Source organism: Streptomyces sp. NPDC045026, assembly GCF_056432625.1.
In genome coordinates this window covers 589792-692942 of the sequence record NZ_JBWKIS010000003.1, presented here as the reverse complement: position 1 = coordinate 692942, position 103151 = coordinate 589792, and the positions used below count along the sequence as shown (strand labels likewise).

The window sequence follows — 103151 nt, the reverse complement described above, 5'->3', positions numbered from 1 at the left end:
TCGCAACCCTCACCCGCGCACGACGACTACCACCAGAAGACACCGAACCAAGAGTCAAACTGCTCGTCGACCGACTCCCCGCCCTCTGACAGCCCCCGCCGCCGCCTGCCTACCTGCGGCAACGCCGCCGCGCGGGCGCGGGTGACCGATCACGACCCGATACGCGCCCTGGGCCCTAGGGGCCATCCCCGACAACTCCCTCTGCTCCGGAGCCCGTTGACCCTGGTCCGACCCCAGGGAAGGCACCCTCCTCGCCGACGATCCGGACCTCTCCGGGCCCCCGCAGGATGGTCGTGTCCCCAGGACCGCCTCACCTGACCCGGAGCGCCGCATGCCTTCACGCACCCGCCGTACCGTCCTCGCCTCCGCCCTCGTCCTCGGCCTCGCCGCGGGCCCGCTCGCCGGACCGGCCCTGGCGAACGCGCCCGCCCGGACATCGGCCACGGCGGACCGCCCGGACGGGCCGGCGCTGCGCGAGGCGATCTCCGGCCTGCCGAACGCGGACGCGACGGCCGCGCTCGTGCGCGTCGGCGGCACGGACGGCACGTGGCGCGGCAGTTCCGGCGTGCGCGATCTGGCCTCGGGCCGTGCCGCGCTCGACGGCGGCCGGTTCCGCGCGGGCTCGACGACGAAGGTCGTCACGGCGGCGGTCGTGCTCCAGCTCGCCGCCGAGCGCAGGGTGGACCTGGACGCGCCGGTGCAGCGCTACCTGCCGGAACTGTTCAGGGGGAAGGGCTTCCGGCCCATATCCGTACGCCAGTTGCTGAACCACACCAGCGGCATCCCGGCCGGCGACGGCTTCGGTGACGGTTTCGAGGACGCGTACGCGCACCGCTTCGACACCCTCACCCCGCAGGCCGTCGTGGCCTCGGCGCTCGCGAAGGGACCGTCGTTCGACCCGGGCGAGCGGCAGCAGTACCTCAACATCAACTACACGATTCTCGGCATGCTGATCGAGAAGGTCACGCACCACACGTACGCGGACGAGGCCACCCGGCGCGTCCTGCGTCCCGCCGGGATGCGCAGCACGTCGTTCCCCGGCGCCGACCCCGTGATCCACGGCCCGCACAACCGCGGCTACCAACTGGACGGCGGCCGGTTCGTCGACGTGACCGAGTGGAACCAGTCCGACCGGTGGGCGGCCGGCGACATGATCTCCACGACGGCGGACCTGGAGCGGCTGCTGCGGGCGCTTTTCGGCGGCCGCCTCGTACCCGCGCCCCAGCTGAAGGAGATGTTCACGGTTCCGTCGGACGTGCCGGGCGCGACCATGAGCGCGGGCCTGCAGCGCCTCGAGGCCGGCGGAGCGGTGTACTGGGGGAAGTCCGGATCCCGGTACGGATACACGACCGGGATCGCCGCGACCCGCGACCTGTCACGGACCGTGGTCTACTCCGTCGGCGCGACGGACGCCAAGGGCGACTCGATGAACCCCGTCGCCGAGCGCGTCATCCTGGCGGCGATCAAGAGCCGACCAGCCCGTACGGGCGGTGTTAGCCCGTTCGAGTGGCGCATCTCACTGAGCGGCTTTAGCGTCGGTACGAGCACCACGGGGCCCTGAGCCCCCCGATCGGCCGGGAGCATACTTTGCGGAGTAACACACTGAGGACGGCGCTCACACTCTGTGCCGCCGCGTCCCTTGCAGCAGCCATGGCACCGGCCTCCGCCTCCACCGCGGCGTCGCCGCAGCGGACCGATGCCCCCGTGATCGTCGACTGCACCTGGCAGGCACAGGTGCGCCCCAGCGACTTCCTGCTCGCGTGCGGGGACGGCAACAGCCGCCTCACCTCACTCAAGTGGTCGCAGTGGGGCCCGAAGACGGCGGTGGCCACGGGCACGAGCTGGGTGAACGACTGCAAGCCGTACTGCGCCGCGGGCAAGTTCCGCTCGTACCGGGTCACGGTCCGCCTCGACCAGCCGCAGTCCTGGACCAAGCACCAGGACCGCCAGCACTACAGCCGCATCACGCTCACCTACCCGGACAGCCACCCGGCTGCGTTCCGGCCGGTGATGACCACGCCGCTGTGGAACTGACCGGGACAGAACCGACGGGGACGCAACCGACCGGGACAGAGGTGCCCGAGGGGCACGTCACAGCGCCTCTCACAGTCCCGCGATCGCGTTCCACCGCTTGGCGAATTCCGGGCGCTCCTTCGACGTGATGTCGCGGGCGATCGCGAGCCTGCCGCGCATCGTGTCGTCGGGGAAGATCAGCGGGTCCTCGGCGAGGGCCGCGGTGTCCTTGTCCTTGGAGTCGGCGAGGATCTCGCGGGCGGCCGGCACGGGGCACACGTAGTTGACCCACGCGGCCAGTTCGGCGGCGACCGCCGGCTCGTAGTAGTAGTCGATGAGTTTCTCGGCGTTGCGCTTGTGGTCGGCGAGGTTGGGGATCATCAGCGACTCGGCCCACAGCTCGCCGCCCTCCTCGGGCACGACGAACTCGATGTCGGGGTCGTCTGCCTGGAGCTGGATGACGTCACCGCTGTAGGCCTGGCAGGCGATGACGTCGCCGCTGGAGAGGTCCTTGATGTAGTCGTTGCCGGTGAAGCGGCGGATGTGATGGCTCTTGACGAGCTTCTCGACCTGGTCGCACACGCGGTGGAAGTCGTCGGCGGTCCACTTGGTGATGTCGACGCCGTTGCCCTGCATGAGCAGCGCGAACGACTCGTCGAGTCCGGACAGCAGGGTCACCCGGCCCTTGAGGTCGTCGGCCCACAGATCGGACACGTGCTTGATCTCCCGCCCGGCCCTGCGCTTGTTGTACGCGATGCCGGTGATGCCCGACTGCCAGGGCACGGTGTACTTGCGCCCGGGGTCGAAGTGCGGTGAACGCAGCAGCGGGTCGAGGTACTTGGTGACGTGCGGCTGCTGTGCGCGGTCCATCTCCTGGACCCAGCCGAGCTTCACGAAGCGGGCGCACATCCAGTCGCTGATGACGATCAGGTCGCGGCCCGTCGACTGGTGGTTCATCAGGGACGGGCTGATCTTGCCGAAGAACTCGTCGTTGTCGTTGATCTCTTCGGTGTACTTGATGCCGATCCCGGTCCGCTTCGAGAACCCGTCGAGGGTGGGCCGCTTCGACGGATCGTCGTCGTCGACATCCACGTAGAGCGGCCAGTTGGCGAAGACGAGCCGCTTGTCGCTGCCGGACCGGTCGGTCGCGGCCCGCTCCCCCGGCGCGACGTAGGCGGCGGGCACCCCGCACCCGGAGGCGAGCGCGCCGACCGCCGCGGCCGTGGCACCTCCGCCCAGGGCGCGTATCAGGGAACGGCGGGACAGGGACGGCTTGGGGTTCCTCGGGGTCGCTCGCACCCGTGCAGGATGCACGTGCCCAGCCGGGCCGGACAATGGACGCTGCGTCAAGCCGACGGGGTGAGAGCCGACACACTGTCGATCACCTGGCGCCGGCCGCGCGGAACCCGCCCCGGACACGCGCCCGCCCCCGCGCGGCCGGAGCCACGCGGGGGCGGGTGGAGCGGATCGGTGCCGGTGCTCAGCCCTCGATCGACGTCATGACGTGCTTGATGCGCGTGTAGTCGTCGAAGCCGTACGCCGACAGGTCCTTGCCGTAGCCGGACTTCTTGAAGCCGCCGTGGGGCATCTCGGCGACCAGCGGGATGTGGGTGTTGATCCACACACAGCCGAAGTCGAGGATCTTGGCCATGCGCATCGCGCGCGCGTGGTCCTTCGTCCAGACCGAGGAGGCGAGCGCGTACTCCACGCCGTTCGCCCACTCGACGGCCTGCGCCTCGTCCGCGAAGGACTGGACGGTGATGACCGGGCCGAAGACCTCGTTCTGGATGATCTCGTCGTCCTGCTTGAGGCCCGAGACGACGGTCGGGGCGTAGAAGTAGCCCTTGTCGCCGACGCGGTGGCCGCCGGCCTCGACCTTGGCGTGCGCCGGGAGGCGCTCGATGAAGCCGGTGACCTGGGCGAGCTGGTTCGGGTTGTTGAGGGGCCCGTAGAGCACGTCCTCGTCGTCCGGCTGGCCGGTCTTGGTGTCGGCCGCCGCCTTGGCGAGGGCCTGGACGAACTCGTCGTGGATGGACTCCTGGACGAGGACGCGGGTGGCGGCGGTGCAGTCCTGGCCCGCGTTGAAGAAGCCCGCCACCGAGATGTCCTCGACGGCCTTGGCGATGTCGGTGTCCTCGAAGACGACGACCGGGGCCTTGCCACCGAGCTCCAGGTGGACGCGCTTGACGTCCTTGGCGGCGGACTCGGCGACCGAGATGCCCGCGCGCACGGAGCCGGTGATGGAGGCCATCGCCGGGGTCTTGTGCTCGACCATCGCGCGGCCGGTCTCGCGGTCACCGCAGATGACGTTGAAGACGCCCTTGGGGACGATGGAGCCGATGATCTCGGCGATGAGAACCGTGGAGGCCGGGGTGGTGTCCGACGGCTTCAGGACGACGGTGTTGCCCGCGGCGAGCGCCGGGGCGAACTTCCACACGGCCATCATCATCGGGTAGTTCCACGGCGCGACCTGGGCGCAGACGCCGATGGGCTCGCGACGGATGATCGAGGTCAGGCCCTCCATGTACTCGCCGGCCGAGCGGCCCTCGAGCATGCGCGCCGCACCCGCGAAGAAGCGGATCTGGTCGACCATGGGCGGGACTTCCTCGGACCGGGTCAGGCCGGTCGGCTTGCCGGTGTTCTCGACCTCGGCGGCGATGAGCTCCTCGGCCCGCTCCTCGAACGCGTCCGCGATCTTGAGGAGAGCCTTCTGGCGCTCGCTGGGGGTGAGGTCGCGCCAGGCCGGGAACGCGGCCTCGGCGGCGGCCATGGCGGCGTCCACATCGGCGTCGCCGGACAGCGGGGCGGTCGCGTACACCTCGCCGTTGGCCGGGTTGACCACCTCGGTGGTCCGTCCGTCGGCGGCGTCCCGGAACTCACCGTCGATGTAATTGCGCAGACGACGCAGCTCGCTGGTCACTGAGGCGGCCCTCCTGGTCGGATGTCCATTGGATGAGATACCACCCTAATCCGTAGTCCCACGCTTTCACACCCCCCTGACCCGCCAGATCTGCGAAATCCGTGAAGTTCGAGCCCTCAAACAACGAATTTCATCGCTCGAGGCTTGCGAAACTGTCGACTCCTCGTGCATGGTGGGGGACGTGGCCAGTCGTAGCGCAGACCCAAAGGGATTGAGGAACGGCAGCGGCACCCCGCCGCTGGACGCCGTTTCCCTCGCCATCATCGAACAGCTCCAGGAAGACGGCCGTAGGCCGTACGCCGCCATCGGCAAGGCCGTCGGCCTCTCCGAAGCGGCCGTGCGACAGCGCGTCCAGAAGCTGCTCGACCAGGGCGTGATGCAGATCGTCGCCGTCACGGACCCGCTCACCGTGGGATTCCGCCGGCAGGCGATGGTCGGCATCAACGCGGAGGGTGACCTCGATCCCGTCGCCGAAGCGCTGACTGCCATGCCGGAAGTCGAGTACGTGGTCATGACCGCGGGCTCGTTCGACCTCCTCGCGGAGGTCGTGTGTGAGGACGACGACCAACTCCTGGACGTCATCAACAAACGCATCCGGGCCCTTCCCGGCGTGCGCTCCACCGAGAGCTTCGTCTACCTCAAGCTCAAGAAGCAGACCTATATGTGGGGAACCCGATAGCCGTGAGCAAGGACCTCAGCCGAACCGCGTACGACCACCTGTGGATGCACTTCACCCGCATGTCGTCGTACGAGAACGCGCCCGTTCCCACCATCGTGCGTGGCGAGGGCACCTACATCTACGACGACAAGGGCAAGAAGTACCTCGACGGGCTCTCGGGCCTGTTCGTCGTGCAGGCCGGCCACGGACGCAGGGAGCTCGCCGAGGTCGCCGCCAAGCAGGCGACCGAGCTGGCCTTCTTCCCCGTGTGGTCGTACGCCCACCCGAAGGCAGTGGAGCTGGCCGAGCGCCTCGCCCACTACGCCCCGGGTGACCTCAACAAGGTCTTCTTCTCCACCGGTGGTGGCGAAGCCGTCGAGACCGCCTGGAAGCTTGCGAAGCAGTACCACAAGCTGAACGGCAACCACACCAAGTACAAGGTGATCTCCCGCGCGGTGGCCTACCACGGCACCCCGCAGGGCGCGTTGTCCATCACCGGCCTGCCGGGCCTGAAGGCCCCGTTCGAGCCGCTGGTGCCGGGCGCGCACAAGGTCCCGAACACCAACATCTACCGCGCCCCGATCCACGGCGACGACCCCGAGGCCTTCGGCCGCTGGGCCGCCGACCAGATCGAGCAGGAGATCCTCTTCGAGGGTGCCGAGACCGTCGCCGCGGTCTTCCTCGAGCCCGTGCAGAACGCCGGTGGCTGCTTCCCGCCGCCGCCCGGCTACTTCCAGCGCGTGCGCGAGATCTGCGACAAGTACGACGTGCTGCTCGTCTCGGACGAGGTCATCTGCGCCTTCGGCCGCCTCGGCACGATGTTCGCGTGTGACAAGTTCGACTACATCCCGGACATCATCACCTGCGCCAAGGGCATGACCTCGGGCTACTCCCCGATCGGTGCGACCATCGTCTCCGACCGGATCGCCGCGCCGTTCTACAAGGGTGACAACACCTTCCTGCACGGCTACACCTTCGGTGGCCACCCGGTCTCCTCGGCTGTGGCGCTCGCCAACCTCGACCTGTTCGAGCGCGAGGGTCTCAACCAGCACGTGCTCGACAACGAGGCCAGCTTCCTCAAGACGCTGCAGAAGCTGCACGACCTGCCGATCGTCGGCGACGTCCGCGGCAACGGCTTCTTCTACGGCATCGAGCTCGTCAAGGACAAGGTCACCAAGGAGTCCTTCACGGACGAGGAGTCGGAGCGCGTGCTCTACGGCTTCGTGTCCAAGAAGCTCTACGAGTACGGCCTGTACTGCCGCGCCGACGACCGTGGTGACCCGGTCATCCAGCTGTCGCCGCCGCTGATCTCGGACCAGTCCACCTTCGACGAGATAGAGGGCATCATCCGCCAGGTCCTCACGGAGGCCTGGAGCAAGATCTGAGCCTGACGGCTCCCGCGGCCCGGCTGCGCCCATCCGAGTGAGATGGGGGCGGCCGGGCCGCGTCATTTCCCGACGCGCGTCGGCGAATACCTAGCGTGCCCAGTGACCGATCGGCCCTGCCTTCGTTCCCCCGTAAGGGGGACGGCTCGTCTTACGGCATTTCTGATCTGAAGTCTCTGAACGAGGTGTTCGCCATGGTGGCCCCGCCGGACAACGACGTGCTCTGGGCACGCGCCCTGCACTTCTCCCACAACGGCTCGCCCGCGCTCACCGGCGTCTCGCTCGGTGTCCGCGAGAGCGAGATCCTCGCCGTCACAGGACCGCGCGGCAGCGGCAAGACGACGCTCCTGCAGTGCCTCTCCGGCCAGCTCCTGCCCCAGCAGGGCGAGGTCTGGTTCAACAGCACCCCCGTGCACACCATGGGCCCGCTCGTCAGGGAACGGCTGCGCCGCGACCGCTTCGCCTGGATCGACCCCGAGCCGCACCTCGTGCCCGAGCTGAACGCCTGGGAGAACACGGCGCTCGCCCTGATGATGCGCGGCGGCAGCCGCCGCGCCGCCAAGGCCTCCGCCCTGGAGTGGCTGGAGCGCCTCGACATCGGCATGTGCGCGCGCAAGCGTCCGCACGCCCTAGTCCAGTCGGAGCGCCAGCGCGTCGCCATCGCCCGCGCCCTGGTCACCGCGCCGACGGTGCTCTTCGCCGACGAACCCACCGCGCCCCTGCACCGCGCGGACCGCGCCCACGTCCTGCGCACCCTGATGGCCGCGGCCCGCTCGCACGGCATCACCGTCGTCCTCGCCACGCACGACTCCGAGGTCGCCGCCCTGGCCGACCGCTCGATGTCGCTCCTCGACGGGCGCCGCGTGAACACGGTCCATCTGCCCGGGGTGCCCGGCGGCAGCGACACGGAAGGCCGGGCCGCGTGCTCGCTCTCCGTCTAGCCCGCGGCGGCCGACCCGTCGTCCAGCTCCGCAGACTCCTGGTCGCGACCGCCTCGGCGGGCACCGGATTCCTCCTGCTGTGCACGCTCGGCTACGCGCTGGGTCACCCCGACGCCTCCACCGGATCCGTACTGCGCCTCGTCTGGTGCGTGGTGCCGCTCGCCGCGACCGTCCACCTCGCCGTCGCCGTCGCCCGCACCGACCCGGGCACCCGGCCGCGTCCCGGCCTGTCCGCGGTCGGCCTCGGCCCCGCGCGCCTCACCCTCATCTCGGCGATCTCCACCGCCGTCGCCTGCACGCTCGGCTCGATGCTGGCCCTGCTGTTCTTCCTCGTCCTGCGCGGCGACCTCTCCGGGCTGCCCTTCGACGGCGCGGCGAGCAGCCTGCTCGCCGCCGACCGGCCCCTGCCCCTGGCCGCCACCCTGACCCTGCTCACCCTGGTCCCGCTCGCCGCGTCCGGCGCCTCCGCCATCGTGCTGCGCCCGCGCGCCGCCAAGGCCGGCGAGCCGCAGCCGGACCCGCGCGATCCCGCCGCGCCGGTCCCCGCGCCGACCGGCCTGCCCTGGGGCGTCGCGCTGCTGGCCGCGGGCCTCGCCGTGGAGACGTACGCGTCCCGCGCGCACGGCACCGCGGGGTTCCCCATGCCGGGCGGGCTCGGCGGCAGCCCGGCAGGCGTGCTGGCCGGCTGGACGCTGACGGCACTCGGCCTCGCGCTCGCGGGTCCCGGGCTCACGTACCAGTGCGGCCGGGCACTGCAGTCGGTGCGGCCCGGGGCGGCGCGGCTCCTGGCGGGCCGGGTGCTCCAGGAGGAGGCCCGCCGCATCGGCCGCCCCCTGGGCGTGGTCTGCGCCGTGGCCTCCGGCGCGTACGCGGGGCTCACCCTCTGGTCGGGGCGGCAACCCGACCTCGGCCCGCTGTCCACGCTCGGCGCCGTCCTCGTCATGGGCTGTGCGGTCGCCACACTCCTGGCCGCCGCGATCGAGGCCAAGCACGCCCGCTCCGACATGACGGCCGCCCTGCTCCGGCTGGGCGCACCCGCGGGGCTGCTGCGCGGCGCGGCCGGGCTGCGAGCGGCAGCACTACTCGCCGTGTTCGTGCCGCTGACGTGGGTCGTCGCGGAACTGGCGGCGCTCCCGCTCGCCGGCTGAGCGGGGCCCGCACGCCCGCTTCGCGAGCCCCGGAAAGAGTTCGCGAGCCCCGCAAAGAGATCGAAGGAAGTTCGCGATGGCCGATGAGTTACGGGCGGACCGCACGTCTAACTCTGCGTACGGCCCAGCGACGCCACACCGGCACCAGCGAGCGAAAGAGACGGACCCGCCATGTACCAGCAGATGATCTTCACGAACCTCGCCGTGAACGACCTCGACGCGTCGAAGAAGTTCTTCACCGAGCTCGGGTACTCGATCAACCCGCAGTTCTCCGACGAGACCGCCGCCTCCGTGGTGATCAGCGAGCACATCGTGGTCATGCTGCTCACCAAGGAGAAGTACGCCGCCTTCACGAAGAAGACGATCATCGACTCGACCAAGAGCACCGAGGTGCTGCTGTGTCTGAGCGCCGAGAGCCGCGAGAAGGTGGACGAGCTCGTCGACAGGGCGATCGCCGCGGGCGGCACGGAGACCGGCGAGAAGCAGGACCACGGTTTCATGTACGGCCGCGCCTTCGACGACCCGGACGGCCACACCTGGGAGATCGTGTGGATGGACCCGGCGGCCGTCCAGGGCTGATCTTCAGCGGCACAGGGACACGCCCTAGCATGGGCGGGTGCAGACCCCTGAACCCGCCCCGCGCAGGCCCGCGATCCCGCATACGGACTCCGGCCGTGAGATCGAGACGCTCGACGAGTTCGACGAGATCGTGGCCGCGCACGGCTCCCTCGCCGGGCGCCGCGTACAGGCCGTCGACCTGACGGAGCGTACGGACGAGCTGCTCACCCTGGACGCCGAGGGCGCCGTCTTCCTCGGCTGTCCGATGGGGCCCGACGCCGCGGCCCGGATCCGTGCCACCGGCGCCCTGGTCTTCCCGCCGGTCCCCGGCCTCCCCTTCGACCCGTACCGGGGCCATCTCTACACCCCCGCCGAGCTGTTCGCGGGTCTCGCTCAGGGCGGATACGAGTCGACACCCGACGCCCGCGCGTACGACTGGTTCCAGCGGACCAAGGCCGATCACGACATCTTCGCGTCGATGCTGCGGGCCGTGCACGACGACTCGATCTCCGACGCCCTGGACGAACTCCTCGCCGGCACACGGGTGGTGGGGGTCATGGGCGGTCACGCGATGGCCCGCGGCACGGAGGGGTACGCGGGCGCGGCGCGGCTCGGCCGGACGCTGGCGCGGTCCGGGGTCACGGTCGCCACGGGTGGCGGTCCCGGCGCGATGGAGGCGGCGAACCTGGGCGCGTACGCGGCACGGTTCGACGACGGCATGCTGACCGAGGCGCTCCAACTCCTCGCCGCCGCGCCCTCGTTCACCCCGTCTGTCACGGCGTGGGCGTCGGCCGCCTTCGAGGTGCGCTCGCGCTGGCCGGACGGCGGCGACTCTGTCGGCATCCCCACCTGGTTCTACGGCCATGAGCCGCCGAACGCCTTCGCCGGGCACATCGCGAAATACTTCGCGAACGCCACCCGCGAGGACGGCCTGCTGGCCCGCTCGAACGCCGGCGTGGTCTTCCTGCCGGGCGCGGCCGGCACCGTCCAGGAGATATTCGACAACGCGACGCCGAACTACTACGAGTCGCGCGGCGGGCCCACCCCCATGGTCCTCGTCGGCCGCGCCCACTGGACGGAGCGCCTGCCGGCCTGGCCCCTGCTCACGGCCCTTGCCCGCGAACGCTCGATGGACGCGCGGATCGCGCTGGTGGACACGGTGGAGGAAGCGGCGGACGCGCTCGCGAAGCTGAACTGAGGCGAGGCGAGCTGAACTGAGCCGAGCGGGGCCGGGACTGAGCCGGGTTCGGCTACCCGAACGTCGCGCGCTCCAGCCAGAAGTCGAGCAGCTCCCGCTCGCCCAGGACCTCCACACCCGCACTGTCGAGGGGCGCGCGCCGGTAGAAGGCGAGCAGCACCTCGGTCAGCGGCCCCCGCAGGGCCACGGTCGCCTTCTCGTGGCCGCGGCGCCATGTGAAGCCGTCCTCGCCCAGCTCGACGAGCCATTCGGCGTTCAGCTCGGGCCGCGCATCGGTGGCGTGGAGGTGCAGGCTGCGTCCGGCACCGCGCAGCTCGGCCGCGCTGTCGGACGGGTCGGACCGCTGGGCGTGGGCGACGATCTGCAGCCACTCGTCGATCGCGTCGGCTGCGAGCTCGGGCGCCACCTCGTACGCGCTCTTCGCCGTGAGCGCCGCGTCCGCCCGGTGGATCACCGTCTCGTGCGTCATGCGGCGCGCCCAGAAACCGGTGGTGTGCTGCCAGGACCAGGTCCATACGGGGGTGTCGGGGCCCGCGGCGCGCAGCGTCCGCGCGGTCAGCTCGGCGCCTTCCATGAGCCAGGCCACGAGCGCGTCCGGGTCATCGCTCTCCGGGCCGCCGGAGCCCGGCACCTTCCCTTCGCGGACCGGCTCCGTGGCGCCGGTCCGTACGATCGTCCCGGCCCAGCGATGCGCGCCGCCGAGGTGTACGACGAGGTCGCGCAGGGTCCAGTCGGGGCAGGTCGGCACGGTGGCCGTGAGGTCGGCCCCGGCGAGATGCCCGGCCAACAGGGCGCTCTGCGCCACGATTTCGTCGCAGTAGCGGTCATGGGTGAGCTGTCCGGATGCCGCGGTGTCCGTCGTCATACGGCGGACCCTATGCGGCGCACTGCCCGTCCAGCACCACGATTTCGCCCGCGTCGAAGGCCACCCCGACCTCGTCCCCCGGCTCCGGCGCGTCCCGCAGCGCGCAGGCCGCTTCGAGGCGGGGCGCCTGTGTGGCCTGGAGGTGTACGGCGACATGCGTGCCGCGGAAGGTGTGCGCGGTGACGGTGCACGTCAGCTGGGCCTGTGCGGCGGGTACGAGGCGTACGCCGGCGGGCCTGACCAGGATCCGGACCGGGCCCTGCGGGGAGCCCGCGGGGACGGGGACCTTGCCCCACGGCGTGTCCGCTGCCTCACCGGCGACCGTGGCCTCGACCACGTTGTCGAAGCCGAGGAAGCGCGCCACGAACTCGTCGGCCGGGTGCTGCCACACCTCAAGTGGCGTACCGGACTGGGCGATCCGCCCGTCGCGCATCACCACGACGCGGTCGGCGAGCGCGAAGGCCTCACCCTGGTCGTGCGTCACCGCGAGCACGGTCGTGCCCAACTCTCCGAAGAGTTGCCGGAGTTCGACGACCAGACGCTCCCGCAGCGAGCGGTCGAGCTGGCCGAGCGGCTCGTCGAGCATGAGCAGGCGGGGGCGCGGAGCGAGCGCCCTGGCGAGGGCGACACGCTGCTGCTCGCCGCCGGACAGTGAGGCGACGGCGCGCCGTTCGGCCCCGGGCAGCCCGACGAGCTCCAGCAACTCCCGTACGCGGAGCTGCTGTTCGGAGCGGTGGGCGCCGTGCATCCGCAGCCCGAAGGCGACGTTCGCGCCCACGTCGCGCTGCGGGAACAGCTGGTGGTCCTGGAACATGAGGCCGACGCCCCGCCGGTGCGCGGGCACACCCGCCTGGTCGCGGCCGTCGAGGAACACGCGACCCCCGTCGAGCCCCTGAAGTCCGGCCACGACCCGCAGCAGCGTCGACTTGCCGCTGCCGCTGGGGCCGAGCACGCACACGATCTCGTGCTCGGCGACCTCCAGGCCGACCCGGTCGAGCGCCGCATGCGCGGTCCTGGACGGGCCACCGAACCGCACGGTCGCATCGTCCAGAGTCAGCAGGGCCATCAGAACTCCCCCGTCGTACGGTCCGTGCGGATGCGTTCGAGCAGGAGCAGAGACACCGCGCACACCACCATGAGAATCGTCGAAAGGGCCATCGCCTGGCCGTAGTTGAGGTCACCGGCGCGGCCGAGGAGCCGCGCCACGGCGACCGGCAGAGTGGGGTGGTCCGGGCGGGCGATGAACACGGTCGCCCCGAACTCGCCGAGCGACACGGCGAACGCGAACCCGGCCGCGATCAGCAGCGCCCTGCGCACCATCGGCAGATCGACCTCGCGCCAGGCCCGCAGCGGCGAGGCGCCGAGGACGGCGGCGGCCTCGCGCAGCCGCCCGTCGACCGCGCGCAGGACCGGCAGCATGGTGCGGACGACGAAGGGCACCCCGACGAGGGCCTGGGCCAGCGGCACCAGGATCCAGGTGCCGCGCAGGTCGAGGGGCGGCTTGTCCAGGGTGATCAGGAATCCGAAGCCGACGGTGACGGCCGAGACGCCGAGCGGCAGCATGAGGAGCGCGTCGAATCCCCGTACGAGACGGCCCGCCTTCCTCGTCAGGGCGGCGGCGGCCAGTCCACCGATCACGACCGCGATGGCGGTCGCGGCGAGGGCGTACGTGAGGGAGTTCCCGATCGCCTCGATCGGGGGCACCAGGAACACGCCGCTGTCGGACGAGGTAAGTGCCTTGTAGTACGTGAGTCCGAAGCCGTCGGACCCGCCCGCGCCCTGGAAGGATCGCTGGATCAGCACGCCGAGCGGCAGCAGGATCAGCACCGCGACCGTGGCGACCACTCCGGCGAGCAGCGCCCATTGGCCCGCGCCGCGCGGGCGCCGGGCGGTGTGCGCCGCGTCGACGAGGCGCAGCGCGCTCTCCCGCCGGCGCACGCTCCAGGCGTGCACGGCGAGGATGACCCCGACGGCGGCGAACTGCACGATCGTGAGGACGGCCGCCGTGGAGAGGTCGAAGATCTGCGCGGTCTGCCGGTAGATCTCCACTTCAAGCGTGGAGAACGTCGGCCCGCCGAGGATCTGGACCACGCCGAACGAGGTGAACGTGAAGAGGAAGACCATCAGCGCGGCGGCCGCCACGGCGGGGCCGAGCGCGGGCAGCGTCACCTGCCGCCAGGCCGTCCAGCGTGAGGCGCCCAGCATCCGGGCGGCCTCCTCCTGCCGCGGGTCGAGCTGCGACCACAGTCCGCCGACGGTGCGGACGACGACGGCGTAGTTGAAGAAGACGTGGGCGAGCAGGATCGCCCACACCGTGGTGTCGAGGCGTACGCCCCACAGGCTGTCGAGCAGCCCGCCGCGGCCGACCAGCGCCAGGAACGCCGTGCCGACGACGACGGTCGGCAGCACGAACGGCACGGTGACGGCGGCCCTCAGGACCTGCTTGCCCCTGAACTCGAAGCGCGCGAAGACGTATGCGCCGGGGAGCGCGATCAGGAGCGTGAGCAGCGTCGACGCGAGCGCCTGCCAGGTCGTGAACCACAGGACGTGCCGGATGTCGGACTGCCCCAGCACGTCGGCGATCCGCCCGAACTGCCAGTGCCCGCCCGCCTTCAGGCCGCGGGAGACGATGGCCGCGACCGGATAGGCGAAGAAGATCGCGAAGAACGCGACGGGCACGGCCATCAGGCCGAGCCGCGCCGCGCTCCCGCTGCCCCGGGAGCCCCGGGAGGACCGCCTCCGAGGCTCTACTTCAGTACGAGTGAGGTCCACGACTTGACCCAGGCGTCACGGTTGTCGGCGATCTTCTTCGGGGCCATGGTCTTCGGGTTGTCGACCACGACGTCGTACTTCGCGTAGTCGGCGGGCAGGGCCGCGTCCTTCGTCACCGGGTCCACGAACATGTTCAGCGGCATGTCCTGCTGGAACTCCTTCGCGATCAGGAAGTCGAGCAGCGCCCTGCCGCCCTTCTCGTTCCTGGCGTGGCTCAGCAGGCCGGCGAACTCGGTCTGGCGGAAGCAGGTGCCGGTCGCGACCCCGGTCGGGGCCGTCTTCGGCTGCGGGTCCGAGTAGATCGCCTCGGCCGGCGGCGACGACGCGTACGACACGACGAGCGGCCGGTCACCGCCCGCCTTCTTGCCACCGGCGGAGCCCGAGAACTCCTCGTTGTAGGCCTGCTCCCAGCTGTCGACGACCTTCACGCCGTTGGCCTTGAGCTTCTTCCAGTAGCCCTGCCAGCCCCCGTCGCCGTACTGCGCGGCACTGCCGAGCAGGAAGCCGAGACCGGGCGACGACGTCGACACGTTCTCCGTGACCAGGAGGTTCTTGTATGCGGGCTTGGCGAGGTCGTCGAACGAGGCGGGCGGCGTCAGCTTGTGGTCGGCGAAGTAGTTCTTGTCGTAGTTGACGCAGATGTTGCCGGTGTCGATGGGGGTGACCCGGTGCTTGTCCTGGTCGAGTTGGTACTCGGGACGGACGCGGTCCAGGCCCTTGGCCTCGTACGGCTGGAAGAGACCGTTGTCGAGGGCGCGCGACAGGAGCGTGTTGTCGACGCCGAAGAGGACGTCGCCCTGCGGGTTGTCCTTGGACAGGATGGCCTTGTTGACGGCCTCGCCCGCGTCGCCGTCCTTCAGGACCGTGACCTTGTAGCCGGAGCGCTTCTCGAAGTCCTTGAGCACGCCCTTGGAGACGGCCCACGAGTCATGGCTGACGAGGGTGACCGTGTTGGAGTCCGCCGAGTCCTTGCCGGAGCCGGAATCCCCGCACGCGGAGAGCGTGACGAGTCCGAGACCGGCCGCCACGGCGACGGCCGTGGCCTTGATGATGCTCACTTAAGTTCCCTCCTGGGTGACCAGGAAGAGACGCGGCCCTGCCCGGGATCGCGGACGATTCCCGGGCAGGGCGCAACAGCTTGAGTGGCGACCGAACTTCCTACCCAGAATGACCTGGGCAAGGTTCAGAGGGTCTGCGGCCGATGCCGCACTCTCAGCGCTGTGGCGCTCCCCTGTCGGAATATGAAGATGTACGTACGCCAGTCAGGTTACCGCTCGGTGGCGGCGAGCTGACCGCACGCCCCGTCGATCTCCTGGCCACGGGTGTCGCGGACGGTGACCGGGACGCCGTGGGCCGCGATGGCCTCGACGAAGGCCTTCTCGTCCTCGGGGCGCGAGGCCGTCCACTTCGAGCCCGGCGTCGGGTTCAGCGGGATCAGGTTGACGTGGACGCGCTTGCCCTTGAGCAGGCGGCCGAGCCGGTCACCACGCCACGCCTGGTCGTTGATGTCCCGGATGAGCGCGTACTCGATGGAGATGCGGCGGCCCGACTTCTCGGAGTATTCCCAGGCCGCGTCGAGGACCTCACGCACCTTCCAGCGCGTGTTGACCGGGACGAGGGTGTCACGCAGCTCGTCGTCGGGGGCGTGCAGCGAGACGGCGAGGCGGCACTTGAGGCCCTCGTCGGCGAGCCGGTGCATGGCGGGGACCAGACCGACGGTCGAGACGGTGATCCCGCGCTGCGAGAGGCCGACGCCGTCCGGCTCGGGGTCGGTGAGCGCGCGGATGGCACTGACGACCCGCTTGTAGTTGGCCAGGGGCTCGCCCATGCCCATGAAGACGATGTTGCTCAGGCGGGCCGGGCCGCCCGGGATCTCGCCGTCGCGCAGGGCGCGCATGCCGTCGACGATCTGGTGCACGATCTCGCCCGTCGACAGGTTCCGGTCGAGGCCCGCCTGTCCTGTGGCGCAGAACGGGCAGTTCATTCCGCAGCCCGCCTGCGAGCTGATGCACATGGTGACCCGGTCCGGGTAGCGCATCAGGACGGACTCGACGAGCGTGCCGTCGAAGAGCCGCCACAGGGTCTTGCGGGTGGTGTCCTGGTCGGTCGACAGATGCCGGACGACCGACATCAGCTCCGGAAGCAGCGCTTCCTGCAGCTTGCCGCGCGAGCCGGCGGGGATGTCGGTCCACTCCGCGGGGTCGTGCGCGAACCGCGAGAAGTAGTGCTGCGACAGCTGCTTGGCGCGGAACGGCTTCTCACCGATCGCGGCGACGGCCTCCTTCCGCTCGGCGGGCGAGAGGTCGGCGAGGTGCCGCGGCGGCTTCTTGGCTCCGCGCGGGGCGACGAAAGTGAGTTCTCCGGGCTTAGGCATAACCCTTCCAGTGTCGCAGATCGAATCATGTGACCTGGGGCTCACGAGAGGGAGGGGGCGTCAATGGTCGTCCCTGGTGGTCGTGGGCGTGGTCGTGGGCCCTCCCCTGACGACCCGCAGACGGCCCGGCGCCTGTCCGCCTCGGGCAACATCTCTGCAGGTGGGCGCCCGACCGCCCCTCGCCCAGGGCATGCGGGCCATTGCCGCCTCAAGGCTGTCGCTCGCGTGACGGCGAACCTTGAGTGCCTGCCATCGAAGGTCGAGTGGTGCAGGAGAATGCTGGGTGATCAGGTCCGGGGCGTGGCGGTGCGCTCTATGGCGATCATGGCGGCGTCGTCGTTCAGGTGTCCGCCGACGTGGTGCAGCAGGTCGCGCCGGAAGCGGCCGAGGAAGGCGTCGGGGTCGTTCTCGGTCCATCCCGTGATGCGCTCGGCGAGCGGGTAGAAGGTGCCGGTGGAGTCGCGGGCCTCGGTGACGCCGTCGGTGTACAGCAGCAGGAGGTCTCCCGGCTCGAGCTGGAAGCTGTCGACGCGGTATTGCGGATACGTCAGTTCGCCCAGGCCCAGCGGAGGTGCGGGATAGAGGGCGTCCATCGTCGTCGGTCGGCCGTTGCGCAGGACGACCGGCGGCGGGTGCCCGCAGGCGATCATTTGGACCCGGCCGTCCCGATCGGGGATGTCCAGGATGTTGGCGGTGATGAACGTCTCCCCGTAGCAACCCGTCTCGCCCGGCTCCATCAGGTCCCAGCACACGCTTCGGTCGAGGTAGTTCACCAGCTCGCCCAGGCTCGCCTGGCGGTGGGCAGCGACACGGAAGGCTCCGAGCAGCAAGGCGGCGTCATTGACCGCGGTCATCCCCTTGCCCCGCACGTCACCGACGATCAGCCGGGTGCCGGAGGTGGTGCGCGCCGCCGCGTACAGATCCCCACCGATCTGGGCCTCGGCCTCTGCTGCAAGGTAGAGGGAGGCCACGCGCAGCGACCCGATCTCCTTGGGCAGCGGCGGCAGGACCACACGCTGGGCTGCCTCGGACACGTACCGCACTTGCGCCAGCACCTTTGCGCGACGCTCCCGGAAGACACAGAAGATCACCAGGCTCGTGCCGACCAGCACCAGGGCGACGATCTGTGCCTGGTGGTTGGACGAGAGCATCTCGTCGGGATCGCGCACCAGCCCGATGATCGTCTGCGCGATCACCGCCAGTGCAGAGACCAGGCCAACCGACCAGGGCCCCCCGAACAACGGCGTGATCGCCGGGGCCGCGACGAGCAGCGGACCCAGATGGATGTCGGGCGGAGCAAGAAGGTCGACCACGGACACCGCAACAATCCATGCGATCGGGATGGCGAGCAACGCCCGCCCCGCTCGCACCGGCCGTCGAAGTCCTTCGAGGCGCTGCGGCATGACTCCTGTCTACACCGCCCTTGCTGGGCTCGCACCGGCGGAGGCGGGCGGTGCGGTCGCCTGCCCCCGGCCCTGACGACCAGGAACTCTTGCCACTCGATTTCAATGGCGCGATTCCGGTGACCGTCAGCCTTCGGTGGCAAGGATCAACATTCGACGGCACAGGACGAGGACGCTTCAGACCCTCATGTGGGGTGTGTTTGGACGTGCACCGAAAATCGAACACATGCTCTACTGGAGGCATGCCGCACAACGAGCATTCCCGCGACATCGTGCAGGTCCAGCGCGACTGGATCCGCACCTACAACGCCCTCGCCGAGGCGCCGACCGGCAGTAATACACGCCTGCGGCGGCGTCTGATCGATCTGTCCCGCCGCCTCGTCCAGGACGTCCCTCGGGAGCAGCTCGCAGACCTGCGCCAGCAGGCTGAGGAGAATCCGTGACCCGCGCCCGACGGTCTTGGGACGTCACGGAGCGCCGGCTCGCGGGACCACCGGCTCAGCCGACGTCCGACGGCACTCACCCCATTTGACCCGTTCCCCTCCGCGGCGCGGGACCCGGCGTGCATCAAGCCCGGATCACGGATGACGCGCAGGTCAGAAGTCGCAGAACTGATGAGCGCCGCGTCGCCTTGCGAGACCTGGGCGCTGGGCTGAACCTGAAGATGAGGCGTGTTTTCCGACCATATGGACCGAGCGCAGACGGCTGCGGGGCTCGGCCACCGCGGCCCGTGCAGGGAGCAGCGGATTCCCATGAGGCTTGTCGTCGATCTCAACCGGTGCCAGGGGTACGCGCAGTGCGTTTTCCTCGCCCCGGACGTCTTCGCTCTGCACGGGGAAGAGGCGCTGCTGTTCTCCCCTCGCTTCGACGAAGAACAGCGTGACCGGGTGGAGAAGGCTGCTGCCGCCTGCCCGGTCCAGGCCATCCTCGTCGACTACTCCGATGAGCCGACAGAGCGGGTTGAGCCCGATGTCGGCTGACACGGACGTCGAGGTCCTGCGGCGCGAGGGCCGCATTGTCGTGGTCGGTGCCTCGCTGGCCGGACTGCGCGCGGCGGAGACCTTGCGCGAACAGGGCTTCACCGGATCGCTGACCATGATCGGCGACGAGCCGTACGAGCCCTACGACCGGCCGCCGCTGTCCAAGCAGGCGCTGCTCGGGCGGGCACGGCCCGAGGACACCGCGCTTCCGCGGCGGCGGGACATCGACGCCGAGTGGCGTCTGGGAGTCGCCGCCGAGGCCTTGGACCGGGACACCAAGCAGGTACGCCTGACCAACGGCGACACCGTCCCCTACGACCGCCTGCTGATCACCACCGGGACCAGAGCGCGGCCTTGGTTCCACCCGGAAGAGGCCGCCCTGGACGGGGTGTTCGTGCTGCGTACCCGCGATGACTCCGCCCGCCTGCTCCGGAAGCTGACCGGAGGTGCGTCCCGGGTGCTGGTGATCGGCGCCGGTTTCACGGGCTCCGAGGTCGCCTCCGCCTGCCGGGAACTCGGCCTCGAGGTCACGGTCGCCGAACGCGGCCCGGCGCCGCTGGTGGGCGCGCTCGGCGGAGTCGTCGGCGCGGTCGCGGATCGGCTGCAGCGCAAGCACGGAGTCGACCTGCGCTGTGGGGTCAGCGTCACCGCCCTCGAAGGCGACGATGTGGGACGGCTCAAGCGCGCCCATCTGTCGGACGGTGCGGTGATCGACGTGGAGGTGGCGGTCGTCTCGCTCGGGGCCATGCGGAACACGGAATGGCTCGCCGGCTCGGGAGTGGCCGCGGGTCCGAGGGGCATCGCGTGCGACGCCGGGTGCCGGGTGTTCGACGTCAACGGCATCGTCACCGACGACATCTACGCCGCCGGCGATGTCGCACGCAGCCCTCACCCGCTGTTCGACTACCAGTTCCTGGCGCTGGAGCATTGGGGCAACGCGGTCGAACAGGCCGAGATCGCCGCCCACAACATGATCTGTGCTGGTCCGGATCGCCGCCCGCACCTGTGGCTGCCGATGTTCTGGTCCACCCAGTTCGGTGTCAACATCAAGTCGGTGGGTGTGCCCACGCTGGGCGACCAGCTGGTCGTCGCCCAGGGGGCGCTCGCCGAGGAGCGGTTCGTCGCGGTGTACGGGTACCGCGGCCGCGTCATCGCCGCGGCCGCCTTCGACGGAGCCAAGTGGCTGGGGTTCTACGAGCAGCAGATCGCGTCCGGCGCCCCCTTCCCGCCGGAGTACCGCGCGGTCGACCGCCGGACCGAGACGCTGCATCCGATCGACCCGGCCTTCCCCGACCCCCATCTGCCCACCCATGGGGCCACGGTCACGCTGACGGGTCACTCGCCGAGCGAGCGGCGTGTCGCGTTCGTTCCGTCGCATGCCTGATCACCGGCCCTGTACCGACCGGAGCCCTCAGGAGTCACCATGACGTCCGGCAGCATCGTCGCTCAGATCACCGACTACGCCAATCGGGCCGATCCGTACCCGCTCTACGCGGAGCTGCGCAAGACTCCGGTCAGACGGGAGGACGACGGCACCTACGTGGTCAGCACCTACTACGAGGTGCGGAGCCTGGCCAACGACCCGCGGCTGAGCAACGACACGAGCAACCGCCCAGCCGGCCATGACCGCCCCGGGCAACCGGCGGCGGAGAGTGGCCTGCCGCCCAGCTTCATCTTCACCGACCCGCCCGTGCACGACCGGCTGCGCGACACGATCAACCGGCCGTTCGGTCCCCCGCACAGCCCCAGATTCCTCGACGGCCTGCGCGGAGAGCTGGCCAACGTCGTCACCGAGCTGCTCGACGCCTTCGAGGACAAGGACCAGGTCGACATCGTCGAGGACTTTGCCTACCCCCTTCCCGTCACCGCCATCTGCAAGGTCCTGGGCGTGCCGCGCGAGGACGAACCGCTCTTCCACGCCTGGGCCGATGCCCTGGCGTCGTCAGTCGATCCCCAGTCCGGCGACGACGGCGGCCCGGAAAAGGCACAGCGGGCACGCCAGGAGCTGGGCGCCTACCTGAGCGATCTGATCGAGACCAAACGCCGCCACCCCGGCCCCGGGATCCTCAGCGCGCTCGCCCCCGACATGACACCGGCAGACCTGGAGGCCACCGCGGTGCTGCTCCTGGTCGCCGGCCACGAGACCACCGTCAACGCGATCACCAATACGACCCTCACCCTGCTGCGCCACCCCGACATCCTCGAGCGGTTCCAGAAGGACCCGGAACTGGCAGTCCCCATCGTCGAGGAAGTGCTGCGGTACGAGCCCCCGGTCCAGTTCGTCCCGTGGACCACCGCCCTGGCCGACATCGACATCGCCGGCACCACGATCCCTAAGGGCTCGCCGGTCTGGCTCATGGTGGCCGCGGCCAACCGTGATCCCCGGCGCTTCGAGGACCCCGACCGGTTCGATCCCGACCGCAAGGACAACGAGCACCTGGGCTTCTACACCGGCATCCACTACTGCTTCGGCGCCCCTCTCGCCCGCATGGAACTCCATTTGGCTGTGCCCGAACTCTTCCGCCGGGTCAAGTTCTCCCGGCTGCTGGAGGACCCGCCGCCGTACCGTGCCAACGCCGTACTGCGCGGCCCGCGCCATCTTCCCGTGGCCATCGAGGGCCTGACGGACTGAACACCACTGAAGCGGGGCCGGCCGGGGAGGATGCCAGTGGCTCGGATCGACATGGGTCGATCCGCATCAGTTCTCCGGGCTCAGGCATGACCCTTCCGGTATCGCAGACGTACGACAACGGGCCCGCCGCCCTGTGGACAACGAGCCCGTCACCCGCATTCACGCAGGTCAGCCGGAATGTGCGGCCCGGTCAGCCGGCCCCGACGAAGATCACCAGAAGCAGCCAGACCACCGGCGCCGTAGGCAGCAGCGAGTCCAGGCGGTCCATGATCCCTCCGTGTCCGGGGAGGAGCGTGCCCATGTCCTTGATCCCCAGGTCGCGCTTGATCATCGACTCGCCGAGGTCGCCGAGGGTGGCGCTGGCCGCGACGGCGAGCCCCAGCAGCAGGCCCTGCCACCAGACCCCGTCCTCGATCAGGAACTGCATGCACAGCGCGCCTGCGGCCATCGCGAACGTCACCGCGCCGACCAGGCCCTCGCGGGTCTTGCCGGGGCTGATGCGCGGGGCGAGCTTGTGCTTGCCGAAGCGCCAGCCGATCGCGTACGCGCCGGTGTCGCTGACGACCGTCAGCAGCAGGAACGTCAGGACGCGCTGCGGCCCGTCGTCCGCGGTGAGCATGAGCGCCACGAACGTCGCGAGGAACGGGACGTAGAACGCGGCGAAGACTCCGGCCGTGACATCCCTGAGGTAGCCCTCGGGGGGCTCCGTCATGCGCCAGACCAGAACCGCGAGCGCGGTGAGCGCCATCGCGACCCAGGCGCCCTCGGTGCCGCGGACGTATCCGGCGACGACCATCGCCGCGCCGCCGACCGCGAGCGGGACGAGCGGCGCCTTGATGCCCTTGCGCTCTTCCAGCCGCGAGGTGAGCTCCCAGAGGCCGACAACGACGGCCACCGCGATCACGCCGATGAACACGGCCTTGACGATGAAGAGCGACGCGACGATCACCGCTCCGAGCCCCACCCCGACTCCTATGGCTGCCCCGAGGTCACGGCCCGCGCTCTTCTTCGGCGGTGCGGGGGCGGGCTGTGCGGCGCTTGGCATGGGCTCCTGCCGGCTCTCGTGCTGCGCCTCGTGCGGCGTCACATACGGCGTCTGATGCTGCGTCTGGCGGTGCGTCTGATGCTGGGTTTCGTGCCGAGTGCTCTCGCGCGGCGGCTCGTGATGCGACCCGTGGGAGTGCTCGTCCCGGCTCCCGCTCGGCGACTCGTCGCGGAACAGGGGACCGCTCGGCCGAGCAGCCCCCCGATCGTCGTCCTGGTCACGACCACCGGCGGGTTCGTCGGGCATTTCGGGCACGATGGGCATGGGCCGAGTCTCCTCAACCGCATGCTGTTCGTACGCGGGACCCGCCGGGGAAGCCCCCTGGGAAGGCCCCTGGTCGGGCGGCCCCCAGTACCCGGCTCCGGTCGGCGCTCCCCAGGAAGAGTCGTTCACGGATTCCTCAGACCTCGAGCAGCTCGGCTTCCTTGTGCTTGAGCAGCTCGTCCACCTGGGCGACGTACTTCGCGGTGGTGTCGTCGAGCTCCTTCTCGGCGCGGCGGCCCTCGTCCTCGCCGACCTCGCCGTCCTTGACGAGCTTGTCGATCGTCTCCTTGGCCTTGCGGCGGATGGAGCGGATCGAGATCTTGGAGTCCTCGGCCTTGGTCTTGGCGACCTTGATGTACTCCTTGCGGCGGTCCTGGGTCAGCTCCGGGAACGTCACACGGATGATGTTGCCGTCGTTGCTCGGGTTGACGCCGAGGTCGGAGTCGCGGATCGCCTGCTCGATGTTGCGCAGCGCGCTCTTGTCGAACGGGGTCACCACGGCCATCCGCGGCTCGGGCACCGAGAACGAGGCCAGCTGGTTGATCGGGGTCAGCGCGCCGTAGTAGTCCGCCACGATCTTGTTGAACATCGCCGGGTGCGCACGGCCGGTGCGGATCGCGGCGAAGTCCTCCTTGGCGACCACGACAGCCTTCTCCATCTTCTCCTCGGCCTCGAGGAGGGTCTCTTCGATCACCACTTGCTCCTGCGTGTCTTGAGTGAGGCCCGGCATGCGCCCAGGGCAGCCGGCTGCGTCGTGAGTCTTTCCTGCACGGTGTCCGACCGGCAGGACATTGTCCATCCCCTGGCGGGGGGTCGTGTCAGGCCCGCGTTCCGTGGTCGCCCACGAGCGTGCCGATCTTCTCACCCTTGACCGCCCGCGCGATATTGCCCTCGGCGAGCAGTTCGAAGACGAGGATGGGCAGCTTGTTGTCGCGGCACAGCGTGATCGCGGTCATGTCGGCGACCTTGAGGTCGCGGGTGATGACCTCGCCGTAGCTGAGCGCGTCGAACTTCACGGCCTCGGGGTTGGTCTTCGGGTCGGAGTCGTAGACCCCGTCCACCCCGTTCTTGCCCATGAGCAGCGCCTCGGCGTCGATCTCCAGGGCGCGCTGGGCGGCGGTCGTGTCGGTGGAGAAGTACGGCATGCCCATACCGGCGCCGAAGATGACGACGCGGCCCTTCTCCAGGTGGCGCACGGCGCGCAGCGGGATGTAGGGCTCGGCGACCTGCCCCATGGTGATGGCGGTCTGCACGCGGCTGTCGATGCCCTCCTTCTCCAGGAAGTCCTGGAGTGCGAGGCAGTTCATGACCGTGCCGAGCATGCCCATGTAGTCGGAGCGGGCCCGGTCCATGCCGCGCTGCTGGAGTTCGGCGCCGCGGAAGAAGTTGCCGCCGCCGATGACGACGGCGATCTGCGCGCCGTCGCGCACGACGGCCGCGATCTCACGGGCGATCTTGTGCACCACGTCGGGGTCGACGCCCAGACCCCCGCCACCGGCGAACGCCTCGCCGGACAGCTTCAGCAAAAAGCGCCCCGCGCCTTTGCCGTCGTCGCTCTTGTCGCCTTTGTCGGCCTTGGTGGTGGTCATGGTGATCTCGCCTCTTTACTTGGCACACATACAAAGAAGGCCATTGCCGGTGGGGTGTTGTTCGCATCCCATACTCGGCAATGGCCTCCTCGTCACATCTGCGGTCGTCCGACGCGGACGCGCGCGTGGCGGCGTACGCGGGAGACTGCTGTCGACCCTACTGGGATCTCGTCGACCCTGGCGGTGTCTTCCGGCGGTCGCGGGACGGACTCAGATGCCGACCTTGATGCGCGAGAAGCGCTTCAGGGTGACACCGGCCTCGTCCAGGACCTTCTGCACGGACTTCTTGTTGTCCAGCGCGTACGGCTGGCCGAGGAGGGTGGCCTCCTTGAAGAAGCCGTTGACGCGACCCTCGACGATCTTCGGGAGCGCGGCCTCGGGCTTGCCCTCGGCGCGCGTGGTCTCCTCGGCGACGCGACGCTCGGACTCGACGACCTCGGCCGGGACGTCCTCACGGGAGAGGTACTTCGGCGCGAAGGCGGCGATGTGCTGCGCGATGCCCTTGGCGAGGTCGGCGTCGGCCTTGTCCAGCTCGACCAGAACACCGATCTGCGGGGGCAGGTCGGGCATGGTGCGGTGCATGTACGCGGAGACGTACGCGCCGGAGAACTGCGCGAAGCGGTCGAGGACGATCTTCTCGCCGAGGTTGGCGTTGGCCTCGTCGACGTACGCCTGGACGGTCTTGCCGGGCTCGATCTCGGACGCGAGGAGCGCCGTGATGTCGGCCGGGTTCGTCTTGGCGACGTGGGCGGCGAGGGAGTTCGCGACGGCCTGGAACTTGTCACCCTTGGCGACGAAGTCCGTCTCGCACTTCAGCTCGAGGATGACGCCAGAGGTGTTGTCGTCGGCGATGAGGGAGACGACAGCGCCGTTCTCGGCGGAGCGGCCCTCGCGCTTGGCGACGCCCTTCTGGCCCTTGATGCGCAGAGCCTCGACGGCCTTGTCGACGTTGCCGTCGGCCTCGTCGAGCGCCTTCTTGCAGTCCATCATGCCGGCGCCCGTGAGCTCGCGGAGCTTCTTGACGTCAGCGGCGGTGTAGTTCGCCATGATCCTGAAATTCTCTCTCGAAGTCTGAAAGATCTACGGGTGAACGGCGGGGGCCGACTCGGCCCCCGCCGTCAACTACCGAACCGGTGAGGTTCAGGCCTGCTCGGCGTCCGCGGCCGGAGCCTCGGCGACAGCCTCGGTGGTGACCTCGGTGGTGACCTCGGTGACGACCTCGGCCTCGGCGTCGGCGACCTTCTCCGTCTCGGCGGAGGTCTGGACCTCAGCCTCGTCGGCCGGCTTCTCGTCAGCCTTCTTCTCACCCTCGAGCAGGTCGCGCTCCCACTCGGCGAGCGGCTCGCCCGCGGCCTTCTCGCCCGGCTTCTGGTCGCCAGTGGCGGCACCGGAGCGGGCGATGAGGCCCTCGGCGACGGCGTCGGCGATCACGCGGGTGAGCAGGGTGACGGAGCGGATCGCGTCGTCGTTGCCCGGGATCTTGTAGTCGACCTCGTCGGGGTCGCAGTTGGTGTCGAGGATGGCGACGACCGGGATGTTGAGCTTCCGGGCCTCACCGACCGCAATGTGCTCCTTCTTGGTGTCCACGATCCAGACGGCGCTGGGCACCTTGGACATCTCGCGGATACCGCCGAGGGTCTTCTCCAGCTTGGCCTTCTCGCGGGAGAGGACGAGCAGCTCCTTCTTGGTGAGGCCGGACGCGGCCACATCCTCGAAGTCGATCTGCTCGAGCTCCTTGAGGCGCTGCAGACGCTTGTAGACGGTCGAGAAGTTGGTGAGCATGCCGCCCAGCCAGCGCTGGTTGACGTAGGGCATGCCGACGCGGGTCGCCTGCTCGGCGATCGCCTCCTGCGCCTGCTTCTTCGTACCGACGAACATGACCGTGCCGCCGTGGGCGACGGTCTCCTTGACGAACTCGTAGGCGCGGTCGATGTACGACAGCGACTGGAGCAGGTCGATGATGTAGATGCCGTTGCGCTCGGTGAAGATGAAGCGCTTCATCTTCGGGTTCCAGCGACGGGTCTGGTGACCGAAGTGGACGCCGCTTTCCAGCAGCTCCCGCATCGTGACGACGGCCATGGCCGTACTCCTTGGGTTCTCGGTTGCCGCGACCGCAGGATTGCTGTCGCGCCTGACGCCCCGCGCGCTGTGCCACGAGGGACCGAGGAGCGCGGACACCGTCACGAATGACCTGGTGTTGGGGCGTGCGAAGTCGATCCGGTGACCCGGATCGCCATCAGAAGTGTACGGGACCCGCGACGTGCCGGGTGACGCCGCTGTCCACAACCGGCCGGCAGTCCACAGTTCCGGTCCAAGATCCCCGCGGATCGCGTCGGGACGGGACCGTTCAGGGCATGCGACTGATGTTGATGCTGACGATGACCGCGGCCCTGGCGGGCCTCGTACCGCCCCCGCCCGTACCCGCCGTGGCCGGCGCCTGGCCGGTGGGGACGAGGCCCCCGATCGTACGGGGCTGGGCTCCGCCGGCGACGGAGTACGGGCCCGGTCACCGCGGAGTGGACCTGGCCGCCCCCGTCGGCGCGCCGGTCAGAGCGGCGGCAGGGGGCCGGGTGACTTTCGCGGGCCGCGTGGCGGGCAGAGGAGTGGTGGCGGTGGAGCTGTCAGGGACGGGCGATCCCCCTCTCCGGACCACATACGAACCGGTGACCCCATCGGTGAAGAAGGGCGACCGGGTAAGGCCGGGCGAGGTGCTCGGCGCGCTGGAACCCCCAACAGCCCACTGCGGCCCGACCTCCTGCTTGCACTGGGGCCTCCTACGGGGACACACGTACCTCGACCCACTGTCCTTACTCCCGCCACAACTGCTGCACCGCGGTCCGTCACGCCTGTTACCGGTACCGGGGACGGCTGGTGTGGGGGTGTGGACGGGTCCCGCACCGGGGCGCCTCGCACCGCGGCTGGTCCCGCCGCCGGCCCCGCCGCTGTCGGCCGGATCGACCGCTGCCGCTGGTACGGCGATGGGTGCCGCTGGTACGGCGATGGGTGCCGCACCCGGGCACTTCCCACCGCCACTGGTCCCGCTGCTGCCTGTCAGAGCGACCGCCACCGTGAGGGCGGGAATGCGTGCCGCGCCGGGGCTGGTCCCGTAAGGCCGAGGTGAGGGCGGTCCGCTGCCGCTCGTACGGCGACGGGTGCCACGCCGGGCACTTCCCACCGCCGCCGGCCGCGCCCTGGCCCGCCCCGGATCAGCCGCTGACGCCCCGTAGGGCCATGCTCACGGCCGCCTCGGTAATGGCCGAGGGGTCCTCCGCCGCGCCCAGTTCGATCCGCCGGACCGCCGCGTCCACGACCCCCTGAAGGAGCATCGCCGCGAGTCGCGGTTCCGCGTGGCCCATTTCGCCGAGTGCCTCGACGATCATCGCGACCAGCCCGCCGTGCGCGGCGCGGATCTTCTCCCGGGCCCCTGAGTCGAGTTCACTCGCCGAGATGGCGACGACGGCGCGGTGCCGACGGTCGCCCACCAGGGAGAGCTGCTCCCGCACATACGCCTCGACCTTGCCCTCGGGCGTACCGGCACGCTCCATCGCCGTGGAGACCTCCGCCGCCCAGACGGGGAAGTCGACCTCACAGAGCTCCTCGACGACCGCGGCCCGCGACCGGAAGTACTCGTACACGGAGGACCGGGCGAGCCCGGTGCGCTCGGCGAGCGCGGGGAAGGTCAGCGCCTCCGTCCCGCCCTCGGACAGCAGGGAGCGCGCCGCGTCCAGAAGGGCGCCGCGCTGCATCGACCGGTGCTCGGCCACTGAGGCCGCTCGAATCCTTGGCACGTCACCACTTTACGGACGGGACGCGCGCCGCGGGAGTCGTCCCGCCCCGCACACGTCCCGGCAGGGACGATTCCGCAGGGTCAGCGCCGGAAGCTCGCCAGCTTCGCACGCAGCTGGAGGACGGACTTCGTGTGGATCTGGCTGACGCGGCTCTCGGTCACCCCGAGGACGTTGCCGATCTCCGCGAGGGTGAGGCCCTCGTAGTAGTAGAGCGTCACCACAGTCTTCTCGCGCTCCGGCAGCGTGTTGATCGCACGTGCCAGGTACCGCCGCAGTTCGCGGTCCTCGGCGACCTCGACGGGGTTGTCCGCAGCCTGGTCCTCAAGGGTGTCCATCAGGCTGAGCCGGTCGCCGCTCTCGCCGCCGACGTGCAGCAACTCCTCCAGAGCCACCACGTTCGCGAGGGACAACTGACTGAAGATCGCGTGCAGTTCCTCGACCTTGATGCCGAGCTCCGCGGCCACCTCGGCCTCGGACGGAGTGCGCCGCAATTGCGCCTCGAGCGTGGCGTACGCCCGCTCGACGTTGCGCGCCTTCTGCCGCACGGAGCGCGGAATCCAGTCGAGCGCACGGAGTTCGTCGATCATGGCGCCCCGGATCCGGGTGATCGCGTACGTCTCGAACTTGATCTCGCGCTCGATGTCGAACTTCTCGATCGCGTCGATCAGTCCGAAGACCCCCGAGGACACGAAGTCGGCCTGTTCGACATTGGGCGGCAGCCCGACGCTGACGCGGCCCGCGACGTACTTGACCAGCGGCGAGTAGTGCAGGATGAGCTGCTCGCGCAATCGACCGTCGCCCGTCGCCTTGTACGACCTCCACAACTCCTCGAGCGACGAGGGAGCGGGAGGCCGCACGCTGCCACGGGCAGCGGGGGGAACCGCAGCCCGGTCAGACCCGGAGGTGTGCTGGGGCATTCGTCGCCTTGTGCCGTTCTGCCGTGAACTGGGGTTTTGTGCGCCTGGCGCCGGACTGGTGGGGAAGGTCCCAAGTTACCTGTCTGATGCTCAGTTGCCGATCTGCTCGTGGTTGCTCGTCATTGCCGGGCTGGTTGCGGATTGAACCGAACGAGCCGGAATCCTGGTGAGCGTAGCGTGACTGGAGTGTCGCAGTGTGCGAAGGCTATGGGATCGCGCGTGCGCAGATACGTTCCGTTGGGCGACTTGCGGAGTCACAACCGTCGCTGTACGTGACCGGGCGGAAACGCCAACACCCCGTAACACCAAGGGGTTCGGCCGTCATCCGGACGGCGCAACACGCTCCGTCACCGATCATCTCCTTCCGGCAAGACAGGCTGCACCGCCTGGCGTGTCAACTGCCAGCCATCGCTGTGTCGTTCGACGAACCCCAGTGAGCGCAGTTCGTACAACCTCCCGATCGCGTCGTCGACTCCGATGCCCGCCGCTCGGGCGATGTCCCCCGCCCCTGAGGTTCCGCCCGCGGGCAGCGCCGCCAGGACAGCCGCGGCACCCGGCGCGAGAAGGTCGTGCGGCAGCACGGGACCGCGCCGCACCGGTGCGAGCTCTCCCATGTCCCCGACCAGTTCCATGACTTCCGCCGCGTCGGTGACGAGAACCGCTTCCCCGCGCAGCAGTTCGTGCACCCCTGCGGAGCGGGTGCTCGTGACCGGCCCAGGAACCCCCATCGTGTGACGGCCGAGACGCTGCGCCCAACGCGCCGTGCCGAGAGCTCCACTGCGGTAGGCGGCCTCCACGACGACGGTCCCCCGGGTGAGCGCGGCGATCAGGCGGTTACGGAGGATGAATCTGCTCCGCGTCGGATGATCACCGGGCGGCAACTCCGCGATGACGAGCCCCTGTTCCGCGATCCGCTCGATCAACTGGACGTGGCCACGCGGATAGGGCCGGTCGACTCCGCAGGCAAGGACCGCCACGGTGGCACCACTCGCGCCGAGAGTCCCGCGGTGGGCGGCCGCGTCCACGCCGTACGCCCCGCCCGACACGACGACGCTGCCGCGCTCCGCGAGCCCCGCACCGAGGGTCGCCGCCACCCGCGCCCCGTAGTCCGTGCAGGCCCGCGCCCCCACTACCCCTACGGACCGCAGCGCCCATATCCGCAGGGACGGCCGCCCCCGCACCCACAGGGCGACGGGGCGCGCGTCGCCTAGATCGTCGAGCTGGCCCGGCCACTCGGTGTCTCCGGGACACACGATCCGCGCGCCCACGCCCGCCGCCAGTTCCAGGTCACGCTCGGGCAGCACGCCGGCCGCTCTGGCCCGCAGCCCTGCCCAGCGGCCCTCGCTCACCCCGGGCAGCGGCTCCCCGCCCTCGACGATGCGCCGCACGACCTCCGCCGCCCCGACCTCCCGCAGCCACCGCCCCACTGTCTCGTCGCCGGGCTCGACGATTCTGGTGAGGGCGGCCCTGGCGAGCCGGATCCCGTCGGAGACCTCCGCCGCGCTCATGCCGGCCCCCCGATGGCCATGGCCACACCGCGCGAGATCCCGGTGCGCAGCTGAAGGGCGAGCGCCACGTCCTGCGCGCGTGGGCGGTCGTGGCCGCAGAGGTCGGCGACGGTCCAGGCCACCCGGAGCACGCGGTCGACGCCCCGGGCGGTCAGGAAGCCGCGTTCCAGATCGGTCTCGACCTCGTCCATGGCCCCCGGCGCCGCGGGCCACCGGGTGCGCAGCGCGTGCCCGGGCACCTCGCTGTTGGTCCGCCAGGGCGTGTCCGCGAGCCGTGCCGCGGCCCGCTCCCGGGCGGCCCGCACCCGCTCGCGGACGACGACGGTGGTCTCACCCTGTGCGCCGCTCCCGGTCAGCTCCGCACGCGTGACGGGCTCCACGTCCACTTTGAGGTCGACCCGGTCGAGCAGCGGCCCGGAGAGGCGGGCCTGATAACGCCGGACCGCCGCCGGCGGGCACTCGCAGCCGGCGCCCATGAGCGAGTGGTTGCCGCACGGACACGGGTTGGCGGCCAGGGCCATCAGGAAGCGGGCGGGCAGCCGCACCACCCCGGCACTGCGGGCGATGACCACGTGGCCCGACTCCAGCGGCTGGCGCAGCGCGTCGAGTGCCCGGCCGCTGAATTCCGGCGCCTCATCCAGAAAGAGCACCCCTCTGTGAGACAACGACACGGCGCCCGGCCGCGGGACGCCCTGTCCGCCGCCGACGAGCGACTGCATCGTCGCCGAGTGGTGGGGCGCGCAGTAGGGAGCGGCGTCGACCAGCGGCTTGCCCGGCGGCAGCATGCCCGCCACCGAGTGGATGGCCGTCACTTCGAGGGCTTCCTCGCGAGTGAGCGGCGGCATGACCAGCGGCAGCCGCTCGGCGAGCATGGTCTTGCCTGCGCCGGGTGGCCCCTGGAGAAGAACGTGGTGGGCTCCGGCGGCGGCGACCTCGATCGCCGTGCGTGCGGCGCGCTGGCCGACGACATCGGCCAGATCGAGGATGTGCGCGTCGTGCGGCATCCCGGCGAGGCCCACACCGAGGCCCTGGCCCGGGATGCTCAGGCCCGCGAGCATCGGGTCGGGACGTCCGGTCTCGTCGGGCGGCTCGTCCGGGACCGGCTCGTCCGTGAGGACGGCGATGAGCTGGCGCAGGCTGCGTACGCCGAGGACGGAGATGCCCGGAACGAGCGCGGCCTCGCCGGCCGAGCACTCCGGGACCACGACCTGCTCGTAGCCCGCGTCGGCGGCGGCCAGGACGGCCGGGAGCACCCCGCGAACGGGCCGTACGCGGCCGTCGAGACCCAGCTCGCCGATCATCACGACATCGGAGAGGACCCGCGGGTCGATCCGCTCGGCCGCGCCCAGTACGGCGCTCGCGACAGCCAGGTCGAATCCGCTGCCGCTCTTGGGTACGGACGCCGGGCTGAGCCCCACGGTGAGTTTCTTCTGCGGCCACTCCCCGCCAGAGTTGACGACTGCCGCCCTGACCCGGTCCCGACTCTCCGACAGGCTCTTGTCGGGGAGCCCGACCAGCGTGAAGGCGGCGACCCCGGGCTCCAGATCGGCCTGGACCTCGACGACCACCCCCTCGACGCCGACGAGGGCCACGGAACATGTGCGCGCGAACCCCATCAGGCCACGCCCCGCGCATGCTCGACGACGGGAGCGCCGCGCTCCGGCAGCAGGACCCCGATCAGATCGATGCGTACGCCGCCGGGTGGCGCTCCCCCGTGTTCCTGCACCCAGCGCGCCGCGAGGTCGCGCAGCCGCTGTGCCTTGACGGGCGTGACCGCTGCCATCGGATGCTCGAAGGACCCGGCGCGGCCGCCCGCCCTGCGGGTCTTCACCTCGCAGACGACGAGCGCGTCGCCCTCCCGGGCGACGATGTCGATCTCACCGGTCCTGCCCGCACGCCAGTTGCGCTCGATGACCGTCATTCCGGACTCGGCCAGCCGCCGAGCGGCCAGCTCCTCGCCGTACTTTCCCAGTGCGCTGCGTGCCTTGGACGCGTTCATGTCGGCACCACCTCCGACGCCCACGCTGAGGCATGGGCGCCGAAGAAGTGGATCTTGGTGAACTACTTACGGGTTGTGGATAACCCCGCCACCCAATCCAGCGAACTCACCCACCCAGCGGCTCCGGCTCACCCGCCCGGCAGCTCCAGATCGGTCTTGTTCAGCTCCTCGATATTCACGTCCTTGAACGTGAGTACCCGGACCTGCTTCACGAACCGTGCGGGCCTGTACATGTCCCACACCCAGGCATCCGCCATGGATACCTCGAAGAAAACCTCACCCTGGACCGAGTGCACCTGCATCTCGTAGTCGTTGGTGAGGTAGAAGCGCCGTTCGGTCTCGATCACGTATTTGAACAGACCGACGACGTCGCGGTACTCCCGGTAGAGCTTCAGCTCCATCTCGGTCTCGTACTTCTCGAGGTCCTCGGCGCTCATGGCATGTTCCCCTTCAGCCGTGCGTCCCCCTATTGTGCGTCAGCCCCGTGGGCCTCTAGACGATTTCCGTGTCGAGGACTTCAGGGTGGCTCGGGGGACCCTCGTCGAGCAGCCGTTCCAGCAGCCCGGCGAGCCTGGTCGGATACACCGTCTCATGTGCCTCGGTCAGTTCCCGGCACGTCCACCAACGTGCTCCGGCGACACTGCGCCGTTCCAGCTCGGTCAGGCCCTCCCCGGCGATCTCCGACCCGGCCACCGCTGCGGTCGTACGGCCCAGGAAGTACCACTCGTCCTGGTCCCAGCGCCGCCCGTCGAACGGGAAGGAACAGGTGCGCCGCCACAGGACCGGGCCGAGCTCGACGTCCGTGATGCCCGTCTCCTCCGCGAGCTCGCGCAGCGCGGCCTCCTCGCGGGTCTCGTCGCCCTCCAGGCCGCCGCCGGGAGTGAACCACCAGTCGTCGGCGGTGTCCCCCGGCTCGTGCCCGTGCAGCAGCAGAATGCGGTCGTCGGGGTCGAGCAGCACGACCCTTGCGACCTTCCGCAGCTCCCGGCCGGCGCCGGACGGCTCAGCCCGCAAGGGCCCGCTCCGCCGCCGACGCGCGCGACCGGCCGCGCCCCTTGCTTGCGCGCTTGGCGATCGGCCCGTACGCGGCACCGCCGAGCACCAGCACGGCGCCCGCGACCACGGCGGCCAGGACCAGCTTCAGGGGGCCCGGCTGGGAGAGTCCGCCCGGCAGCGCCTCGAAGCCGGTGGGCCGCGCGAGCATGCCGTTCATCGGCCAGGCCACGGCGTCGACCCGGGCGGCAACGGCGCTGCGCGGCACCGTTCCGTGGCTGGAGTCGCCGATGTGGACGCTGGAGTCGAGGGAGCCGCTGCGCTCGTCGCCGAGCAGGAAGAGGCGGCCCTCGGGGACCGTGGTGGTGGGGATGCCTGTGGCCGAGGGGCCCTGCCCCTTGGGGAGATACGGTTCAGCAATCTCCTTGCCGTTGACGGTCAGTTTGCCGGCCTTGCAGCAGGCGATCTTGTCGCCGCCGATGCCGACGACTCGCTTGACCATGGGCATGTCGCCCCACGCCGACTCCGTGAAGACGACGACGTCGCCGCGCTTGACCTCACTGCCGTCGATGCGCTGCGCGAGGACCCGGTCACCAGCGCCGATCGTCGGCGTCATCGACTCGGTGGGCACGGTGTACGGCTGGTACACGATGGCGCCCCACACGAACCCGCCCAGGAACAGCACACAGCCGAGGGCCACGGCCAACCCCGACAGCGTGCTGCCGAGCCGGCCATGGCCCTCGTCCGTACGACGTGTCCTGCTCATCCCAGTTGCTCCCCGCCTCGGAGATTCGCCGCGGAAGATCGGCGATCTGGGACGGCACCCTACCCGGCGGTGTTCGCCTCAGAAACCCGGGTGTTCCCCTGGGTAAGTCGGCGCCGGCGCCACAGTACGAGCGGCGCGGCGCCCGCGAGCCCGAGCGCGCCCGGGGCCGCTCCCAGTGCGGCGCTGATGCCCGGCTGGTCGAAGGTGTCCGGCACCGGCAGCGTCGTCCAGCGGGTGGGCGGCCAGGCGACCACAATCGCGCGGCCCACGACGTTGTCCACGGGGACGAAGCCCTGGTTGCTGTCCTGCTGGTGGTACCGGGAGTCCATGGAGTCCTGGCGGTGGTCACCCATGACCCAAACTTTGCCAATGGGTACGGTGACCTTGAACTTGCCGCCCACATTGTCGTCGCTGCACGGGGTGTTCCCCGGGTAGACGTACGGCTCGTTGAGCGCCAGGCCGTTGACCTTGAGCGGTCCCGTCCCGTTGCACTCGATGGTGTCGCCGCCGACGCCGATGACGCGCTTGATGAGGTCCTTCTCGTTCGTGGACGGCATGAGGCCGATCCAGCCGAGGAGGCGCTGCACCGGATTCGGCTCGGCCGTCGGCTCGTCCTTCAGCCAGCCGTCCGGGTCGTGGAAGACGATGACCTCGCCGCGCTCGGGCTCGGAGCCGAACCACGGCGTCAGCTTGTCGACGAGCACGCGGTCGCCGATCTGCAGGGTGTTCTCCATCGACGCCGACGGAATCGAGAACGCCTGCACCAGGAACGTCTTGATCACCAGCGCCAGGACCAGCGCGATGATGATGAGGAGCGGAAGCTCCTTCCAGAAGGAGCGGGGCTTCTTCGCTCCCCGGCCGCCCGCCCTGCCGGCGTCACCGGAGCCGTCGCCAGGGCCGTCGTCGCCCCGTCCACCGCCGTTCGCGGCGTCACCCTCGAGGTTCACGGCGCCCGTCGCGGCCGCTGCCGCTCCGTCGTCGGATCGCCCGGGCCGCTCGTCGGGCCCCTGCCCTGACCGTGCGCCGACCGCCAAGTCCCCCACATCCACTCCTCACTCCGTGCCGCTGCCTGTCGTCCCATACGCGATGCAGGCCCACCACTCCCATAACGAGCGGGAGTTCCGCAGGGCTCGGGAGAGGGATCATTCCGTTCAGATCCTCGGAGGCCACCCTATGCGACGGTCGCGGACCTGCGGCCGAACTGTTCTGCGCGGCGGCCACCGTTGCAAAGGTGTCCGGCTCCGGAAGCGTGCTCCAGTGACCGACCGGCCAGGCGATCACGCGGGCCCGACCGACGACCGACTCCTCCGAGACGGTGCCGCTGAAGGCCTCGGTGCGGTGGAAGCGGGAGTCGGCCGAGTTGGAGCGGTGGTCACCCATCACGAACAGGCGCCCCTTGGGCACCTTGACTTCGAATTCGAACTTCGACGGCACGTCTCCCGGGTGGATGTACGGCTCGTTCAGAGGCGTCCCGTTGACCGTCATCCGACCTTGCTTGTCACAGCACTTGACGGTGTCACCGCCGACCGCGACGACCCTCTTGATGAGGTCGCGTTCGTCGTCGGAGGGCAACAGGCCGATCCAGGTGAGACCCTCCTTCACCTGCTTGAGGCCGACAGGGGCGTCCTTCTTCGCGCCCTGTTCCTGTTCCAGCCACTTACCGGGGTCCTTGAAGACGACGACGTCGCCTCGGTGCGGCTTCGCGCCGAACCACGGGGTGAGCTTGTCGACCAGGACCCGGTCGCCGATCCTGATCGTCTGCTCCATTGAGCCGGACGGGATCACGAAGGCCTGGACGAGGAACGTCTTCAGGACGAGCGCTATCAGCAGCGCCACGCCTATGAGGAGCGGGATCTCCTTGATCGCGGAGCGCCGTCGGCGTCGCTTCACCTTGCGCGCCAGCCTGCGCCGCTCGGCACGGCCCGGCAGCGGCGGGCTGCCGGCGCGGCGCGTCCCGGTGGGCAGGCGGGTGTCGCCGCCGCCCCTGCGGGAGTGGGAGCGTCCGCGGTTACCCATGGGGACCGCCGGGTGCCGGCACGCGCGCGTAGACGTCGTTACGGGACAGGGAGCCCCAGTGGCCCGTCGGCCAGGCGACCCACTGGGCCCTGCCGATCACGTCGCCCACGGGGATCATGCCGCCGCCGGGCGCGCCCAGGTAGTCGCGTGAGTCCCGGGAGTCGCCCCGGTGGTCTCCGAGCAGGAAGAGGGTGCCGTCGGGCACGACGAGGTCGAAGGCGGCCTTCGAGGGAGTGTTGCCGGGGTACAGGAACGTGCTCTCGTCCACAGGTTCGCCGTTCACGCCGATCCTCCCCTTGCTGTCGCAGCAGACCACATGGTCTCCCCCCACGCCCACGACCCGCTTGATGTAGTCGGCGTCACCGAAGTACCCGGTCCCGTCGAAGACCACGACGTCGCCCCGCTGCGGCTCGGCACCGAAACGGTACGCCAACTTGTTTACGAGAACGCGGTCCCCGACCCTCAATGCGGGCTCCATGGAACCACTGGGGATCTGGAAGGGCTGCATCACGAAGATGCTCAGCAGGAGCAGCGACACGAGGCAGAGCAGCGCCGACAGGGTCAGGCGGCCACCGGGAAGCCAGGACGCGGCCCACGGCACAAACGCGAAACGCGACCGCTCCTCCTCGCCCTCGTGTACGGAGGGGTGGGAGACGCGATCGCGTTCCGTTGTCTGTGCTTCGGTGTCCATCGAGGCCAGATGCTATCCGGCCCGCCTATGACCCCGTGCGCGCGCTCAGTTGTCGCGCTTCTCCTTGATCTTCGCGGCCTTGCCGCGCAGGTCGCGCAGGTAGTAGAGCTTCGCGCGACGCACGTCACCGCGGGTGACGAGCTCGATCTTCTCGACGATCGGGGTGTGCACCGGGAACGTGCGCTCGACGCCGACGGAGAAGGAGACCTTGCGGACCGTGAAGGTCTCGCGGACACCGGCGCCCTGGCGGCGGATGACTACGCCCTTGAACTGCTGCACACGGGAGCGGTTGCCCTCGATGACGCGGACGTGGACGTTGACGGTGTCACCCGGGCGGAAGGCCGGGATGTCGCTGCGCAGCGACGCGCTGTCGACGGAGTCGAGCAGGTGAGACATGATCGTCTGCTTTCTTCACCGATGCCACAGGTCATCGGCGGGAGTGTTCGAAATGAGGATTCGGTAGCTGATCGCGTCGGGCGGGCGTCGTTCCCCCTGTGGCAGGGGCGCACGCTGGACGTACAGCAGCGGCCTATTGTTCCACGGCTTCGGGGTCTCGCCCAAATCGGCCGTCGGGGCCCGGCCGCCACCCCAGGATGGAGAGCATCTCGCGGTCCTTCTTGTCGAAGACCGAGGGGTCGCAACGCTCCACGAGATCGGGCCTGTTGCGGGTGGTGCGCCGCAGCGCCTCGTCCCTGCGCCAGCGCGCGATCTTGCCGTGGTGGCCGCTGAGCAGCACGTCCGGGATGCCCTGTCCGCGCCACTCGGGGGGCTTGGTGTAGACGGGCCCCTCGAGGAGGTTGGCCATGGCGCCCGGCGCGAAGGAGTCGTCCCGGTGGGACTCGGCGTTGCCGAGGACCCCGGGCAGCAGCCGCGCGACGGCCTCGGTGACGACGAGTACGGCGGCCTCTCCGCCGGCCAGCACGTAGTCGCCGATGGAGACCTCGTAGACCGGCATCCGGGTCGCGTACTCGTCGATGACGCGGCGGTCGATGCCCTCGTAGCGCGCGGGCGTGAAGACCAGCCAGGGGCGCTCGGAGAGCTCGACGGCGAGCTCCTGGGTGAAGGGGCGCCCGCTGGGCGTGGGGACGACGAGGGCGGGGCCGTGGGACCCGGTCTCGTAGCCGTCGGCGAGCACGTCGTCGAGGGCGTCGCCCCAGGGGCCGGTCTTCATGACCATGCCGGGGCCGCCGCCGTAGGGGGTGTCGTCGACCGTGTTGTGCCGGTCGTAGGTCCACTCCCTGAGGTCGTGCACCCGTACGTCGAGTTGCCCGCGCGCGCGGGCCTTGCCGACGAGCGAGACGTTCAGCGGATCGAGGTACTCGGGGAAGATCGTGACGACATCGAGCCGCATCAGGCGCCGCCCGCCTCGGAGCCCTTGCCGGCGTCCTCGTCGGAGCCCGCGCCGGAGGCCTCGCCGTCGTCCCGGCTGGAGACGATCTCGGCGCGGTCGTCGATGAGTCCGGGCGGCGGGTCGATGATCGCCCGCTGCTCCTCGAGGTCGATCTCGGTGACGATCTCCTCGACGAAGGGGATCATCACCTCGCTGCCGTCGGGGCGCTCCACGATGAACAGGTCCTGCGAGGGCAGGTGCGAGATCTCGGTGATCCGGCCGACCTCGACACCGTCCGTGGTGACCACGTCCAGGTCCATCAGCTGGTGGTCGTAGAACTCGTCCTCGTCCTCCGGCAGCTCCTCCGGGTCGACCTCGGCGATCAGGAGCGTGTTGCGCAGCGCCTCGGCGGCCGTACGGTCGCGTACGCCCTCGAAACGCAGCAGGAGGCGGCCGCTGTGCACGCGGCCGGTCTCGATCGTCAGCGGCCCCGTGGAGGCGGGGTCGGTGGCGAGCACGGCACCGGGGCCGAGCCGCAGCTCGGGCTCGTCGGTGCGTACCTCGACGGTGACCTCGCCCTTGATGCCGTGGGCGCGGCCGATGCGCGCGACTACCAGCTGCACGTCAACAACTCTCCTGTCATACGGCCACGGGCCGGGGACGGCCCTGAGGCCCTCCCCGGCCCGAGCCGGTGCTTCATTTATCGCCGAACCGTTGATCCGGTTCAGTGAACCTGGTCCACGTCGACGAGGTCGACGCGGACACCGCGGCCGCCGATGGCGCCCACGACGGTACGCAGGGCGCGCGCGGTGCGGCCGTTACGGCCGATCACCTTGCCGAGGTCGTCGGGGTGAACCCGGACCTCGAGAACGCGCCCACGGCGCAGGTTGCGCGAGGCGACCTGCACATCGTCGGGGTTGTCGACGATGCCCTTCACGAGGTGCTCAAGAGCCTCCTCGAGCATGCTCAGGCCTCGGTGGACTCGGTGGACTCGGCCGCCGGGGCCTCGTCCGCCTTCTTGTCAGCCTTCTTGGCCTTCGGGGTGATGGCCTCACCCTTGGCGTCGTCGCCCTCGAGACCCTTGGTGAAGGCCTCGAACGCGGCGCGCTTGTCCTTGGGCTCCGCGACGAGCAGCGGCGCGGGGGCCGGCAGGCCCTTGTGCTTCTGCCAGTCACCGGTGAGCTTCAGGATGGCCATGACCGGCTCGGTCGGCTGGGCGCCGACGGACAGCCAGTACTGGGCACGCTCCGAGTTGACCTCGATGCGCGAGGGGTTCTGCACCGGGTGGTACAGGCCGATCTCCTCGATGGCCCGGCCGTCACGGCGGGTACGGGAGTCGGCGACGACGATGCGGTAGTGAGGCGAACGGATCTTGCCCAGACGCTTCAGCTTGATCTTGACTGCCACTGGAGTGGTGTCTCCTGGTCTTGACGTGGTTGGGCACAACGGGATGCCACGTGGGGTTGCGGTACTCGGAGTGCCCGATGGACGCGTCAGCCGGAGGCGAGAGGGTTCCTATGCGGCTGTCGAGTACAGCTAGCCATTGTGCCATACGCCGGCGCGGCGGCCGAACCCTCCCCCGGGCTCCGAAAGAGCAGGGTGAGGCCCCCGTCGCGCGCCCCGCAGCAGGTCGCGCGCCCTCACCGAAGATTCAGCCGGAGATCACCCGACGCCCGCGCCGACAACCTCCGGGATGCGGAACGGCTTGCCGCAGCCGCCGCAGACGATCGGGGCCTGGGCGAGGACCGAGGGCACCACGCGCACATTGCGCCCGCAGTCGCAGACCGCCTTGACGCGGACGCCGCCTCCGGAGGAGCCGTGCCGCGCGGCAGGGCCGCGGAAGCTGCGCTTGGTGTCCGCGGCCGTGGCCACGGTGTGCGCCTTGAGGGCGATCTTGAGCCGCTCGATCGTCGGCCGGTAACGCTGCTTCGCCTCGGGGTTGAGTGTCACCAGTGAGAAGCCGCTGCTGGGGTGCGGCTCCTCGGGGTGGTCGAGACCCAGCTCTTCGGCGATGGCGAGGAATCTGCGGTTGTGGTACCGGCCGGCGCGGGAGGTGTCGCGTACTCCGCGGGCGGCGGCGATGCCATGGACTGCCTCATGGAGGAGTCGCTCGAAGGAGAGCTCGTGTCCGCAGGCGGACGACGACTCCCCGATCAGGGATTCGGGCGCGGCTAGATCTGGCAGCTCAGGGTGGTGCCGCTGAATATCGGCCCACGCCTGTGCCAGCTCTGCGGCGAGAACAGGTGGTGTCGTGCTCACGTCGTGACAACGAGCCGGGATGCCTCTGTGTTCCTATTCCGGGGCATCTCAAATAATTTGCACGTACCAGTCAGTTGCCGCTCATGCGTCCGGACGAGGGCGGGTGCGCTGATCTGCGGAGAAGCCTCACAGCTCACACCAAGGTGGTGCGTAGGCGTACGTACGCCCTCAGTACGCGCGTGCCACGACGGCGACGTTACCCGCAGCGTCATCCGCGTCCGGCACCGCCCCGTCCTCGGTGACCAGACACCGTACGGAGACGGAGTGCTCGGCCAGTGCGGCCTCGCCCGCCTCGCCGAGCGTGGCCCACGGGATGCGGGCCCAGCCGCCGGAAGTGGCGGCCTCGACGGCCTCGTCGACCGTCGTCACATCCGTCGTACGGGACTCGCGGCGCTCGCGGGCCTGCTTCAGGAGCAGCGCCTGGTCCTCCTCCAGGACGGTGGGCAGCAGCGCGGGGAGCGCCTCGACGGCGACCGGCTCCTTGCCGCCCGGACCTTGCTTGTTCAGGATTCGCCTGGCCAGCATCGCCGTGCCGTTCTCCAGATCGCGCGGGCCGATCTCGACGCGTACGGGCACTCCCTTGAGTTCCCAGTCGACGGCTCGGCGGCCGAACGGGGTGTCCGTGCGGTCGTCGACATGGACGCGGATGCCGGCCGCCCTGAGGGCGTCGCCGATCTCGTGGACCTTGGCCAGAACCGCATCGTCCCCCTTGATGGCGAGCACCACGACCTGGATGGGGGCGAGCCGGGGCGGGATCCGCAGGCCGTTGTCGTCGCCGTGCATCATCACGAGGGCGCCGATCATGCGGGTGGTCGAGCCCCAGGAGGTCTGCCAGACCAGCTCCTGCTTGCCTTCCTTGGACAGGTACTGGATGTGGAAGGCCTTGGCGAAGTTCTGGCCGAGTTCGTGGCTGGTGCCCAGCTGGAGGGCCTTGCCGTCGCCCATCATGCCTTCGAGCGTGAGGGTGTTGATGGCGCCGGCGAAGCGCTCGCGGGCGGTCTTGCGGCCGAGGACGACGTCCATCGCGAGGACGTCCCGCATGAAGTCCGCGTAGACGTGCCGGTGGATGCGGGCAGCGAAGTCGCGGGCCTCCTCGTACGTGGCGTGCGCGGTGTGGCCCTCCTGCCAGAGGAACTCCGTGGTCCGCAGGAAGAGGCGGGGCCGCAGCTCCCAGCGCACCACGTTCGCCCACTGGTTGATGAGGAGGGGCAGGTCGCGGTAGCTCTGCACCCACTTCGCGAAATACTCGTTGACGATCATCTCGGAGGTGGGGCGGACGACCGCGGGCTCCTCCAGCTCCTTGCCGCCGCCGTGCGTGACCACGGCGAGTTCCGGCGCGAACCCCTCGACGTGCTCGGCCTCCTTGTGGAGGTAGGACTGCGGGATCAGGAGCGGGAAGTACGCGTTCTGGGTGCCCGTCTCCTTGATCCGGGCGTCCATGTCCTGCTGCATCCGCTCCCACAGGCCGTAGCCATACGGTCGGATGACCATGGTGCCGCGCACCGGACCGTTGTCGGCCAGTTCGGCCTTGTTGACGATGTCCTGGTACCAGCGCGGGAAGTCCTCGGCCTGAGGCGTGAGAACGGGTGTCTTGGCCATGGCGCGCATGCTACGGCGCGATGACGCCCGGCTTGCAACGCAATTACCCCCGTACGGCCGTGCGTCGCAGGTCCGCGCGCGCCGACCGCACGCCCTTGGGAACACCCCCTAGACGTGGCGACGGATGCGGAGTTCTCTGGCATACGGGGGAACTGCGAGCGCACATGTACGGGGCGGGATGAACCGCAGGAACACGCCACAGCAGCAACTCTCGGCGGATTGGGGCGCTTTCGATGACACCTACGCTCGTGCAGCGGCACCTCCCCCACGCGGGGCGCGTGCCCCGCGTGGACCTGTGCGCACGCGCGCGTGACTGGGCGGAGATACAGGAACGGATGCTGGTCCCGCTCTACGAAGCGGTCTACGAACGACTGGAGGTCGGCAGCGCGGCCGGCACCCGGCTTCTCGGCCTCGGCTGCGGCTCGGGACTCGCCCTTTTGATGGCGGCGTCGCGGGGCGCGGCGGTCACGGGCGTCGAGGCGGCCGAGCCCGAGCGGCTCGCACTGGCCAGAGAGCGTCTCGAGTGCGAGACGCGGGGCACGCGCGCGCGTGGCGACACGCGACTGGCGGAAGGGGGCCCCGCGGACGCGGCACAGCCGGACGACCCGCCGTACAACCTGATCACCGCGTTCCAGCCGATCGGCTGCGTGGCGGGCGACGCCGACGGGCTGGGCGCGCTCCTGGAGTCGGCGTCGCCGTTCGCGGAGCGGGGCACTCCCGTGGTGCTGGCCGGATGGGGTCCACCGGAGCGGTGCGCGACGTCGTCGGTCCTGCGGGTCGCGACGAAGCTCGCCGATCCGCTGGCCGGCACGGGCAGTTGGCGGCCCGCGCTCCGCGACGACCTGGAGGAGGTCACGCACCGGGCCGGCCTCAGGCCGGACGGCTCGGGCCGGGTCGCCTGTCCGTTCGGCTACGCGGACGTGGACAGCGCCGTGCGCGGACTGCTGTCGACGGGACTCTTCGACGCGGCGATCGGCGCGACGGACCGGTCCCAGGTCGAGAAGGAGGTGGCGGAGGCGCTGCATCCGCATCAGCGGCGGGACGGGACGGTGTGGATGCCGAACGTGTTCCGCTACGTGATCGCGCGCACCCCGTGACGGCCGTCACCGGTCCGTCGCCGCCCCGGGGCCATCCATGTCCTGAGCGTCCTGACTCTCCCGCGCCTCATCGCCCTTGGTGAGGCGAACGACGCCGGCGACGCGGTAGGCCTCCGCCTCGTCGAGGGTCTCGTTCACGAGGAGCGCCGCGGCCAGGGCGTCCAACTGGCCGCGGTGGTCACGGAGTTTGGTGCAGGCCTCCTCGTAGCACTCGTCGACGATGCGGCGCATCTCGTGGTCGATGGTGTCGAGGGTGTGCGGCGCGGCGGAGAGCCCGTACGCCTGCTGGACGTCGCTCGGCAGGGCAGAGAGGCGGCCGATGCGGTCGCTCATGCCCCAGCGGGCGACCATGCCGCGCGCGATGTTGGTGACCTGTTCGAGGTCGTTCTCGGCGCCGGTGGTGACCACTCCGTATACGACGTGTTCGGCCGCCATGCCGCCGAGTGCGCCGATGATGCGGCCGCGCAGGTACTCCTCCGTGTAGGCGTACCGGTCGGCGTCGGGCGTGGAGAGGGTGACGCCGAGTGCGCGGCCGCGCGGCACGATGGTGATCTTGCGGACGGGGTCGGCGCCGGGCTGGAGCATGCCGAGCAGGGCGTGGCCGCTCTCGTGGTAGGCGGTGCGGCGGCGTTCCTCCTCCGGCATGACGAGGGGCCGTTCGGCGCCCAGTTGGACCTTTTCCAGGGCCTGGGAGAGGTCGGTCTGGGTGACGGTCTTCTGCCGGCGTTTGACGGCGAGGAGGGCGGCCTCGTTGGTGAGGTTGGCCAGGTCGGCGCCGGTCATGCCCGGGGTCGTGCGGGCGACCTGAAGCAGGTCCACGTCGGAGGCGAGCGGGATCTGCCGGGTGTGGATCTTGAGGATGGCTTCGCGGCCGCCGCGGTCGGGCGGGCTGACGGTCACGATGCGGTCGAAACGGCCGGGGCGGGTGAGGGCCGGATCCAGGACGTCGGCCCGGTTGGTGGCAGCGATGACGATGACGCCCTCGGATCCCGAGAAGCCGTCCATCTCGGTGAGGATCTGGTTGAGCGTCTGCTCGCGCTCGTCGTGGCCGCCCATGGCCGAGCCGCCGCCACGGGCCCGGCCGATGGTGTCGATCTCGTCGATGAAGATGATCGAGGGCGCCACCTTGCGGGCCTCGGCGAAGAGTTCCCGTACGCGCGAGGCGCCGACCCCGACGATCATCTCGATGAACTCGGAGGCGGACGCGGAGAAGAACGGGACCCCGGCCTCGCCCGCGACGGCCCTGGCCAGGAGGGTCTTGCCGGTTCCCGGCGGGCCCGACAGGAGAACGCCGCGGGGCATCTTCGCGCCCATCTCGCGGTAGTCGTCGGGGTTCTTGAGGAAGTCGACGACGTCGTTGAGCTCTCCCTCGACCTCGTCGATGCCGGCGACGTCGGCGAACGTGGTGCGTTTGGTGCCGGGCTGCAGTTCGACCGGCTTGGGCGGCTGTTTGCGCCCGAGCATGCCGCCGCCCATCCCGCCGCCCATGCCCTGCCGCATCCGCCGCGCGATGAAGATCCACAGCACGACGAGCAGGAACATCGGGGCGAGCGAGATGAGGAGGTTGGAGAGGAAGCTGCGCTCCTGGACGACCGGTGAGGCCGTCACGGTGACGTTGTGCTTCTCCAGGTTCGCCCAGAGGGCGTCGTCCGCGAAGGACGGCCGCTGCGTCTTGAACTTGGTGTAGTCCTTGCCCGCGCCCTCACTGCCGTCGGGGGTCGGCCGCTCCTTCTTGAGCTGACCCTGGATCGCGTCGCCCTTGGAGTAGATCTTGGTGACGTTGTTGTCGGCGACCTGCTTGCTGAACTCGGTGTACGAGATCGTCGGCTCGCCGCCCTGGTTGAAGAACGACAGCACGAGGTTGGCGATGAGGTAGACGACCAGGGCGGTGAGGACGAGGCCGCCCCAGCCGCCCGGCATCTTCTTCCTGGGCGGCTTCGCGGGCTGCGGAGGCGGCGCCCCCTCGGAGCGCCACGGCTGGTCGGTCCGGTCGCGCGGGGGTACGGGGTTGGCCACGCCTGCTCTCCTCCTGCCGGCACACCTGCGCCGCTTCCTGGTGACGCGCCTGATTCCTGGCGACACCTGCTTCTGGCGACACAACCGCGATACGCCTTGCCGTCACGCCTCCCGCCCATGACCGCACACATCCGGAAGCCTTGCCAGTATCCAGAATCCTGGTTACTGTCCGGGCCGTGAACGGTTTCGACGAGCGCTTCCTTACGCGCAACGGCCTCGCGGCCCGCCAGCTCGCGGTCCTGCTGCTCAACCACGAGCCCGACACGCGACTGCCCCGGGTCCGCGACTTCGCCGAGGAGCTGGGGTGCGGGAACGGCACGGTTCAGGCCGCCCTGCGACTCCTGGAGGAGTCGGGCGCCATCGAGACCGCCGCGCGCGGTCACCTCGGCACCTTCCTGGTCCGCTCCGAGCGCTCCGTACTGTGGCGCCTCTCCGGGCTCGGCACCCTGCTCGCCGCGATGCCCCTCCCCCACTCCCGCCGCTACGAGGGCCTGGCCACCGGCCTGCGTACCGCCTTCGAGGAGGCGGGCACCCCCTTCGCGATCACGTTCATGCGCGGGGCGGGCGCCCGGACCACGGCCCTGCTCGAAGGCAAGGTCGACCTCGTGGTGCTCTCGCGCTTCGCCGCCGACCGGCTGATCGAGGAGCACCCCGGTCAGCTCTCACTCGTCGCCGACCTGGGCCCGGCCACGTACGTAGGAGCGCATGGGCTACTGCTGCGCGAGGGCGCCTCGCTCGACGCGCCCGGCCTGCGGGTCGCCGTGGACCCCACCTCCGAGGACCAGCGGATGCTCGCCGAGCGCGCGTTCGCCGGGCGCAGCGACATCGAGTGGGTCGAGTCCTCGTACATGCAGCTGCGGGAACTGTTCGCGCAGAAAATGGCCGACGCCACCGTCTGGAACCTGGACGAGGTGCAGGGCCGGACAGGGATGGGCGGGGAGGTGCTGCCGCTGGGCGACGAGGTCACCCGCGATCTGTCCCTGCGCAACTCCAGCGCGGCGATCATCGGCAGGACCGAGGGCGCGAAGGCGCTCACCGCCGTACGGGACGCGGTCGACCTGTCGACGGTGACGGCACTGCAGGCCGAGGTGCTGCGGGGCGAGCGCGTGCCGTCGTACTGAACCGGCCGGGGTAGGGCTCGGCGGATTCGTCCGGCCCCTTCCCACCTCGATATCCAGAATCCTGATTATTGTCGAATTGATCAGTGGTACCCGGCGAGCCTGTCCTCCGGGTCGCCGCGCCTGACCGGCCTGTACGACGCGCAGGGAAGGGCCCTGTGATGGACAGGACCGTCATCGTCGTCGTCGACGGATTCGGTGTCGGTGCCATGCCGGACGCGGGGGCCCTGCGCCCCGGCGACCTGGCGGCGGACACCTGCGGGCATGTGCTCGACCGGTGCCGCGAGACGTTCGGCCGGCCGCTGCGGCTGCCCGCGCTCGGTGCCCTCGGGCTCGGCCTGGTGCACCCGCATCAGGACCTCGCGCGGCACACCCATCTGCCGGTCGCGGCGGGCCGGGCTCGGCTACCCCGGCGCGGACACGTACGCGGGTCACCGGACGATGATGGGCTCCGACTTCAGCCGGGTGACGGTGGCGCGGCTCGGCGACCACCTCGACGAGGTGACGGCGGCCCTGGAGGCCGCGGGCCACCGGGTCGAACTCCTCGACGGCAGACCCCTGTTGGCGGTCGACGGGGTCGTACTCGTGCACGACAACCTGGAGGCCGACCCCGGTATCAACTGGAACGCCTCCGGCCGCCTCGACGATCTGGGGTTCGACGGGATCCTCTCCGTCGCCCGCACGGTGCGCGCGGTGGCTCCCGTCGCGCGGGTGATCGCGGTGGGCGGCCACGCGAGCGGCCCGCTCACCGAGTTCGTACGCGAAGGGGACAGCGGCACCGTCGGGCTCGACACCCCGGCGAGCGGCTTCTACCGCAACGGCGGTCTCCAGGTGCGGCATCTCGGCGCGGGCCTCGACCACGCGCGGCAACTGCCGGACCTCGCGGCGCGGGCCGGGATCCCTGTCACGCTCGTCGGCAAGGCCGCGGACATCCTGGACTGCGACGACACGGTCCGGCGCCCGGCGGTGGCGACCGCGGACGTGCTCGCGCTCACGCTCGAAGCCGTCCGGGCCGAGGGGGACGCGCTGGTCGTGGCCAACGTGCAGGAGAGCGATCTGGCCGGGCACCAGCAGGACGTGGAGCGGTACGGGCACGTCCTGGAGCAGGCCGACGCGGGGCTCGCGGCGCTCGTCTCGCTGCTCGGCAGTGACGGCGACCGGCTGATCGTGACCGGTGACCACGGCAACGACCCGACGATCGGTCACGCCTTCCACACCCGGGAGTTCGTGCCGGTCCTGGTCCACCGCCCTGGTGCGGCCGGCGTCGAACTGCTGCCGGACGCGGGCAGCCTGGCCGACGTGGGCGCGACGGCCGCCGCCGCGCTCGGCCTCGATCCGGCGGGGCTCGCGAACGGCACGGAGATCAGTCAGGCGGTGGCGCGGGCCGCGCGACCCGCCCATGCGTCGCGACCCGCCCATGCGTAAGGGGCGCCCGCAACGGCGGGCGCCCCTTACGCATGTCCACGAAGTGGCCGGTCAGCCCATGAACTTCTTGAACTCGTCGGGCAGTTCGAAGTTCTTGTCCTGGTCGCCGGCGGGCAGGCCGAACGCGTTGCCGCTCTGGCCGGCGGCCTCGCGACGCTCGGCCTCCTCCTGCTCCTGCTGCTTGCGCTTCATCGGGTTGCCGGAGCGCTGCTTGCCCTTGGCCTGCTTCTGCTTCTTCTTCTGCCGGCCGGCGCCACCGCCCATGCCCGGCATCCCGGGCATCCCCGGCATGCCACCGCCCTGCGCCATGCGGGACATCATCTTGCGGGCCTCGAAGAACCGCTCGACGAGGTTCTTCACCGCGCTGACCTCGACGCCCGAACCGCGGGCGATACGGGCGCGGCGCGAGCCGTTGATGATCGTGGCGTCCGCGCGCTCGGCCGGGGTCATCGACTTGATGATGGCGGCCGTGCGGTCGACGTCGCGCTCGTCGAGGTTGTTGATCTGGTCCTTCATCTGCGCCATGCCGGGCAGCATCCCGAGCAGCTTGGAGATGGACCCCATCTTCCTGACCTGCTCCATCTGGGCCAGGAAATCGTCGAGCGTGAAGTCCTGGCCCTTCTTGGAGGCCAGCTTGGAGGCCATCTTCTCGGCCTCCTGCTGCGAGAAGGTCTGCTCGGCCTTCTCGATCAGCGTGAGCATGTCGCCCATGCCGAGGATGCGGGACGCCATACGGTCCGGGTGGAACGCGTCGAAGTCGTCCAGCTTCTCGCCGTTCGAGGCGAACATGACCTGGCGGCCGGTGACGTGCGCGATCGACAGGGCGGCACCACCGCGGGCGTCACCGTCGAGCTTGGAGAGCACCACGCCGTCGAAGCCGACGCCGTCGCGGAAGGCCTCGGCGGTGTTGACCGCGTCCTGACCGATCATGGCGTCGACGACGAAGAGGACCTCGTCGGGCGAGACGGCGTCGCGGATGTCCGCGGCCTGCTGCATCAGCTCCTGGTCGATACCCAGGCGACCGGCGGTGTCGACGATGACGACGTCATACTGCTTCTGCCGGGCGAACTCGACCGAGTCCTTGGCGACCTGGACCGGGTCGCCCACGCCGTTGCCCGGCTCGGGGGCGTAGATGCCGACGCCGGCGCGCTCGGCGACGACGGACAGCTGGTTCACCGCGTTCGGGCGCTGGAGGTCACAGGCGACGAGCAGCGGCGCGTGGCCCTGCCCCTTCAGCCAGTGGCCGAGCTTTCCGGCGAGGGTCGTCTTACCGGCACCCTGGAGACCCGCGAGCATGATCACGGTCGGCGGGTTCTTGGCGAACCGCAGGCGCCGGGTCTCGCCGCCGAGGATGCCGATGAGCTCCTCGTTGACGATCTTGATGACCTGCTGGGCGGGGTTCAGCGCCTGGGAGACCTCCGCGCCGGCCGCACGCTCCTTGACCTGCTTGATGAAGGCGCGGACGACGGGCAGGGCCACGTCCGCTTCGAGCAGGGCGATACGGATCTCGCGCGCCGTGGCGTCGATGTCCGCCTCGCTGAGGCGCCCCTTGCCGCGGAGGTTCTTGAATGTCGCTGCGAGGCGGTCGGAAAGAGTGTCGAACACGGCGGTCGCGAATCCTCGGGTTGAAGGGCGGGCGGACAGGTCGTCCTCCAGGGTATCCGGAGGTGTCCAGTGGGGTCTCCACCCCATTCGTACGAAGCCGTCCCGAGGCCGTAGGAAGTGCTCCCGGGGAGACCGGCGCCACGAAAGAGCCGGTCTCCCCGTCGGCCCCGCTACCCCCGCAGCGCCCCTTCCAGCGCGCCCGCCACCGCGGCCGCGTCCGCCGCGGGGAGCGGAGTCCCCTCGGCCCCCGTGACATAGAACGCGTCGACCGCGTTCGCCCCGAGGGTCGACACATGTGCGGACCGGACCCGTACGTCCGCCGTCTCCAGCGCCCGGCCGATGCGGTGCAGCAGGCCCGGTGCGTCCTGCGCCCGCACCTCGATCACCGTCGCGTGCCGCGAGGCGGCGGGGGCGACCGTCACCCGGGGCGGCGGCGCGACGGTGCCGCGCCGCCGCGGATAGGCGGCGTCCCGCTCGGCGAGCCGGGCGGCGATGTCCAGGGAGCCGTCCAGGGCCCGTACGAGATCCGCGCGCAGCCGTGCGGCCTGGGGCAGGGACCCGTATTCGGCGGCGACCCGCCAGTCGAGGAGCAGGACCGAGCCCGGCACCTGGGCGGGCAGGTCGAGGGCGCGAAGTTCCGCCGCGCGGACCGTGAGCCGGTGCATGGCGAGCACCCCGGCGACGGCGGGCAGGACGCCGGGCTGGTCGGGGACGGCGATGAGCAGTTCGACGCCGAGGGGCTCCGGATCGGCGGGCGCGGCCTCGGTGCCCTCCGCGTCCCGGTCGGCGGGGGCCTCCGTCTGCGCGCGCAGCGACAGCACCGGGCCGCCCGTGCGGAACGCCTCCACGGCCAGCCGCTCCTGCTCGGCCGTCGGCTCGGCCGCGGCGGGTCCTTCGCCGCCGTCGGGGTCCTCCCCCGCGAGGACGGCAGCGACCCGCTTGACCAGGTCGGTGACGAGCGACCCGCGCCACGTGGACCAGGCCGCGGGCCCGGTGGCGAGCGCGTCCGCCTCCGTCAGGGCATGCAGCAGTTCGAGCGTCCCCACGGACCCGACCGCGTCCGCGACGGCCCGCACCGTCGCCGGGTCGTCCAGGTCACGCCGCGTCGCCGTCTCGACGAGCAGCAGATGGTGGCGTACGAGCGTGGCGACGACGGCCACGTCCGCGCGGTCGAAGCCGATGCGCGCGGCCACGTCCTTGGCGATGATCTCGCCGGCCACGGAGTGGTCGCCGGGCCAGCCCTTGCCGATGTCGTGCAGCAGGGCGGCGACGAGCAGCAGGTCGGGGCGGCCGACGCGGCGCGTGAGTTCGGCGGCGCGCACCGCGGTCTCGACGAGGTGCCGGTCGACCGTCCAGGTGTGCACGGCGTTGCGCTGGGGCCTGCACCGCACCCGCTCCCAGTCGGGCAGCAACCGCGTGATCAGGCCCTCGGCCTCCAGTGCTTCCCAGACCTCGACGGTCGGCCGGCCCGCGCCGAGCAGCGTCACGAGCTGTTCGCGGGCCTCGGCGGGCCACGGGGTCGGCAGGGGGCGCGCGGCGGCGGCCATCCTGCGGACGGCGTGCAGGGACAGCGGCAGTCCGGCCTGGGCTGCGGCCGCGGCGGCGCGCAGCGGCAGCACCGGGTCGCGCTCGGGCCTGGCGGCACGGGCGAGGACCGCCTCGCCCTCCTGCTCGACGACGCCCTCGGCGAGCGGCGACCGCTCGGTGGCGGGCTTGCTCCCGCCGCCCAGCATGGCGCGCAGCCGCGGCCGCACGGCCCGCGACCTGAGCACGCGCCCGACCTCGCGCCAGGTCACGTCACTGGCGTACGACACGGTGCGCGCGGCCTCGTAGACCTGGCGGAGCAGGGTGTCGGCGTCGAGCAGGCCGAGTCCGGCGGCGACCTGGTCCTGTTCCTGGAGGGCGAGGCGGTCGGTGGCGCGGCCGGTGGCCAGGTGCAGGGCGTCCCGTACGTCGAGGAGTCTGCGCCGCGCGTCGGCGAGGCCTTCCCTGGGGGCGTCGGCGAGCCATGACGCGGCGACGGCGCGCAGCGCGGTGGCGTCCCTGAGGCCGCCCCTGGCCTCCTTGAGATCGGGTTCGAGCAGGTACTGCAGCTCGCCCTGGCGCTCGGCCCGTTCGTCGCACAGGTCGCGCAGTTCGGGCAGGCGCTTGGGCGCCTGGTTGCGCCAGTCGGCGAGTACGGCGGTGCGCAGGCCCGCCGTCAGACCGAGGTCGCCGGCGATGTGCCGGGCGTCGAGCAGGCCGAGCTGCACCTTGAGGTCCTCGCCCGCCGTCTTACGGGCCTCCACGGGCGTACGGACGGAGTGGTCGAGGGCGAGCCCCAGGTCCCACACGGGGTACCAGACGCGGTCCGCGAGGGAGGCGATGGCACCCGGCCCTGCGCTGCCGTCGTGCAGGAGCAGCAGGTCGAGGTCGCTGCGCGGGGACAGCTCGCCGCGTCCGTAGCCGCCGACGGCGACGAGGGACACCCCTGTCAGCTCGCGCGCCCCGGCGGTGAACAGTTCGGCGAGCCAGCCGTCGGTCAGCTCGGCGAGCGCCGAACGGCGCGGCGGCCCGGACTGCGCCTCCCCCTGAAGGAGGCGCAGCCGGGCCGCCGCGTAGCCGCTGGGTGCTGAATCGTCGTCGTCCGATTTTCCGGTCTGCACATGCACACTCGTCACCCAGCGACTCCTCTGTTCTCTTTACAGCGCGTCCGGCCCGCGCTCACCGGTGCGGACCCTGACGGCGGTCTCCACCGGGACGGCCCAGACCTTGCCGTCCCCGATCTTGCCGGTCCTGGCGGCCTTGACCACGACATCGATGAGCTGTTCGGCGTCGTCGTCCTCGACGAGGACCTCTATGCGGATCTTCGGTACGAGGTCGACGGTGTACTCGGCGCCGCGGTAGACCTCGGTGTGGCCGCGCTGGCGGCCGTAGCCGCTGGCCTCGGTGACGGTCAGGCCCTGGACGCCGAAGGCCTGGAGGGCTTCCTTGATCTCGTCGAGCCGGTGCGGCTTGACGACCGCCGTGATGAGCTTCATGCGTCCACCTTCTTGGTCTGCGCTGCCGACTCGGCGACGAGTCCGGGGCCCGCCGCGGCCGAGCGGGGGGCCGTGCCGCCACCCGCGCCGCTGAAGTCGTACGCCGTCTCGGCGTGTTCGACCTGGTCGATGCCGGAGACCTCGTCGTCCTCGCTGACCCGCATGCCGATCGTCTTGTCGATCAGGAAGGCGAGGATCGCGGAGGCGACGAGCGAGTACGCGAGGACCGCGCCGACACCCGCGAGCTGCTTCCACAGCTGGGTCAGGCCGCCGCCGTAGAAGAGGCCCTGTGCGTCGGACTGGCCGCCGCCGGTGGCGAAGAAGCCGATGAGGAGCGAGCCGATGACACCGCCGACGAGGTGGACGCCGACGACGTCGAGCGAGTCGTCGTAGCCGAACTTGTACTTGAGGCCGACGGCCATGGCGCACAGGACACCCGCGACAGCGCCGATGGCGATCGCGCCGAGCGGCGAGCAGGAGCCGCCGGACGGGGTGATCGCGACGAGACCGGCGACCGCGCCGGAGGCGGCGCCCAGGGTGGTGAACGCGCCGTGCCGGATCTTCTCGTAGATCAGCCAGGCGAGCATGGCGGCGGCGGTGGCGACCTGGGTGTTGACGAACATCAGCGCGCCGACGCCGTCGTCGTTGCCGAGCCACGAGCCCGCGTTGAAGCCGAACCAGCCGAACCACAGCAGACCGGCGCCGAGCATCACGAGCGGCAGCGAGTGGGGCCGCATCGGGTCCTTCTTGAAGCCGACGCGCTTGCCGATCACGAGGATCACACCGAGAGCGGCCGCACCCGCGTTGATGTGGACCGCGGTGCCGCCGGCGAAGTCGATGACCCCGAGGTCGAACGCCCAGCCACCGGTGCCCCAGACCCAGTGCGCGACGGGGAAGTACACGAGCGTCGCCCACAGGGTGATGAACAGCGCCCAGGCGCTGAACTTCACGCGGTCGGCGAGCGCGCCACTTATCAGGGCGGGCGTGATGATCGCGAACATCAGCTGGAACACGGCGAAGACGTAGACCGGGATGGTGTAGCCGTCCCACAGCTGCGTCAGGCCGATGCCGCTGAGCCCGACGTAGTCCGAGGACCAGCCGATCAGGCTGCCGTGGTCAGTGCCGAAGGCGGCGGAGAAGCCGTAGAGGACCCACAGGATCGTGACGATCCCGAGGCTGATGAAGCTCATCATCAGCATGTTCAGGGTGGACTTGACGCGGACCATGCCTCCGTAGAAGAAGGCGAGTCCCGGCGTCATGATCATCACCAGGGCGGAACAGATCAGCATGAACCCTGTGTTGGCGGCAGACAGCGTGGGCGTGTCTGCGGCAAGCGTGATGCCTGGGGGCATCGGCGTCTCCTCGTCGTTGGTACGGCCCCGTGCGGGCGAAGCCTGTGCGGTCAAGAGGGGTGGGCCGGTTATGCGCCATGAGAATGGTGCAGCGCCGTTTCCGTGGACGCCCCTCGATGTTTCGCCGCAGTGACGAAGAGGTCGTGCGTGTTACGCGTCAATGAACTGCCTGATACCGGGTGAGGCGGTCGTTATCGTGACGCAACCAACAAAGACCGGCCGCGGCGGCCATCCGGTTGACCTGGCAATGGGGGAGCCGAGTCGGGCAGTCCGGGAGGGCCGGCCGCGGCCGGGGACAAGGGTTCAGACCGCTTCGGCGGTCTCCGGCAGGTGGATGGCGAGCTGGTCGGTGAGGTGCGTGACCTCGGCGACGTCCCCGAACTCACGGACCGCGGTGTCCACGGTCTTGCGGATACGGGTGTTGACCCGCTCGGAGCGCACCTTCTTGGCGATGATCATGGCCTGCTCGGCGAGCACCGTGGACTGCTCGGGCTCGCGCTGGAGCAGGTGAACGGTGGCCATCCCGATCAGGTTCAGCGCGTACGACCGCTGGTGCTCGGAGTCCTTCTCGAAGAGCTCGACGGCGCGCTGCATCAGGGGCTCGGACATCGAGGCGTACGTGGGGCTGCGGCCGGCCACATAGGCGAGGTCGCGGTAGGAGTGGGAGTTCTCCCCGTGCAGCTCGGCCTCGGAGAAGAAGCGGATCCAGTCGGGGTCCGGGTCGTCCCAGTCGTCGGCGTCGTGGAAGTTCTCCTCGGCCATCCGGACGGCCCGCTTACACTTGCCGGGCTGCCCGATGTTCGCGTACGCGCGGGCCTCCATCGCATACAGCATGGCCTGCGTGCGCGGGCTGGCGCAGTCGCGGCTGCCGTACTGCGCGAGGTGGATGAGCTCCAGCGCGTCGTCGGGCCGGCCGAGGTGGATCATCTGCCGGCTCATGCTGGACAGGACGTACGAGCCGAGCGGCTTGTCGCCGGCTTCCTTGGCCGCGTGCAGCGCGAGGACGAAGTATTTCTGGGCGGTGGGCTGGAGGCCCACGTCGTAGCTCATCCAGCCCGCCAGCTCGGCCAGCTCGGCCGCCACCTTGAAGAGCCGCTTCGTGGTGGCTTCGGGCTGGGGCTCCTGGAGCAGGTCGGTCACCTCGTGCAGCTGGCCGACGACGGCCTTGCGGCGCAGCCCGCCGCCGCACTGGGCGTCCCACTGACGGAACATGACCGTCGTGGACTCCAGGAGGTCGAGCTCGGGCTTCGAGAGCCGGTTCCCGCGGCGCAGGGACGCCGGGTCGGGCTCCACCGCCGGCGTCCCGGGCGTGGGCACGAGCCAGCGCTGCATGGGCTCGATCAGCGCGGGTCCCGCGGAGAGCGCCAGGGCGCTGCCGAGGAATCCGCGGCGCGCCAGCATCAGGTCGCTGCGGGAGAACTCGCCGATCAGCGCCACCGTCTGCGGGCCCGTCCACGGCAGGTCGACGCCGGACACGGAGGGCGACTGGTGCGCGGCGCGCAGGCCGAGGTCCTCGACCGCCACGACGCAGCCGAAGCGCTCGGAGAACAGCTCGGAAAGGATCCGCGGGATCGGCTCGCGCGGATTCTCACCGTCGAGCCAGCGGCGCACGCGCGAGGTGTCCGTGGAGATGTGATTGGCGCCCAACTGCCGCGCCCTGCGGTTCACTTGGCGCGCCAGCTCACCCTTGGACCAGCCACTGCGCAGGAACCACGAGCTCAGCAGCTCATTGGGGCGCTTCTCAGCGTTCGTCACGCTTCCGTCGCTGCCGCCCACTGGAACGCCCCCATCCCTGAAGCCACCTCTTCGCCACCCCGCTGCTGCGCGGTGCGATGTGCGTCAAGCCCTACCAGCATGCCGTCAACTACGGCCGCCCGTCCGGTGGTTGTCACTCCTCGAACAGGAAACCGACTTGCCTCCGGCATACCCAAGAGTGCGTACATCTCAGGGGCTTGTGTACTGAAAGTAATCCTACGATCACCCCTCCGGCCATGGCGAACCCGGAAACGCCACCATTCGCCACCCCTTCGAATGAACTAGGGGAGCGCCGCACACGATTCACTTGACATAGGACGGCCGAAAGTGGGCGGAGCGGTGTACGCCGGGGCGTGCGGCACCGGGCGCACCACCCCCCGGAACAACAGAGCGCCGCCCCGAGCCGGCGGGTCACGGCCCTGTGGAAGCAGAGGGTCACGATCCGATTCCGTCTCGTAACCACCGGTGCGCAGGACCCGTTGGAGGGGGCATGGGCTTCACGATCGGCGGCAGCCGCGGGATTCTCGACATCCGGTCCGGTGCACGTCGCCGCGGCCGCACTTCGGGCCGCGCGTCGGACTGCACCACAGTGGCCGAGTTCACCGGGCTCTGGGGGTGGGAGGCGGTGCCGGGGGCACGCGCCGCAGCCGGTGCCTGCTCGTGCGGCAAGGCGGACTGCATCCGACCCGGCGCCCACCCCATCGACCACGCGCCGACCGTTCCCGCGGGGGCCACGCTCGACGAAGCGGCTGAGATCTGGGAGCAGTTCCCCGGCGCCGCGGTGATGCTGCCCGTCGGCAGCGCGTTCGACATCATCGACGTACCCGAGGCGGCCGGCCGTCGCGCGCTCGTCCGCCTGGAGCGGATGGGGCTGCCGCTCGGCCCCGTGACGGCGACGCCCGAGGGGCGCGCCCACTTCTTCGTCGCGCCGGGCTCCGCCGCCGAACTCGGCTCGCTGCTCTACCGGATGGGCTGGGACGACGCCGCCCTCGACCTGCACGCGCTCGGCCCCGGCACCCACATCACCGCCCCGCCCTCCGACCGCGGCGGCCTCGGCCCCGTCCGGTGGCTGCGCTCCCCCGGCCTCGACTCGGCGATCCAGCCCCCGCAGGCCCGCCTCGTCCTCGGCACCCTGGCGTACGTGGCCCATCGCTCCCCGGCCTGACCCAAGGGAAAGACCCTAGGGCCTCACGCACATGGAAGCGCCCGCTCCCTGCGGAGCGGGCGCTTCCATGTGCGCGGGGACGTCCGTACGGCTACTCGCCGATCAGCGCGTCCACGAACGCCTCCGGCTCGAACGGAGCCAGGTCGTCGGCGCCCTCGCCCAGGCCGATCAGCTTCACCGGCACGCCCAGCTCGCGCTGCACGGCGATGACGATGCCGCCCTTGGCCGTGCCGTCGAGCTTGGTGAGCACGATGCCGGTGACGTCCACGACCTCGGCGAAGACGCGGGCCTGCACCAGGCCGTTCTGGCCGGTCGTCGCGTCAAGGACGAGGAGGACCTCGTCGAGCGGGGCGTGCTTCTCGACGACGCGCTTGACCTTGCCGAGCTCGTCCATGAGTCCGGTCTTGGTGTGCAGCCGGCCCGCGGTGTCGATGAGCACGACGTCGGCGCCCTCCTCGATGCCCTCCTTGACGGCATCGAAGGCGATGGACGCGGGGTCGCCGCCCTCGGGGCCGCGCACGGTGCGGGCACCGACGCGCTCGCCCCAGGTCTGGAGCTGGTCGGCGGCGGCGGCGCGGAAGGTGTCGGCGGCGCCGAGCACCACGTTCTTGCCGTCGGCCACCAGGACGCGGGCGAGCTTGCCGGTGGTGGTGGTCTTGCCGGTGCCGTTGACCCCGACGACCATCACAATGCCCGGCCCGTCCAGCGCCTCGGTCTTGACCGAGCGGTCGAACTCCGGGACGAGGAGCTGGAGCAGCTCCTCGCGCAGCAGCGTGCGCAGCTCGTCGGGCGTGCGGGTGCCGAGCACCTTGACGCGCTCGCGCAGCCGGTCGACGAGCTCCTGCGTGGGCTGCACGCCGACGTCGGCGGTCAGCAGGGTGTCCTCGATCTCCTCCCAGGTGTCCTCGTCCAGGTGCTCGCGCGCGAGGAGCGTGAGCAGCCCCTTGCCGAGCGCGTTCTGCGAGCGGGAGAGCCGGGCGCGCAGGCGCACGAGGCGCCCGGCGGTCGGCTCGGGGACCTCGATCTCGGGCGCGGCCGGAGCCGGGGGCTCCTCCACCGCGATGGGCGCGGACGGCTCCGGCTCGACGAGCGGGAGGTCGACCTCCTCGATCGTGCGGCGGGTTTCGTCGCGCGGCGTCTCGGCCTCTTCGCCGACGTGCGGCTCGGCCGGAGGGGCGGTGATGTCGGGCACGGAGGGGGGCGGCGGGGGCAGCTGCTTCTTTCTGCGGCTGCCGACCACGAGCCCGCCGAGTGCGCCGATCACGACCACGGCGATGACTACAGCAAGGATGACGATTTCCATAACCCGTCCAGTATCAGCCATGGACCCCGGGGACAGCCCGCTTGTGACTTCCTCCAAAGAACATAAGCCACTTGAGTAGATTACTCGGACTAAAGTACGATGGAAGAGGATGGGTCAACGCGCGTAGAGTCCACTGCGTCCCTCCCCACACCCCCCACCGGCTCTCCTGCCAATACCCACGGAGCCGAGCGAGAGGCACGGAACCCCACCGCATGAGCAAGACCGCCGAAACCGAAGGCGCACTCGAGACCCGCGGCATCGAGCCCGTCCCCGAGTCCGAGCGCACCGCCAGAACCCGTGAGCTGTTCCCCACCTGGGTCGCCGCCAACATCAGTGTGCTGCTGCTCACGATGGGCGCGAGCCTGGTCGTCTCGTTCAAGCTCAACTTCTGGCAGGCGCTCGTCGTCGCGATCGCCGCCCCCATCGTCTCGTACGGCCTCGTCGGGCTGATCGGCATCGCCGGCAAGCGCGGCGGCGCCCCGGGCATGGCCCTGTCGCGCGCGGTCTTCGGCCAGCGCGGCAATCTGCTGCCGGGCTCGCTCATCTGGGTCGCCCGCTGGGGCTGGGAGACGATCAACGCGGTGACCGGCGCCTACGCCGTGCTCACCGTCCTGGACATCCTCTTCGGCGTGAAGAGCAACAACGTCCTGGTCATCGTCACGCTGCTGCTCTTCGTCGTCACGACGTTCGTGATCTCCGGCCTCGGCATCAGCGCCGTACAGAAGTGCAACAAGTACGCGACGTACCTCTTCGGCCTCTTCTCGGTCCTCGTGCTGGTCTACCTGATCGCCAACACCGACTGGACCCGGGTCTTCGACCAGCCCGCGGGCAAGATGTCGCTGATGTTCGCCGGCATCGGCCTGATCGCCGCCGGTGGCGTCAGCTGGATTCCCTCGTCGCCGGACTTCACCCGCTACCTGCCGCGCACGGCCTCGTCGGCCGCGATCGTGCGCAACTCCGTCGGCGGCGCCGGCATCGTCGTCCTGCCCATGGTCCTGATGGGCGCCGTCATGGCGGTCTCCACGCCCTCCCTGGCCTCGGCCGCCGACCCGGTCTCCTTCCTCGGCGAGATCCTGCCGCTGTGGATCGCGGTCCCGTACCTCCTGATCGCCCTGGTCGGCATGCTGCTGATCAACTCGATGTCGATGTACTCGGCGGGCTTCACCGCTCAGACCCTCGGCTTCAAGGTCCCGCGCCACTGGGCCGTCTCGATCAACGCGCTGATCTCGCTGGTCTTCGGCGGCATCCTGATGCTCGTCGCGACCAGCTTCATGGGCTCGTTCATCGCCTTCCTCTCGCTGCTCGCGGTGGCCTTCTCTGCCTGGGTCGGCGTCTTCGGCGCCGACATGCTGCGGCGCAAGGAGTACGACGCCGAGGCCCTCGTCGACACCACCCGCACCAGCGCCTACTGGTACAAGGGCGGCTTCAGCCCGGCGGCCGTCGCCGCGTGGGCCGTCGGCCTGGTCGGCGGCCTGATGTTCACCACGTCGGACTGGTTCACCGGCCCGCTCGCCGCGAACAACCCGGTCGGCGAGTACGGCCTCGGCTGGGTCGCCACGATCGTGATCTCCGGCCTGCTGTACATCGTCCTGCCGAAGCCCGCCGTCGCCGTCACACCCGAGGTTCCCGCCGAAGAGGCGCGCGAGACCCTGGCTGTCTGACGCTCCGTCAGCTACCGTCCCCCTTCACCAGCGGCCACCTACTCCGCCCGGTGAAGGGGGACTTCTCATGCCCGTCTCGGTCGTGCGCTTCAACCTGGTAGACCCCGCGGCGACGCCGGAATCGTTGAGCGCCCGCTACAGGGCGGCCGTCGAGATGGCGGCGTACGCCGACGACCGCGGCATCTCCACGGTCCAGACCGAGGAGCACCACGGCGTCGCCAACAACTGGCTGCCGTCGCCCTTCACCTTCGCAGGCGCCGTCTTCGGCGCGACCCGGCGCATCGCCGTCACGGTCTCCGCGATCATCGGCCCACTGCACGATCCGCTGCGCCTCGCGGAGGACATCGCCGTACTCGATCTGCTCAGCGGCGGCCGGCTCGTCACCGTGGCCGGAATCGGGTACCGGCCCGAGGAGTACGGGCAGTTCGACGTCGAGTGGAAGCGGCGCGGCAAACTCCAGGACGAGCTCCTCGACACCCTGCTCAAGGCATGGACGGGCGAGGAGTTCGACTTCCGCGGCCGCACGGTCCGCGTCACACCGCGCCCGTACACCCAGCCCCACCCGCTGCTCCTGGTCGGCGGGTCCTCGCGGGCGGCGGCGCGGCGCGCGGCCCGCCTCGGCCTGCCGTTCTTCCCGAGCGCGCATCTGCCCGAACTCGAGGCTTACTACAAGGAACAGCTGGTCGAGCACGGCACCGAGGGCTGGACCATGATGCCGGCGGCGGTCACCCCGCTGCTGCACGTCGCCGAGGACCCCGACCGCGTATGGGCCGAGCACGGCGAGCACTTCCTGCACGAGGCACGGACGTACGCGTCCTGGCAGTCCGGCGACATCAAGTCGGCGGTGAAGTCGGGGGCCACGACGGTCGACGAGCTGCGTGCCGAGGGCGTCTACCGGATCCTGACGCCCGACGAGTGCGTGGAGCAGGCCCTCGACAGTTACGTGCTGCACCCGCTGTCGGGCGGGATGCCGGTCGACGAGGGCTGGCGCAGCCTGCACCTGTTCTGCGAAAACGTACTGCCCCGGCTCGAAGACCGTGCGGTCTGAGCCGGGGCAGTGACGAGGGTGAGGAGATGGCAGCGGGGACTTAACCCATCTCCTCCAACGCCTTGCCCTTGGTCTCCTTCACGAACTTGAGTACGAAGGGGATCGAGAGCGCGGCGAAGACTGTGTAAATGATGTACGTCCCGGAGAGGTTCCAGTCGGCCAGCGACGGGAAGCTCGCGGTGATGGCCCAGTTGGCGATCCACTGCGCGGACGCGGCCACGCCGAGCGCCGCGGCGCGGATCTTGTTCGGGAACATCTCGCCGAGGAAGACCCAGACGACGACACCCCAGGACAGGGCGAAGAACAGGACGAAGAAGTGGGCGGCGATCAGGGCGACCCAGCCCTGCGTGGCCGGCAGCTTGCCGTCCACCAGGTCGTACGAGAACGCCCAGGCCTCCAGCGCGAGACCGATGACCATGCCGACGGAACCGACCAGGGCCAGCGGCTTACGGCCGACGCGGTCCACCAGGAGCATCGCGATCACGGTGCCGACGATGTTGATGATCGACGTGGTGAACGAGTAGAAGAACGAGTCCGTCGGGTTCACGCCGACCGACTGCCACAGCGTCGAGGAGTAGTAGAACGCGACGTTGATGCCGACGAACTGCTGGAAGACCGAGAGGCCGATACCGATCCAGACGATCGGCTTGAAGTAGAAGCCGCCGTTGCCCTTGCCGGAGAGCAGGTCCTTGAAGGTGGACTTGTGCTCCCTCTTCATCGCGTGCTCGATCTCGGCGACGCGGGCGTCCAGGTCGATCTTCGTGCCTTCGACCTCGGCGAGGATCTCCTTGGCCTTGGCCTCGCGGCCGACCGAGATGAGGAAGCGCGGCGACTCGGGGATCGCGAAGGACAGCATGCCGTAGAGAACGGCGGGGATGACCATCACGCCGAGCATGACCTGCCAGGCTTCGAGGCCCAGGACCTCACCGCGCTGGTCGCCGCCGGCGGCCTGCAGGATGCCGTAGTTGACGAGCTGTGAGATGGCGATGCCGACGACGATCGCGGCCTGCTGGAAGGAGCCGAGACGGCCGCGGTAGGCGGGAGGCGAGACCTCGGCGATGTAGGCCGGGCCGATGACCGAGGCCATGCCGATGCCGAAGCCGCCGATGATCCGCCAGAAGGCCAGGTCCCACAGGGCGAAGGGCAGCGCGGAGCCGACGGCGCTGATGGTGAAGAGCACGGCCGCGATCTGCATGCAGCGGATGCGGCCGATGCGGTCCGCGATCCGGCCGGCGGTGGCCGCGCCGATCGCACAGCCGATCAGGGCGATGGCGATGACCTGGGCGAGCGTTCCGGAGCCGATGTCGTACCGGTCACGGATGGCCTCGACGGCTCCGTTGATCACGGAACTGTCGTAGCCGAAGAGAAAGCCGCCCATCGCGGCCGCCGCCGTGATGAAGATGACGTGGCCGAGATGGTCGGGGTGAGCCTCTCGGGCGCTTGGCGGCTTCGCTGTGCTGGTCACGTGTACTCCTCGGGCCACCGGCAACGGTGCCGGGGGTGGGGGTGAGAGCCCTTCCAGTGGCGCACAACTTCACGCCGCCCACCACCTGAAGGTAAAAGCAACGTTGCAGAGACTATGCCTTCAAGTTTCGAAGTCAAGAGGGGGGCAACTGTGAATTTCAGCGACCTTGATGGAAGGCATCATTCAAGTCTTGAACATTGGACTGTAGGTGATCTTGCAGATGACGCTGCGGCCGATGTCACGCCGGTGCGAGATGTGCGGGCCGACCCGTGATCGTTTTCCGGGCGGGCCCGCGCGCGGCTAGCGCAGCCGCTGACTGATCACCTTCGACACCCCGTCACCCTGCATCGACACCCCGTAGAGCGCGTCGGCGACCTCCATCGTGCGCTTCTGGTGCGTGATCACGATGAGCTGGGAGGCCTCCTGGAGCTCCTGCATGATGCGGATGAGGCGCTGGAGGTTGGTGTCGTCGAGCGCGGCCTCGACCTCGTCCATCACGTAGAAGGGACTGGGGCGCGCCTTGAAGATCGAGACGAGCAGCGCCACGGCGGTCAGGGAGCGCTCGCCGCCGGAGAGCAGCGAGAGCCGCTTGACCTTCTTGCCCGGAGGGCGGGCCTCCACATCGACGCCCGTGGTGAGCATGTTGTCGGGATCGGTCAGAATCAGCCGTCCGTCACCGCCGGGGAAGAGCCGGCTGAAGACACCCTCGAACTCACGGGCCGTGTCCCGGTACGCCTCGGTGAAGACCTGCTCGACGCGCTCGTCGACCTCCTTCACCACCTGAAGGAGATCAGTCCTCGTCTTCTTCAGGTCCTCAAGCTGCTCACTGAGGAACTTGTGGCGCTCCTCCAGCGCGGCGAACTCCTCAAGGGCCAGCGGATTCACCTTTCCGAGCTGCTGGTACGCCCGTTCGGCTGACTTGAGCCGCTTCTCCTGCTCCGCACGCACGAACGGCCGCGGCTGGTTACGGGGGTGCTCCGGGTCGTCGGGCAGCTCCTCGCCCTCGGCCGGGAGCGAGGGCGGTACGGGCTGCTGCGGCCCGTACTCCGCCACGAGACCCGCCGGTTCGACACCGAGTTCCTCCAGGGCCTTGGCCTCCAGCTGCTCGATCCGCAGCCGCTTCTCGGCGCCGAGCACCTCGCCCCTGTGCACCGAGTCCGTCAGCTTGTCGAGCTCCGCCTTCAGATCCCGGCCGCGGGCCCGCTCGGCGACGAGCTCCCGCTCCCGCTCGCCCTTGGCACTCTCGGCGGACGCCCGCTCCTGCTCGGCCCGTCCTACGGATACCTCGACGTGGGCGAGCAGCTGCCGGGCGCCGAAGGCCACGGCCTCGGCCACGGCCGCCTCGTGGCGCAGCCGGGAGAGCTGCCGCTCCGCACGCGCGCGTGCCTCGCGCTCCGCACGCGCCGCCCTGTCCAGCGATTCGGCGCGTCCGGCAAGGCCCTTCACCCGCTCCTCGTGCGTACGCGCCTGGAGCCGGGCCTCCATCTCGGTCTGCCGGGCGTTGGCCCCGTCGGCGGCGAGCCGGTCGCGTACCGAGGTGTCCGGCTCCTCGTCGGCCGGCATCTCCTCGGCGACGGCGAGCCGTTCGGCCAGTTCCTCGGCGTCCTGCACGGCCTTCTCCAGCGCGTCCTGCGCCTTGGCGGCCGCGGAGGCGCTGCGCTCTGCCTCCCCGGCCGCGCCCCTCGCCTGCCCGGACAGCCGACCGAGCTGCTGCGCCACGGACGACTTCTCCCGGTCGGCGACGCGGCGCCGCTCCCCCAGCTCCTCGACGAGCGCGGCGGCCTCGGCGCGGCGAGCGACCGCGGTGTGCTGCGCCTCGGCCAGCTCCTCGCACCGCACCCCGAGTTCGGCCAGCTCGCCCGCGGCCTCGTCGACGGAGGCCTGCACCTCCAGAAGACTGGGCGCACCGGCGGAGCCGCCCTGGGCGAAGTGCGCGCCGAGCAGGTCCCCTTCAGCGGTGACGGCGGTCAGCTCGGGCCGCGCGTAGACGAGATCCTCGGCATCCTCGAGCGTGCCCACGACCACGATCCCCCGCAGCAGCCGCCGCACGGCAGGCATCAACTCGCTGGGCCCTCGCACGAGATCGGCCACGAGGGGCGGCCCGTCCCCATCCCGCGCAACCGGTCCGGGGTACGCGCTCCCGAAGCCACCGAGCTCGGCACCGGCACCGGCATCGGCCGAGGCAGGCGTGCCGCCGTGCGCTGCCGTGGATCCACCACCGTCACCACCGGCCGGGGACCCACCACCGGCCGGCCTCCCAGCCGACCCGGCCACCGCGGGTGCGTCCTCCCCCGCCAGGAGCAGTGCCGCGCGCCCCGCGTCCTGTTTGCGCAGGAGGCGGATCGCTTCCGCGGCGGACGCGGGATTGGTCACGGCGATGGCGTCGGCCGCGGCGCCGAACGCCGCGGCGACGGGGACCTCGAAGCCGGGGGTGACGGAGAGCAGTTCGGCCGCGGGGCCGAGGACTCCGGTCAGGCGGTCGCGGGCGTCGAGCAGCGCACCGGTGCCGTCCTTGCGGCGCAGCCCGAGCGCGAGGGCGTCGTGCCGTGCCGAAACCGCCGCCCGCCTGCGTTCCGCGGACGTCAGAGCCTCCCTGGCCGCCGTCAGCGCGGACTCCGCGTCGGTGAGGGCGGCCCTGGCGGCGTCGTGCCGGTCGCCGAGCTCCGCGTCCCCGGCGTCGAGCCCGTCGACCTCGGCCTTGAGCTGCTCGTACTCCTCCTGCGCCGCGGCGGCCCGCTCCCGTGCCTCGTCCCGCGCGGCGGCCAGCCGGTCGATCTCCGACTGCGCCGCGGCGGCCCGCGAACGGGCAGCGTTGACCTGCCCGTTCAGCCGCGCAAGCCCCTCACGCCGGTCGGCGATGGCCCGGGCGGCATCCTTGAGCCGGCGCTCTTCGGCCGCCAACTCCCTTTCCAGGTCGGCCCGGTGGGCCACGGTGTCGTCGAGGGCGCGCTCGGCCGCTTCGAGGGCGGCCTCCAGCTCGGCCTCCTGCTCGCGGATCCGGGCGGCCTCGCGCTCCATGTCCTCGGGGTCGCGCCCGCGCCGCTCCTCCGCGGGGGCGGACGTCGCGCTCTTGACCCGCGCGTCGGCGAGCGAGACGGTGCCGCGCACCCGCTCGGCCAGCTGCGACAGCTCGTGCCAGGTCTGCTGGGCGCGCTGGAGGCGCGGCGTGAGCTGCCGTACCTCGGCCTCCAGGAGCGCCTCGCGCTGGATCGCCTTCTTCAGCTCGGCCTCGGCGGCGTCCTTGCGTTCCTTGAGCGCCGCCTCGTCCTCGATCTCGGAGCGCAGCGCACCCCGCATCCGTACGAGGTCGTCGGCGAGGAGCCGCAGCCGCGCGTCGCGGAGGTCGGCCTGGATGACGGCGGCGCGGCGCGCGACGGCCGCCTGGCGGCCGAGCGGCTTCAACTGCCGCCGCAGTTCGTCCGTAAGGTCCTGCACGCGCGCGAGGTTGGCCTGCATCGCGTCCAGCTTCCGCAGCGCCTTCTCCTTGCGCTTGCGGTGCTTGAGGACACCGGCGGCCTCCTCGATGAAGGCCCTGCGCCCCATCGGGTCGGCGTGCAGCACGGAGTCGAGCTGCCCCTGCCCGACGATGACGTGCATCTCGCGCCCGATACCGGAGTCGGACAGCAGCTCCTGGATGTCGAGCAGCCGGCACGTATCACCGTTGATCTGGTACTCGCTGCCGCCGTTGCGGAACATGATCCGCGTGATGGTGACCTCGGCGTACTCGATGGGCAGCGCGCCGTCGGAGTTGTCGATGGTGAGGGACACCTCGGCGCGGCCGAGCGGCGGGCGTCCTGTCGTGCCGGCGAAGATGACGTCTTCCATCTTGCCGCCGCGCAGCGATTTGGCACCCTGCTCGCCCATGACCCAGCTGAGGGCGTCCACGACATTGGACTTTCCCGAGCCATTGGGGCCGACGACGCAGGTGATGCCCGGCTCGAACCGCAATGTGGTGGCCGAGGCGAACGATTTGAACCCGCGCAGGGTCAGGGCCTTGAGGTGCACGCCGCCGGACTCTACCCGCCGCGTGTGTCTCACTCCATGAACCCGCGGTTTCGCCCAGGAAAGTGCAGGGCACATCAGACGTTAAAGAAAGACGTCGACGCGCGGAGCATTGACGAGGCATTCGAGGGAGCGCGGCACGGGGCGGCTCACGGGGAGCGGAAATTCAGAATGAAGGGACGCAGAAGCGTCCCTTGCAGATCTGAGCAATCTGATCAAGCGGCTTGATGAAAGGGCTGCTTGACCACTGGTGTCGTGTGCGGGATGTGGTCAGGTGAGCGCAGGCTCCGCCTGGGGTACGTCGATGCTCTCGAGGAGCGATTCGTGAGAAGCGGCAGCCGCGAGCGCGTCGTTCTCGGACTGGATCCGAACGAGTTCGGACTCAAGGTCCTGGACGCGCTGCTGGAGCCGTCGCATCTCGGCGAGGAGTCGCGGGTCGGAACCGCCGACGTAACCGAGAAGCGCCTTTGCCATGATGGATGGTCCTCCACAATGAGTGACCGACCGAAGCGGTGTGGGTCGTGAGGGAATCGCACCCGCGGTGCCTGGCACTCGTTGTCTTGCTGCCGTTCATACATGCCAAACAGCTAAGGTGCGCGGGGCTTCCAGAGTCTCACCAAAAAGTTTGACGGTCAACACGATCACGCCCCGTATTGGCGGGTAAGCCCGGGGGCACTGCGCCGTGAAATCTTCGGCGCGGCCTCACTTCGGGCCCCTGAGGGCGTGGAGATCATCCTTACTTCGCGAGCCTGCCACGACAAGCGCTTATTGGCAACCACCAGGTCATTCATGCCCCGCGCAGTTGCCGGGGGCATGCCATGAACGCCTCTCAAGGGCCTGGCCTGCGTGTCCTTCTCAGCGAATGGCGAAGTCGGCGTATCCGCCGCGCGGGGCGTCCCAGATCTCGGTGACTCCGTCGACCTTCCCGGGTGTGTCGCCGTCGCGGAGCCAGTCGAGAAGACCCTGACAGCCCTCGCGTGACCCCTCCGCGACGACCTGGACCCGACCGTCGTCCAGATTGAGAGCAAAGCCACTCAGGCCGCCGATCTCAAGAGCCTTCGCCCGCGTGAACCAGCGAAAACCCACACGTTGGACGCGTCCGCGCACCCAGGCGGTGATGCGTACGTCTTCGTTCATAGGGGCACGCTAACCGGCCAATTGCACTCGGAGCACTTCGCCCCCTTCCGCCGTGGGGTACCGTCCCGGACCAATGCGGCTCACTCGTACGGGTGAGTCGCATTACCCACAGCGAGGACGAGGAAGGCCACAGGATGGGACGCCACCGACGCGCCGACGCCGGCCGCGCCACGGACAGCGCGGCCGGTTCGTACGCCGGGCACGACGGTACGTACGAGACCGTGCCGACCAGGCAGACCGGCGCGTACGACGGCTCGCACGAGGAGATCTACGCCCCGTACGGGTTCGCCGCCCCCTACGGCACAGGCCCGCGCGCCACGGCGAACGGCGCCCCGGGCCGGGACGTCGACAACCCCTACCTGGCCGCACCCGAGACCGCGTACACGCCCGCCGGCACCCCGGGCCACAACTCGCACCGCCGTAGGAAGCGCGCCGCCAGGCCGGTGCGGACGGGGCTCCTCGGGGTCTCCGCCGCCGTGGCGATGGGCGCCGTCGCGGTGGCCTCCGGGGTGATCCCCGGCATGGACAACTACTCGCTGGGCGGCGGCAACGGCGCCGACAAGGTGCGCGCCGCCGACTCCCCCTCGGGGCTCGAGACGCAGGGCGGCACGGACGGCAGCGCCGACCGTGCCCCGTCCTCCGCGAGCCGCGGCGCGAAGCGCTCGGACCCCTCCGCTTCACCCTCACAATCTTCGGCGAAGCCGTCTTCGACCCCGTCGAAGACAGCGTCGAAGACACCGTCGCCGAGCAAGTCCGACAGTTCCGGTTCCGGCAGCACGAAGACCTCGCCCACGACCCCGCCGAAGACCGCCACCACGAAGGCGAAGCCCCCGGTGGCGGCTCCGAACCTGAAGGCCCCGTCCGGGGAGGCGTCGGCCGAGGCCCAGGTGCTCGCTCTGGTCAACACGGAGCGGGCCAAGGCCGGCTGCCGACCGGTGACCGCCGACGGCGGCCTCGCCGCCCTCGCCGGGAACTTCAGCGAGGACATGGCGGCGCGCGGCTTCTTCGACCACACCGACCCGGACGGCGCCACGCCCTGGGACCGCGCGAAGAAGGCCGGCATTACGGACCTGGGCGGCGAGAACATAGCCCGCGGCCAGGCCAACGCCCAGTCCGTCATGGACTCCTGGATGAACAGCCCCGGCCACCGCGCGAACATCCTCAACTGCGACTACACGACCCTGGGTGTCGGTGTGCACTTCGGGTCGGGCGGACCGTGGTGGACCCAGGACTTCGGCTTCTGAGATTTCCGCAGGTCAACGACCTATGAGCCCTCTTGGGCCGTCTCAGGGCCGTCATTGGTAGCCGTGGCGGCCCAGGCGGCATCGACAGCGGCTCGCGTACGGGTCTCGCTCGATGGCATCAGGTGCGTGTAGGTCCGCAACGTAAAGCCGGGGTCGTGGTGGCCCAGGTATTCACTCAGAGCTTTGACACTCTCCCCCGCGTCCAGGAGCACCGAGGCGTAGAAGTGCCTCAGCGCGTGCATCCCTTTATCCCGTCCCGCAGCCACACCAGCAGCGCGTAGAGCAGGCCTCCACTGTCGATCGTTGAACCGGTTGCGGTTCAGGGAGTGACCCTCAGGGCTCCGGAAGATCAGCGCCGCGGTGACTGGCGGCCCATCCAACGTCTTCCAGGGCAACGTCACGTTCGCCGCGGGCAAGCGCTTCAGGTGGCCGGCCAACGCGAAGGCGATGGACTCGGGCAGGGGAACATCCCGTTCCTTGCCCCCTTTGGGCGGGGCAAACACAGGCCGGTTGCGGAGCAACTTCACCTGCCGGACCACGTGCACGACGCCTCCGAGGAAGTCCACGTCCTCAACTGCGAGACCGAATACCTCCCCCTGACGAAGGCCGCATCCGGCAGCGGGGTCCACCAAGGCTCGATACCTCTCAGGCAGAGCAGCCTGAACAGCCTTGACGCGCTCAACGGACCACGGCTTGACCTTGCGCGGATCAAGGCGAGGAGCCTTGATCGACCGCGCGCTGCACGGGTTCGCGCGGATGACACGGTCTTCAACTGCGGCCGTGAAGACCGTCGAGACGTGCGCGAAGATCCCACGCCGGTAGGCAGGTGAAAGGCCCGCGTCCTCCAGGGTCCGCATCCAGAGGCGAAGGTGCGTCGGGTTGAAGGAGCCGATGGGCCGCTTACCGATGTGCGGGAGGACATGGACCCGTAGTCGCATCTCGACAGACTCGCGGGTCGCGGGGTCCGTCATCTGCGTCGCCATCCATGTGGTGGCGTACTGCTCGAAGGTGACCTTGCCTGCCTCAGGAGCGATGTAGTCGCCACGAGACATGTCGGCCTCAATGTTGGACAGCCACGTCTCGGCCATGCGCTTCTGCTTGTCCGGGAAGGACTTGGACCTCTCCGTACCATCCGGGCCGACGTATCGGGCGCGGTAGCGCATGCCAACGCCGTAGCGGTCGGTCTTGGCACGTACGGGCTTCCCGTCGGGTCCGGGTTCGGCCTTGTACCAGCGGTCTTGGATGTGCCCGGCCATCAGGCAGCCTCTTCCATCTGGGACTGGACCCAGGCGCGTACGTCCTCGGGGTCGAAGCGGAGGTGACGGCCGACGCGGAAGCCACGCGGTCCGGTGTGCTTGCGGCGCCACTGGTAGACGGTCTCGACCGGGACGCCGAGGAGGTCCGCCAGGTCGACCGGGGTCAGGTAGCGCTCAGGCAGCGGACGCTTCATGCCCACACCTCCATGTCATCGAGGTCGGGCAGGTCGGCGCGGGCTTCACGGGCCAGCTCGCGATTGTCGCGAATCTCGCGGGCGATCGAGGCGGCGAGCCAGGACTCACCAGGGGTGTGGCCGTGCCCGGCGTAGGTCCAGTGGGCGAGCACGAGTGTGGACCCCTCCGAGTCGTCGAGGTCCTCGGAGTAGCCGCGCTCCTGGCGGTCCTGGCGGGCGCGGTAGTCGGCGCGGACCTGGCGCAGGGCGCCGAGGGTGGTGGAGTAGCGGCGGGACTTGGTGGAGAAGTGCCCGCGGAAGCCGAGCATGTGAGCCCAGCGCGCCAGCATCCGCTCCGGGTACGCCTTGTCCAGGTCCCAGCACGCTTCGATCAGGCGCCGCGTGTGCGCGGGCAAGTGCTGCACCTTGTCGAGTTCGGAGAGTTCCCCGATCCGGCGGTCCACGGTGCCGGTGGTCTCGGCGGCCTTGGTGGCGTACTTGGCCACGTAGGAGGCAACGGCCGCTTCGGTCAGTTCCTCGTGCCCGAGGGCGCCGATCGGCTGCACGTCGATCTGTGTTCCCCACGCCAGAGTGCGGGCCGGGAAAGCGCCGGCCGAGTCGACCGGGACCGAGACCCGAGCAGCTGCCGCGCGGATCGCGTCGTCCAGGAGCGCGAGGCTGGCCCAGGCGGGCGGAGCCGAATCCGGGCCGTCGGGACCGTCGAAGCGGACCACCGCGTGAAAGTGGATCGCGCCGCGCTTTTGGAACTCAGCGACCTTGCCGAAGGAGACCCGGCAGACCTCCTGCAGAGCGGATTGGGTCAGGCCCGCACGGGTCGCGATCTCGCGGCGCAGGTAGATCGTGAACCGGCGCCACAGGTCCCCGGCGTGGTTGTTCCACAGCACCGCCCCGGCGTAGTCGTACGAGGCGGGATCGAGCGCCGTACCGAGCGCCGGATCATCGTCGGGGTGGGGGCTCCCGCAGCGGCATCGGCCCTTGGCCGGGCGGTTGTGGACCGGCCCGAACGACGGCGCCGTCAGGGTCGCGAAGACCCGCGGGTGATCCTGGACCGTGGCGGGCACGGACTTGCCACCCGTGATCCCGGCACGGATCAGGTGGTAGGTGTCCCCGGCGTAGGTCCAGGCACACGAAGGGCACTGGGAGGCACGGCGGTTGCCGCAGGCCACCCGGAGCCGTCCTCCTGGTTCCTGGTCGGTGCTGTAGGCGTAGAGGATGCCGCCGGTCTTGGCATCCCGGGTGACGGTCGAGCCGATCAGGTGGATCGGGTTCGAGCAGCCGCCGGTACGGCGGACCTGCTCCTGCCAGCGGTCGAAGCCTGGATTGTTGGCCACCCGGAGCAGATCCGCCAGGGTGAGCGCGTCAGTGCCCATAGAGGCCGCAGCACCGGCCACGGCCTCCGGGGCGACGGGAAAGACCGTCACGCGAACACCCCCACCGGGGTCGGCATGTGGCCGTTGGGGTTGTGCCCGGCGCAGTTCTCGGAGGCGACCGATGTCGGGTCGCCGGGGTCGTAGCAGACCTCGACCCAGCCGGTACCGGCACAGGCACAGGTGCCCTCGACCTGGGGTCGAAGGCCACGCTCGCGAGCCGCATCGCTCATCTCAGCGATGCCGACGGTGAGGGAGGCGAGGCCTTCAGCGCGGCGCAGTCGTGCGGCGTTCGGGAAGCGGAGCTGGTGAGCCCGTGTCTGCTCACCGGTGGCCATGCCAGCCAGCCGCAGCAACTGGAAGCCGTAGAGGAACGCGGCCGACCGGTACAGCTCCGACAGATCCATCCGGGTTGCGCCCTGGATGATCCAGGCCAGCACGGTGGCGTCATCACCCCGGCGGAAGCGGTACCCAGTGGGCATGTCCGAGGCGTAAAGCGCTACGGCCCGCTCACCATTCGACAAGTCCGAAGTCGAAACCGGCTTTGTCGGAGGCAGCATGGGCGCGAGGTGCGAAGCGGTCATGGTCGCAGGCATCATGGTGCTTCCCTTCGGGGACGAAGGGGGCGGCGGCTTGCTTGGCGGTAGGGCGCCGCCCCCGGGTTACACGGCCGTTGGTTGCATGACATAGCTTGCTATATAGCAAGCTAGATCACAAGACTCTGGCGGCATAGGGTGTACTAATTCGCCCTAGTCGATACGCTCGACTCGTGACCGTTGCCGACGACGACCTCAGGCCCAAGAAGGTGCAGATCGCTGACGCGCTGCGCCCGGAGATCAAAGCCATGCCGAATGGCGGCAAGTTGGCGTCATTGCGGGCCCTGGCTGAGCGCTTCAACGTCACTACCGTGACCGTGGGCAACGCGCTCCAGCTCCTCATTGATGAAGGGCTGATCACGTCCGTTCCCACGCGCGGGTACTTCGTGCAGTTGTCGACGCTCAGTAACAGTGAGGGCGGGCCCACCGGCGAAGTCAGTCGGGAAGAGATCAACGCTATCCACTCCGAGATCCAGCAACTTGCTGCCCGAGTGGCCGAGTTGGAGAAGCGAGCCGATCACACGGGCAGCGCCTGACATGTGATCCACCATGCGCACAGCGTGATCGCTTAACCAGTGACACAGGGGGTGTCATTAGGGGACAGCTGCGGGGACAACCCCCTGTCACCCCCCATGTCATGGGCCCGTGAAGTGCAAGACTCAAAGCACGCACCCCGACGGGAGGGCACCACATGAGCGAGGAACGACCCGCGTGGGCACGCCGCATCGCCGCCGAACGCGAGGCACGCCAGTGGACGCAGGCAGAAGCCGTGGCAGCGCTTCGAGCGCACTCCCCCAAGAGGCTGCCCGACGGGTCGAGCATGATCCGACAGTGGAAGCGTTGGGAGTCCGGCGAAGTCACGCCGAGCGAGTTCTACCAACCGATCATCGCGGCCACCTTCGGCACCGTGACACACGCGATCTTCCCCGTGGCTGGTCGGCGCGACGGCAACGCTGAGATCATCGCGGCGAGCGGCATGGAGACGATGGAGATCCTCAGCCGCATGCAGGCGTCCGATGTAGACCATGCGACCTTGGACGCGTTGAGGATCACTGCCGATCGGCTCTGCTCTGAGTACCCGTTCATGCCGAGTGCTCAGCTCGCCTTTGAGGGTCGGCAATGGCTCAAGCGCGTGGCCGGCCTCCAGTCTCAGCGGCTCACGCTGGCCCAGCATCGCGAGGTGCTGACGATCTCCGCATGGCTGGCCTTGCTCGTCGGCTGCGTCGAGTACGACATGGGCGATCGCGCTGCGGCTGAGACCACGCGTCGCGCAGTCCTCTCCCTGGCGAACGAGGCCGACAACGCCGAAGCCGCAGGATGGGCCCACGAGATGCGTGCGTGGTTCGCCCTCACGACCGGGGACTATCACGGGATCTTGGCCGCCTCTCAGGCCGGGACGGAAGTTGCTCCGCATCACGGCGTTGCCGTCCAACTCGCGGCCCATGAGGCCAAGGGGTGGGCGAGGTTGGGGGACCGCCGGAAGACCGAGGTTGCTCTAGACCGGGGGCGGAAGCTGCTGGAGGGGATGCCATACCCCGAGAACCTTGATCATCACTTCGTAGTGGATCCGGCGAAGTTCGACTACTACGCGATGGACTGCTACCGGCTGCTGGGCGAGAACGCCATTGCTGAGACGCTGGCCCAAGAGGTAATCCGTGCTGGCACGGACTTCGACGGGGCGGAGAAGCAGCCCATGCGATGGCCGAAGCCCGGGTCACTCTCGGGGTCGTGGCCGCACGGCGTGGAGACCTGGAACAAGCCGTGGACTACGGAGAGTGGGCCCTCAAAGGCGATCGACAATCACTGCCGTCGTTGTTGCTGGTCAGCCGCGAACTTGCTTCCGTCGTCAACCGCGATTTCCCGGACGAAGCCACCGGCCGGAGCTACCTCGAACACCTAGACACTCTCAGCCGGACCAAGTAGCCCGTTACAGGTTTCTCTACCTCATCAAGTAGCCCGTTACAGGTTTCTCTACCTCATCAAGCACCCGGCTGCGCTCCGCTCCGCCGGGCGGGCTTTCCGGCTCCGCTCGGGGCGCCGCTCCTGCCTTCGGCCCGCTCCGCCCCGGCTGCGCCGACGCCCGCCCACTGTGGATAGGCCCGGAGGTCATGAGTCGAGCACCCGACGCGCTTCGGCCCGCGGTCACAGACGATGCCTCCGGCGGGGGATCGGCCGGCACCGGGTGGGAGGGGGCGCCGTTCCCGGCCGCGGGCACATCGTGGCGAGCGTGGTGGGCTCCCATCCCGTCCACCATCGACCCAGGCAGAGCCGAGCAGACGCGGCCCATGGCGTCCAGGTCGTTCGTACAGTGGCGCGCTCCACCTGGACGCCATGAACCACGCCCGCTCCACAGACGTGTGGGTCGACGGCGGACGGGATGGGAGCTGGGGAAGAAGTGGGTTGGGGAAAGAGGTCGGGTGCGGGGCCGGCGGCACGTAGCCTCACCCCGTGAAGATCCCACGCCCTGTCGTGCCGGAACCCTTGGTCTGGGCCATAGCCTGGATCGTTGTCACCGTGATGTTCTGGTTGCTTGCCCAGGGGCTCGGCAGCCCGGACAGCTGGTACTCGAGTGCACTCCTCGCAGGGATCGCCATTGTCGCCGTAGAACTCGCCCACCGCTACAGGCAGAAGCGCTGACCAGGTCCGAGGCATCTAGCAGCCTGTCAAGAGCGCCCCTGTTTCTGACATCACCGTCTGACACCAACGTGCGCGAACAGCGGCGATCGACACCGAACCCCAGTGCCCAGTCAGTCGAAGGACGGGACGGGTTGACCGACCTCAACGGCTCCCCGTGATCGACCTGACAAGGATGACGACCAACCTCAAAACCCGTGTGTGGCCGTGCCCCATCCGTGCCCGATAGACAGGGAACTCACGGGGAATCGCGGTCACCAACAGGCAACGCGCATGACGAAGGCCCCCGGCCGATGTTCCTGGTCAGGGGCCTTCAACCTGGGCGGTGGGTATGGGATTTGAACCCACGGTGACTCGCGCCACGACGGTTTTCAAGAGCGTCACGCTTGCAGGGCATATGCCCTGGTCAGAGCCTGTTTAGGCTCCCACGGAGGGCACCTTGGCCCACGCATGGCCCACCGGCCCCGGGAAAGGGGCCTTAGAGCTCGTAGCACGATCTTGTTGAAGACTGCTGGTTGGGCGTTACCCGTGTGACGATTCGGCCAACACCCCGAGCATGCCCACCAGTCACGCCGACGCGCCGGGCAACTCCAAGATCCCCGGCAGAGTCAAGTTCAGCTATGGACTGTCTGTTTGACGCCATCCTTGTCGGTGATGCTGACGGAAACGCGCCACCGCGTCCGCTTGTCGGCCTCGATCTTGACCGTACCGCCGAACTTCCGGCCATCCAGGTCTTTCGTCTTCATCGAGGCACCGTAGGTGGCGCTGTCGTCACACACTTCGATCCCGGCGCGCAGCGCTGTCCCATTACTGACGTTCAGACCACCTGAGGGACCGAGACAGTCATACCGCACGGACAATGCGGCAATCCGGTCCGCAGCCACGGGCAGCTTCACCGTCCCCGGACCCAGCCGGCCCGGTGTCTTAGCGCCCTTCTCAGGACTTTCCGGATCGGACACCAGCGCTGCTGCCTTCGAGGCACTCGGCGAAGGCGGCGTACTCTTCCCGCCGCTGCACCCGGACACCACACCGGCGGACACCACCAGCAGAACAATCCCTGCGCTGCGCATCAGCTTTTCCCGTGCCACGTCTCGCGGCCGTTGTAGACCAGCCGCGCCGATCCCTTGCGCAGCACCTTGATCTTGCAGTTGGGCTCAGTTTGGTTGTAGTTCCACTTCGTGTACCTGGCCTTCACCCCGGCGTGCAGGTAACCGTGCCTCATCGTGTTCGGCACCTTCCACGACCACGTGTAGGTGGAGCTGTTCGTCCACTGCCAGGCAAAATGGTAGTCGAACTCAGCCGACGCCTTGACGAACACCACCTTGGCTTCGCCGGAGACCGCCCCGCCGACCGTCGACGTCGTCGTCTTGCCCTTGTGGAAGGTGATGCTGATCGTCGTGCCGCTGTCCCCGCCGGAACGGGGTTCCATGTCCCTGTAATACGTGTGGCTGCCCGAGAAGTCGTAGCCCCGGTCGGGCGGGCAGATCATCGGATGGACTGTCCCGGCACTGGCGGGTACAGCACCCGCAGCGGCAAGTGCAGCGACGGCGCAGCCGACTGCGACGATCTTGGGTATTGGACGCACGTGTTTCCCCGTTTTTCTCTCGCTGAAAGCGGCCCCCGTCGACCGTCAGGAACTGACCCTAGGGAGCGACTCGCTTTCCTGTCGCGGCAGTTGAGTGAAACATGAGGTTCAGGTCACCCTAATCGTCACCGCTTGCGGGGGGCCATCTGCTCAGTCGTCGCCACACAGCGGAACCCGGTGTCGTCGTCGTGCATCGTGTCGTTGGCGTCGTTGCGAACGGGCGTGAACCACAGCGGGCCACCGCCAGATCCCGACCAACAGACTTGGAAAGCGTGTTGGTCGGGTTCTGCGCAGCCTGCCGTTCCGGCCGGCAGTCGTGGCCCCTGAGCAGGGCGACCACGAGTCACGTGTAGTGCAGGCTGACTTCACTGCGGTACAGCAGCGAAGTACAGCAACCTCAGCAACCGATCACGTCCGTTAGCGTCCTCGTGTGGCCATCTCGCGACCGGTATGACCACCGCCGACCGTTCCGCATAGAGCTACGGATCAGAAGGTGCCCGTGCCCGATCGTGAGGGGACCTCGGGGAATCACGGTGCCGAGCGGGCACCACTCAACGCAACGGCCCCGACCCTTTTCACCTGTGCACAATCGCAGTGTGACCGACATCGTTGAAGCCGCCTGGCGCAAGATCCTGGCAACCGCCGGGGATCACACCCGGCCGGGGGGCTCGCCGCTCCTGGGGCCGTTCACCAAGATGGTGCAGGTTGCCTACGCCGAGCCGCAGCTCCGTCAGCTCTGCCCGTGGGCGGGTATGTGGGAGCTGCACTTCAGCAGGTGCACGGGGTTCCGTCCCACCTGGGATATCCCCTACATCGGCACTCTGACGGACGGCCGGTACTACGTCGAGGGACCGCATCGCAGCAGCCCGCGAATCGCCGAAACGGACAGCGCTGAGGCCGCCGTAGCCATGGTCATCGAGCGACTACCACCAGGCTGCGGCCCGGCCTTTGTGGGAACCGCCGAGGAGCTGGCGGCTTACGAGAGGAAGGCGGACCCGAGCGAGAGCAAGAGTCGATGAGTTCCGCGTGCCGTCTCTGGGCCGTGCGAGGGTGCTCAACGATGGCCAACACTGACAACCGTCGACGGCTAAGTCGCAGGTCGCAGCGTTGATCGAGCGCAGGGGCGCAGGTCAGAGCCCCGGCCCCTCACTTCTTCGGCTTCTGACGCTTCCGACACTTCTGACCGACCAGCGCGCACCAGCCGGCACCTTCCCGCCTCTCCTCACGCTAACCACCGGTTAGCGCACCCCACAGGTTGGCGCTGTGCCGCAGTAGGCTGGCCGCATGGAATCGAGCGACAGCGACCTCGCGTACGACGTGTTCTCCCGGCAGTGCCCGTCCCGCGGCACCCTCGAGCACGTGACGGGCCGCTGGGGAGCGCTCACGCTCGGGGCGCTGCACGAGGGCAGCTTCCGCTTCAACGAGCTGCGGCGCCGGGTGGACGGCGTGAGCGAGAAGATGCTGTCGCAGACCCTGCACGCGCTGGAGCGGGACGGTCTGGTGCACCGCGAGGCGCAGCCGACGAACCCGCCGCGCGTGGACTACGAGCTGACGCCGCTCGGACGCGAGGTCGCCGAACGACTCCTGGCTCTCATCCAGTTCGTCGAGGGGCGCATGGACGACGTGCTCGGGTCGCGCGCCCGTTACGACGCGGCCGGAGGGCGCGGCGGGCGCTGACAGCGCGGGCAGAAGTAGCTGGAGCGGTTCATCCAGGGGCGCCTGCGAATGATCGTGCCGCAGCGCCGGCACGGCTCACCCTCGCGCCCGTAGGCATCGAGCGAGCGGTCGAAGTAGCCGGACTCGCCGTTCACATTCACGTAGAGGCTGTCGAAGCTGGTGCCGCCGACGGCGAGGGCCGCGTTCATCACGTCCCGTACGTGGCCGAGGAGTTCGGCAGTGCGCGGGCGCGTGAATCCGGTGGTCGGCCGCTCGTAGTGGAGCTTCGAGCGCCACAGCGCCTCGTCCGCGTAGATGTTGCCGACGCCGCTGATCAGCGACTGGTCGAGCAGGGCGCGCTTGATGGTCGTACGGCGCCTGCGCAGTGCTTCGTGGAACGCGGCGTCGTCGAACTTCGGGTCCAGCGGGTCGCGCGCGATGTGCGCGATGACGTCCGGCAGCCCGTCGGGACCTGTCTCGTGCAGCGAGAGGCCGCCGAAGGTGCGCTGGTCGATGAAGCGCAGCTCCGTACCGAGGTCGTCGGCGAAGCGGACGCGGATGCGCAGATGCTTCTCGTCCGGCGCCTCGGCCGGCTGCACCAGGAGCTGTCCGCTCATCCCGAGGTGCGCGAGGACGGCGCCGCCCGTCGGCTCCAGAGGCAGCCACAGATATTTCCCGCGCCGCTCGGGTACGCCGATGCGCTGGCCCTTCAGGCGGTTGGCGAAGTCCTCGCCACCCCCGATGTGGCGGCGCACGGCGCGCGGGTGCAGGACCTCGACGTCGGCGACGGTGCGGTGGGCGACCCAGCGCTCGAGTCCGCGCCGTACGACCTCGACCTCGGGCAGCTCGGGCACGGTCTCTCCTTGTGAGGCTCAGATGCGAAACGAACGGTGCCGACCGTCCTCAGGACGGTCGGCACCGGACAGTTCGGATGCGGGGCGTCAGGCCGACGCCGAGGAGGAGTCGGCGTTCCCCTCGGCTGCCGCGGTGGCCTCGACGGCGTCAGCCGTCTTCGCCGCCTCGGCGCGCTCGTCGGCAGCCGCGCGAATCGCGCGCCATGCCGATTCAGCGGCCTGCTGCTCCGCTTCCTTCTTGCTGCGGCCGGTGCCGGTGCCGTACGAGACGCCTCCGACGCGGGCGGCAGCAGTAAAGGTCTTCTCGTGATCGGGGCCCGTCTCCGAGACCAGGTACTCGGGAACGCCGAGCCCCTCGGTCGCGGTGAGCTCCTGGAGACTGGTCTTCCAGTCCAGGCCCGCACCCAGATTCGAGGACTTCTCGATCAGGGGATCGAAGAGACGGTGGACGAGTTCGCCCGCCGCGTCCAGACCCTGGTCGAGATAGACAGCGCCGATCACCGCTTCAAGCGTGTCGGCGAGGATGGACGCCTTGTCCCGCCCGCCCGTGCCCTCTTCGCCCCGGCCGAGCCGGATGAAGGAACCCAGGTCGAGCCCACGGCTGACCTCCGCAAGTGCACGCGAATTGACCACCGCGGCCCGCAACTTGGCCAGCTGGCCTTCGGGCAGGTCGGGGTGGGTGGTGTACAGCGTGTCCGTGACGACGAGACCGAGCACGGAGTCCCCGAGGAACTCGAGCCGCTCGTTCGTCGGAAGACCGCCGTTCTCGTACGCGTACGAACGGTGGGTCAGTGCACGCACCAGAAGGGCGGACTCGAGCTTGTACCCGAGCCGCCCTTCCAGAAGCGTGTGGGACGAGGCATTGTCCGTCTTGTTCGACTCAGACATTGCGCCTCTCACCAGCCGCTCAGACCTCGAGGACCTGGCGCTTGTTGTAAGTGCCACAAGCGGAGCACGCGATGTGCTGCAGCTTGGGCTCGTGGCAGCGCTCGCACGCAACCAGGGTGGGGACCGCAGCCTTCCACTGCGACCGGCGGTGGCGCGTGTTGCTGCGCGACATCTTCCGCTTCGGAACAGCCACGGCTACTTCTCCTGCTTCTCGTCGACGCCAGCTTCGGCGCCGCTCATCTCGTCCTTCTCGCCGTCCTGGATGGTCCCGGCGAGTCCCTGCAGTGCCGCCCAACGGATGTCGACGGCGTCGTGGTGGTGGTCCGGATCGTCCGCGAGCCGAGCTCCACACTGGGAGCACAGACCCGGGCAGTCGTCCTGGCACACCGGCTGCATCGGCAGTGCGAGCACCACCGCATCACGCAGCACAGACTCGAGGTCGAACATGCCGTCCTCAAGAAAGAGCCTGTCCTCGTCTTCCTCGGCGTCGTCGGCCGGTTCCGCGGTGCGGCCCCGGTCGTCGGCGTCAGGGTACGAGAACATCTCCTGGAAGTCCGCGTCGACCTCGAGGCCGAGCGGCTCCAGACACCTTACGCACTCCCCCTGGGCCGATGCACGGGCGGTGCCTGTGACAAGCACCCCTTCCATGACCGACTCGAGACGGACCTCGAGCTCCACCGGCGCGCCTTCCGGCACTCCGATGACCCCTTCGATACCGAAGTCCTTGGGGGCGTCGACCGTGCGGGTCAGCCGCTGCTGGGCACCAGGACGCCGTCCCAGCTCGTGCGTATCGAACACGAGAGGGTTGCGGTGGTCGAGGTGCGTACTCAGGGCTGGTCCTGCTTTCGGTCTTCGATGCTCAAGTCGTTCGAGCTGTTCAAGGGTTTTTGCTGCCCCGAACGTTCCCGGGCAGCTGTGATCGCGGACGTACGCGCGACCGAAGAGCCAGGATACTGGACCTTTCGCTCACGGCCCAATCCGTCCGTCAGCGCCCCTGTTCGTACTGCCTCAACTGCTCCGTGCTGATCATGCTCGTGTCGAAGAGGCTGGTCTCGTCGAGCGCCGCCGGCTCGTGCGCCGCCTGCGGCTGCGCGTAGCCCGCCTGAGCCTGGTCGTAGCCCTGCTGCTGGTGCTGCTGGTACGCGTACGGGTCCTGCTGCTGGTACGCGTAGGGGTCCTGCTGGTACACGGCGTACGGGTCCTGCTGGCCGTAGGGCTGCTGCTGGTAGCCGTACAGATCCTGCTGCGGGTCCTGCTGCTGGGCGTACACCGGCTGCTGGGCCGGGATCTGCGGGGCCCGGGGGATCTCCCGGTCCGGCTCCGCGGGGGCGCTGCCGATCTCCGCGAGACCGGCGAGGTAGTCGGCGTCGCTGGTGTGCCGGCCGCCCGTGCCGTCCTCGCCGAGGATGCCGAGCTCGTCGCTGGCGACCCGGCCCTGGAGCGTGTGCCGGCCGCGGCCGACCGCCTCCAGGGTCTTGGCGAGAACCGCCTCGAAAGCGCCGAGCTTCGCGTCCACGTACGAGTCGGCGTCGCGGCGCAGGGTCTCGGGGTCGTGGCTGCGCTCGGGGGCGTCGTCCTCTTCCGGGTCCACGTAGCCCTGGGCGTCGACGCCAGGGCCGGTGCCGAGGAGCTTCTCGCGGCCGCGGCCCACGGAGCCGAGGGTCTTGGTGAGGACGACCTCGAAGTTGGCGAGCTTGGAGTCGACGTAGTCGTCGGCCTCCGCACGGATCTCCTCGGCCTCACTGCGGGCCTCGGCGAGGATCCGCTCCCCTTCACCCTGGGAGCGGCGCGCGACCTCGGTGTCGGAGATCAGCGAACCCCGCTCGGCGTGCGCCGTCTCGATGATCCGCTCGGCCTCCTGACGGGCCTGCTCGACCATCTGCTCGCGGCCGCCGATCAGCTCCTCGGCCTGCGCGAGGGAGCCGGGCAGCGCCTGGCGCACCTCTTCGAGCATCGCGAGCAGGTCGGCGCGATTGACCACGCACGAGGCCGACATGGGCATGGACCGGGCATTGCCGACCGCGGCGACGATCTCGTCGAGCTTCTTCTGCACGTCCACCGTGTGCTCGCCACTCTCTACAGGGGTGTTGGAGACGGACAAGGCGACTGTACGGCCAACTGGCGCCCGGGTGTCACTTCTTGGGGAGGCGCTGGGTGAGCGCCTCGAAGACCACCGGTGGCACCAGGTGGGAGACGTCGCCGCCCCAGGCCGCGACCTCCTTCACCAGGGACGAGGACAGGAAGCTGTACGTCGGGTTGGTGGGGACGAAGAGGGTCTCCACGCCCGTGAGGCCGTTGTTCATCTGAGCCATCTGCAGCTCGTAGTCGAAGTCGCTGACGGCGCGCAGGCCCTTCACGATGGCCGGGATGTCGCGCTGCTTGCAGAAGTCGACGAGCAGCCCGTGGAAGGACTCGACCTCGACGTTGCCGAACTCGGCGGTGACCTCGCGGATCAGCTCGATCCGCTCCTCGATCTCGAAGAGACCCTTCTTCGACTGGTTGATCATCACCGCGACGTGCACGACGTCGTACAGCTTGGACGCTCGGCCGATGATGTCGAGGTGGCCATTGGTGATGGGGTCGAACGACCCCGGACAGACGGCGCGGCGCAACGTGAGTCCCTCGCTCTCCGGTCCGGTCACGGCGCTTCCTCGCACGTGACGGTGCTCTTCAGGGCGGCGCGACCGTACCAAAACGTTCCCTCGCCGTAGCGACGGGACCTCAGTGCTTCAAATCCTTCTGGCCACGGGAAAACACCGCCCCTGGTGCTTCGCTCCACGGTGACGAGCGCTTCGTCCGTGAGCCAGCCCCCAGAGGCGAGTGTGAGCAGAATCTCCCGAAGATCGTCGTCCGGGACGACATACGGGGGGTCGAGAAAGACCAGGTCGTACGGGGTGGCGGGGGCCGGGCCCCGAACGATCTGTTCCGCTTTGCCCGCTCTGACCTCGGCGCCGGGCAGGCCGAGGGACTTCACGTTCTCGCGGATCGTGCGGACCGCGCGGGCGTCGGCCTCCACCAGGAGCGCGTGCCCCGCGCCGCGCGACAGCGCCTCCAGGCCCACGGCGCCCGAGCCGCCGTACAGGTCGAGCACGCGCTCGCCGTCCAGGGGGCCGCCGCCGAGCAGCGACTGCCAGGTCGAGAAGAGGGCCTCGCGCGCCCGGTCGGACGTGGGGCGGGTGCCGTTGCCCGGCGGGACGGACAGGCGACGTCCGCCGGCCCGGCCGGCGATCACGCGGGTCATCTGAGTCCTCGTGGAGAGTGGAGAGTGGAGACGGGCTGAAGGGACTTACTGGGAACTCCAGTTTGTCAGCCCTTGTCGAGGTACTGCTCACGCTCCTCGTCCAGGAGCGCGTCCAGGGCCGTGCGCAGCCCCGGCAGGTTCTCCAGGTCCGGGTCGGAGGCGACGACGGCCGTCGCCTCCTGGCGGGCCTCGGCGATGATCTCCTCGTCCTCGATGACGGCGAGCATGCGCAGGGACGAGCGGACGCCGGACTGGGCCTGGCCGAGGACGTCGCCCTCGCGGCGCTGCTCCAGGTCGATGCGGGAGAGCTCGAAACCGTCGAGCGTGGCGGCGACGGCACCGAGGCGGGCGCGGGCCGGACTGGCCTCCGGCATCTCGCTGACGAGAAGGCACAGGCCCGCCGCGGAGCCACGGCCGACGCGGCCGCGCAGCTGGTGGAGCTGCGAGACGCCGAAGCGGTCGGCGTCCATGATCACCATGGCTGTGGCGTTCGGCACGTTCACCCCGACCTCGATGACCGTGGTCGCGACCAGGACGTCCGTCTCACCCGCGGCGAAGCGGCGCATCACGGCGTCCTTGTCGTCGGGCTGCATCCTGCCGTGCAGAACCTCCACCTTCAGCCCCCGCAGGGCGCCGTGCGCCAGCTCCTCGGCGACGTCCAGGACGGCGAGCGGCGGCCGCTTCTCCGCCGCGTCCTCGGCGGACTCCTTCTTGGCCCCCTTGCCGCCCTTGCCCTTCTTCGCGCTCTGCTCCTCCTCGTCGCCGATGCGGGGGCAGACGACGTACGCCTGATGTCCGTTCTCCACTTCCTCGCGTACGCGCTCCCAGGCGCGCGCGAGGAAGTGCGGCTTGTCGGCGGCGGGCACGACATGGGTGGCGATCGGCGAGCGCCCGGCGGGCAGCTGGTCGAGGACGGACGTCTCCAGGTCACCGAAGACCGTCATCGCGACCGTACGGGGAATGGGGGTGGCCGTCATGACCAGCAGGTGCGGGGGCTGCTTGCCCTTGCCGCGCAGGGCGTCGCGCTGCTCGACGCCGAAGCGGTGCTGCTCGTCGACGACGACCAGACCCAGGTCGTGGAACTGGACCTTGTCCTCGATCAGGGCGTGCGTCCCGATGACGATGCCCGCTTCACCCGTGACGAGGTCGAGAAGGGCCTGGCGCCGGGCCGCGACGCCCATGGAGCCGGTGAGCAGGACCACCTTGGTGGAGTGCTCGGCGCCTCCGAGCATCCCGCCCTGGGCGAGCTCGCCCATCATCTCGGTGATGGAGCGGTGATGCTGCTGGGCGAGAACCTCGGTGGGGGCGAGCATCGCGGCCTGGCCGCCCGCGTCGACCACGGCGAGCATGGCGCGCAGGGCGACCATCGTCTTCCCGGAGCCGACCTCTCCCTGGAGCAGCCGGTGCATCGGGTGTTCGGTGGCGAGGCCGTCGAAGATTTCCTTGGAGACCTTCTGCTGGCCGTCGGTGAGGGTGAAGGGGAGCTTCGCGTCGAACGCCGTGAGCAGGCCGTCCGGGCGGGGGACGCGGGCCACGGCGGGCAGCTGCGCGTCGGCGAACCTCCGCCGGGCGAGGGCGACTTGGAGGACGAAGGCCTCGTCCCACTTGAGGCGGGCGCGGGCGTCGGCGATGTCCGCCTTCGTGTGCGGACGGTGGATCTTCAGGAGTGCCTCGGGCAGCGGGACGAGACCGCGGCCCTCACGCAGGGAGTCCGGCAGGGGGTCGAGGGCCTCCTGGGCACTGGGCAGCACCATGTCGACGGCCTTGGCGATCTTCCAGGACTCCAGCTTGGCGGTGGCCGGGTAGATCGGGATGAGCGCGCCGGCCCAGGAGCCGATCGCCTCGTCGGCCTCGCCGGCATCCAGGGCGTCGGCCCGCAGCAGCTCGTAGGCCGGGTGTGCGAGCTGCATCTTGCGGTTGAAGACGGAGGCCTTGCCCGCGAACATCGCGCGTGTGCCGGGCAGGAGGTCCTTGTGCGGCTTGTGGATGCCGCGGCCGAAGAAGACCAGCTGGAGCTGGCCGCTGCCGTCGGTGATGGTGACTTCGAGGCGCTGCCCGCTGCCGCCGCCGAACCTGAGGATGCGGGCGCTCGCGACCTGGGCGACCACGGTGACGTGCTCGTCGAGGGGCAGGTCGGCGAGGCGCGTGAGCTCGCCGCGCTCCGCGTATCTGCGCGGGTAGTGGTGAAGCAGGTCACCGACCGTGTGCAGGCCTAGGTGCTCGGCCGTCACCTTCGCGGTGGCGGGACCGATCACCTTCTTCAGGGGTTCTTCGAGCGCGGGCACGAGATCCATTGCACACCACGCCACTGACAAAGGGGACTACACGGGGGCTACTCCACGCCGATCAGCATCAGCGCCGAGTTCCGCCCGCCCCGGTAGACCACGGTGTCGACGGCCAGGTACGTCTCGCGTACGTGTCGTTCGAGCCGGTCGGCGACCTCGTCGGGCACGTCGTCGCCGAGGACGAGGGTGACCATCTCGCCGCCCGCGGCAAGCATCCTGTCGAGGGTCGTACGGGCCGTGCGGGTCACCTCTTCGCCGATCACGGCGACGTCCCCGTCGATGAGGCCGAGGAAGTCCCCGGCCTGGCAGATGCCGGCCATCGTCCACGACTGCCGCTCGGCGACGGCCAGTTCGGCGTAGCGGGTCGCGCCGGCCGCCGACGTCATCGCGACGACGTCCTCGTCGAAGCGCCGGTCCTTCTCGTGGACGGCGAGCGCGGCGATGCCCTGGACCGCGGACCGGGTGGGGATCAGGGCGACGCGCACGCCTTCGGTGCGGGCCTGCTCGGCCGCGGCGGCGGCGGTGTGGCGCAGTTCGGCGTCGTTCGGCAGGAGCACCACTTCACGCGCGTGCGCGCGCCGGATCGCCTCGACCAGTTCCCCGCTGCCCGGTGCCTCGCCAGGCCGTTCGGGTACGACGGTGGCGCCCGCCTCGCTGTACAGGCCGGCGAGGCCCTCTCCGGGGACCACGGCGACGATCGCGCGCTGGGCACGTTCCCCGGTCGGTGCGGAGCCGGACGCGGGGTGCGTCGTATGGGCGTCGCCCACGGCGAAGTGCGTGATGCGGATGCGGTACGGCCGGCCGGCCTCGACACCCGCCTCGACGGCGGCGCCCGCGTCGTCGACGTGCACATGGACGTTCCACAGTCCGTCGCCGCCGACGACGACCAGGGAGTCGCCGAGGCCGTCGAGCCGGGTCCGCAGCCGTGCCACGGCCTGGTCGTCGGCTTCCAGGAGGTAGATGACCTCGAAGGCGGGCCCTTCGCCGTCGGCGCACTCCAGGGGCTGGTCGACGGCCACGCGCGCGTGGTGCACGCCCCGGCCGCCCGCAGGTTCCACCGGATCGCCCGAGAGCGCCTCGGTCAGGGCACCGAGGACGGCCACGAGCCCGCGCCCGCCCGCGTCCACGACGCCCGCGCGCCCCAGGACCGCGAGCTGCCCCGGCGTCGCGTCGAGCGCCGTAAGGGCACCGTCGTACGCAGCACGGGCCACGTCAGCGCAGTCTGCGGAGGGGCCGTCGGCGGCGTCCGCTGCGGCGGCGGCCACCGTCAGGACCGTGCCCTCCACGGGGTGCGCGACGGCCTCCCTGGCGGACTCGGCGGCCCGGCGCAGGGCGCGGCGCAGGCTGTCCCCGTCGGCGCTTTCGCTGTGATCCCCCTCACCGTCGGGGTCGCCCGCGAGGACCTGGGCCATGCCGCGCAGGAGCTGGGCGAGGATCGTTCCGGAGTTTCCGCGGGCCCCTATCAGGGCTCCGTGAGCCATCGCGTGGACGACGTCGGGCAGGGCGGGCGGCGCGGGTTCGAGACCCGCGAAGACGGCTTCCACGGCCTGCACCGCGGACTCGACGGTCAGGTACAGATTGGTGCCTGTGTCCCCGTCCGCGACGGGATAGACGTTGATCGCGTCGATCTCCTCGCGGTCCCGCCCGAGCGCCTCCAGGGCCAGTGCGCACCAGGCGCGCACCGCGTGGACGTCGAGCACCTGCGGCACCTGCGCCTCCTAGACCAGCCGAACCGGCTCGCAGCGTAGACCCCGGAGGGGGTCCCTCCGGAAGAGGGCCCGGGACGGCGACCGGGGCAACCATGGTAGTTTCGTTCAACCGAAGCAGCCGTTGTATGCTGCTCCGGTTGCCCGATATCCATCGGGCTTTCCCCTGGCACCGCCACTCAGATCCTCCGATCCGATCCCGGCATGCCGGGATCAACCGTAAGTGCATCTGAAGTCTTGGAGTGACCCGTGGCTGCCAACTGCGACGTCTGCGGCAAGGGGCCGAGCTTCGGCAACAACATTTCGCACTCGCACCGCCGTACGTCCCGTCGCTGGAACCCGAACATCCAGCGTGTGCGTGCAGTGGTCGGGCGGACGCCGAAGCGGCTCAACGTCTGCACCTCGTGCATCAAGGCCGGCAAGGTCTCGCGCTGACGTAACGCGTAGCGCGGCCACCTAGCTGGTTGCTTGAAGGACCGGTCCCCTCGGGGACCGGTCCTTTTTTATGCCGTGAAGAGGCCCGCGCTCTTCGTGCCGTGAAGAGTCCCGGCTGCCACAATCTGCCCAATGTGCTTCGGCATCCTCGGCCCCCTCGACGTACGCGCCCCCGACGGCACCCCGCTGGATCCCGGCGGTCCGCGTCCGCGCGCGTTGCTGACGCTGCTGCTCCTGGAGGCGGGCCGCACCGTCCCGGCGGAGCGCCTGATCGACGGTCTGTACGGGGACAAACCTCCGGCCGGCGCCGCGAACGCGCTCCAGTCGCAGATCTCACGGCTACGCAAACGGCTCTCCCTGGACATCGAGGCCACCCCCGCCGGCTATCGGCTGGCCGTCGGCCCGGACGACGTGGACGTGCACCGTTTCGAGCGGCTGGCCGACGAGGGCGAACGGGCGCTCACCACCGGGGACCCCGACCGGGCGGCCGCACTCCTGGGGGAGGCCCTCGGGCTCTGGCGCGGTCGCGCGCTCGCCGACCTCCCCGCCGTCTTCGGCCGCCGTCTCGAGGAGGCCAGGCTCACCGCCGCCCAGTCCCGCATCGAGGCGGAACTCGCGCTGGGCTCGGGTGGCGCCCTCGTCCCCGAACTGCGGGAGCTGATCGCCGACCATCCCCTGAGCGAACGCCTCTACGGTCAACTGATGCGCGCCCTCCACGCGGACGGGCGGCCCGCGGAGGCGCTCGCCGTGTACGAGGAGGTGCGCCGCGTTCTCGCCGACGAGCTGGGGGCAGATCCCTCGGCGGAGCTCTCGGCGCTGCATCTGGAACTCCTGCGGGGCAGGGAACCCGCGCGCGGGAGAGGCGTTCCCGCGCAGCTGACCCGGTTCGTCGGGCGGACCGGCGAACTCTCGCGGATCGACGCGCTGCTCGCCGGGTCCCGGCTCGTGACGCTGACCGGTCCCGGCGGCGCGGGCAAGACCCGGCTCGCGGCCGAGGCCGCGCGCGGCAGAGCCGACGTCTGCTGGGCCGAGCTGGCGCCCCTCGCCGACGGCGAGCAGGTGCCGTACGCGCTTCTCGCGGCGCTCGGGGTGCGTGAGGGGTTCCGTGGGTCTCAGGGGGATCCGGTCGAGCGGCTGATCGACGCGCTGGAGGAGCGCGAGCTGCTGCTCGTGTTCGACAACTGCGAGCACCTCGTCGACGACGCGGCCCGTACCGCGGGCGTGCTGCTCGGCGCGTGCCCCGGGCTGCGGATCCTCGCCACGAGCCGGGAGTCGCTCGGCATCACCGGTGAGGCGCTGTGCCCGGTGCCCCCGCTCGCCGCAGGTCCCGCCGCGCGCCTGTTCATGGACCGGGCGGCCGCCGTACGGCCCGATGCCGATCTGCACGCGCGCGTGGAGGCCGTTCACGGCATCTGCGAGGCCCTCGACGGGCTGCCGCTGGCCATCGAACTCGCCGCGGCCCGGCTGCGCACGCTCACCGTCGACGAACTCGCCGCCCGCCTCGGCGACCGCTTCCGGCTGCTGTCCCGCGGCGACCGCACCAAGGCGCCCCGGCACCGCACGCTGCGCGCGGTCGTCGAGTGGAGCTGGGAGTTGCTCGACGAGGAGGAGCGGGATCTCGCGCGGCGGATGGCCGTGTTCGCCGGAGGGGCGTCCGGGGGTGCGACGCCGGCCGCGGTCGAGGCCGTGTGCGGGGTGCCGTACCCGGAGGACCTGTTGGCCTCGCTGACGGAGAAGTCCTTCCTGGACGCGGCCGGCGGGCGCTACCGGATGCTCCAGACGATTCGCGCGTTCTGCGCGGAGCACCTGGCCGACGAGGGCGAACTGTTGCGGCTGCGGGACGCGCACGCCGCGTACTTCCAGGGCCTGGCGGCGCAGGCGGAGCCGCATCTGCGCGGTGGCGGGCAGCTGCCGTGGCTGGCCGCGCTCGGGGCCGAGCAGGACAACCTGTCGGCGGCCCTGCGCCATCTCGTGCGCGCCGACCCGCGCGCGGGGCTGCGGCTGATGGCGGACCTGTCCTGGTTCTGGCGGCTGCGCGGGCTGCACGGCGCGCATGTGCCGCTGGCGCGCGAGCTGTTCGCGGCGCTCGGGGACGAGTGGCCGCAGGACCTTGCCGAGGAGTACGTCCTGTGTGTGATCAATACGGTCACGGGCGAGGGCAACGACCCGCGTGAACCGGAGCGCCTGGCGCGCGCGGAGGCGGTGCTCGCATCCCGGGACCACGCGCTGCGACGGCCGTTCGTGGTGGTCCTGTGGTCGGTGGCGTACGGGCCGCAGCACGCCGTGCAGGAGCGGGTGCGCCGGCAGGTCGGCGAGGAGCCCTGGGGGCTCGCGCTGCTCGATGTCGGCCTGGGTTTCCAGGAGTGGTTCGCGGGGCGCCCCGTCACGTCGGAGGAGCATTTCGAGCGGGCGCTCGAGGGATTCCGGGCGACCGGGGACCGGTGGGGCATGGCCAACTGCCTTGATCCGCTGGGCATGTTCGCGGACTGGCGCGGCGACCAGGAGCGGGCCCTCACGCTGCTTGACGAGGGTCTCGCGCATGTGGCCGCGCTCGAAGCGCCTGAGGAGACCGCCGATCTGCTGCACCGGCGCGCGTACGCCCTGCTCCATCAGGGCCAACTCTCCGACGCGGCCGACCACTTCACCCGGTCCGCCGCGCTGGCCCGTACGGCGGCCGCCCCCGACAAGGTGGCGAGCGCCCGGCGCGGGCTCGGCGATGTGGCGCGGATCGGCGGGGACGCGGAGCACGCGCGCGTGCACTACGAGGCGGCGCTCGAACTGTGCGCCGCGAACTGGTTCAGCGTCGGCGAGACCGTGCGGACCCTCATAGGCCTGGGCCGGGCCGCCCTCGCCGCGTCCCGGCCCGACGAGGCCGCCGACTGGTTCGAGCAGGGCCTCGCGCTCTGCGACGGCCCCACGCGCGTCCTCGAACTCGCCGATGTGGCCGAGGCGTTGGCCTCCGTGACGCAGGATCCACGCGAGGCCGCGGTCCTCCTGGGGGCCGGCGCGGGGCTGCGCGGGCGCGCGCTCGCCGGGGACCCCGATGTCGCCCCCGTAGAGGAGCGGGTCCGTGCGGCGCTCGCTCCGGAGACGTACGAGAAGGCGTTCGAGGAAGGCAGAGCGATGCGGTCAGCGGCGGTCAGCCGACGGTAAGCGGGCGGTCAGGGCCGCCCGCGACGCTCGGTGCATGAAGAACACACACCACAACCCGGCCCCTTACGCATCGACCCGGCTGTCCCACCTCGATGTCCTGGTCTCCGGCGCCAGCATCGCAGGCCCCGCCGCCGCCCTCGCCCTGTCCCTGCACGGGGCGCGCGTCACCGTCGTCGAGAAGGCCCCCACCCTGCGCGAGGGCGGATTCGCCGTCGACTTCCGCGGCTGGGTGCACCGCACCGTCCTGACCGCGCTCGGCATCCACGACGACATCCATGCCCGACAGACCCACATGGGCCGGCAGACCGTCGTCGACGCGGACGGCACTCCGCGCGTCGATCTGCCGGCGGAGCTGATGAGCGGCGACGTGGAGATCTTCCGGGGCGACCTCTCGCAGATCCTCTATGAGCACAGCCTGTACGAGCACGGCCTGTACGAGCACGGCTTGCACGAGCACAGCAAGGGCGCCGTGGAGTACGTCTTCGGCGACTCGATCGCCACCTTGGCCGAGGACGACAACGGGGTCGACGTCACCTTCGAGCGCGCGGCCCCACGCCGCTTCGACCTCGTGGTGGCGGCCGACGGGCTGCACTCCCCCACCCGCCGCCTCGCGTTCGGCGACGAGTCGCGGTACCTGCGCTTCCTCGACCACTACGTGGCCGGCTTCGGCATCCCCAACCACCTGGGCCTCGACCGCACCGGACTCCTGTACAGCGACCCTGGCCGCGCGGTCTGCGTCAGCAACTACGACGGTGACCCGGACCGCGCGGGCGCGCTCCTCGTGTTCCGCTCCGGGCCCCTCGACTTCGACCGCAGGGACGTGGACCAGCAGAAGCGGATCCTCGCGGAGCGGTTCGCCGGCCTGGGCTGGGAGGCGCCGCGGGTCCTCAAGGCGCTGGAGGACGCCGACGATCTGTACTTCGACGCCATCGCCCAGATCCACGTCGACCGGCTCACCAAGGGCCGCGTGGTCCTGCTGGGCGATGCCGGGTACGGCGCCACGATGGGCGGCATGGGCACCGGCGTCGCGATCGTCGGCGCGTACGTCCTGGCCGGTGAACTGGCCCTGGCCGGCGGCGACCACCGCACCGCGTTCGCCGCCTACGAGGCGCAGATCGGGGACTTCGCGAAGGGCTGCCAGAAGATCTCGGGCAACGCGGGCCCGTTCTTCGCCCCGCCCACCGAGCGGAGGATCCGCAGCCGCGACCGGATGTACCGGCTGCTCAGCTCCCGCCTGATGGCCGGGTTCTTCAAGCGCCTGACGGAGAAGGCGGCCACCGCGCTCGACCTGAAGGACTACCCGGCCCTGCTGACCGCACCGGCCGCCGTCGTGCGCGACCGGTGAGCCCGTCAGGCCTCGATGTCCCCGAAGTGGTCCCAGCCGCCCTTGTTGGTCCACGGAGCGCCGTCGACCGTCACCTGCGGCAGCGCCGACGGGTTGAGGACCTCGCCGATCACCTTCCAGCGGGCGGGCAGCTTCACGTCCGGCGGGAAGGTGGCCACGATCGCGTGGTCCTCTCCCCCGGTGAGCACCCACTGGATGGGGTCGACGCCGACGGCCTGCCCGATGTCGTTCATCTGCGAAGGCACGTCGACCTTCCCGGACTTGATGTCGATACGGACCTTGCTGGCCTCCGCGATGTGCCCGAGGTCGGCGATGAGGCCGTCGCTGACGTCGCACATGGCGGTGGCGCCGAGCCCGGCGGCCGCGGGGCCCGCGTGGTACGGCGGTTCGGGCCTGCGGTGGGCCTCGACGAAGGCGCGGGGCGAGCGGAAGCCGCGCGAGAGGACCGCATGGCCGGCCGCGGACCAGCCGAGCCAGCCGGTCACCGCGACCACGTCGCCGGGCTGTGCGCCGGCGCGCGTGACGGGCTCGTGGTTGCGCATGTCGCCGAGCGCGGTGATCGCGACGGTGATCGTGTCACCGCGTACGACGTCGCCGCCGACGACGGCGGCGCCCGCGACCTGGCACTCGTCGCGCAGGCCGTCCATCAGCTCGTTCGGCCAGCTTGCGGGGAGTTCGGCGGGGACCACGAGGCCGAGCAGGAGCGCGGTCGGGACGGCGCCCATGGCGGCGATGTCCGCGAGGTTCTGCGCGGCCGCCTTGCGCCCGACGTCGTAGGCCGTCGACCAGTCGCGGCGGAAGTGCCGCCCTTCGAGGAGGATGTCCGTGCTCACGACGACCCTGCGGTCCGGCGCGGCCACCACGGCCGCGTCGTCGCCCGGGCCGAGTCGTACGGCCGGGGTGGTGGTGAGCCGGGAGGTGAGCTCTCGGATGAGCCCGAACTCGCCGAGCTCGCCGACGGTGCCCTTCATGCGCGTACTGCCCCTTCTGCCCCGGTCCGCTTGCGGTCGCGAGCCGTCTCTGTCATAGGTACGGTCATTGTCATGGGCGGGACCGTCCCGTTGAACGGTGCCCGCCGTCCGTCAGTCGCAGTGTGTACGCCACAGCCTCCGCGGGTCTCCCCGCGGCGAGCGGCGACGCGATACCGTGGCGTCTCTTCTCCCCACATGATCCTCGTGGCCGCCCTGGAGGTTCCGTGGTACAGGCGTACATCCTGATTCAGACCGAAGTCGGCAAGGCGTCGACCGTAGCCGAGCTGATCGGCAAGATCCCGGGGGTGATCCAGGCCGAGGACGTGACAGGTCCCTACGACGTCATCGTGCGCGCACAGGCCGAAACAGTCGATGAGCTGGGCCGCATGGTGGTCGCCAAGGTCCAGCAAGTGGACGGCATCACCCGAACTCTGACCTGCCCGGTCGTGCACTTGTAGCCCCCGTCTAACCTTGGCCGGTGAACTTCTTCCGTCACCGGCCCCGTCTTGCCACCGGGCTCCCCGCCCTGGCCCTGCTGCTCGCCGTCTCGGGCTGCTCCTCAGCAGACGATTCGGCGCACGCAGCGGTTCCCACCCCTGACGCCAAGGTGACCGACCTGTGCCGCAACCTGCACAAAAGGCTTCCGGACACGGTGGACGGGCACGGAAGGAACGACCCCTCTCCGCGGTCCGAGCTGACCGCGGGGTGGGGAGATCCGGCGATCATACTGCGCTGCGGTGTCGAACGGCCCGCGCTGATGGACGATCCCCAGGCACTGCCGGTGAAGGTGAACGGCGTGGGCTGGGCGTACGAGAAGCGCGACGACGGCACGCAGGTGCTCACGACGACGCTGCGGGTCGCCTACGTGGAGGTCACTCTGCCCAAGGAGTTGGCCGCCGAGGGGGCCTCGCCCCTGGTCGACTTCGCCGGTCCCGTCAAGAAGGCGATCCCCGAGGGGATCGCCGACTGACGTGCGTGCTTCGCTCCGGGGCTAGCGCAGTCCCGTGGAGCGGTTCAGCGCCGCCTGGATGAGGCGGTCCACCAGCTCCTGGTAGCTCACACCGCTCTCCTGCCACATGCGCGGGTACATGGAGATCGGGGTGAAGCCGGGCAGCGTGTTGATCTCGTTGATCACGAACTCGCCGTCCTCGGTGAGGAAGAAGTCGGCGCGCACGAGGCCCTCGCAGGACGCCGCGTCGAACGCGTCGACCGCGAGCCGCTGCACCTCGGCCGTCTGCTCCTCGGTGAGCGGGGCGGGCACGATGCCGGACGCCGAGTCGATGTACTTGGCCTCGAAGTCGTAGAAGTCGTGGGCCTGGACCGGCGGGATCTCGGCCGGCACGCTCGCGCGCGGCCCGTCCTCGAACTCCAGGACCCCGCACTCGATCTCGCGGCCGACGAGCGCCGCCTCCACGATGATCTTCGGGTCGTGGCTGCGGGCCTCCTCGATCGCCTCGTCGAGGCCGTCGAAGGAGTCGACCTTGGTGATGCCGATCGACGAGCCCGCGCGCGCGGGCTTGATGAACAGCGGCCAGCCCTGCTCGCCGACGAAGTCCGCGATGCGGCGCCGCGCACCCTCCCGGTCGCTCTCCCACTCGCGCGGCCGGATCACCAGGTAGGGGCCGACCTTCAGCCCGAACGAGGTGAACACCCGCTTCATGTAGTCCTTGTCCTGGCCGACGGCCGAGGACAGGACGCCACAGCCGACGTACGGCGTCCCGGACAGGTCGAGCAGGCCCTGGATGGTGCCGTCCTCGCCGTACGGGCCGTGCAGGACGGGGAACACGACGTCGACGTCGCCGAGGACCTTGGGCACGGAGCCGGGCTCCGTGTAGACGACCTCGCGGCTCGACGGGTCGACGGGGAGCACGACGCCGCCCTCGGCGGACTCGGCGAGCTCGGCGACGTCCGGCACCTTGCGGTCGGTGATGGCCATCCGCTCGGGATCGTCGGCCGTCAGCGCCCAACGCCCCTCCCGCGTGATGCCGATCGGCAGCACGTCGTACTTGGTGCGGTCGATGGCCCGCAGCACGGCGCCCGCGGTGACGACGGAAACGCCGTGCTCGGAGCTGCGACCGCCGAAGACGACGGCCACGCGGGGCTTCTGGCCCGACGGGCGGCTGCTCTGGGGAAGGTTTTCGCTGCTCATATCGCGTTGAGCGTACCTGCTGGTAGCAGCGGAGTCAGCGTCCGGCGAGCCCCGCGTCAGCGCCGTTCGGGCTTGGCGCTGCGCGACATCATCTCCTTCAGTGCGACGACCGGGGACTTCCCCTCGTGCACGATGCCGACGACGGTCTCGGTGATCGGCATGTCGACGCCGTGCCGGCGCGCCAGGTCGAGCACCGACTCGCAGGACTTGACGCCCTCGGCGGTCTGCTTGGTGACCGCGATCGTCTCCTGGAGGGTCATGCCCTTGCCCAGGTTGGTGCCGAAGGTGTGGTTGCGCGACAGGGGCGAGGAGCAGGTGGCGACGAGGTCGCCGAGGCCCGCGAGCCCGGAGAAGGTGAGCGGATCGGCGCCCATCGCGAGGCCGAGCCGGGTGGTCTCCGCGAGCCCGCGCGTGATGAGCGAGCCCTTGGCGTTGTCGCCGAGACCCATGCCGTCGGCGATACCGACCGCGAGCCCGATGACGTTCTTCACGGCTCCGCCGAGCTCGCAGCCGATCACGTCGGTGTTCGTGTACGGCCGGAAGTACGGCGTGTGGCAGGCGGTCTGGAGGCGCTGCGCAACCGATTCGTCACGGCAGGCGACGACAGCGGCGGCGGGCATCCTGGCGGCGATCTCGCGGGCGAGGTTGGGGCCCGTGACGATCGCGATGCGGTCCTCGCCGACCTTGGTGACGTCCTCGATGACCTCGCTCATCCGCATGGCGGAGCCGAGTTCGACGCCCTTCATGAGGGAGACGAGGACCGTGTCGGGCGCGAGCAGCGGCGTCCACTCGGCGAGGTTGGCGCGCAGCGTCTGCGAGGGCACGGCGAGCACCGTGAACTCGGCGCCGTCCGCGGCCTGAGCGGCGTCGGTGGTGGCCCTGATGTTGCCCGGGAGTTCGATGCCGGGGAGGTAATCGGGGTTCGTACGCGTGGAGTTGACCGCTTCGGCCAGTTCGGGCCTGCGCGCCCACAGGGTGACGTCGCACCCCGCGTCGGCGAGCACCATGGCGAAGGCCGTGCCCCAGGAGCCGGTTCCGAAGACGGCCGCCTTGACGGGTGGGGTCACTTGCTCTCCTCAGGACTTCCGTGCTCGATGGCGGCCGAACCGGCCTGTTCCGTAAGGGGGTTGGCCTTGGCGGCCTTACGACGCTGCGCGATGCGCGCCTCACGGGGGTCGTAACGCCGCTGCGGCGGCTGCTCGCCGCGCAGTTCACCGAGCAGTCCGGTGATCGCCGTCATGATGACCTCGGTGACCTCCTTGAGGAGTTCCGGGGTCATCTCCTTGTCGTAGAAGCGCTCCAGGTCCACCGGCGGTCCGGCGAGGACGTGATGCGTCTTGCGCGGCAGCAGGTCGGGCTTCTTCGCGTACGGCGCGAGCACGAGGTTGGCGCCCCACTGGGCGACGGGAATCACGGGGCACTTGGTCTGCAGTGCCACGCGCGCGACGCCCGTCTTGGCGGTCATGGGCCACAGGTCCGGATCGCGGGTGAGGGTGCCCTCGGGATAGAAGGCGACGCACTCCCCGCGCTCGACGGCGTCGATGGCGGCACGGAACGCGCTGAGCGCATTCGTGGTCTCGCGGTAGACGGGGATCTGTCCGGTGCCGCGCATGATGGCGCCGATGAACCCCTTCTTGAAGAGCCCGTGCTTCGCGAGGAATCGCGGAACGCGTCCGGTGTTGTACTGGAAGTGCGCGTACGCGAACGGGTCCAGATGCGAATTGTGGTTCACCGCGGTGATAAATCCGCCGTCGGCCGGAATGTTCTCCATTCCGCGCCAGTCCCGCTTGATCAGAACCACGAGCGGCGGTTTAGCGATGACCGCCGCCAGGCGGTACCAGAAGCCGATTCTGCGGCGGGACACTCGGACACCTTCCTCTATGGACCCTTGAAGGCCCTCTCGGACCTGGTCAGCCGCACAAGTGTCGCCCCAGGCCGCCGGTCTGTCGAGAACACCGTACGCCCGCACGTTTATGCCCACCTCACGCGCCAGGTCACAATGAGCGCGACCCGAAGGGACGGACCTCACGTGCAGTGGACCCTGGTGATCCCGCTGAAACCCCTGGTGCGGGCCAAGAGCAGGCTGGCACCCACCGCGGGGGACGGGGTGCGTCCCGGGCTCGCGCTGGCGTTCGCGCAGGACACCGTGGCCGCCGCGGCCGCCGCGGCCGGGGTGCGGGATGTGGTGGTAGTCACGGACGACGCGCTCGCCGGGAGGGAGCTGGCCGCCCTGGGCGCCCTGATCGTCCCCGATGCCCCGGGAGCGGGTCTGAACGCCGCTCTGGCGCACGGTGCGGCGGCGGCGCGGGCCCGGCGCCCGGACGCGGCCGTCGCGGCACTCAACGCCGATCTGCCGGCGTTGCGGTCGGCGGAATTGTCCCGGGTTCTTGCGGATGCCGCGCTATTTCCCCGCGCATTTCTTCCCGATGCCGCGGGAATCGGGACCACACTTCTCAGTGCGAGCCCCGGTACGGAATTGCACCCCGCATTCGGCACCGCGTCCCGCGCCCGTCATGCAGCGTCCGGCGCGGTGGAACTCCCGCTGACGGGCGTCGACTCCGTGCGCCAGGACGTGGACACCGGCGAGGACCTGCGGGCGGCGCTGTCACTCGGCGTCGGGCCGCGCACCGCGGGGGCGGCCGCCGGGCTGCTGATCCCGGACTGAGTACGCTGCCTGCATGCAGGCGACCGCGTACACATACGACTCCGACTCCCGCTGCGGCAGCGTGCTGCTCGACGACGGCACCCCCATCCCCTTCGACGCCCCGGCGTTCGACGCGGGCGGCCTCCGGCTGCTGCGCCCCGGGCAGCGGGTCCGTATCGAGGTCGAGGGCGAGGGTGCGGCGCTGCGCATCACGCTGGTGACGCTGCAGACGCTCTGAGCCCCTTCTGAACTGGCCTTTCGCATGAACTGAGCTTTCGCGAAACACCGCGGGCCGGGCTCCCCGAGGGGAGCCCGGCCCGGCGCGTGAGGGCCCTCGAGGCCGTCGCCCTTACTTCTTGCGGGCGGTGGTCTTCTTGGCGGTCGTCTTGCGCGCAGTGGACTTCTTGGCGGGCGCCTTCTTGGCCGTGGCCTTCTTGGCGGGCGCCGTCTTCTTCGCGGTGGCCTTCTTCGCGGCGGTCTTCGCCGGAGCGGCCTTCTTGGCGGTGGTCTTCTTCGCCGTGGCGGTGGCCTTCTTGGCGGTGGCCTTCTTCGCCGTGGCGGTGGCCTTCTTCGCCGTCGTCTTCTTGGCGGTGACCTTCTTGGCGGTGACCTTCTTCGCCGTGGCCTTCTTGGCGGTGGCCTTCTTGGCCGCGGCCTTCTTGACCGTCGCCGAAGCGCCGCCGGTCAGGCTGCCCTTGGGCGCCTTCTTCACGGCCACGTCGTTCTTCGGGAGCTTCTTCGAGCCCGCGACGAGGTCCTTGAAGCCCTGACCGGCACGGAAACGCGGAACGGAGGTCTTCTTGACCCGCACCCGCTCACCCGTCTGCGGGTTACGGGCGTAGCGGGCCGGGCGGTCGACCTTCTCGAACGAGCCGAAGCCGGTGACCGAGACCCGGTCCCCGCTGACGACGGCACGGACGATGGCGTCCAGGACCGCGTCGACGGCGTCCGCGGCCTGCTGACGGCCGCCGACCTTGTCGGCAATCGCTTCTACGAGCTGCGCCTTGTTCACGTCTTCCCCTTCGGAGACATTGCCGGAACGTATCCGATCCGGCTTTTTCGCACGTTAGGCAGATATATACCGCAAATCAAACACGAAACGGGCTAATCACCCTTGTGCCGCAACGAACTCGGGCTGTCACGAAGTTCTTCAGTGGTCCTCTTGTGGGAATCGACCCTCTTCGAGGTCCACCATGAATCGGTCCAGCCGCCTTGCCGCATCGGCGAGATCGTGCTTGGCCGCGGCCGTAATGACCAGCAGCTTCCGGGTCAGCGCCATCCGTACGCCCTCCGGGACTTGCAGTGCGCGCACCCTGGAGTGCGCTTCCTTGAGTTGGTCCGCGACCGCCGCATAGAGCTGGAGTTGGCCGTCGTGTTCCATGCACAGATTGTGCCATCTGGGGCGAGTTGTCGCCTCCGCAGGGGGTAACTGCCGTCCCTGGCGGGCCTCCTGGGCCCCTCGACGGGGCCTGCGCGCACCGGCGCCGCAGCGCACGGGTATCTCATGAACACCCTTGAAAACACGGGGAGTTGAGACCCCCGGAACGGCGCTCCGCGAGCGATCGGAGGCCGGACACAGCTGTACCCCCAACCGTCCACGATTGGGGGTACAGAGGCTTGTTGCGATGGCCGGAATCAGCCTTGCAGAGTTCAGATCTGCACGGTCTGCGGCTTGAACGACGGACGCTTGGACTCGTAGTCCGCGATGGCGTCGTCGTTCTGGAGCGTGATGCTGATGTCGTCCAGGCCGTTCAGCAGCCGCCAGCGCGCGTTCTCGTCGAGTTCGAAGGCCGCGGTGACGCCCTCGGCCCGTACTTCACGCGCCTCCAGGTCGACCGTGATCTCGGCCTTGGGGTCGCTCTCCACGAGGTCCTGGAGCGCTTCCACGATCTTCTGGTCGAGCACCACGGTGAGCAGGCCGTTCTTGAGCGAGTTACCGCGGAAGATGTCGGCGAACCGGGAGGAGATGACGGCCTTGAAGCCGTAGTTCTGCAGCGCCCACACCGCGTGCTCGCGGGAGGAACCGGTACCGAAGTCGGGGCCGGCCACCAGGACCGAGGCGCCGCGGCGTTCGGCCTTGTTCAGCACGAACTCGGGGTCCTTGCGCCAGGCCTCGAAGAGCCCGTCCTCAAAACCGTCCCTGGTGACCTTCTTGAGCCAGTGGGCGGGGATGATCTGGTCGGTGTCGACGTTGCTGCGGCGCAGCGGGACGGCCCGGCCGGTGTGCGTGGTGAATGCTTCCATGGCTGATCAGACTCCAGCGGGCGTACGGGCGTCAGTGTCGGACAGGTCGGCCGGAGAGGCCAGGTGGCCCAGCACGGCGGTGGCGGCGGCGACCTGGGGCGAGACCAGGTGGGTACGGCCGCCCTTGCCCTGCCGTCCCTCGAAGTTGCGGTTCGAGGTGGACGCGGAGCGCTCGCCGGGGGCGAGTTGGTCGGGGTTCATGCCCAGACACATCGAGCAGCCCGCGTGCCGCCATTCGGCGCCGGCCTCCTTGAAGACCTTGTCCAGACCCTCGGAGACGGCCTGCAGACCCACTCGCGCGGAGCCCGGAACGACCAGCATCCGTACGCCGTCGGCGACTTTGCGGCCCCCGACGATATCGGCGGCGGCGCGCAGGTCCTCGATGCGGCCGTTGGTGCACGAACCTACGAAGACGGTGTCGACCTTGATGTCGCGCAGCGGCTGCCCGGCGGTCAACCCCATGTATTCCAGGGCCTTTTCGGCGGCGAGGCGCTCCGAAGCGTCCTCGTACGAAGCAGGGTCGGGGACCTGCGCCGACAGGGGCGAACCCTGACCGGGGTTGGTGCCCCAGGTGACGAACGGCGACAGCGCGGCGGCGTCGATGACGACCTCGGCGTCGAATTCCGCGTCGTCGTCCGACTTCAGCGTCTTCCAGTACGCCACCGCGGCGTCCCAGTCCTCGCCCTTCGGGGCGTGCGCGCGGCCCTCGAGGTAGGCGAAGGTCGTCTCGTCGGGGGCGATCATGCCCGCGCGGGCGCCGGCCTCGATCGACATGTTGCAGATGGTCATGCGGGCTTCCATCGAGAGCTTCTCGATGGCGGAGCCGCGGTACTCCAGGATGTAGCCCTGGCCGCCGCCCGTGCCGATCTTCGCGATGATGGCGAGGATCAGGTCCTTGGCGGTGACGCCGTCGGGCAGGTCGCCGTCGACGGTGATGGCCATCGTGCGGGGACGGGCCAGCGGCAGCGTCTGGGTCGCCAGGACGTGCTCGACCTGGGAGGTGCCGATACCGAAGGCCAGCGCGCCGAACGCGCCGTGCGTGGAGGTGTGGGAGTCACCACAGACGACGGTGGTACCCGGCTGGGTCAGGCCCAGCTGCGGGCCGACGACGTGCACGACACCCTGCTCGACGTCACCCAGCGAGTGCAGGCGCACACCGAAGTCGGCACAGTTCTTGCGCAGCGTCTCCAGCTGAACACGCGAGACCGGGTCGGCGATCGGCTTGTCGATGTCGAGGGTCGGGGTGTTGTGATCCTCGGTCGCGATGGTGAGGTCGAGCCGCCGCACCCGGCGACCGGTCTGGCGCAGGCCGTCGAAGGCCTGCGGGCTGGTCACCTCGTGCAGCAGGTGCAGATCGATGAAGAGGAGGTCGGGCTCGCCCTCGGCGCGCCGGACGACGTGGTCGTCCCAGACCTTCTCCGCGAGTGTCCTACCCATCGCTTTCCCTCCGGCCGACATCGTGAGCCGGCCTAACTAGAGATCGTGGTCGCCGACGTCCGTACCCCTCGTACCGGACGTGAACGTCCCGGCCCGTTGGTCTGCGGGCCGCTGTAAGTACAGGGTGTCAAGTTTCACGGGAAATTGAACTTGCGTTTCACAGAGTGAGACGCGAGTATCGACGCATGGACAACTCTAGCGGCGTCGGCGTTCTGGACAAGGCGGCCCTTGTTCTCAGCGCCCTGGAGTCCGGTCCGGCCACCCTCGCGGGGCTGGTCGCGGCGACCGGACTGGCAAGACCCACGGCACACCGTCTCGCCGTGGCACTGGAACACCACCGCATGGTGGCGCGTGACATGCAGGGCCGTTTCATCCTCGGCCCGCGCATGGCCGAGCTGGCCGCGGCGGCAGGCGAGGACCGCCTGCTCGCGACGGCGGGCCCGGTACTCACCCACCTCCGTGACGTGACGGGCGAGAGCGCGCAGCTCTATCGCCGGCAGGGCGACATGCGTATCTGTGTCGCGGCCGCCGAGCGCCTTTCGGGCCTCAGGGACACCGTCCCCGTGGGCTCCACGCTCACGATGAAGGCGGGCTCGTCCGCGCAGATCCTGATGGCCTGGGAGGAGCCCGAGCGCCTCCACCGCGGCCTCCAGGGCGCCCGCTTCACGGCGACGGCCCTGTCGGGCGTACGACGCCGCGGCTGGGCCCAGTCGATCGGCGAGCGGGAGCCGGGCGTCGCGTCCGTCTCCGCGCCGGTGCGCGGCCCCTCGAACCGCGTCGTCGCGGCGGTCTCGGTATCCGGACCGATCGAGCGCCTGACGCGCCACCCGGGCCGGATGCACGCGCAGGCCGTCATCGACGCCGCGGGCCGTCTGTCCGAGGCCCTGCGCCGCACCGGCTGACCTTCCCCCTCCACACCGCTCCCCCTCGGGCCGGCCGCTTCAACGCCGCAGCGACCGGCCCGAGTTGACACTTGGTGAGACCTTTCAGGCTCACGCGCTCCGGACAACGCGAAGAGGCCCTCCCCTGTTGGGGAGGGCCTCTTGCTGTCTTGTACCCCCGACCGGATTCGAACCGGCGCTACCGCCTTGAGAGGGCGGCGTGCTAGGCCGCTACACAACGGGGGCAAGGATCTTGCGTTGCCACACTATCCAGCTGGGCTACCAGGACTCGAACCTAGAACAACGGAACCAGAAACCGTCGTGTTGCCAATTACACCATAGCCCAATGCGATCCAGGCCTGGATGGCCCGATCAGTACCCCCGACCGGATTCGAACCGGCGCTACCGCCTTGAGAGGGCGGCGTGCTAGGCCGCTACACAACGGGGGCCCTAGCGATCCTGCATGAAAAACAGCGGGTGCGACCCGGACTGTCCCCCTGGGAAGGATCTGTACCCCCGACCGGATTCGAACCGGCGCTACCGCCTTGAGAGGGCGGCGTGCTAGGCCGCTACACAACGGGGGCTTTGCGGATCTGGAATCCGCGA

The 103151-nt window shown here is 70.0% G+C and carries 95 protein-coding genes, 4 tRNA genes and 4 pseudogenes; 34 read left to right on the top strand and 69 right to left on the bottom strand.

Annotated elements, in window-relative coordinates:
* The 3 genes and pseudogenes from AC07EJ_RS10520 to AC07EJ_RS10510 form a co-directional block, all read left to right on the top strand.
* Positions 1–89: pseudogene (locus tag AC07EJ_RS10520) on the top strand (TetR family transcriptional regulator); the annotation flags it as partial.
* Between the two features lie 242 nt (positions 90–331).
* Positions 332–1561: a serine hydrolase domain-containing protein gene (locus AC07EJ_RS10515; RefSeq protein ID WP_389488820.1), complete on the top strand. Its 1230-nt coding sequence runs from the start codon at positions 332–334 to the stop codon at positions 1559–1561.
* Positions 1562–1650: 89 nt separating this feature from the next.
* Positions 1651–2034, top strand: a complete 384-nt coding sequence (locus tag AC07EJ_RS10510; RefSeq protein WP_389488822.1) for a hypothetical protein — start codon at positions 1651–1653, stop codon at positions 2032–2034.
* Positions 2035–2103: 69 nt separating this feature from the next.
* Here the strand turns inward: AC07EJ_RS10510 and AC07EJ_RS10505 are convergent, their stop codons facing one another.
* Both AC07EJ_RS10505 and AC07EJ_RS10500 read right to left on the bottom strand, forming a co-directional pair.
* Entirely contained in the window at positions 2104–3312 is a 1209-nt protein-coding gene (locus tag AC07EJ_RS10505) for a polyamine ABC transporter substrate-binding protein (RefSeq protein WP_389488823.1), read from the bottom strand.
* A 181-nt stretch (positions 3313–3493) separates the two neighbouring features.
* Positions 3494–4933 carry a gamma-aminobutyraldehyde dehydrogenase gene (locus AC07EJ_RS10500; RefSeq protein WP_383882560.1) on the bottom strand — a complete coding sequence of 480 codons (1440 nt, stop codon included), beginning with the start codon at positions 4931–4933 and terminating at the stop codon, positions 3494–3496.
* Positions 4934–5114: 181 nt separating this feature from the next.
* Between AC07EJ_RS10500 and AC07EJ_RS10495 the strand changes: the two genes are divergently transcribed.
* From AC07EJ_RS10495 to AC07EJ_RS10470, 6 genes are all read left to right on the top strand, one after another.
* Complete coding sequence (locus AC07EJ_RS10495) at positions 5115–5612, top strand: Lrp/AsnC family transcriptional regulator (protein ID WP_362908698.1); 498 nt, start codon at positions 5115–5117, stop codon at positions 5610–5612.
* The gene (locus tag AC07EJ_RS10490) at positions 5597–6976 is read left to right on the top strand and encodes an aspartate aminotransferase family protein (RefSeq protein ID WP_389488825.1); all 1380 of its coding nucleotides are present in this window, start codon (positions 5597–5599) and stop codon (positions 6974–6976) included. Before AC07EJ_RS10495 ends, AC07EJ_RS10490 begins: the two co-directional genes overlap by 16 nt.
* Before the next feature lie 194 nt (positions 6977–7170).
* Positions 7171–7917, top strand: coding sequence for an ABC transporter ATP-binding protein (locus AC07EJ_RS10485; RefSeq protein WP_478884049.1), 747 nt, complete (start codon positions 7171–7173; stop codon positions 7915–7917).
* Complete coding sequence (locus tag AC07EJ_RS10480; RefSeq protein WP_389488831.1) at positions 7899–9065, top strand: hypothetical protein; 1167 nt, start codon at positions 7899–7901, stop codon at positions 9063–9065. The genes AC07EJ_RS10485 and AC07EJ_RS10480 overlap by 19 nt, the downstream gene beginning before the upstream one ends.
* A gap of 171 nt (positions 9066–9236) precedes the next feature.
* Positions 9237–9644 carry a VOC family protein gene (locus AC07EJ_RS10475; RefSeq protein ID WP_389488833.1) on the top strand — a complete coding sequence of 136 codons (408 nt, stop codon included), beginning with the start codon at positions 9237–9239 and terminating at the stop codon, positions 9642–9644.
* Between the two features lie 37 nt (positions 9645–9681).
* Entirely contained in the window at positions 9682–10821 is a 1140-nt protein-coding gene (locus tag AC07EJ_RS10470) for an LOG family protein (protein ID WP_393586714.1), read from the top strand.
* Positions 10822–10873: 52 nt separating this feature from the next.
* Here AC07EJ_RS10470 and AC07EJ_RS10465 read toward each other — a convergent pair whose 3' ends face one another.
* The 6 genes from AC07EJ_RS10465 to AC07EJ_RS10440 form a co-directional block, all read right to left on the bottom strand.
* The gene (locus AC07EJ_RS10465; protein ID WP_389488836.1) at positions 10874–11686 is read right to left on the bottom strand and encodes a maleylpyruvate isomerase family mycothiol-dependent enzyme; all 813 of its coding nucleotides are present in this window, start codon (positions 11684–11686) and stop codon (positions 10874–10876) included.
* Between the two features lie 10 nt (positions 11687–11696).
* The gene (locus AC07EJ_RS10460) at positions 11697–12752 is read right to left on the bottom strand and encodes an ABC transporter ATP-binding protein (RefSeq protein ID WP_478884048.1); all 1056 of its coding nucleotides are present in this window, start codon (positions 12750–12752) and stop codon (positions 11697–11699) included.
* Positions 12752–14371 carry an ABC transporter permease gene (locus tag AC07EJ_RS10455; protein ID WP_389488841.1) on the bottom strand — a complete coding sequence of 540 codons (1620 nt, stop codon included), beginning with the start codon at positions 14369–14371 and terminating at the stop codon, positions 12752–12754. Before AC07EJ_RS10455 ends, AC07EJ_RS10460 begins: the two co-directional genes overlap by 1 nt.
* A 62-nt stretch (positions 14372–14433) precedes the next feature.
* Complete coding sequence (locus AC07EJ_RS10450) at positions 14434–15510, bottom strand: thiamine ABC transporter substrate-binding protein (RefSeq protein WP_389488901.1); 1077 nt, start codon at positions 15508–15510, stop codon at positions 14434–14436.
* 215 nt (positions 15511–15725) lie between these two features.
* The gene (gene rlmN / locus AC07EJ_RS10445) at positions 15726–16832 is read right to left on the bottom strand and encodes a dual-specificity RNA methyltransferase RlmN (protein WP_389488842.1); all 1107 of its coding nucleotides are present in this window, start codon (positions 16830–16832) and stop codon (positions 15726–15728) included.
* Positions 16833–17119: 287 nt separating this feature from the next.
* Positions 17120–18235, bottom strand: a complete 1116-nt coding sequence (locus AC07EJ_RS10440) for a PP2C family protein-serine/threonine phosphatase (RefSeq protein WP_389488844.1) — start codon at positions 18233–18235, stop codon at positions 17120–17122.
* A 242-nt stretch (positions 18236–18477) separates the two neighbouring features.
* On the opposite strand from AC07EJ_RS10440, the gene AC07EJ_RS10435 reads away from it, so the two are divergent.
* From AC07EJ_RS10435 to AC07EJ_RS10420, 4 genes are all read left to right on the top strand, one after another.
* Positions 18478–18678, top strand: coding sequence for a hypothetical protein (locus AC07EJ_RS10435; RefSeq protein WP_389488846.1), 201 nt, complete (start codon positions 18478–18480; stop codon positions 18676–18678).
* A 309-nt stretch (positions 18679–18987) separates the two neighbouring features.
* The gene (locus AC07EJ_RS10430) at positions 18988–19215 is read left to right on the top strand and encodes a ferredoxin (RefSeq protein ID WP_389488848.1); all 228 of its coding nucleotides are present in this window, start codon (positions 18988–18990) and stop codon (positions 19213–19215) included.
* The gene (locus tag AC07EJ_RS10425; RefSeq protein ID WP_478884047.1) at positions 19205–20599 is read left to right on the top strand and encodes an NAD(P)/FAD-dependent oxidoreductase; all 1395 of its coding nucleotides are present in this window, start codon (positions 19205–19207) and stop codon (positions 20597–20599) included. Before AC07EJ_RS10430 ends, AC07EJ_RS10425 begins: the two co-directional genes overlap by 11 nt.
* Before the next feature lie 39 nt (positions 20600–20638).
* Complete coding sequence (locus AC07EJ_RS10420) at positions 20639–21847, top strand: cytochrome P450 (protein ID WP_393586705.1); 1209 nt, start codon at positions 20639–20641, stop codon at positions 21845–21847.
* 190 nt (positions 21848–22037) lie between these two features.
* Here the strand turns inward: AC07EJ_RS10420 and AC07EJ_RS10415 are convergent, their stop codons facing one another.
* The 5 genes from AC07EJ_RS10415 to rpsB form a co-directional block, all read right to left on the bottom strand.
* On the bottom strand, positions 22038–23285 hold the full coding sequence (locus AC07EJ_RS10415; protein ID WP_389488852.1) for a phosphatidate cytidylyltransferase: 1248 nt from the start codon (positions 23283–23285) through the stop codon (positions 22038–22040).
* A gap of 7 nt (positions 23286–23292) precedes the next feature.
* Positions 23293–23850 carry a ribosome recycling factor gene (gene frr, locus AC07EJ_RS10410; RefSeq protein WP_093780078.1) on the bottom strand — a complete coding sequence of 186 codons (558 nt, stop codon included), beginning with the start codon at positions 23848–23850 and terminating at the stop codon, positions 23293–23295.
* 124 nt (positions 23851–23974) lie between these two features.
* On the bottom strand, positions 23975–24745 hold the full coding sequence (gene pyrH, locus AC07EJ_RS10405; protein ID WP_100595086.1) for a UMP kinase: 771 nt from the start codon (positions 24743–24745) through the stop codon (positions 23975–23977).
* Positions 24746–24955: 210 nt separating this feature from the next.
* Positions 24956–25792 (bottom strand): translation elongation factor Ts, encoded by an 837-nt coding sequence (gene tsf, locus AC07EJ_RS10400; RefSeq protein ID WP_389488855.1) that lies wholly within the window; start codon positions 25790–25792, stop codon positions 24956–24958.
* A gap of 93 nt (positions 25793–25885) precedes the next feature.
* Positions 25886–26824, bottom strand: a complete 939-nt coding sequence (gene rpsB / locus AC07EJ_RS10395; protein WP_389488857.1) for a 30S ribosomal protein S2 — start codon at positions 26822–26824, stop codon at positions 25886–25888.
* 284 nt (positions 26825–27108) lie between these two features.
* Here rpsB and AC07EJ_RS10390 point away from each other — a divergent pair.
* Positions 27109–27606 (top strand): annotated as a pseudogene (locus AC07EJ_RS10390) (murein hydrolase activator EnvC family protein); the annotation flags it as partial.
* Between the two features lie 345 nt (positions 27607–27951).
* On the opposite strand, the gene AC07EJ_RS10385 reads toward AC07EJ_RS10390, so the two are convergent.
* The 18 genes from AC07EJ_RS10385 to proS all read right to left on the bottom strand — a co-directional run bounded on the left by AC07EJ_RS10385 (position 27952) and on the right by proS (position 42611).
* Positions 27952–28509, bottom strand: a complete 558-nt coding sequence (locus AC07EJ_RS10385; protein WP_389488904.1) for a TetR/AcrR family transcriptional regulator — start codon at positions 28507–28509, stop codon at positions 27952–27954.
* Positions 28510–28613: 104 nt separating this feature from the next.
* The gene (gene whiG / locus AC07EJ_RS10380; protein WP_389488859.1) at positions 28614–29450 is read right to left on the bottom strand and encodes an RNA polymerase sigma factor WhiG; all 837 of its coding nucleotides are present in this window, start codon (positions 29448–29450) and stop codon (positions 28614–28616) included.
* A 347-nt stretch (positions 29451–29797) separates the two neighbouring features.
* Positions 29798–30958 carry a DNA-processing protein DprA gene (gene dprA / locus AC07EJ_RS10375; RefSeq protein WP_389488861.1) on the bottom strand — a complete coding sequence of 387 codons (1161 nt, stop codon included), beginning with the start codon at positions 30956–30958 and terminating at the stop codon, positions 29798–29800.
* Positions 30955–32574 (bottom strand): YifB family Mg chelatase-like AAA ATPase, encoded by a 1620-nt coding sequence (locus tag AC07EJ_RS10370; protein WP_478884046.1) that lies wholly within the window; start codon positions 32572–32574, stop codon positions 30955–30957. The genes dprA and AC07EJ_RS10370 overlap by 4 nt, the downstream gene beginning before the upstream one ends.
* Positions 32574–32957 (bottom strand): YraN family protein, encoded by a 384-nt coding sequence (locus AC07EJ_RS10365; protein ID WP_389488865.1) that lies wholly within the window; start codon positions 32955–32957, stop codon positions 32574–32576. Before AC07EJ_RS10365 ends, AC07EJ_RS10370 begins: the two co-directional genes overlap by 1 nt.
* Before the next feature lie 128 nt (positions 32958–33085).
* Complete coding sequence (locus AC07EJ_RS10360; protein ID WP_008745401.1) at positions 33086–33394, bottom strand: DUF2469 domain-containing protein; 309 nt, start codon at positions 33392–33394, stop codon at positions 33086–33088.
* A 55-nt stretch (positions 33395–33449) separates the two neighbouring features.
* Complete coding sequence (locus AC07EJ_RS10355) at positions 33450–33971, bottom strand: NUDIX hydrolase (RefSeq protein ID WP_389488868.1); 522 nt, start codon at positions 33969–33971, stop codon at positions 33450–33452.
* Positions 33961–34716: a signal peptidase I gene (gene lepB, locus AC07EJ_RS10350; protein ID WP_389488870.1), complete on the bottom strand. Its 756-nt coding sequence runs from the start codon at positions 34714–34716 to the stop codon at positions 33961–33963. The genes AC07EJ_RS10355 and lepB (AC07EJ_RS10350) overlap by 11 nt, the downstream gene beginning before the upstream one ends.
* Before the next feature lie 59 nt (positions 34717–34775).
* Positions 34776–35759: a signal peptidase I gene (lepB, locus tag AC07EJ_RS10345; protein WP_389488872.1), complete on the bottom strand. Its 984-nt coding sequence runs from the start codon at positions 35757–35759 to the stop codon at positions 34776–34778.
* Positions 35647–36732: a signal peptidase I gene (gene lepB / locus AC07EJ_RS10340; protein ID WP_389488873.1), complete on the bottom strand. Its 1086-nt coding sequence runs from the start codon at positions 36730–36732 to the stop codon at positions 35647–35649. The genes lepB (AC07EJ_RS10345) and lepB (AC07EJ_RS10340) overlap by 113 nt, the downstream gene beginning before the upstream one ends.
* The gene (gene lepB, locus AC07EJ_RS10335) at positions 36725–37423 is read right to left on the bottom strand and encodes a signal peptidase I (protein WP_389488876.1); all 699 of its coding nucleotides are present in this window, start codon (positions 37421–37423) and stop codon (positions 36725–36727) included. Before lepB (AC07EJ_RS10335) ends, lepB (AC07EJ_RS10340) begins: the two co-directional genes overlap by 8 nt.
* 45 nt (positions 37424–37468) lie before the next feature.
* Positions 37469–37819: a 50S ribosomal protein L19 gene (gene rplS, locus AC07EJ_RS10330; RefSeq protein WP_054235359.1), complete on the bottom strand. Its 351-nt coding sequence runs from the start codon at positions 37817–37819 to the stop codon at positions 37469–37471.
* A gap of 133 nt (positions 37820–37952) precedes the next feature.
* On the bottom strand, positions 37953–38774 hold the full coding sequence (gene trmD, locus AC07EJ_RS10325) for a tRNA (guanosine(37)-N1)-methyltransferase TrmD (protein WP_326710940.1): 822 nt from the start codon (positions 38772–38774) through the stop codon (positions 37953–37955).
* Entirely contained in the window at positions 38774–39376 is a 603-nt protein-coding gene (gene rimM, locus AC07EJ_RS10320) for a ribosome maturation factor RimM (RefSeq protein WP_478884045.1), read from the bottom strand. The genes trmD and rimM overlap by 1 nt, the downstream gene beginning before the upstream one ends.
* Positions 39377–39477: 101 nt before the next feature.
* Positions 39478–39717, bottom strand: a complete 240-nt coding sequence (locus AC07EJ_RS10315) for an RNA-binding protein (protein WP_030361979.1) — start codon at positions 39715–39717, stop codon at positions 39478–39480.
* Between the two features lie 2 nt (positions 39718–39719).
* Complete coding sequence (gene rpsP, locus AC07EJ_RS10310) at positions 39720–40160, bottom strand: 30S ribosomal protein S16 (RefSeq protein WP_127829943.1); 441 nt, start codon at positions 40158–40160, stop codon at positions 39720–39722.
* Between the two features lie 255 nt (positions 40161–40415).
* Positions 40416–41012 (bottom strand): hypothetical protein, encoded by a 597-nt coding sequence (locus AC07EJ_RS10305; RefSeq protein ID WP_389488882.1) that lies wholly within the window; start codon positions 41010–41012, stop codon positions 40416–40418.
* Positions 41013–41180: 168 nt separating this feature from the next.
* A complete protein-coding gene (proS, locus tag AC07EJ_RS10300; protein ID WP_478884044.1) occupies positions 41181–42611 on the bottom strand; it encodes a proline--tRNA ligase in 1431 nt (476 codons plus the stop codon).
* 233 nt (positions 42612–42844) lie between these two features.
* Between proS and AC07EJ_RS10295 the strand changes: the two genes are divergently transcribed.
* The gene (locus AC07EJ_RS10295; protein WP_478884043.1) at positions 42845–43708 is read left to right on the top strand and encodes an SAM-dependent methyltransferase; all 864 of its coding nucleotides are present in this window, start codon (positions 42845–42847) and stop codon (positions 43706–43708) included.
* A gap of 6 nt (positions 43709–43714) precedes the next feature.
* Here AC07EJ_RS10295 and ftsH read toward each other — a convergent pair whose 3' ends face one another.
* Positions 43715–45724 carry an ATP-dependent zinc metalloprotease FtsH gene (gene ftsH, locus AC07EJ_RS10290; RefSeq protein ID WP_478884042.1) on the bottom strand — a complete coding sequence of 670 codons (2010 nt, stop codon included), beginning with the start codon at positions 45722–45724 and terminating at the stop codon, positions 43715–43717.
* Between the two features lie 176 nt (positions 45725–45900).
* On the opposite strand from ftsH, the gene yhfZ reads away from it, so the two are divergent.
* Positions 45901–46845, top strand: a complete 945-nt coding sequence (gene yhfZ / locus AC07EJ_RS10285; protein ID WP_389488891.1) for a GntR family transcriptional regulator YhfZ — start codon at positions 45901–45903, stop codon at positions 46843–46845.
* 158 nt (positions 46846–47003) lie between these two features.
* Positions 47004–48267 (top strand): annotated as a pseudogene (locus AC07EJ_RS10280) (phosphopentomutase).
* Positions 48268–48318: 51 nt separating this feature from the next.
* Here the strand turns inward: AC07EJ_RS10280 and ffh are convergent.
* The 5 genes from ffh to nsdA all read right to left on the bottom strand — a co-directional run bounded on the left by ffh (position 48319) and on the right by nsdA (position 56020).
* Positions 48319–49872, bottom strand: coding sequence for a signal recognition particle protein (gene ffh, locus AC07EJ_RS10275; protein WP_389488893.1), 1554 nt, complete (start codon positions 49870–49872; stop codon positions 48319–48321).
* Between the two features lie 170 nt (positions 49873–50042).
* Positions 50043–52523 carry a [protein-PII] uridylyltransferase gene (locus AC07EJ_RS10270; protein WP_389488907.1) on the bottom strand — a complete coding sequence of 827 codons (2481 nt, stop codon included), beginning with the start codon at positions 52521–52523 and terminating at the stop codon, positions 50043–50045.
* A gap of 30 nt (positions 52524–52553) precedes the next feature.
* Entirely contained in the window at positions 52554–52892 is a 339-nt protein-coding gene (locus AC07EJ_RS10265) for a P-II family nitrogen regulator (protein ID WP_116509391.1), read from the bottom strand.
* Positions 52889–54244 (bottom strand): ammonium transporter, encoded by a 1356-nt coding sequence (locus AC07EJ_RS10260; protein ID WP_389488895.1) that lies wholly within the window; start codon positions 54242–54244, stop codon positions 52889–52891. The genes AC07EJ_RS10265 and AC07EJ_RS10260 overlap by 4 nt, the downstream gene beginning before the upstream one ends.
* Positions 54245–54547: 303 nt before the next feature.
* Positions 54548–56020 carry a transcriptional repressor NsdA gene (nsdA, locus tag AC07EJ_RS10255; RefSeq protein WP_389488897.1) on the bottom strand — a complete coding sequence of 491 codons (1473 nt, stop codon included), beginning with the start codon at positions 56018–56020 and terminating at the stop codon, positions 54548–54550.
* 469 nt (positions 56021–56489) lie between these two features.
* Here nsdA and AC07EJ_RS10250 point away from each other — a divergent pair, with 469 nt between their 5' ends.
* Positions 56490–57164 (top strand): bifunctional DNA primase/polymerase, encoded by a 675-nt coding sequence (locus tag AC07EJ_RS10250; RefSeq protein ID WP_389488899.1) that lies wholly within the window; start codon positions 56490–56492, stop codon positions 57162–57164.
* Between the two features lie 91 nt (positions 57165–57255).
* Here the strand turns inward: AC07EJ_RS10250 and ftsY are convergent, their stop codons facing one another.
* Positions 57256–58467 (bottom strand): signal recognition particle-docking protein FtsY, encoded by a 1212-nt coding sequence (gene ftsY / locus AC07EJ_RS10245; RefSeq protein WP_478884041.1) that lies wholly within the window; start codon positions 58465–58467, stop codon positions 57256–57258.
* A 212-nt stretch (positions 58468–58679) separates the two neighbouring features.
* Between ftsY and AC07EJ_RS10240 the strand changes: the two genes are divergently transcribed.
* Positions 58680–60128 (top strand): cytosine permease, encoded by a 1449-nt coding sequence (locus AC07EJ_RS10240; protein ID WP_389485737.1) that lies wholly within the window; start codon positions 58680–58682, stop codon positions 60126–60128.
* Positions 60129–60195: 67 nt separating this feature from the next.
* On the top strand, positions 60196–61176 hold the full coding sequence (locus AC07EJ_RS10235; RefSeq protein ID WP_389485739.1) for an LLM class flavin-dependent oxidoreductase: 981 nt from the start codon (positions 60196–60198) through the stop codon (positions 61174–61176).
* Between the two features lie 40 nt (positions 61177–61216).
* On the opposite strand, the gene AC07EJ_RS10230 is transcribed toward AC07EJ_RS10235, so the two are convergent.
* From AC07EJ_RS10230 to AC07EJ_RS10215, 4 genes are all read right to left on the bottom strand, one after another.
* Positions 61217–62641, bottom strand: a complete 1425-nt coding sequence (locus AC07EJ_RS10230; protein WP_389485741.1) for a sugar porter family MFS transporter — start codon at positions 62639–62641, stop codon at positions 61217–61219.
* Between the two features lie 300 nt (positions 62642–62941).
* Positions 62942–66646 (bottom strand): AAA family ATPase, encoded by a 3705-nt coding sequence (locus AC07EJ_RS10225; RefSeq protein WP_478884040.1) that lies wholly within the window; start codon positions 66644–66646, stop codon positions 62942–62944.
* 267 nt (positions 66647–66913) lie between these two features.
* Entirely contained in the window at positions 66914–67117 is a 204-nt protein-coding gene (locus AC07EJ_RS10220; RefSeq protein ID WP_116509408.1) for a hypothetical protein, read from the bottom strand.
* Between the two features lie 381 nt (positions 67118–67498).
* Positions 67499–67780 (bottom strand): acylphosphatase, encoded by a 282-nt coding sequence (locus tag AC07EJ_RS10215; protein ID WP_389485746.1) that lies wholly within the window; start codon positions 67778–67780, stop codon positions 67499–67501.
* Positions 67781–67914: 134 nt separating this feature from the next.
* On the opposite strand from AC07EJ_RS10215, the gene AC07EJ_RS10210 reads away from it, so the two are divergent.
* Positions 67915–69024, top strand: coding sequence for a CAP domain-containing protein (locus tag AC07EJ_RS10210; RefSeq protein WP_389485748.1), 1110 nt, complete (start codon positions 67915–67917; stop codon positions 69022–69024).
* A gap of 20 nt (positions 69025–69044) precedes the next feature.
* On the opposite strand, the gene AC07EJ_RS10205 is transcribed toward AC07EJ_RS10210, so the two are convergent.
* From AC07EJ_RS10205 to AC07EJ_RS10190, 4 genes are read right to left on the bottom strand one after another with little or no spacing between them, the layout of a single operon-like run.
* Entirely contained in the window at positions 69045–70280 is a 1236-nt protein-coding gene (locus AC07EJ_RS10205) for a tyrosine-type recombinase/integrase (RefSeq protein ID WP_389485750.1), read from the bottom strand.
* Positions 70280–70474, bottom strand: a complete 195-nt coding sequence (locus AC07EJ_RS10200; protein WP_389485753.1) for a helix-turn-helix transcriptional regulator — start codon at positions 70472–70474, stop codon at positions 70280–70282. The genes AC07EJ_RS10205 and AC07EJ_RS10200 overlap by 1 nt, the downstream gene beginning before the upstream one ends.
* Positions 70471–71844 carry a replication initiator protein RepSA gene (repSA, locus tag AC07EJ_RS10195; RefSeq protein ID WP_478884055.1) on the bottom strand — a complete coding sequence of 458 codons (1374 nt, stop codon included), beginning with the start codon at positions 71842–71844 and terminating at the stop codon, positions 70471–70473. The genes AC07EJ_RS10200 and repSA overlap by 4 nt, the downstream gene beginning before the upstream one ends.
* 47 nt (positions 71845–71891) lie before the next feature.
* Positions 71892–72323, bottom strand: a complete 432-nt coding sequence (locus AC07EJ_RS10190) for a hypothetical protein (RefSeq protein WP_389485756.1) — start codon at positions 72321–72323, stop codon at positions 71892–71894.
* A gap of 287 nt (positions 72324–72610) precedes the next feature.
* Between AC07EJ_RS10190 and AC07EJ_RS10185 the strand changes: the two genes are divergently transcribed.
* From AC07EJ_RS10185 to AC07EJ_RS10175, 3 genes are all read left to right on the top strand, one after another.
* Entirely contained in the window at positions 72611–72973 is a 363-nt protein-coding gene (locus AC07EJ_RS10185) for a GntR family transcriptional regulator (RefSeq protein ID WP_389485759.1), read from the top strand.
* A 155-nt stretch (positions 72974–73128) separates the two neighbouring features.
* Positions 73129–74337, top strand: a complete 1209-nt coding sequence (locus tag AC07EJ_RS10180; RefSeq protein ID WP_478884039.1) for a helix-turn-helix domain-containing protein — start codon at positions 73129–73131, stop codon at positions 74335–74337.
* A 548-nt stretch (positions 74338–74885) separates the two neighbouring features.
* Positions 74886–75074 (top strand): hypothetical protein, encoded by a 189-nt coding sequence (locus tag AC07EJ_RS10175; RefSeq protein ID WP_382640789.1) that lies wholly within the window; start codon positions 74886–74888, stop codon positions 75072–75074.
* Between the two features lie 611 nt (positions 75075–75685).
* Here the strand turns inward: AC07EJ_RS10175 and AC07EJ_RS10170 are convergent.
* Positions 75686–76159, bottom strand: coding sequence for a hypothetical protein (locus tag AC07EJ_RS10170; protein ID WP_478884038.1), 474 nt, complete (start codon positions 76157–76159; stop codon positions 75686–75688).
* Positions 76141–76656 (bottom strand): hypothetical protein, encoded by a 516-nt coding sequence (locus tag AC07EJ_RS10165; protein WP_383889838.1) that lies wholly within the window; start codon positions 76654–76656, stop codon positions 76141–76143. Before AC07EJ_RS10165 ends, AC07EJ_RS10170 begins: the two co-directional genes overlap by 19 nt.
* A 596-nt stretch (positions 76657–77252) precedes the next feature.
* Between AC07EJ_RS10165 and AC07EJ_RS10160 the strand changes: the two genes are divergently transcribed.
* A complete protein-coding gene (locus tag AC07EJ_RS10160) occupies positions 77253–77675 on the top strand; it encodes a DUF6193 family natural product biosynthesis protein (RefSeq protein WP_478884037.1) in 423 nt (140 codons plus the stop codon).
* Positions 77676–77940: 265 nt separating this feature from the next.
* Positions 77941–78333, top strand: a complete 393-nt coding sequence (locus AC07EJ_RS10155; protein ID WP_389485767.1) for a winged helix-turn-helix transcriptional regulator — start codon at positions 77941–77943, stop codon at positions 78331–78333.
* Here the strand turns inward: AC07EJ_RS10155 and mutM are convergent.
* From mutM to AC07EJ_RS10110, 9 genes and pseudogenes are all read right to left on the bottom strand, one after another.
* Positions 78300–79166, bottom strand: a complete 867-nt coding sequence (mutM, locus tag AC07EJ_RS10150; protein WP_389485769.1) for a bifunctional DNA-formamidopyrimidine glycosylase/DNA-(apurinic or apyrimidinic site) lyase — start codon at positions 79164–79166, stop codon at positions 78300–78302. The genes AC07EJ_RS10155 and mutM overlap by 34 nt on opposite strands.
* An 87-nt stretch (positions 79167–79253) precedes the next feature.
* Positions 79254–80054, bottom strand: a complete 801-nt coding sequence (gene rnc, locus AC07EJ_RS10145; protein WP_362904795.1) for a ribonuclease III — start codon at positions 80052–80054, stop codon at positions 79254–79256.
* A 19-nt stretch (positions 80055–80073) separates the two neighbouring features.
* Complete coding sequence (rpmF, locus tag AC07EJ_RS10140; protein ID WP_362904793.1) at positions 80074–80247, bottom strand: 50S ribosomal protein L32; 174 nt, start codon at positions 80245–80247, stop codon at positions 80074–80076.
* A gap of 2 nt (positions 80248–80249) precedes the next feature.
* Entirely contained in the window at positions 80250–80885 is a 636-nt protein-coding gene (locus AC07EJ_RS10135; RefSeq protein WP_362904913.1) for a YceD family protein, read from the bottom strand.
* A gap of 154 nt (positions 80886–81039) precedes the next feature.
* Positions 81040–82113, bottom strand: coding sequence for an ATP synthase F0 subunit B (locus AC07EJ_RS10130; protein ID WP_389485870.1), 1074 nt, complete (start codon positions 82111–82113; stop codon positions 81040–81042).
* Positions 82114–82186: 73 nt separating this feature from the next.
* Complete coding sequence (gene coaD / locus AC07EJ_RS10125; RefSeq protein WP_199841845.1) at positions 82187–82666, bottom strand: pantetheine-phosphate adenylyltransferase; 480 nt, start codon at positions 82664–82666, stop codon at positions 82187–82189.
* A gap of 26 nt (positions 82667–82692) precedes the next feature.
* Positions 82693–83301: pseudogene (gene rsmD / locus AC07EJ_RS10120) on the bottom strand (16S rRNA (guanine(966)-N(2))-methyltransferase RsmD); the annotation flags it as partial.
* 59 nt (positions 83302–83360) lie between these two features.
* On the bottom strand, positions 83361–85589 hold the full coding sequence (gene recG / locus AC07EJ_RS10115; RefSeq protein WP_478884036.1) for an ATP-dependent DNA helicase RecG: 2229 nt from the start codon (positions 85587–85589) through the stop codon (positions 83361–83363).
* 38 nt (positions 85590–85627) lie between these two features.
* On the bottom strand, positions 85628–87289 hold the full coding sequence (locus AC07EJ_RS10110; protein WP_478884035.1) for a DAK2 domain-containing protein: 1662 nt from the start codon (positions 87287–87289) through the stop codon (positions 85628–85630).
* 246 nt (positions 87290–87535) lie between these two features.
* On the opposite strand from AC07EJ_RS10110, the gene rpmB reads away from it, so the two are divergent.
* From rpmB to AC07EJ_RS10095, 3 genes are all read left to right on the top strand, one after another.
* Positions 87536–87721, top strand: a complete 186-nt coding sequence (rpmB, locus tag AC07EJ_RS10105) for a 50S ribosomal protein L28 (RefSeq protein ID WP_003951095.1) — start codon at positions 87536–87538, stop codon at positions 87719–87721.
* Positions 87722–87853: 132 nt separating this feature from the next.
* Positions 87854–90874: an AfsR/SARP family transcriptional regulator gene (locus tag AC07EJ_RS10100; RefSeq protein ID WP_478884034.1), complete on the top strand. Its 3021-nt coding sequence runs from the start codon at positions 87854–87856 to the stop codon at positions 90872–90874.
* A gap of 34 nt (positions 90875–90908) precedes the next feature.
* Entirely contained in the window at positions 90909–92219 is a 1311-nt protein-coding gene (locus tag AC07EJ_RS10095) for an FAD-dependent monooxygenase (RefSeq protein ID WP_389485775.1), read from the top strand.
* Between the two features lie 5 nt (positions 92220–92224).
* Here AC07EJ_RS10095 and AC07EJ_RS10090 read toward each other — a convergent pair whose 3' ends face one another.
* Positions 92225–93190: a thiamine-phosphate kinase gene (locus tag AC07EJ_RS10090; RefSeq protein ID WP_100595034.1), complete on the bottom strand. Its 966-nt coding sequence runs from the start codon at positions 93188–93190 to the stop codon at positions 92225–92227.
* Positions 93191–93414: 224 nt separating this feature from the next.
* Between AC07EJ_RS10090 and AC07EJ_RS10085 the strand changes: the two genes are divergently transcribed.
* Both AC07EJ_RS10085 and AC07EJ_RS10080 read left to right on the top strand, forming a co-directional pair.
* Complete coding sequence (locus AC07EJ_RS10085) at positions 93415–93648, top strand: Lrp/AsnC family transcriptional regulator (protein ID WP_362904783.1); 234 nt, start codon at positions 93415–93417, stop codon at positions 93646–93648.
* 20 nt (positions 93649–93668) lie between these two features.
* The gene (locus tag AC07EJ_RS10080) at positions 93669–94160 is read left to right on the top strand and encodes a DUF3515 domain-containing protein (protein WP_389485778.1); all 492 of its coding nucleotides are present in this window, start codon (positions 93669–93671) and stop codon (positions 94158–94160) included.
* A 21-nt stretch (positions 94161–94181) separates the two neighbouring features.
* Here the strand turns inward: AC07EJ_RS10080 and AC07EJ_RS10075 are convergent, their stop codons facing one another.
* Genes AC07EJ_RS10075 through AC07EJ_RS10065 form a run of 3 tightly spaced genes read right to left on the bottom strand, consistent with a single transcriptional unit; the run spans position 94182 to position 97203 of the window.
* A complete protein-coding gene (locus AC07EJ_RS10075) occupies positions 94182–95339 on the bottom strand; it encodes a D-alanine--D-alanine ligase family protein (RefSeq protein WP_389485780.1) in 1158 nt (385 codons plus the stop codon).
* A gap of 56 nt (positions 95340–95395) precedes the next feature.
* Positions 95396–96406 (bottom strand): NAD(P)H-dependent glycerol-3-phosphate dehydrogenase, encoded by a 1011-nt coding sequence (locus AC07EJ_RS10070; RefSeq protein WP_389485782.1) that lies wholly within the window; start codon positions 96404–96406, stop codon positions 95396–95398.
* On the bottom strand, positions 96403–97203 hold the full coding sequence (locus AC07EJ_RS10065) for a lysophospholipid acyltransferase family protein (protein ID WP_389485784.1): 801 nt from the start codon (positions 97201–97203) through the stop codon (positions 96403–96405). Before AC07EJ_RS10065 ends, AC07EJ_RS10070 begins: the two co-directional genes overlap by 4 nt.
* A gap of 165 nt (positions 97204–97368) precedes the next feature.
* On the opposite strand from AC07EJ_RS10065, the gene cofC reads away from it, so the two are divergent.
* Together cofC and AC07EJ_RS10055 are read left to right on the top strand one after the other, a co-directional pair.
* Positions 97369–98004, top strand: a complete 636-nt coding sequence (gene cofC, locus AC07EJ_RS10060; protein WP_389485786.1) for a 2-phospho-L-lactate guanylyltransferase — start codon at positions 97369–97371, stop codon at positions 98002–98004.
* A gap of 13 nt (positions 98005–98017) precedes the next feature.
* The gene (locus tag AC07EJ_RS10055; protein WP_389485788.1) at positions 98018–98221 is read left to right on the top strand and encodes a hypothetical protein; all 204 of its coding nucleotides are present in this window, start codon (positions 98018–98020) and stop codon (positions 98219–98221) included.
* A 111-nt stretch (positions 98222–98332) separates the two neighbouring features.
* Here the strand turns inward: AC07EJ_RS10055 and AC07EJ_RS10050 are convergent, their stop codons facing one another.
* The 4 genes from AC07EJ_RS10050 to leuC all read right to left on the bottom strand — a co-directional run bounded on the left by AC07EJ_RS10050 (position 98333) and on the right by leuC (position 101664).
* Positions 98333–98995, bottom strand: a complete 663-nt coding sequence (locus AC07EJ_RS10050) for an HU family DNA-binding protein (RefSeq protein WP_362904769.1) — start codon at positions 98993–98995, stop codon at positions 98333–98335.
* A gap of 138 nt (positions 98996–99133) precedes the next feature.
* Complete coding sequence (locus AC07EJ_RS10045) at positions 99134–99364, bottom strand: SCO5555 family protein (protein WP_389485790.1); 231 nt, start codon at positions 99362–99364, stop codon at positions 99134–99136.
* A gap of 269 nt (positions 99365–99633) precedes the next feature.
* Positions 99634–100227: a 3-isopropylmalate dehydratase small subunit gene (gene leuD / locus AC07EJ_RS10040; protein WP_389485792.1), complete on the bottom strand. Its 594-nt coding sequence runs from the start codon at positions 100225–100227 to the stop codon at positions 99634–99636.
* A 6-nt stretch (positions 100228–100233) separates the two neighbouring features.
* The gene (gene leuC, locus AC07EJ_RS10035) at positions 100234–101664 is read right to left on the bottom strand and encodes a 3-isopropylmalate dehydratase large subunit (RefSeq protein WP_389485794.1); all 1431 of its coding nucleotides are present in this window, start codon (positions 101662–101664) and stop codon (positions 100234–100236) included.
* 185 nt (positions 101665–101849) lie between these two features.
* On the opposite strand from leuC, the gene ndgR reads away from it, so the two are divergent.
* Complete coding sequence (gene ndgR / locus AC07EJ_RS10030) at positions 101850–102566, top strand: IclR family transcriptional regulator NdgR (RefSeq protein WP_100595026.1); 717 nt, start codon at positions 101850–101852, stop codon at positions 102564–102566.
* 152 nt (positions 102567–102718) lie between these two features.
* On the opposite strand, the gene AC07EJ_RS10025 is transcribed toward ndgR, so the two are convergent.
* The 4 genes from AC07EJ_RS10025 to AC07EJ_RS10010 form a co-directional block, all read right to left on the bottom strand.
* Positions 102719–102791: transfer RNA gene (locus AC07EJ_RS10025), tRNA-Glu, on the bottom strand.
* A gap of 28 nt (positions 102792–102819) precedes the next feature.
* Positions 102820–102891: transfer RNA gene (locus AC07EJ_RS10020), tRNA-Gln, on the bottom strand.
* 30 nt (positions 102892–102921) lie between these two features.
* Positions 102922–102994, bottom strand: a tRNA-Glu gene (locus AC07EJ_RS10015).
* Positions 102995–103056: 62 nt separating this feature from the next.
* Positions 103057–103129, bottom strand: a tRNA-Glu gene (locus AC07EJ_RS10010).
* Positions 103130–103151 lie beyond the last annotated feature (22 nt).

Bases quoted from the DNA above. Each gene is read 5' to 3' on its own strand.
- AC07EJ_RS10240 (WP_389485737.1), top strand. From the start codon at position 58,680: ATGAGCAAGACCGCCGAAACCGAAGGCGCACTCGAGACCCGCGGCATC.
- lepB (WP_389488873.1), bottom strand. From the start codon at position 36,732: ATGGGTAACCGCGGACGCTCCCACTCCCGCAGGGGCGGCGGCGACACC.
- AC07EJ_RS10465 (WP_389488836.1), bottom strand. From the start codon at position 11,686: ATGACGACGGACACCGCGGCATCCGGACAGCTCACCCATGACCGCTAC.
- AC07EJ_RS10430 (WP_389488848.1), top strand. From the start codon at position 18,988: ATGAGGCTTGTCGTCGATCTCAACCGGTGCCAGGGGTACGCGCAGTGC.
- AC07EJ_RS10485 (WP_478884049.1), top strand. From the start codon at position 7,171: ATGGTGGCCCCGCCGGACAACGACGTGCTCTGGGCACGCGCCCTGCAC.
- AC07EJ_RS10315 (WP_030361979.1), bottom strand. From the start codon at position 39,717: ATGCTCGAGGAGGCTCTTGAGCACCTCGTGAAGGGCATCGTCGACAAC.
- proS (WP_478884044.1), bottom strand. From the start codon at position 42,611: ATGGCCAAGACACCCGTTCTCACGCCTCAGGCCGAGGACTTCCCGCGC.
- AC07EJ_RS10180 (WP_478884039.1), top strand. From the start codon at position 73,129: ATGAGCGAGGAACGACCCGCGTGGGCACGCCGCATCGCCGCCGAACGC.
- AC07EJ_RS10435 (WP_389488846.1), top strand. From the start codon at position 18,478: ATGCCGCACAACGAGCATTCCCGCGACATCGTGCAGGTCCAGCGCGAC.
- leuC (WP_389485794.1), bottom strand. From the start codon at position 101,664: ATGGGTAGGACACTCGCGGAGAAGGTCTGGGACGACCACGTCGTCCGG.
- AC07EJ_RS10260 (WP_389488895.1), bottom strand. From the start codon at position 54,244: ATGCCCCCAGGCATCACGCTTGCCGCAGACACGCCCACGCTGTCTGCC.
- AC07EJ_RS10360 (WP_008745401.1), bottom strand. From the start codon at position 33,394: ATGAGCGCCGAGGACCTCGAGAAGTACGAGACCGAGATGGAGCTGAAG.
- AC07EJ_RS10425 (WP_478884047.1), top strand. From the start codon at position 19,205: ATGTCGGCTGACACGGACGTCGAGGTCCTGCGGCGCGAGGGCCGCATT.
- ftsY (WP_478884041.1), bottom strand. From the start codon at position 58,467: ATGGAAATCGTCATCCTTGCTGTAGTCATCGCCGTGGTCGTGATCGGC.
- AC07EJ_RS10205 (WP_389485750.1), bottom strand. From the start codon at position 70,280: ATGGCCGGGCACATCCAAGACCGCTGGTACAAGGCCGAACCCGGACCC.
- rnc (WP_362904795.1), bottom strand. From the start codon at position 80,054: ATGTCTGAGTCGAACAAGACGGACAATGCCTCGTCCCACACGCTTCTG.
- AC07EJ_RS10190 (WP_389485756.1), bottom strand. From the start codon at position 72,323: ATGCCCACTGGGTACCGCTTCCGCCGGGGTGATGACGCCACCGTGCTG.
- ndgR (WP_100595026.1), top strand. From the start codon at position 101,850: ATGGACAACTCTAGCGGCGTCGGCGTTCTGGACAAGGCGGCCCTTGTT.
- AC07EJ_RS10045 (WP_389485790.1), bottom strand. From the start codon at position 99,364: ATGGAACACGACGGCCAACTCCAGCTCTATGCGGCGGTCGCGGACCAA.
- AC07EJ_RS10220 (WP_116509408.1), bottom strand. From the start codon at position 67,117: ATGGCAAAGGCGCTTCTCGGTTACGTCGGCGGTTCCGACCCGCGACTC.
- AC07EJ_RS10250 (WP_389488899.1), top strand. From the start codon at position 56,490: ATGGGCTTCACGATCGGCGGCAGCCGCGGGATTCTCGACATCCGGTCC.
- AC07EJ_RS10200 (WP_389485753.1), bottom strand. From the start codon at position 70,474: ATGAAGCGTCCGCTGCCTGAGCGCTACCTGACCCCGGTCGACCTGGCG.
- AC07EJ_RS10265 (WP_116509391.1), bottom strand. From the start codon at position 52,892: ATGAAGCTCATCACGGCGGTCGTCAAGCCGCACCGGCTCGACGAGATC.
- AC07EJ_RS10235 (WP_389485739.1), top strand. From the start codon at position 60,196: ATGCCCGTCTCGGTCGTGCGCTTCAACCTGGTAGACCCCGCGGCGACG.
- AC07EJ_RS10370 (WP_478884046.1), bottom strand. From the start codon at position 32,574: ATGGGGTTCGCGCGCACATGTTCCGTGGCCCTCGTCGGCGTCGAGGGG.
- leuD (WP_389485792.1), bottom strand. From the start codon at position 100,227: ATGGAAGCATTCACCACGCACACCGGCCGGGCCGTCCCGCTGCGCCGC.
- AC07EJ_RS10210 (WP_389485748.1), top strand. From the start codon at position 67,915: ATGGGACGCCACCGACGCGCCGACGCCGGCCGCGCCACGGACAGCGCG.
- rplS (WP_054235359.1), bottom strand. From the start codon at position 37,819: ATGTCTCACCTGCTCGACTCCGTCGACAGCGCGTCGCTGCGCAGCGAC.
- AC07EJ_RS10515 (WP_389488820.1), top strand. From the start codon at position 332: ATGCCTTCACGCACCCGCCGTACCGTCCTCGCCTCCGCCCTCGTCCTC.
- pyrH (WP_100595086.1), bottom strand. From the start codon at position 24,745: ATGACCACCACCAAGGCCGACAAAGGCGACAAGAGCGACGACGGCAAA.
- repSA (WP_478884055.1), bottom strand. From the start codon at position 71,844: ATGGGCACTGACGCGCTCACCCTGGCGGATCTGCTCCGGGTGGCCAAC.
- AC07EJ_RS10460 (WP_478884048.1), bottom strand. From the start codon at position 12,752: ATGGCCCTGCTGACTCTGGACGATGCGACCGTGCGGTTCGGTGGCCCG.
- lepB (WP_389488870.1), bottom strand. From the start codon at position 34,716: ATGAGCAGGACACGTCGTACGGACGAGGGCCATGGCCGGCTCGGCAGC.
- AC07EJ_RS10090 (WP_100595034.1), bottom strand. From the start codon at position 93,190: ATGAAGGGCACCGTCGGCGAGCTCGGCGAGTTCGGGCTCATCCGAGAG.
- AC07EJ_RS10215 (WP_389485746.1), bottom strand. From the start codon at position 67,780: ATGAACGAAGACGTACGCATCACCGCCTGGGTGCGCGGACGCGTCCAA.
- rlmN (WP_389488842.1), bottom strand. From the start codon at position 16,832: ATGCCTAAGCCCGGAGAACTCACTTTCGTCGCCCCGCGCGGAGCCAAG.
- AC07EJ_RS10100 (WP_478884034.1), top strand. From the start codon at position 87,854: ATGTGCTTCGGCATCCTCGGCCCCCTCGACGTACGCGCCCCCGACGGC.
- AC07EJ_RS10365 (WP_389488865.1), bottom strand. From the start codon at position 32,957: ATGAACGCGTCCAAGGCACGCAGCGCACTGGGAAAGTACGGCGAGGAG.
- AC07EJ_RS10055 (WP_389485788.1), top strand. From the start codon at position 98,018: ATGCAGGCGACCGCGTACACATACGACTCCGACTCCCGCTGCGGCAGC.
- AC07EJ_RS10510 (WP_389488822.1), top strand. From the start codon at position 1,651: ATGGCACCGGCCTCCGCCTCCACCGCGGCGTCGCCGCAGCGGACCGAT.
- lepB (WP_389488876.1), bottom strand. From the start codon at position 37,423: ATGGACACCGAAGCACAGACAACGGAACGCGATCGCGTCTCCCACCCC.
- AC07EJ_RS10475 (WP_389488833.1), top strand. From the start codon at position 9,237: ATGTACCAGCAGATGATCTTCACGAACCTCGCCGTGAACGACCTCGAC.
- recG (WP_478884036.1), bottom strand. From the start codon at position 85,589: ATGGATCTCGTGCCCGCGCTCGAAGAACCCCTGAAGAAGGTGATCGGT.
- tsf (WP_389488855.1), bottom strand. From the start codon at position 25,792: ATGGCGAACTACACCGCCGCTGACGTCAAGAAGCTCCGCGAGCTCACG.
- AC07EJ_RS10420 (WP_393586705.1), top strand. From the start codon at position 20,639: ATGACGTCCGGCAGCATCGTCGCTCAGATCACCGACTACGCCAATCGG.
- AC07EJ_RS10095 (WP_389485775.1), top strand. From the start codon at position 90,909: ATGAAGAACACACACCACAACCCGGCCCCTTACGCATCGACCCGGCTG.
- AC07EJ_RS10075 (WP_389485780.1), bottom strand. From the start codon at position 95,339: ATGAGCAGCGAAAACCTTCCCCAGAGCAGCCGCCCGTCGGGCCAGAAG.
- AC07EJ_RS10440 (WP_389488844.1), bottom strand. From the start codon at position 18,235: ATGCCGCAGCGCCTCGAAGGACTTCGACGGCCGGTGCGAGCGGGGCGG.
- trmD (WP_326710940.1), bottom strand. From the start codon at position 38,774: ATGCGGCTCGATGTCGTCACGATCTTCCCCGAGTACCTCGATCCGCTG.
- AC07EJ_RS10455 (WP_389488841.1), bottom strand. From the start codon at position 14,371: ATGGCCGTGCCCGTCGCGTTCTTCGCGATCTTCTTCGCCTATCCGGTC.
- rpsB (WP_389488857.1), bottom strand. From the start codon at position 26,824: ATGGCCGTCGTCACGATGCGGGAGCTGCTGGAAAGCGGCGTCCACTTC.
- AC07EJ_RS10155 (WP_389485767.1), top strand. From the start codon at position 77,941: ATGGAATCGAGCGACAGCGACCTCGCGTACGACGTGTTCTCCCGGCAG.
- whiG (WP_389488859.1), bottom strand. From the start codon at position 29,450: ATGCCCCAGCACACCTCCGGGTCTGACCGGGCTGCGGTTCCCCCCGCT.
- AC07EJ_RS10295 (WP_478884043.1), top strand. From the start codon at position 42,845: ATGACACCTACGCTCGTGCAGCGGCACCTCCCCCACGCGGGGCGCGTG.
- dprA (WP_389488861.1), bottom strand. From the start codon at position 30,958: ATGAGCGCGGCGGAGGTCTCCGACGGGATCCGGCTCGCCAGGGCCGCC.